Genomic DNA, 113667 nt, shown 5'->3' on the forward strand with positions numbered 1-113667 from the left:
GGTCTTACCCATCATTGCGGGCGCACAAGCGAATGGCGCCGATGCCCGGGGCAAACTGCCGAGGACGAGAAGTGGCCCGCGGTGCCGTAGCGATCGGGCCGCGCTTGAGTCGTCGGCCGTTGGATAACCGCTTATTTTAACTGACTTTTTGCGAATTCGGCCAGATTTCCAGCGAGGTCGCCGACGCTTGCGAGTTCGCCGGCCCATTTCGCCGCGCGCGCCTCGAATGCAGCGCGGTGACGCTGGAAATCCGCCCAGTCGGGCTTGCCCACGCCGTTCCATGCGTGCCAGAAGCGCGCGAGCGCGGCGCGGGCTCGGACGGGGAGCGGGCCCGCATAGTGAGCGAGGGCGGCGTCCAGCTTGGGCAGATGGGCGTCGTCGGCCTGCGGATAAATATGCCAGACGAACGGCCGGGCGGCCCACTGCGCCCGCACGAACGAGTCTTCACCGCGTACGAAATTGATGTCGCTCGCCCACAACAGCCGGTCGTAGCCGGGCTGGTCGGTGAAGGCGAGGGCGTGGGCCGTCAGGTTGCCGCGGCGGGCGTGTGAACCCGCCGCAAAGGCCGGCAAACCGAAAAAGCGCGCGACGGCGCCCGAAATCCGGCCTTCAGGCACAAGCAGGGCAATCTCTCCGGTGCTATCGCGCCATTGTTCGAGGAGGCTGTCCACCGCGGGATTTTCGTATGCGAAGAGGGAAATGACGGTGGCATCGCAGCTGGGTGGGGGCGCGCCGACGGTCTTGCGCCACCACGCGTCGCGGGCATCCGGCGACGCTGCGAACGCGGTGCGTGCGGCGTCCAGCCCGCGCTCTTTCAATACGCCGCCTGTTCCGGCGCCGAGTCCTGGAAAAAAGAAAGTCTTCGTGAGTGGAAAGCGCGGGTGCGGCGACGGCCGCAGATGAAAGTCCGCGACCCAGTCTTCGGCGCTCAGGTATTCAAGGTTCAGCCAGACCGGCGCGCGTTCTCGTCGTGCCATTCCCGCGACGTAGACGGGTGGCAACTCACACCCAAAGGCCTCAATGACGACATCCGCGACTTCGAGCGTGTCGCCTGCGTGCGCGGGTTCGTGCCAGTGCTCGATGACAATGCCCTCGACACTCTGCCGCGCCCGGTCGATCGACAGGGTCGGGCAGAGCTTCTGAAACGCGTGCAGATCGTCGACAAATACCCGCACCTGCCAGTCGTGCTCAGCCGCGAGCTGGCGGGCGAGGCGCCAGCAGACGCCGATGTCGCCGAAATTGTCGATGACCGCGCAGAATATATCGCACGCGATATCGGCGACCGGCTTTGAGGCCGAAGCGGTGGCGGGGGGAACGGGCGAGGACATGATGGCCGGCATCCGGAGGCCGGACGCGCGCGGAATGTTCTAAACTGGCGATTCTAAAGCACTTGCCACCGTTTCCGCGCAGCACGCGCGGTGCCCAGCCTGATCCTGCATGACCGATTCCGACGCTTTCGAGCCCAAAAGGGTACTGGCCCAACTGCCGCATCTGCCCGGCGTCTACCGCTATTACGATGCGCACGGTGCTGTGCTGTATGTAGGCAAGGCGCGCGACCTCAAAAAGCGCGTTTCGAGCTACTTCACGAAGACGCTGCTGTCGCCGCGCATCGCGATGATGGTGACGCGTATCGCGCGCGTCGAGATAACCGTCACCCGCTCCGAAGCCGAAGCGCTGCTGCTCGAAAACAATCTGATCAAAGCACTCGCGCCGCGCTACAACATCCTGTTTCGCGATGACAAGTCGTATCCGTACCTGAAGCTCACGGGGCACAGGTATCCGCGGATGGCGTACTACCGCGGCGCTGTCGACAGGAAGAATCAGTACTTCGGGCCGTTCCCGAGCGCGTGGGCCGTGCGCGAAAGCATCCAGATCCTGCAGCGGGTGTTCCAGCTTCGCACGTGCGAGGATTCTGTGTTCAACAACCGCACGCGGCCGTGTCTGCTGCACCAGATCCAGCGATGCACCGCGCCATGCGTGAATGCGATCAGCGAGGGAGACTACGCGCGCGATGTCGCCAACGCGTCGCGTTTCCTGCTAGGGCGGCAGAACGAAGTGATGAACGAACTCGAGCAGAAGATGCACGCATTCGCGGCCGAACTTAAGTTCGAGCGGGCCGCGGCGGTGCGTAACCAGATGAGTTCGCTGTCGACCGTGCTGCATCAGCAGGCAATCGAAGTGGGTGGCGACAGCGATGTCGATATTCTCGCGGTCGTCGCGCTGGGTGGGCGTGTCTGCGTGAACCTGGCAATGGTGCGCGGTGGCCGGCATCTCGGCGACAAGGCGTATTTCCCTGCTCACGTCGAGACAGCGCTGACACCCGATGAGGGCGGGCTCGACCCGGACGAGGCGGAGGCGCTCGCCGAAGCTTCCGCCACCGCCTCGGCCGCGGCCGACGCCGCTGATGCGTCCGACGCACTCGCGATCGCTCAGGATCTTCCCGCGGAAACGGACGCGGACATGGACGCGGACGCCGAACCGGGCGCCAACGGCGAATCCGGTGCTGCGGCCGAACCCGGCACAACACGCATCGCAAGCATCGAAGCAGAGGTGCTCGAAGCGTTCATTGCGCAGCACTACCTCGGGAACCGGGTGCCGCCGGTGCTTGTCGTGAGTCACGCGCCGTCGAACCGTGAGCTGGTCGATCTGCTGACTGAGCAGGCTGGCCACAAGGTCGCATTGCTGCGCCAACCGCAAGGCCAGAAGCGCGTGTGGCTTTCGATGGCCGAGCAGAATGCGCGGCTCGCGCTGGCGCGTCTTCTGTCCGAGCAGGGCTCGCAGCAGGCGCGCACGCGTGCGCTCGCCGACACACTAGGCCTCGAATGCGATGACCTCGCGCATTTGCGCATCGAATGCTTCGACATCAGTCATACGATGGGCGAGGCGACGCAGGCTTCGTGCGTGGTGTATCACCACCACAAGATGCAGTCTGGGGAATACCGGCGCTACAACATCACGGGCATCACGCCCGGCGACGACTATGCCGCGATGCGCCAGGTCCTCACGCGCCGCTACGAAAAGATGGTCGCGCAGGCCGCGCAGAACGCCGCGGATGAAGCGGCTACCTTGCAACCCGAAGACGCACCGGACCTGGCGATCACTTCGGAGGCCGCTGAACCCGTCGCTGCGGGCGGGACATTGCCGAATATCGTGCTGATCGACGGAGGCAAGGGTCAGGTCGAAATCGCCCGCCAGGTTTTCACTGAAGTCGGGTTGGACACCGGCATGCTGGTCGGTGTGGCGAAAGGAGAGGGCCGCAAGGTCGGTCTCGAAACCCTGATTTTCGCTGACAGCCGCACCCCGCTCGAACTCGGCAAGGAAAGCGCGACGCTGATGCTCGTCGCGCAGATCCGCGACGAAGCGCATCGTTTTGCGATCACGGGCATGCGCGCGAAGCGCGACAAGACCCGGCAGACATCGCGGCTCGAAGAACTGGAAGGGGTGGGCGCGAAACGTCGCCAGCGGCTGCTGGCGCGCTTCGGTGGTCTGCGTGGCGTGGTGGCGGCGAGCGTCGACGATCTGGCGAGCGTCGAGGGCATTTCGCGTTCGCTCGCAGAGCAAATCTACCGGCAATTGCATTGATGTGAGCACATGGCCCGCGTAGCGTGGCCCCGCAACCCTGCAGGCACGCGCGCCGCTACGCCTGCGTTGCTTGTAGCAGGCTCCACGACACGGCACAATTGCATCTCCCTTGTCAGACGTGGCCTCCGCCCATGCCGTTTAATTTTCCGATCTTTCTGACGTGGCTGCGGATCGTGCTGATCCCGCTTGTCGTGGGCGTGTTCTACCTGCCCGACACGATGATGCTCCCCGCGCACCGCAATCTGGCGGCTGCGGTGATCTTCATCCTGGCGGCGTTGACCGACTGGTTCGACGGCTATCTCGCACGCAGATGGAACCAGACGTCGGCGTTCGGCGCGTTCCTCGATCCGGTTGCCGACAAGCTGATGGTGACCGCCGCTTTGCTCGTGCTGGTCCAGTTGGCGCGACTCGATGCGGCGATTGCGCTCGTGATCGTTGGTCGTGAAATCGCCATTTCCGCGCTTCGAGAGTGGATGGCGCAGATCGGTGCATCGAAGAGCGTCGCCGTGAATTCGCTCGGCAAGTTCAAGACGGCGTGCCAGATGGTCGCGATTCCGATGCTGCTGCTGTACGAAACAGTGCCGCTAGGCGCCGGGCTGTCGATCGACACGCGCGTGTGGGGTGGCTGGCTGATCTATCTTGCCGCGATACTGACGATCTGGTCGATGCTGTACTACATGAAGCTTGCATGGCCGCAGATTCGAGAGCGGGGCGGCATCGTGTGAAGCGGATTCATCTGGTTGCGTGAAAGGGGTTGACACGTTTCAGCGCTTTATACATAATCTCGTCTCTCCGGTGCACGCGGTTCTGTAACGGAAGGTGGGAAGCAGTATTAGTAGTAATAGCAGCAGGTAGTAGCAAAACGCGGGAGTAGCTCAGTTGGTAGAGCGCAACCTTGCCAAGGTTGAGGTCGCGAGTTCGAGACTCGTCTCCCGCTCCAGATTTCGAAGCAGCGTTTTGCCGTAGTGGAATAAAAAGCAGGATGTTGTTTAGCGGGACAACGCGGGAGTAGCTCAGTTGGTAGAGCGCAACCTTGCCAAGGTTGAGGTCGCGAGTTCGAGACTCGTCTCCCGCTCCAGACACAGGGGAAGCAAAGCTTCCCTTTTTGTTTGGCAGGCCGGTTGGCCATCGCACAAATCTTCGAGCCGTTGGATGATGCAACTTGTCATGTCGGCTTGACGGTCCGCTTACGGCGCGATAGCAAAGCGGTTATGCAGCGGCCTGCAAAGCCGTTTAGACCGGTTCGACTCCGGTTCGCGCCTCCAGCAGTTAAAGAAAAGCCCCGACTCGTCGGGGCTTTTCTTTTTTCTGCGGCGCGTCCGCCGACTGAAGCAGTCACCGGTAGTTTGACCTTCACATTGAGACAGTCTGAGTCACGGAAACCGGCGTCATTGGTCAAGCCGTGTCCATGTGATCATCACAACGCGAGGGCTGGCCACAATCCATGCCAGTATCGACGACACCACGCTCAGGATAACGACAGCTGGGACAACTTCAGGATCCGAAAGCATTGCAGTCTCCAGGTCGCCGCGTGAGTCGTCAGCAGATGGATGGGATACACGTATGCTGGCATCCGGATCGGTTGAAGGCCACCTTCGATCGATTGACAAGACTCGACCTTTGCATCGACTGTTGCGCAAGCATCGCCTCGGCAAACAGGCCGTCTGTTCTAACGACGCAGCCAACGACGTCTCGCTGAATCGGCAGCGCGACAGCGTTGGTGACGCGCGTATCTAACCCTTCACCGGCGGCCCGAATCGACCGCTGTCGTATGCCTCGCAGTACGCGCGCCAGTCTGTCTTGACTTGCGTCTCGCACTCAGTCGCAAGTTCGATCAGCGGCATCTGCCAGTCACGGCGACTGCCGAACGCTATCAGTTCGTCAGCGATGGCCGAGCCTTGGCGTCCGCCGCTGCGCAACTGCGACCATGCACTCAGTTCGGCCATGTTGTTCACGACTGACTCGAGCCGGGAGAGCTTGCCGTTCCAGTTGGCGAGCGCGACGCGGTCTTCGGACGGTTGCAGCCCGCGCAGCACATATGCCTTGCCGTCCATCTGGACGGCGTGCAGGAACGCTTGCGAGACAGCTTGCGCGCGGTGCTGGACTTCCACGACGCGTTGTGCCTCCGTGTCCCATTTGGGTTGCTTCGTCTTCACATGCGGCACGACAGAGGACGGCAACGCCTCCTTGAGATCGAGCAGATAGTTACCATCGGGCGAGCCTTTTCCTTCGACCAGAATCACGTAGCGATCGACGCCAAGGCTGCCCGTTCCCGCAATTCGGCGTGCAACATCGAGCATGTTGAAGAACGCGGGATTCGGCTCGCCGGCCGAGAATTTTTTCATGAAGGCAGTCACGGCGAGACGCGCCGCATCGCTCACAGGAAGCGCCTTTTTTCGGCTCTTTTAAAAGCGCAGTGGGTAATGCGGCTCACGAGGCATGCGGATTGAGTGCTGAGAAGTCGAGTTTGCCCGCGATGAGAAACAGCACGGTGCGCATGGTCTTGAAGCTGGCGTATCCCCGTGCCTTGCGCTTGGCGGCCTGAAACAGGCCGTTGATCGCCTCAATGAATCCATTGGTCTGGCGTGTCTGCGCCCACGCGATGATGCCGTCGAAATGACGACGGATCATGCGCGCGACGTCCTTCATGGGCTCGACCTTGGAACGCATGACGTTGCCGCACCACCGGCGCAGCATTTTGGAGACGACGTGGATCTGTTTGCGATCGAGAATCTCGCGCAGTTGCTCGCGGTACATCCACGCTCGGGCCGTGCGGTTGGTGGCGTACTGGCTGATCAGCGCCTCGAGATCGGTCAGTTGCGCGAGATCGAGTTTCTCGGCATCCTTGAGCAGCGACCAGCGCATGCCCTTCAGCGAGGGATCGGTTTTCTGCTGCGCGCGGCGCACACCATCAAGCGCTTTGGACGCATGCGCCACGACATGAAACTTGTCGAAGGTCACACGCGCGTCGGGCAGGTGTTCGTCCACGCCCTTGATGAAGGCAGCCGACATGTCGATGCTGACCGATTCGATCTGTGCAGGCGTGGCATTATGTTCCTCCAGGTGCCGGGCAAAGCGTTCGACAACGCCGGCATCCTTGCCTGGCGTGACGAAGACCACGCGCCTTGCGTCCATGTCGGCGACCAGCGAGATATAGTCCTGCCCACGTCGGGCCGACGTTTCGTCAATGGCCACCGCGGTAACTTCGGACAGGTCGGTCGCGGCCACGGCCAGGTCCACGTAACGGTCACAGATGGCCTTCACCCGATGCCACGACAGGTTCACCACGCGGGCCACCGCGGCAAATGTCATCTCCCGGCACAGCGTCAGCACGAGCGCTTCAAACAGCAGCGTGAAGCCGTCCAGCTTGCCTATCCAGTCGGGTTCGACCAGGCGCACCGAGCCGTCCGGCAGACGCACCCGCGGCACCCGAACCTCCAGATAGCACTCGTGCTGAAAGAAGTTGAGGTGGCGCAGCCGCTTGATCTGGGTGTCGTGAGCCGGATGCTCGCCCGCGACGCCGGGATAGGGAAAGCGCGTACCCGCGACAAAGTCCACGGCAATGGTCAGTTCACGCCGCGCGGCATCGAAATCGACGCCTTGCACGTACCACGGGGCCTTGATTCCCAAGGCGGCTTCAAACAGTTGGGTCTGGTTCATCGGTTCACGTTGTCTTGCAGGGCTGGTTGCCGCATTCTGCCGCAACCAGCCCTGTCCCAGCTTACTTCTTCAACGCGCGTCAAGTATTCGCTTCGCCGGGCTGACGCCCGTACTTGACCCGCCAAACCAGCCACTCGGAATTTGAAATAGGCCTTTTTTCCATCGATCTTCAGGACACGCTTCTTGCCCTTCAGATCGGTGCGCCGGTTCAGGTGATCGACGCGCGTGCCCTCGTGCAATACCTCGAACAACTCGCGCACCATCCCTTCCGCGGTTTCTTCTTCGATCCACCGCGCCTTGCCGAAACGCAGCACGGCGCTGTACGAGTCGATCGTCGTGTGGCAGAGCGCGAGCGCTTCTGCGCGGCTGACCTGCAGACTGTCGGCGGCGACGAGCACGCTCGTCAGAAGGCGCACGAGCTCCGCGAGACACGGCGCGAGACAGGCCTCGTCGAAGTCGTTCATATCGAAATAGATGAGGCGGTTGTCGCCCTTGTAGCTACCGAAGTTTTCCAGATGCATGTCGCCGCAGATCCAGGTCGCCGGTGTGCCGGCGATCACGCTACCCGATGGCAACCGTGCGTAAAAGAGGTGGCAGGTACCGCGCAGAAAGACGAACGCCGACGTGCGCATCAGCTCGTACTTCATGCTGAGTCGTTCGGGATCCCGTCCGGTGTTGAAGTTTGCGATCTCTGCTGCAACATCGAGCATGACGGGCTCCTATTCGATTCGCCGCGTGGCCCGACCCTTTTCCCGCATGGACCGGCCGCTCCGGCCATTGTGCGCCATCCGGAGTGACAGGCGAAGCGGCGCTCGTCATGGATTGACCGGTTTGCGTGCCGGTTATGCGTCCCGTTTTGCGCCCGGTTCGGCAACCGCACGCGCGTCCGACTCGATCAGCAGGGCGCGCCACGCGGGACGTCTGGACGCACTGGCGCTGTTACCCTGCCCGGGTTGCTGCCCCCATCCGGGCCGCCCCGCCAGCACTTCGCGCTGCGTCTCGAGAATGTGCTGCTCGAGCGGCGTGACGCCCTCATCAACGACACATACGGTCATGCGGAAGGCGATCGCGCGTTGATGATGTTCGCCGACGCGTTGTGCGACGCTCTGCGCGAGAGCGATGTGATTGGCCGGCTCGGCGGCGACGAGTCGCGCTGCTGACTGACGCCAGCGCGGATACGACGGCGCAGATCATGTAACGTCTTCGGGACAGCCTCAACTTACGCAATCGCCTCGCCGAGCGCGGCTACGACGTTCGCTACAGCGTCGGTCAGATCGCCTTCGATCCGGCTCGGCTTCGAGCCGTCGCGGATCTCCTCGCGCGAGCCGACGCCGCGATGTAACGCAAACAAACAGGTGTCGAAGCTGCGGGTTCCGCCATACCGGCGTTAGGACCGGGATTGGCCTTGGCGGCGCGTCGCGGCATAATTCGGCACTGGCGTGTGCACACCTGCACCGCCGCATGCGTACCCCTTCAGAAGCAGATTCCATGACTCAGTCTTTGCCCCCTTCGCAGAAACCGGAAATCGAATGGCGCTGGAAAGCATTCGACGACCTTACGACCGCAGAGGTTTACGACATGCTGGCGGCCCGCAGCGCGGTGTTCGTCGTCGAGCAGAACTGCGTGTACGGCGATGTCGACGGCCTCGATACGGTCGCGTGGCATCTGTTCGCCTATGGCGTGGACAAGGCAGGCGAGGGTCGGGCGCCGCTGGCCGGTTATCTTCGGGTACTGCTGCCGGACGAAGAGGAAGCCGACATCCGCATTGGCCGCGTGCTGACAACTGCAGGATTTCGCGGCCAGGGGCTTGGCAATAAGATGCTCGAGCGGGCGCTCAGCCATATCTACGCGCAGTGGCCAGGCACCCCCGTGCGGCTGCATGCACAGGCGCACCTGCAGCCTTTCTATGGCGCGTTCGGTTTCGAACCGATTTCAGAGGTTCACGACGAGGATGGCATTCCGCACGTGTGGATGCGCTCCGCCTGAGATTTCGTCGCTTGCAGTAGGGGCAAGATCGGGCAACACCGGGTGTCAGCGCCGGAGCGGCTGACATGGCCAACTGGATCAGCTCTGCCGCGCGGGAATCGAACCCGAATGCGTGGCCATCTCACCTTCCGGATTCGTCGCACCCGGCAAGCCGGCGGGAGCCGGAATGCGCTCATCGCGCAGCCGGGCGCGAGCCGACAGCCGCATCAGATGACGCAGCGCAAGCACGGCGCCGATCACGCTCATCATCGACCCCGGAATCCACAGCAACAGGCCGCCGATCTGTTGATCGCGCATCGGGCTTAGCCAGGTAAATGCGCGGCCGCAGATCGAGTACACCGGATACAGTTCGCGCGCCGAAAAGAAAATGAATGCGCCGAGCACGATCTGTGGCGGAATCGCCGCGACCACGACCAGAACCCGCCGCCCGGGCGACAGCCGCGCCGGCGGCGCCGGCCGCGAATCGAGGACGAGCCACCAGAACATCAGCCCGTCGATGACCATGCTCCAGTTCATCACCCGATAAACCCGCCAGTCGAGCATCGCGATGAAATGAATCGGCGACAGCAGCCAGAAATAGATCAGCCCGACAAACAGCAGGACGGCGACGACCGGGTGCAGCAGCACATCGAGCACCGCCCGCACCGCGCGGGCGTTTAGCGCTGGCCGCACCAAGCGTTGCCGCCAGCGGAACGGAATCCCGGCGCGCAGCGCCGCCCCGGGATACGAAAGCGCAATGAAGAACGGGCCGAGATGATGCAGCACCAGGTGCTGGGCGCGGTGCATGAAGAATTCATGCTCGAAGAAATAATCGAGCCGCGTGTGCAGCGCGACGTACAGCGCGGCAAGACCGAACCAGAAGGACAACTGACGGGCGAACGACACCCTCGCCTTGCGCACGCCGCGCGTGAACAGCACGGCCGCAATCAGCACCGCGACGATGACCGTCGGCGAAAACTCCCAGGGATCGAGCCAGTAAAGCAGGTTCATCGCGTTGCGCTACTTCGTCTGTGATGGCGGCTTCACCGCGAACGGTGTGTCAAGCGTTTCGCCATCGGAGAACTTCAGCTGCAAATGAACGGTATCGCCCGGGGCGATCTTGTGCTTCGCATCTTCGAGCATGACGTGATAGCCGCCCGGCGCGATCGATACCGTGCCGCGAGCGGGCACGGTCACCTTGTCGACCATCACCATCTTTTGCGTCGAGCCGTTCGATACGGTCTGGTGGAGCATCGCGCTGCCGTAGTCGCTGCTCGATATGTCGATGAGGTCGATGGGTTTGTCGCCGGCATTGACGAGCGTGACGTAGGCGGCGGCAGGCAGGTTGTTCGGCAGCCAGCGGACCCACGCATTCTGCGCCGCGATTGCCTGCGGGCCAGCCGCCTGCGCGGTGGCGCTGAACGAAAGCAGGCAGGCGGCCGCCAAAGCAGCGGCCAGTGCGGCGGGGGATTTGTTCTTGATCTGGATCGACATGGCTGAACTCACGATAGGGATCAGGAATGGGTTTCGATGATACGGCGCAGATCCTGCGCGATGGTGTCGGGCGAATCTCGATCGGTGACGAGCAGACGTGCTCGTCCCCGCGCATCGAAGACGTAGACAGCAGAGCTATGCGTTACCTCGTAGTTGCCTTTCGGATCGCGCTTCTCCATCTGGTACGCGATGCGGTAGCGTTTTGCGAGCGATTCGATCTGGTCGTCGCTGCCCGTCAGGCCGCGCGCATGCTGTGCGTCGAATGCGCCAACGTAGTCGTGTAACGCCTGAGCCGTGTCGCGCGCCGGATCGACCGTGACGAACAGGATGCGCACCTGGCGGCTCTCGGGTCCCAGTTTGCCGAGCACCTGCATCAGACGGCCCATCGTCTCCGGACAGACGTCCGGGCAATGCGTATAGCCAAAGTAGACGAGCGACGCGCGCCCTTTGAACGAGTCGGCGGTGACGGGCTTGCCGTCATCGGCGGTAAGCGAGAACTGGAGATCCGGCAGGTGGCCTGTGACGTTCGTGAGCTGCCATGGCGTGTCCTGGTGCGAGCAGGCGGCAAGGGTGAGCGTGCCCAGCATGGCCAGCAGCCCCGCCAGTCCGGCGCGGGCTGCGGATTTCGCCTGTCGCCGATACGGCGCATCATGTAGCGGTTCGCCTCGTTTCTGGCGCGTGGACGGGGGGAAGGGGAACAAAGGCGATGTCAATGACTCGATTGATCAGGGCAGTCGCCGTTGCAGGTTCAGAGAGAATCGGTCCGATACCGGCAACGCGCGTTTGGCTGCGACTGTATCGCAATTCGGCCGGCCACGTCGGGCGACGGCGGTGCTCACGGGGTAAGCGGGGCAATTTGCCGCATGCGGCTGAAAGCTGGTTGAAGCCCCATTGTTCTGTTTTTGAACGGAATGCAGGGGCTGGACCGGCGCGACGGCCCTTCCAGCCGGGCGTCCAGTCTTACTTTCTCGAAAAAATGGCGGATGCGCGGTAAGATGCGCACACTTTTCCGGCTGCAAGCGGCCGAAAGGCAAGATAAAACGATGCAAGCACTTCCGGCTGTCCTGTCTCCCAGCGAGACTGCATATTTCTTCGACTTCGACGGCACGCTCGTCGAGTTGGCGCCGACGCCTGATGGCGTGCTGGTGCAACCGCAGGTCATCGATCTGCTGAGCGCACTGCGGCACCAGACGAACGGCGCGGTGGCGATCCTGTCGGGCCGCGGCATCGACAGCATCGATTCGTTTCTCGGTCTGCCCGATCTGCCGATCGCCGGTCTGCATGGCGCTGAGCGGCGCGACGCGAACGGCGACACGCAACGCGTTGGTTTCAACGACGAGCGACTCCTGCGGATGGAACAGGATCTGGCGGAGGTCGTGCGCCTGAATCCCGGCATGCTGCTGGAGATCAAGGGGGCGGCGGTCGCGTTGCACTACCGCAATGCGCCCGATCGCGAACCGGTCGCGCGCGCGGCGACGACCCGGCTCGTTGCCGATTATCCCGGCGCTTACGTGCTGCAGCCCGGCAAAATGGTCTACGAGATCAAGCCCAAGGACGTCGACAAGGGCCGCGCGCTGCGGGCCTTTCTTGGAGAGCCGCCGTTCGCCGGCCGCAAGCCGGTGTTCGCGGGCGATGACCTGACCGACGAAAAAGGCTTCGCTGTCGTCAACGAGTACGGCGGCCTGTCGATCAAGGTCGGTGGCGGGGATACGATCGCGAAAACGCGCATCGAATCCGTGAACGCACTGATTCAGTGGTTCGCATCGATTGTGGCTGCGGGGGGCAGGGCGTGACGATCGAGTGGCACGCCGTCAGCGGCTATCTCTTCCAGCATGGGAATTGCGCTTCATGAGTCGACTGATCATCGTATCGAACCGGGTCGCACCGATTTCGGAAGGCGGCCCCGCGGCAGGTGGGCTGGCAGTGGGCGTCTACGATGCGCTCAAGGAAACCGGCGGCATGTGGTTCGGCTGGAGCGGCGACGTGTTGTCATCCGGTCAGCCGCAGATTAGCGTCGAAGAACGCGGTCCGGTGACGTTTGCGACCATCGGGCTCATGCGGCGCGATTACGACCAGTACTATCGCGGCTTCTCGAACGCGACGCTGTGGCCTGCGTTCCACTATCGCGCGGATCTGGTCCAGTATGACCGTCACGATTTCGAAGGCTATTGCCGCGTGAACGCGTGGCTTGCGCAGCAACTCGTGCCGCTGCTGCAGGCCGACGATGTCATCTGGGTCCACGACTATCACCTGATTCCATTCGCGCAGGCACTACGCGCCGCGGGCGTGAAGAATCGCATCGGTTTCTTTTTGCACATTCCGTTTCCCGCTTCGCAGGTGCTGCTGGCCGTGCCGCCGCATCGCGACCTCGTGGAGGCGCTCTGTTCGTTCGATCTGCTCGGCTTTCAGACCGAGCCGGATCTGCGCTCCTTCTGCGACTACATCGTGCACGAAGCGAACGGCTCGGTCGAAGCGTCGCTGGCTGGCAGTCCGATGACCGTGCACGCGTTCGGCAGGACACTGCACGCGGCGGCCTACCCGATCGGCGTCTATCCGGACGAGATCGCCGAGCTCGCGAAAGCGGGCGAGAGCGGCAAGCCGGTGCGCACGATGAAGGCGACGCTCCATTCGCGCAAGCTGATCATGAGTGTCGATCGACTCGATTATTCGAAGGGGCTCGTCGAGCGCTTCCGCGCCTTCGAAAGACTGCTCGAACATTCGTCCGCGCAACGCAACAAAGTGTCGTTCCTGCAGATCGCGCCGCCGACGCGCGCCGACATGCACGCCTATCAGGACATCCGGCTGCAACTGGAAGGCGAGTCGGGCCGTATCAACGGCCGTTTTGCCGAACTAGACTGGACGCCGATCCGCTATATCCATCGACAGTACGAACGGCCGGTGCTGGCTGCGCTCTTTCGCGCATCGCACGTCGGCTACGTGACGCCGCTGCGCGACGGCATGAATCTGGTCGCGAAGGAGTATGTGTCGGCGCAGGATCCCGACGATCCCGGTGTGCTGGTGTTGTCGCGCTTCGCGGGTGCGGCACAGGAGCTGACCGGCGCGCTCATCGTGAACCCTGTCGATATCGACGGCATGGCGGAGGCGCTGGCCACAGCGCTCGAGATGCCGCTCGCGGAACGCCAGGCGCGCTATCGCGACATGATTGCGCAACTGCGCGAAAACAATGTGTCGGTGTGGCGCGACAACTTCATGCGCGACCTGCAGAGCGCAGGAGCAGAGCGGCGCGCCGCGCCGCGACGCGCGCGGCCGCCACTTCACCCGTTGAGGTGACGCCGGATCGCTAGCTGCTGCAAGCGATGAAAAAAACGCCGCTTCGCTCCGAAGCGGCGTCTTTGTTCCAGGGGCCCGGCAAAGAGAGACTTCGCTCAAGCCACGGGTTGCTCGTCGACTTTCTTGCCGCCCACGTGCAGCGTGGTTCCCTTGCCGTATTGTTTGGACAGCAGGTCGCGATACAACCCGGGACGGTTGCGCAGCTCTTCCGGACTGCCGTCGTCGATCACCTTGCCCTGGCTCATCACAATGATGCGGTCGAAGTTGTGCAGCGTCGACAGCCGGTGCGCGATCGCAATGACGGTCCGGCCGACCATCAGCCGGTCGAGCGCCTTCTGGATCGCTTCTTCCGAAGCACTGTCGAGCGCCGAGGTCGCTTCGTCGAGCAGCAGGATCGGCGCGTTCTTCAGGATGGCCCGCGCGATCGCAATACGCTGCCGCTGGCCGCCCGACAGCTTCACGCCGCGGTCGCCGACGATCGTGTCATAACCCTCGGGCATCGCCTCGATGAAGTCCGCGCAACGCGCCTCGCGGGCGGCTGTGAGCACTTCTTCACGAGACGCCTCCGGGCGACCGTACGCGATGTTCTCGTACACCGAACGATGGAGCAGCGAAATGTCCTGTGGCACGAGCGCGATCGTGTGGCGGAGGCTGTCCTGCGTGATCGTGGCGATGTCCTGACCGTCGATCTTGATCTGGCCGCCCTGCGTCTCGTAGAAGCGTTGCAACAGCGCGAGCACGGTGGACTTGCCCGCCCCCGACTTGCCGATCAACCCGACGCGTTGCCCCGCCACGATATGCAGATCGAAGTGATCGAGAATCGGCCGGCGGCGCGGATACGCGAACGTGACGCTTTCGAAGTCCACGCGCCCGCCTTGCGGCACGAGTTCGCTTGCGTCGGAGCGGTCCGGCATGCCGTGCGGTTCGAGCAGCGTCCTGATTGCCTCGGCGAGCCGCGCAATATGCTGGGTCACATCGACGAGCGCCACGGCCAGATCGCGCGTGCCGTGCAGGATCGTGAACCCCAGCGAGCTCACGAGCACGATGTCGCCCGAGGTCGCGCGGCCCTGATCCCACAGCCACAACGCCCAGCCGAGGAGGCCAGCCGACAGCAGCGCCGTAATCACCGCATGCAGCAACCGCAGCTTTTCGAGGTACAGCAGGCTCTGCTGACGCGCGTCCATTTCGGCCTTGACGGTGGCGCCAAAGCGCGTCTGCTCGCGCAGCGTCATGCCAAACGCGCGAACGAGGCTCATGTTGCTGATCACGTCGACGAGTTCGCCGTCGACGGAAGCCGCCTTAGTCGCGAAATGATGATGCCGCGCCGAGCCACGTCCGGCGAGCTTGTAGAGCACGATGGACAGGATCGCCGAGCACAGCATCAGCCCGCACGCCATCAGCGGATTCACGGTGATGATCATCACGATCGCGCCGAGCACCGCAATGCAAGGCGGCAGAACGTTCCAGGCCATCGTGTTTTCGGCGGTGTAGACGGCGTTCGAGGTCGCCGTGATACGGCTCGCCAGCATGCCCGGCTGTTTTTCCGAGTAATACGTGGGGGAGTGCCCGCTCAGATACTGGAACAGATCGCGCCGCAGATCGCCGGTGACCGCGACGAAGGTATGCGCGGCCACCCAGCCGCCGACACGCCACAGCAAGTTATCGGCTGCAATCAGGCCGACGAGGATCGCGAAAGCACCCCACAGCGGGCCCGGGTGATGCCGGCCCCCGGCAAGCACGTCGATGAGGTGCTTGATCGCGTACTGCGAAGCGAGCGCACAACCCACGGCCGCAAATACGCTGCACAGCACGATCGTGTGGGCGACCGGGTGGCGGCGGATGAAGCGGAAAAGGAACGCAAGCGGCCGGTGCGCAAAGCTCGCGAGCTTTGCGTTGTGGGCATTACGCTGGGCGATGGTCAGATGTTCCAATGTGTTCGTATGGTCGTGTTAGAGCGGTTGCTCGCTGAACTGGCAACCGCCGCAAAAATTGCGACAAAAGCGCGCATCCCGGCATTGTAAACATGCAAATACCGTTACGTAGAGTGGTTCAGACTAACGATGAACAAAAGACAGCCATCGTTTTCGCGCGACGCATATCACCAATGTATGCCTTGCTCGACCCGTCCGTAAGACGGTGGTTCACCCGGTGGGCGAATTTTTCGAGATATAATTACAAATTGCATTCAGTCAAGTCCCGGCGCGGGTGACGCAAGGCGATGTGGCCGGGGCAGCAGGGGATTGGAATGGTCCGCGGATACCGGTCTTGATGGCAGGTCTTTCAATGTAAAACTGTCTTACAAAACAAGGGTTTGCAAAGTGTTTCGCCTTTGTAACAAGATAAAGACTTTGAAAGGTTTGGGATCGCGCGAGGCTCCTGGCACCGATAATGCGGACTCGGTTGTGCCCACGAAAAACTGACAGTTTGTCAACGACTGCGCTTCCCGTGCGTTTACGCCGAATGTGCCGCCTGGTGACGATGACCAGTCTGGGCATCCTTACCAGCGATCAATCGCAGAATTTCCCGAACGAAACAGGCCGGATCCCAAAGGTTTCGGACTGCCCGGGGCGAGCGGGTGAGTCGCTTTAAACAAACAGCAGTCTTTGAATTTTTTTCAGGAGTTCACCACTATGCGAATCGCTCAAATCGCTCCGTTGCACGAGGCGGTTCCTCCCAAGCTTTATGGCGGCACGGAACGTGTGGTTTCGTACCTGACCGAGGCACTGGTCGAACTGGGACACGATGTAACCCTCTTCGCGAGCGGCGATTCGCAGACTTCGGCGAAACTCGAAGCGTTCTGGCCGCAGGCGCTGCGCCTCGACCCGACGATCCGCGACACGATGGCGCCGCACATGCTGCTGCTCGAAGAAGTGCGCCGCCGCGCGGACGAATTCGACGTCCTGCATTTCCACATCGACTACTACCCGTTCTCGCTGTTTTCGCGCCAGCCGACCCCGCATCTGACGACGCTGCACGGCCGTCTCGACCTGCCGGAACTGCAGCCGATTTTCAACACGTTCAGCGACGTGCCGGTCGTTTCGATTTCGGATAACCAGCGTACGCCGCTGCAACAGGCGAACTGGCTGTCGACCGTTTATCACGGCCTGCCGGAAAACCTGCTCAAGCCGATCAAGGACGTGAAGCCGAGCTATCTCGCGTTCCTCGGCCGCATTTCGCCGGAAAAGCGTCTCGACACGGCCATCCGTATCGCTGAACAGGCTGGCATGCCGATCAAGGTCGCAGCCAAGCTCGATAAGGCCGACCGCGCGTACTACGACGAGGTCATCAAGCCGCTGATGTCGCTGCCGCACGTCGAATACATCGGCGAAATTTGCGAAGCCGAGAAGACCGAATTCCTCGGCAACGCACACGCGCTGCTGTTCCCGATCGACTGGCCGGAGCCGTTCGGTCTGGTGATGATCGAGGCGATGGCTTGCGGTACACCGGTGATCGCGTTCAAACGCGGCTCGGTACCGGAAGTGATCGAAAATGGTGTGTCTGGTTTCGTCGTCGAAGACGAAATCAGCGCCGTGGCAGCGGTGAAGCGTCTGCACACGCTGCCGCGCGAAACCGTGCGCAAGGCGTTCGAGGCACGCTTCTCGTCGAAGGTGATGGCGCAGAACTACATCGCTTCGTATGAAGAACTGCTGCGCCAGAAGCGCCGCACCGTGCTGCGTGAAGTGAACGCCGGCTAGGCGTTTAAGCTGGGGCCGCTCCCGCGGCCCCAAGGCAAGCCGTTCCCCAGCGACGCCCTGCATGCCACCGGCATGCAGGGCGTTGTTGCATGCGCGCCGCGTCTTCACGACAGAAGCGCTGATTCGACGTCGCGAACGGTGAGCCGTCGCGGCAATGTCCCTATAATGGCCCTGCCGCAAAATTCCCCCAGCGGTGCTGCCGACGACAGGAGGATCCCTTGGCGAGAACGAAAGAAACGCGTGCGAACGCGGCGCCTGGCGCCGGAACGATTTTCGCGCTGCGCGCCATCGGTCTCGTGATTCTGGCTCGCTGGCTGTTTTCGATGTCGGAGATGGGGTTGAGCCTTACGACATTCCTCGCGATGGTGTCGTCGCCATGGGCGTGCATCAACCTTGTTTTCATCTTCCTGGTGATCGTCCTGCCCGGCGCGCATGCCCGGGCCGAGCGGCCGTTTCATCCGCTGCCGCAGTGGCTTCGGCAGTCGTTGCGGCTCTTTGCGCTTCTTGGTTTTGTGTTTGCGATCTGGTCGGTGGGGGCGTTCGTCTGGACAGCCGGCTGGCGCCGCACGATCAATGCGATTGCGACGACCAACGGCTGGCTGGTGGCGGCGCCGGCGCTCTATGCCGCGGTTCTGAGGATCTGCCGGCCGCGGGCGCTATGGCGCACGAACATTGCCGCGCGCCGCTTTGCGATCGGCCGCTACGCCGTGGCGCTCGATCTGGCTACCCGTACCGCGATCGTCTGGGCTGAGAGCCGCAAGGTTGGCCAATACGATGCGCGCGAGCTGTCGGTGCGCTGGCCGGCTACCATGCAGGACGATGCGGGTGCCGCCGATGCAGACCCGACGCCACCCGCAATGGACGAGCCTGGCGTGGATTCGTATGCGACGCGTCCTGCGGTGGCGGTCGCCTCTCGAAGCCCGAGCCTCGCGGGCCTCCCGGGCCTGCGGCGGCGTCCGAAGGTCGAGTTGCTGTGGGATTCGCCCGCTGCGGCCGGGCATAACCGGCAGACCGTCTTTAGCGCGCAGCTCATAACGGAAGGCGATCGGGTCGCCGCCCGCGCGCTCGATTCCATGCTGCGGCAGGCCTGAGCCGCTCGATTCCGGGCCTGCACGATCCGCGTCGCCCAGAGCGGCCGCACGTCGGTGGTCAAAGGGGCGGCCCGGCGTCTGAAACGTCACGACGTACAGCGATCGTTTAGAACGCTTCGAAGGAGTCGCCATGCTGTTTCGCTGGTTGCTTGCCGCAGTTCACCTGCTCGCGTTCGGAGTCGCGCTTGCCTCGATTCTGGGCCGCTCGTGGGCGCTGCGTCGCACCTCGAGCCCCGCAAATGTGCCTGCCATCTTTCAGGCGGACGCCGGGTGGGGGCTCTCGGCGCTCGTCCTGATCATCACCGGCGGCATGCGCGCGTTCGGTGGGTATGAAAAAGGCGGTGGATATTATCTCCATGAGCCGCTCTTTCACCTCAAGATGGCGGCGCTGATCCTGATTCTCCTGCTCGAAATCGCGCCGATGATGGCGCTCATCCGCTGGCGTGCCGCCGTCAGACAGGGCCGCGTGCCGGATCTCAGCCGCGCGACCCATTTTGCGCGCATCGGTATGGTCCAGACGATCTTGCTGATTGTCATGGTGTTCGCCGCTTCAGGGATGTCGCGGGGAGTGGGGTTGCCAGACTGAGAGCAGGGCCTGCCTGCTTCGTGATGCCCGTTTTTTAGCCAATGCAAGAAAACGGTTAACGATCAATCGCCAGTGTTCCCGTGTCCGTGGCCGCAAGCGATGGTTCGTCTGCCCGTCCGCATCGCCGCGACGCACGATCCCCCCGCCCCACCTTGATGTCTGCGCCGCATGGCGTCAACCTTCGTTGCGCATTCGCGCGCGCTCTCAATCCGTTCCCCAAGCCTCGAGCGAGGCGCGTTCCCTCAGCGCTCTCGGGGTTTTTCCTGGCAAGGGCATTTTTTGTGAGTCTCAAGACAAAATGGGTTATAGAATGATCGAGTTGGAAAACGTTTTACTTTTTACGGGAACGACAGTCCGGGCGGCCATGCAGTGAGGTATCTGCTTCGTCGCCCCAGTGTTCGTACCTGATATCAACAACATAGGCCCCACGTGACGAGCCACGCCGGGCACGGAGACAAAACATGCAACCTGCCGTTCTGGCCGTTGCGCGCGTAGCCAGCCGCTATCGCTGGACTGTGTGCGCGCTGCTCTTCTTCGCGACAGTCATCAATTACATGGACCGGCAGATTCTCGGTCTGCTCGCGCCAGTCTTGCAGCACGACATCGGCTGGAGCCAGGTTCAGTACGGCCGGATTGTGATTGCATTTTCCGCGTTCTATGCGCTGGGTTTGCTGGGTTTCGGGCGCGTGGTCGACTGGCTTGGTACGCGCGTGTCGTACGCGATGGCCATGCTGATCTGGAGTGTGGCGGCGATGTTGCACGCCGCGGTGGGGTCGGTTGCGGGTTTCGCGGCGGTGCGCGCGCTGCTCGGCATCGGCGAAGGCGGCAACTTCCCGGCCGCTATCAAGGCGACGGCCGAATGGTTTCCGCGTCGTGAGCGCGCGCTGGCGACGGGCATCTTCAACTCAGGCGCCAACATCGGCGCGGTCTTCGCGCCGGCGATCATTCCGCCCCTCGCGATTGCCCTTGGGTGGCGCGCGGCCTTCATCGTGATTGGCGCGCTCGGCATTGTCTGGATTGCCGTCTGGATGGCGATCTACAAGCCTGCCGACCAGCGACGTGCTGAAGACGTGGACGGTGTGGGCGCCGTCGACGAAGACGAGGATACGGATACCCGCGCAGGCGTGCCGGGCATGGGCGTGCTGTTGAGAAAACGTGAGACGTGGGCGTTTATCGTCGGCAAGTTCCTGACCGACCCGGTCTGGTGGTTCTATCTTTTCTGGCTGCCGAAGTGGCTCAACGAAGCACGCGGCATGGATCTGCAGCACATCGGGCCGCCGCTCGTCGCCATCTACGCCTTGACGACAGTCGGTAGTATCGGCGGCGGCTGGATCTCGTCGGCGTTGCTGTGCAGCGGCTGGACGGTGAACCGCGCACGCAAGACCGCGATGCTGATCTGCGCGTGTTGCGTGCTGCCGATCGCGTTTGTGTCTCAGGTTGAGAGCCTCTGGCTTGCTGTGTTGATTATCGGGCTTGCCGCAGCGGCGCATCAGGGCTGGTCGGCGAACCTGTTCACGACGGCATCGGACATGTTCCCGAAGCGTGCCGTTGGGGGCGTGGTCGGTATTGGCGGCATGGCTGGCTCGATCGGCGGGGTGCTGTTCTCCGAAGTGATCGGACAGGTGCTGCAGCGTACGGGTCAGTACTGGGTGTTGTTTGCGATCGGCGCCTGCGGTTATCTGATCGCGCTGGCAATCATGCATCTGCTCGTGCCTGACATGAAGACCACAACGCTCGAGAGCTGATCTCCGGCCGTATAAAAATGCCGATATCCAAGCAGGATATCGGCTCTTTTTATTGGGTCTTTGCAATGGCTAAGGCTTGACGCGCTGGCACGCGGAACGCGGGTATTTGTTATCGGTGGTCGCGCCAGAAATCAGGTGCCGCGCGGCGACGCTGTCGTGGCGTGCGCAGCAGCGGCAACACGTCTCATGGAGGCGCGTCCGGGACACGTTCGTCAAAATGTCGGCCATCGTATATCGCGCAATTTGCGCCGGCGGCCGCGCAGGGCGGACGCCGTCGATCAGCGCGGGTTGTCGCGCGGGATGGTCGAATCGCGGACGATCAGGCGCGGTTCCAGCGTCACGTGGCCGATGTCGCGCTTGCCGGCGAGGGCGTCAATTAGCTTGAGCATCGCCTGTTCGCCCATCTTTTCGCTCTGCAGGTCAACGGTTGTGAGCGCCGGGACCGCAAATTCGCCGTACGGCACGTTGTCGAAACCCGTCACCGACAGGTCCTGCGGTAGCTTGAAACCGAGTGCGACGGCTTCTTTCATGAAGCCCAGCGCGATCAGGTCGTTGTAGCAGATCAGTGCTTCAGGCCGGTGCGGTCCGAGCATGACCGATGAGCAGGCGTTTTTTCCCGCAAGCGTCGACGGCGCATGCGCTTCGTGAACCTCGAGGGTGAGATCGGCTTCCGACAGGCAGGTGCGTGCGCCGCGGATCCGTTCGGCGTCCCAGCGCGAGCGGGCAAAACCGAGATAGCCGATGTGGCGATGGCCCTGATTCAGCAGATGCCGGGCCAGCATGTATCCTGCCAGATAGCTGTCGTTGCTCACGCTGGGAATCGGGAACAGCTGGTTGCGGCCGAGCAGGACGACGGGCTTGTTCAGTTCGGTCATCCATTGCATCGAGTCTTCCTGCATCCGCGAACTGATGATCACGCCGTCGACGCGCTGCGCCAGCGCCTCGATCAGCTGTTGTTCGCGCTCCTGGTTTTCTTCGGTATCGACGAGCAACAGGGTGTAGTCGTGCCGCAGCGCGATCCGGTTCGCGCCCTTGACGATGTTCGTGAAGTACGGATTGCGGATATCGAGGATGGCGAGGCCGATGGTCCGGGTAACGCCTGTGATCATCGAGCGCGCCAACGGGTTCGAGCGGTAGCCGAGCTGTTCGATCGCGGCCTTGAGGCGAGCTTCGACAGGCGCGGAAAAGCGTTGCGCGCCGTTCATGTATTTCGAGACCGTTGCCACAGACACCCCGGCGGCAGCGGCGACATCGCGAATCGTAGCTTTTTTCATTTACGGAGGATAACGTTTTCTTTTTGTATGAACTGGCCTGATTGCGAGGCACGTCTGGATGTCATGATGTCAGCTTACAGTACGTCATAAAAGGCAGGAATTCCATCGACAGAATGTCATCCGGGAGCCTCGGCGTCGGTCAAAACGATTGACGCGGGGTTGCTCCAATTCTATTTTAGGAAAACGTTTTCTCGCCCTTCTCCTCAGCAGGGCGATTATCAATGATACTCATATCAGGGACACACCAGCATGAGCAATGAACCAGCGGCACAACGCAAGCCTTTCCGGCGCCTTCTTCTGACCGGCGCGGCAGGCAATCTCGGCCGCCAGATGCGAGGCGCGCTCGCTGATTGGGCCGATATCGTGCGCCTGTCCGACGTCGCACCGCTTGACGATGCGGCGCCGCACGAAGAACTGGCGGTGCTTGATCTGGCCGATCGCGCGGCGGTCGACGCTCTCGTTGAAGGTGTCGATGCGATTGTGCACCTGGGTGGCATCTCGGTCGACGCCCCGTTCGACGACCTGCTCGAAGCCAACATCCGCGGGCTCTACAACCTGTACTCGGCGGCGCACAAGCATGGCGTGAAGCGCATCGTATTCGCAAGCTCGAATCACACAATCGGCTTTCATCCCACGACATCGGTGCTCGACGCCGACTCCCCGCAGCGGCCCGACAGCCTGTACGGCGTGACGAAATGCTTTGGCGAATCGCTGTCGCGCTACTACTACGACCGTTTCGGGCTCGAAACAGTCTGCGTGCGGATCGGCTCGTCGTTCGAGGAGCCGAAGAACCCGCGGATGCTCGTCACATACCTCAGCTATCGCGACTTCATCGAACTGGTGCGCTGCTCGCTGTTCACGAACCGCGTGGGGCATGCGATCGTCTACGGCGCGTCGAACAATCCGGTGAAGTGGTGGGACAACACGAAGGCCGCGTTCCTCGGTTTCAATCCGCAGGACAGTTCGGAGCAGTTTGCGGGTCTCTTTCCGCTCGCCGCGCCGACCGACAATCGCGACGATCCGGCGCAACTTTACCAGGGCGGCGCATTCGTGCTGGGCGAGCCGATGGAGCGTAGTAAGTGAGCGGCGGCGTATCGGTCGAGCGGGTGACGGCAGCAGGGCAAGCTTCGGTTGGAGAAAGTCCGGTCTGGCGAGCGGCGGAAGAGGCGCTTTACTGGGTCGACATTCCCGCCCGCAAGATCGTGCGGTTGCACGTTGCGTCGGGTGTGAGGTCCGAATGGACGCTGCCGGAAAAGGTCGCATGCATTGCATTCGACGCGTCCGGCGTCGCATTGGCGGGGCTCGAGACAGGATTGTTCGCGGTGACGCTGTCGTCGTCCGCGGGTCTGCAAGACGCGGTGCGGCGAACCCGCAAACTTGCCGCGCCGGTGTTTCCGGCGCCGGACATGCGCTTTAACGATGGCCGCTGTGATCGTCAAGGGCGATTCTGGGCCGGGACGATGGTGCAGGACATGTCGCAGGCGAATCCGGCCGGGGCGCTATTCAGGTTCGATACGAATGGCGAACTCTCGGCGCCCGTGGTCGACGGTCTGATTACGCAGAATGGCCTCGCATGGTCGCCGGATGGCACGACGATGTATCTGTCCGACTCGCACCCATCGCGGCGCCTGATCTGGGCGTTCGACTTCGACGTCGAGAGCGGCACGCCGCACAACCGGCGCGTGTTCGCCGATCTGCACGACTACGTGGGTCGACCGGATGGCGCAGCCGTGGATGCAGACGGTTGTTACTGGACCTGTGCCAACGATGCAGGTGTGCTGCTGCGCTTTACGCCGCAAGGAAAGCTCGACCGGCAGATTGCGGTGCCAGCGGCGAAGCCTTCGATGTGCGCGTTCGGTGGGCGTGAGTTCGACACGTTGTACGTGACTTCGATTCGTCCGGCCAGTGGGGCGACTGCGGACGATGGATGTGTATTTGCCGTCCGGGCGGGCGTGTCGGGCTTGTCAGAGTCGGGGTACGCGGGAGCATTGTGAACTGCGGGGAGGCGCTGCGTGACGTTGTTGTCGCGTCGTTGCGGCTGCTGGATTTTCACCAGGCATCCAACGGCGTGCTGGACGCCTCGTCCACCTGATTTGTTGGCTTCGGGCGCGGTTGGCCCAGGACAGCAAGCGGCCTTCAGGATAAATTCTCGATTTGCCGTTAAAGTCTCTTTTCCTCAACCGGTGAAACCTGTCACCTGAGCGCATCGACCGGGGCGCCTTAAGCCAATGAAGCGCATCGCAGGAGTCGTTCGAATCGTGCTGACCGGTGCGGCTGCGTCAGTCGCACTTTGGCCGGTGCTGTCGCACGCCGTTCCGCTTGATGCGCAACTCGATTGCCGCTCAACGGGGCACGCCTTCATCGCTCCGCTCCTGGAGAACCTGTATATCGAACCGGAGCCGATGCATGTCGAAGCAAACTCGATCAATGCATTTCGACCGGCGAAAGGCATCCATCTGACGGCATTCGACTTTCACGTCTATGCCGTGCTCGGCTACGAGAAGGACGATCCGATGTTCAGGCAGGGAAGTGGTCAGCCCATTGCGAACTCGGCTTACGGCGCCGTGGTGATCGGCCCGACTGAAGCGGTGGAAGTACGCGTGCGGAAGGCGGGCAGCGACGCCGTCGTGCATCACGTCACGCCCTTCATCATTGCGATTTTCTGCAACGTACGCTGACACGGTGCCCTCTGTTCGGAGCGGGGCAGCGCAGTGGAATGCACGGTGGAATGAAAAAGGCCCTCGGCTTTCGCCTGAGGGCCTTTGTTCTTCGGGTTTCACATACCCATAAATCTGGTGGGTAGTACTGGGATCGAACCAGTGACCCCTGCCGTGTGAAGGCAGTGCTCTACCGCTGAGCTAACCACCCGAAGAGAGGCGAATTATGGGGCTCTTCCAAAGTTCTGTCAATAGTTACCTAAGTGCCGTAGGACTCGTAGAGGACTCGACATCATGGGAACGATTAGCAAGCACGTAGCGAAAAATGGGGACGTAACATTCCAGGCGAAGGTTCGAAGAAAGGGCTGGCCCGGTCAATCGAAGACCTTCCACGAAAAGAAGGACGCAGCCGCGTGGATACGCGCCACGGAGAGCGCCCTGGATCGCGGGGAGCTATCCAAGCCCACGAAGCCGAAAGCGGACGGTTTAAACACGCTCGCGGACGCGCTGCGGCGGTATCGGGATAAGGTCTGCCCGGATCACCGTGGCGGCGCTATCGAGCAGTTGACGATTAACCGCTGGCTGCGAGAGTGCCGCGAGTTCGTTGCAATTCCTGTCGAGCAGTTGAGCGCCGCGAGATTGGCCGAATGGCGTGACGGACAGATGAAGGATCGCCAGCCTTCGACAGTCGCGCGGCAGATGAATACCCTGCTGGCCTGCCTGAACCTCGCTAGGGCAGAGTGGGGCTGCGAAATTCCGCCGCTCAAGGTGGCCCGTCCGAAGAGTCCACCGCACCGGGACCGGGTTCTCTCGGAAACAGAGGAAGCCACGCTGCTACTCGCCGCTGGCGACCTTCGCCCGGTGATCGAGTTCGCGATTGCTACCGCGATGAGGCAAGGTGAGATCGCCGCGCTACGCTGGCCGGATATCGACTGGACCCGGAAGGTTGCCCGTTTGCACACTTCGAAGAACGGTCTGCCGCGAGACGTGCCGCTGTCGACCCGTGCGATTGCCGCGCTGGAATCTCTGGAGCGCGGGCGCGGGCCGGTGTTCGGTCTGTCCGCCGATTCGATCAAGCGCCAGTTCATCCGGCTCGCGCGCCGAGCGAAGATCAGCGGCCTACGCTTCCACGACCTTCGCCACACAGCCATCACGCGCTACGCTCGCACCGGCCTAAACCCGCTCCAGCTTGCCGTGATCAGTGGCCATAAGGACATTCGGATGTTGGCGCGCTATACGCATCTGAAGGCGGAAGAGTTGGTGGGTGTGATGGGCTGATAGTCCTGTAGGAGTCGCGCGGCGGGTCTCTCCGGCTCGCCGCGCTCTGCGGACTGCCCTAACCGGGCGGTTATCGCCACAAATCCGCGCATTCCTACTACACTCAGCCATTGGTCATACGAAGAAGGAAAACCGTGGCTGAACTCAATGCCGCGCTGCTCGCATTTGTCGGTGTGCTAGTTGGCGGCTATTTCAATAACTTCATGGCGGAAGACTACCGGCGCTTTCGCGACAGCCAAGCTCTCGCTGGCGCTTTGGTCGGCGAACTACAAGCCCACGTGGACTCGCTGCCGCACATGAAGAATCAACTTAAAAACGCTAAGGCGAACCTTGATGTTGGCGGAGGGATGGAAACGCCTGAATGGACCGCGCCGATGAGTCCGATATTCGATGCGAACGCGGCAAAGATAGGACTGTTGCGGCCCAACGATGCAAAGGGCGTGGCGCATGCATATGAGCAAATCAGGGCATTTCGTGAAACGTTGCACATGCTATCCAAGCACCATGGCGGGATGTCGGCCAATTGGCGAGTAGACGTGGTCAACTTGGCCATTGCCGAAATCGAGAAGGTGGAGACAATCGTAACGCCGCTATTCGACAGCCTAACGCGATATGCAGATGCGTGTTACTGGAAGCGTCGCGCTACGCTTTTGCAGGGCGGCGCCTGCCTGCTGCTGGTGGCGATCCTTATCGCCTTGACGGCTCATTCCCCAGGCACGTCCGAGCACGGCGAGCAATGCACAACCACGCTCGATCACGACGCGTTGCATACAGTTTGTAAGTAAGCGAGTCCTGCTGGCGTCCCACGCTGGGCATTGAGATTTGCCTCGCCGCGCTCTGTGGACTGACCTTACCGGGCACGGGCACGGTCTTCCCGTCTTTCGCCCTGTTGCGCCATTCCGCTGAGGTGTGCGAGACTCGTTGTTGCCCAATAGTGGGAGTTCTCAAGGAGGGTCGCATGCGACCTGCCGACGAACCGGGCTTTTTCCTACTATGTGCCGGACGGCGAGAATTAAATCCATAACAGTCACAGAGCCCAACAATCCGGGACATTCCATGCGACACATCTGCTCGGCAATTTTCGCGGCCTCAATGGTGCTGGCTGGGCGCGCAGCAGCGCAGACGGGGCCAACCGATGTTGAGTTGAAGGCCGCGTACTGTCTTGGCGTGACAAAAATCACTCAACAGGTGCCGAGCAAAATGTGGGCTGAATTGCAGGCCGCTCACCAAGATACTCTTCCTGTTGCCGCGCTGGTTCGCCGGAACTTGGTCGAGCAGAATGATCGACTAGATCGCCTGCGCGCATACGTTCTGCCCAAGCTGATGGCGGATGAAACGATGCAACTCATGATTGCTGAAACGCGTGGCGAGAACGACGCATTACAGTTCCAAAGCCCGGAGGTATTGCAATGCGGATCGCAATGTAAGGTGCCAAGCACCAACGCGCCCGACGAGTTGACCAACTACAAGTCATGCCTAACAGCGTGCTCGCCCGCCATGCCGCGCATTTGGTCGTGTAACGACACGTCCTGGTTGCCATATTAGACGAGCGGATGCCACCTGCCTGAGTCAGCGTGACCACTTTGTCCCCGGACAAATCGTTATAGCAGTAACTGCCTCGTCCGGGCAGTCGCTTCGTTGATCGGCTTGAGCGGAGTGAGGGAAGGGACGCGGAAGGGACGGGAGGAGCCGCGAGCAGGGAGAATCGAGCCGCGCCGCGTGTGTAAATCGGTGTACTACGGCCTTCGAGCGGGCTGGCCTGTAGTCGCGTGTGCGACCGGCCTTGCAGCCCGCCCTAGAGGCTCTGTATCACCGCGCGAACAACTCAAGCATCCGGGTCAGCGATGCCCACGCGCGTGACTCTTGCTTCTCCTTCGTGGCCGCGAACTCTTCTGTGCTCATCTGAAGTTCACCTCTCGCCGCCCTGTGAGTGCTTAGGTCAAACATACCGTCGCGCTGCCGGCTTGCGCGTGGTCTCATCATCGCAGCCTCGATTCGCTCGCGGCTGACCGGCTGTCGATCCTCTTGCCGCGCGTTGATAGCCTGCTGACCGTATTCGCGCGACGTGCCTTCGATCTGCGTCTGGAGTTCAAGCGACTCGTCAAAGCTGATCGTTGGGTCGATGTTGCCGATGCCCGCGTGCTCCGTCTTCCATGCTTGCGGCTTCGCGCCTTTGGACGGCTCTGGATCGTCCCAGAATGTGGCCGCTGGTTTCTTGTCGGTCTTCTCAGCCTTCACTTGGGCCTTCGACTCTGCCGCGCGACTCTTGTTGTTACCGAACATTCCCATGATTAGCTTTCCTCTGATTCTTGGTTGTTGCCCTTCGAACCCAGCAAACTCGCGTACATCTCTGCAGCCTGTGACTCGTACGGAATCCTGCCGCCCGGTGACGGGAATACACCGTTCATAAAAATGAACAGGCACACGCGGTCTGCCGGAGTCATGGACGCGAAGAACTCCTTGTCTTCATCATCCAACTTCTGATACGCCTCGTCATCGTGATACGCCTCGAATAACGCGCTGAATGTCTCTGGCGTCTGCTGCACGCACCAGAGCGGCCAGTCTCGGCTCGTCTGATCTAGCAACGAATCGGCCATCATCAGCCGGGTTCTGTGTGAGTGGTATAGATCGTTCCAGCCTGTTGGGTCGAAGACGTTTGCCGGGTTGCCCGGTCGCTTGCGCTCGTGTTCCGGTAGCCCGTCCTCAGCCCCATAGCACGCATAGAAGTTGTCCAGCCCGCCAGCCGCCTGCTCTTCCTTCGACAAAGACGCGAACGCCACGCGGTTCGCCACGCGCCGTCCGTGCTCTGCGAGAATGCGCTTGTACTCTTGCGCGTCCATGATTAGTGCGGCTTGGCCGGTTGATCGGCGGTCATCTTGTAGAAGTCCGCGAGCGTGTGACCGGTCTTGCGCGTGTTGCCCGCTGCGTCCACTTCCGTGATGCCGAGCAGGACGTTCAAACGGTCGATGGCCGCGACCTTCACGCTGCCTTTCTCATAAGGGTTCTCCACGAGCCGCAGCAGGTGCACGATGGCCGTCTCCGCGCTCCACGCGGTGTTCGCATCGAGAGCCTTCAGCGCAGCCCGCTTGCGTTCGATGACGTATGGATCGGATTCCGCCGTGCGGACCCACTTTGCCACGTGTTCTTCGAGAACATGGACGCGCAACGCAGCTTCGATAGGCGTGCAGCCGCGCATCTGGTTGTCGATGTACAGATCGTAGATGCGCTTCAGGTCTTCATCGATGTAGCCGCGCGTCGCAGTTCTGCTGGCTTCGTAGTCCATGGTGGTTCGTCCGGTGAATTCGTGTTCTCGCGCGTATGATCGCCGCGCCCAGTGTCGCGGTCTAGGAGCCTTCCGCGCTCGCTGAGTAGGCTTCGGTGAGGCGGGTGGGTTGCAACGGCTCCTGCAATGTTCTCGCTGGGCCCTGCGCCTGTTCCTACCGGTCGCCTGGGCGCGGTTCGCGAGCCTTCTATATCGCCGCGCGTCCCGGCTGCGTCCTACGCTTCGATCACCTGTTATCGGGCTTGTGAGCGACTGCCTGAATAAGGCGGGGTGTTGGCTTCTTTGAGGGTGCCCAGCCGTTCGCGCGCCAACACCGTCAAATGCACGACGTTCTAGCCGCGCTGCCGCAGGCCTGGGAAGAGCCTGTGGTGATAGCCGCAGCGAGATGGCCTGTTATGACCGCAGGGCTGGTGTGTGATGTGCTTGTGGGAAAGGGTCCACGACTCGTGGCCAAGCGGCTTTGCCGCGCAGGTGACGTGATCGAATACTATGGACTCCGGAGAAATCTGCCGCTGGAAATTCTCCGGGTCGATTCTCCGTGCAGCTAACTACTTGATCCCTATAGACTTATCTACTACTTGCCGGAGAAACGGAGAAACGGAGAAAAGAAAATAGAAGAGAAGCCGAAGCCGATTGCAAATCTAGGATCTCTTGGCCGGAGAAACGTGTTTCTCCGGGGTTTCTCCGGTTGCTTGCCCGGCGAGGGTTTCCGGTGAACTTTTTCCCGGAGAACGGAGAAAACGGAATTTCTCCGGGAGTCTCCGGGAGGTCATAACGATCACAGCGCGACAGAACGATCACAGCGCGACAGAACGATCACAGCGCGACAGAACGAGCAAACGTAAAAGAACAAAAGGCCGCGCCAAACTGGCCGCGACCCTCGCACCTGACGACCAATCGCCAACAAGATATCAAAAAGGTTCGTCATCCTTCTCCGCTCGCGTCACTTCGCCCTTACCCAAGAACTTCGCATCGAACGCATCGAACAACTTCGAGGCATTCTCACTTAGCACATGTGGCGCAAGGCTCCCTTTCTGCGCCATTTTCGCGGCAACCTCAGCGCCATAGATCGCAGCAGCTTCGAACACGTAGCACGTCACCTTCAGCGCAGGGTCCATTCCGACCCTCGCACCGAACGCCGCCATTTTCTTCGTGATCCCTTGCGACGTTATGTTCTTGCCACCTGGCATGAATTGATGATAAGAGCGCTTGAGATCGGCATTAAAGAACTTGACGCCCCAAACAATCTCTTCGCCAATCTTGACCTTGCCGACAGACCGCGCGGCACGACCAAGAACGGAGCCGAACGCCTCTTCAAAGTCCTTCACTCGCACGGTGCCCTGATCCTTCGTCTTCTCTGCGGCTGAATACTCGCGAACCATCCGCGTGTTCTCGTCAACCAGCGCAAGATAGCCCTCCATCTCGACGCATTCGAGCCAGTCTTGAATCTCCTTCATCGCCTGAAAGAACTCGTATTCAAACGCGGAGTAATCCACTTTTGCTGCTTCATCCGTGCGCCAACGAACATCACCCACATCGGCATTCTGGTGGACGAACAGCGGCCACAATCGACGCTCGCCCTGCGACACGCCATTCGCATCGGTATCGTTATTGTCGCGCCAGAAGCCAACATACTCGTTGGAGTCGCCGCCGAAGATCCACTGGCGCTGCACAGCGGCGTTGTCGCGGAACTTTTGATCAAACGAGTCCTCCGAGCCGGTGGAGAAGTCTTTCCAGTCTTCGGTATTGATTGCGCCGAAGTTCTTCATCTCGCCCATGTGCCCGACGAATGCGCGCCCGGAGATGCCGCGCAAGAACCGCGTCTTGTCCTTTGTGGACGGATCGTAGTTAACCGTGGAAGCGTCCGCGTCGCACATGACGAACTTGTTCGCGAGACGCCAGAATTGCGATTTGCCGGAGTGCTGGCCGCCGATCAGGACGAGTGAGGTAGGGCAATAGCATCCGGGCTGCGTCGCGCGCATGTAGGCTGACGCGAGCCAATATTTAGTGAAGGTCCGATTCTCCGGCGTGTCGTAGCACTTGAGCAGGTCGATGAATAACGTTTGGTCACGGCCCTTCTTACCGTCCCATTCGGTCGCGGCTAGCCTCGCCAAGAAACGCTCACGAATATCGTTCATCTTGTGCGTACGCGCCCACATCTTGAGCGTCTTAACCAGCATATCTGCTGACAGCTTCTTCAGTTGAACGGAGCGCGCAGCGTCCATCAGGTTACGCACGGCCCAACGGTCGTTAATCTCTTCTCCGTTCTCATCTCGCACAACGTCCGCTGCCGTGTCGTAGTGCACCTCATCAATCTTGCCGCCGATATATAGGGCGTCGAAGAGGCGATACAGGTTGTTCTCCGTCGTTTCTGGCGCCCACTGTACTTCTTCTCCGCGTGCGCGTTTAACATCGAATTGCGCCTGTGTAAGGCCGCCGGCAGGTTTGTTGTCCACCCAATCCAGAAGGTCTTTCTCTTTGAGCGCCTTGGCCCGCGACTTCAGGTTGTCTTTGTGATCGTTGCTGATGGCGCGGCACCTCGCGCGCATACCTTCTTTCTGCGTCTTCTCCTGCTCATCGCTCAGCGCTCTAGGGTTGGCCACCTGGCCGCCGCGCTCCAGCAGCTCTTGGAGACCGATTGCCCCGATCAGCGCATGGCGGCGTTCCACTAGCGTGTTGTAAATTTCGGCTTCGTCGGGAGTGAGTACTTTGTTGTCCGCCAGACGCTTAAGGTGCTCTACGCACTCTTCCATCGTAGCGACACGGGCGTCTTGAAGGTCGAATCGGTCATGCGTCGTAGCGCCTTGATTCGTCTCGTCTTTTTCGTCTTCGCGCTTTTCAGCGACACTACTATTAGGCATACTAATCTCCGTAAATGGTTCGGTTGGTAGGTGAGGTTGTCGAGGTCTGTTGTGGTCCCGGCTGGTTACCGGGTTGTACGCCTGTGTGAGTAAGTGATTCTTTCAAGCCGCTCCGGTTCGCTCCGCAGCGGCTTTTCTTTTGCCTGCATCACATCGCGGCCATCAGCGCGGCTGTGCTCTTCTTCAGGTCGCGCGAAGCCTGCGGAATCTCGAAGGGCATGACGCCATCATCACGCAGCCGCACGAGGCACAGCCGCATAAACTCGGACAACGTAACTCCGTTGCTCGCTAGGATCGGCTCTACTGCCGCGCGCATTTCCGGCGCAATCCGGGCCGTTACTGTCGTAGTCATTTGCTTCATAACTAGCTCCTTTCAATCATTTGACCGGCCGCAACGCGCAACCAAGCGATTACATTCTCACCAAGCCACCATACCGCAGCGATAGTCGTCACCGTGTGCATAGCTACGTACTCCTATGTACGCGTCACGGCGCGGCGATGCGGTAGAATTAACACCGAAAGCCCGCGTTCCCCGTTCAGCGCGTGTTTCGCTCAGAAGGCCCGCTCATCTGCCAAGATTTCTGCGGGCCTTCGCCTTTTCCGGCTGCGCTTCTCTGCAACCGATGGCTCTATCGTAATACGCCCTTATGTGTTCGCGATCATCACCGTAATACCCGGCGCGACAACGGAACGGATTAGAGCAACAATTAATGTCGGCAGCAACTGTTCGGCTGTGGCGCACAACCAACGCCACTCTCGCGGCCAGATCGGAACACTTGCGGACCTCAGCCCACAGAAACCCAATCCAGCGCCTTTAAACGCGTCCGCGATGGGAGCTTGCATCGTTCACTCCACCGTGGTAGACGTCCCACCGCGCCGTCCATCCACAGTGTTCAAGCGTGTACGTTTAGGCCTTTCAGGTCGCAGCAGCGACCGGAAGCAACCGAAACACATAAGCAGCATCGCCAAGCATGAACGTGTGCTCGCCGCGCTCCTTCAACACGCCGCGAAACCGGATGCACTTCTTCACCGGCAAGCGGAGCCCTTCGAAGGCCTTGTTCGTGCTATCGAATTCACGGACCTCGCCAGACGGCAGCGTCACCGCGACGCGTGAACGAGTCGTCCGCGCGGCTCGCACCTTGTCATCACCCCACGACTCACGAACGCCATCAGAGTTATACGACTGCTTCACTCCGTCTTTCCGCGCTGCGGCCAAAAATTCGTCACGTTGAGCCTTCGGGCACGCGGCCACCTTCACGGCTTCGGCAGCTAGGGTCGCGAAAACGCCCGTAGCAGGCTCCGCTTCGACCGGCGCAGGCTCCGGGTCAGGCCACGTGTCCGGGAGCACGATGCACACCGGTTGCACACGTTCCTTTACGATAGGCGCGGCGAGCCATGCGCGCGGCGTGAACACATCGGACGTATCGGCAGCACCAAACGCCAGCTTCCAATCAGGCGCGGCGAATCGGGATTCATTGACTGTCGGAAATCCCATCGCGGCAAACGAATCAAACGCCTCGCTCATGCTGCGGCCTTCGGTTTGTTCGGGATGCCTAAGCGACGCTTCGCCGTAAAGTCTTCGCCAATCGGGTATCGCATCTCACCGGTCTTCACGAACGTATCGACCGCACCGCGCAGGAATTGGGTGATAGAGATGCCGCGCTCATCAAGCATCGCACGGAACCTCGCGGCGTCCCCCTTATCCACGCGGACGTTAAAAATATCCATGTCCAGAGCCATCTTAGCTCTCCTGTACGAAAGAGCCTCTATCGTAAGCGCCTGCCATGTACGACAGACGCGCAATCACTGGCGCGGCCCGGTCGCACGGGCTTCCCCGGAGATATGTTGAGATAGGCGTACACCGCATCTATCGTAAGATCGCCTTAACGCTTACACAGCGGCCTGTCACCATCAACCATAAGGACTACATATCATGCCATCGACCAAGAACCCGCTCCACGCGATCCGCCTTTGCAATCAACACCAAGCTCCGCTGCAGCCGGGAGACTTCGCAGCAGATTGCGTCAGCCGCGTCTCGTTCCATCCAAAGGCACGCCGCCTACACGCCATGCTTCGGGTTGTCGGTTTCAGCGCGGCAGAGTCATTCATGGCGGCCTTCGGCAAAGGCTACATCGCGCATCCGGACGCACTCGCGCTCGCCGCAGATCATTACGAGACCACGCTCACGTTCAAGCGCGAACTGAAAGAGGCACTTGAGACGGTCGACCCTCAGGCCCGCGATAACGAACTGGAACGCCATGTCGAGATGTACAGCGCTGCTGCGAACGATGCCGCCATGCACCTTCGCGTCGCGCTGAACGCATACGAGCCGGAAGAGTACCGGTATTCGAACGACGCTCATCAGACCGCGTTCGCGGCAATCCTCGAATTGCGCAAAGAGGAAATCGAGGAGCGCGCGCACGGTCGCAGCTGCGTCACCCTGACCGAGCACGAAGAGCGTCAAAACGCGCTGTTCGGTCGGTCGTTTGAATAACCTATCAACTAAAAGATAAGGAAACCTAATCATGGCAGATGAGATCGATCGCTTTGTGCTCTCCTATACTGTGGATGTAAAAGACGGGGTGAGCCGCCTAGAGAAGCTGAAGGAGAAGATGAACGGCGTTCAGAAGGGCGCGAAGGAATCCAGTAGCGGGTTGAAGGACTTCGCCGCAAATGCGACCAGCGAACTCGGCAAGCTCATTCCGGGCCTAGACGCAGTTAGCGCGGCAGTACGCACGATGGGGGCTGAGTTCGCCGTAGCAGGGACGGCGCTAGGCGCGCTCGCCATCGGCGTTAAGGCTGTGATGGACCTGCGCAACCAGTACAACGCGCAGCGCTCTGCCGGGATGCAACTAGGCGTCTCTTCGTTTCGTCTCGAAGACTATCAGCGCAAGATGGTCCGCGCGGGTAACGGATACGTCACGCGCGAATCTGCCGCAGAAGGCATCAAGGCCTTCTCCGATATGTCCAACGCAGCCTACACCGACCCTTCGCGGCTTGGTAAGGAAGCGCGGGTTATGCGCATGCTCGGTGTCGACGTAGGTGCACGCGGCGCGGCTCCGACCGGCCTTAACAGCGAGTTGTCCCAGTTGGCGATGGGCCTGCAAGGGAAGTCCGCTGGCGATGTCCAGGGTATCGCGAAGGCGACCGGGATGAACCAAGACTGGCTTTTGACTATCCAGCGGCTTGGCCCGTCCATCGGCAAGATCACGGACCTGACCAGCGAGGAAATCGAGAAGCGCAAGCAGGCTGAAGAGTCACTCTCCAAGTACAACGATTCGGTCGCGCAGCTAACGCTTAAGTACAACGAGGCATCCGTAGCACTGGGGTCGCTTTTTCTGCCGAAGTTCACAGAGTTCGTCAAGCTTCTTTCGGACGCTGCCGGATTTGTGCCGAAGGGCATTAACGATCTTAAGGCGCAAGGTGTTGTTGGCAAGATCACGCACACGGACGTGCAACCTAGCAAGGCACCGGGCGTAGTCGGATGGGTGCGGCGACTCCTTGGGATAGCGGACCCGGTTGACGACACCAAGAAGCTTAGTGCGGACGCCCAGCAGAAGAAGCAAGAGCAGAAGAAGGAGCAGGACAAGCGAGACAAGGCAGTAGATGAGATGGACTCGTCAAACAAGCAAGGTCTCCAAACTGCAAACCAGATGGCGCTCGCCGTCAATATGTTTGCGGGCGCGGTCCAATCGTTCTCTTCGGCAATAAGTGTTCAGCAGGCTTGGGCCGCGTGGGCAGGGGAAATCGGAAAGGCCAACGGCCTGTCTGGATCGTCCAACGCCGCGCTACCCGGAACGAACGCAGCCAGCAGCGGTGCGCGCGGCCTGCGCAATAACAATCCGGGCAACATCGAGTACGGCGCGTTTGCGAAGGCGAACGGCGCGACCGGAAGCGATGGGCGCTTTGCCTTCTTTCCGTCGATGGCGGCTGGCGCAGCAGCGCAAAGCACGCTTCTGGACCAGAACTATTTCGCCAAAGGTCTGAATACGCCGCGCAAGATCATCGGTAAGTACGCTCCTGCGAGCGAGAACAACCAAGCAGCATACCTCTCGTTTCTGCAGTCGCGCGGCTTCGATCCGGACAAAGCGATCACCGACCGCGCAGGGTTTAAGTCCGCGCAGATGGCGTACGAATCGGGCTATGGCAGCGGCCATGGAATCGGTGAGAGCCGCGCCAAGATGAACACTCGTTCCGTTCAGCAATCGGTCGCGGATTACCTTCACGTGCCGCTCGACCAAATTCAGCGCGGCGGCGTGACGAAAGGCGACGCTGGCTGGGCAGCACGGCAGATTCAGGCCGGGATGAGCAATAACATCTACGACCTTAAGCGTCAGCTTTCCGTTGCGGGCTTGCCGCAGCAGACCTATGCCAAGTTGCAGTACGAACTCCGCGATCAGTCGCGCGGCTTGGATATGATGCGGCAATACTCTGGCGACGTTATGGGACGTCAGCGCGAAGGCGGCCAGAAGCTTACCGTTGGCGAGATGCCCATCGTCATCAACGTGAATGGTGCGCAAGACCCCAAGCTAGTTTCGCAGGAGGTCAACAACGCGTTGCGGAAGGCTATCACCGATATTGCCGTCATGAGCGCGAACGGGATCAAAGGCTGATCTGTGCCGCGCCCTGTGTTTACGTGGTCCGGTGGTGTTAAGCGTACACAGGGCGCGCTTACGATACTTCCTAGGCGAACGTTACGCCTCATCAACGACTCTTCGGAGTCCTATCACTTAAACAAATCGGAGAGATCCAAATGTCGCAAGAAACGAAGCAGCAAGAAGGCGTTCAAGGCCCGAAGGCCGGCAGCCAGCCAGTCACCCAGTATTCAGGCGGCGGCCACGCCCATAGCATCAAGGTATCTGAGAATCAGAGCCTTCCCCACAACAAGCAGTCGCAACAGTAAGGAGTAGATCATGGCAACTCGCTTCGTCTACGACAAAATTCCCTACGACTTCCGCGTCAAAGGAGTAGCAACAATGGACGCAAACGTGCGCAGGCCGCAGCGGGGTCAAGCCGTCAGTCAGCGCAAATCGACGGACGCTGTTAAGCCTTCCGTCAAGGGTCTCGCTGCGGCAATCAAGCGCACAGTAGTCGCCGCAGACGCACTTCTCTCGCTCGTCAGCGCGCGTGACGGTAACTCGCCGGAAGCCGCGGCCATCGCGAGCAAGCTGCTGGCGAACAAGGAATTCATGGCGCAGTTGAAGACGGCCCTGAGCGACATCGAGCGCGACATCCCAGTCGCGCCGCAGAAGGCGAGCAACGGTCTCAGCGCGGCACGCAACGAGGTGGCCGGAACGCAGGAAGAGCGCGACGAAATCAACGCGCGTATCTGTGCCGAAGAAGGCCTGACGGGCGCGGGCTATCCGACGAAGGACGCGGCAGGAACGAACGCCTATCTCGCAGGCGCCAAAGAGATGATTGAAAGGATGAAGGAAGAGTCCGTTGAAACGCGCAAAAGGATAGCAAAAACCGAATCCGCAGTGGAGACCGCAGCAACGGTTCTGCAAAGGGAACTGGCCAAAGGTAAAAGCATCGAAGAAGCGCGCGCAGCGGCACGCAAAGCCGTCCTGAATCAACACGCTGAAGCTGCTAGTGCAGGCGGCTTGATCGGCGACTCGTCTTGGGCAGACCCGTATGCTGCTGTTGAGACCGCACGCCAAGCCCCAAATGGGTCTGCGTGGACGCCGCAAGCCATCGCCAAGCGCGAAGCCGCTCAGCAGCGCGTGTCGAAGCTTGGCGCGGCTATCGAAGGCGACACGCTCCAGAACGCCCTGCGCGTTCGATTCGGGCAGGCTCCGGTCTCCGTAGATGGTGACGCCCTGTACGAATTGCTCGAAGGCAAGAAGTAAGTAACACATCAGCCGCGCTGCTCGTATCAGGGCGCGGCAACTACCGATTCAATAAGGATACCTCAATCATGATCAACAAGACAATCGCCAGCAGTCTGCTTGCCGCCCAGTTCTTCCGGCTCGCTGCGGATGACGGAATCAACAAGCTGGACCTCGACACATCCTCATTCGAGTTCGTCCCGACTGCCACACGTCGAAGCAGCAGCCTCGTGGCCTTCTCCGGGTTCTTCATCAACGGCAGGGTTACGACCATCCCGTTTGTCATCAGCTTCTCGAAGACATCTAAGACATCAGCGAGCATGCGGGCGATGCCGATGCAGTTCACCGCGAGTTGCATCGGCAGCCAAAGATCGCGCCTGCTCGCGATGCTGTCCGTGATCGACTATTTGGAGCGTGACGGTGAATTGCCGCCTGCGGATGGGCTTGTCGAACACATCTCGTATCTCACGAAGGGCGGTGTGCTCACCGACCGCGCGGCGATCTGCAAAGAGTATCCGGCGTTCCGCGAACGCGCGGCCAAAGACCTTCCGTATGACCTGTCGCTGGAAGTGCTGGCCGCACTCGAAGAGGTCGCAGCGTAATGACCAAGAAGCTGATGACACTGCTGCTCGCCGCTTGGGCATTCGCGAAGGTTATTGAAGCGTGCGGCGATCTGATCGCGCATTTGAAACGACGGAGGAAGAAATGAACACGCAACGTCAACGGAGGGTGAGACCGTGCCAGTAAAGATCAGATCGCGTAGCGCGCTAAATTCGCGAAAGCCTGTTTACTATGCAGTGGTCACCGACTGTCGTTTGTTCAAGGCCGGGATCGTACCGGCGTTCGCAAGCGAAATAGACGCCAATCGCGCTGACCAGGAAGCACTTGTTAGCGTCCTGTTCCGTGGTGACGTTCTGGGCGGCGACACCTTTCTCGACAGTCTTGAGAACATTCCGTTGATCGTCGGGCATCGAAGCTGCATCGAAGCAAGACACAAAGAAGGGCATGTTAGAAACGCCCGGTTTGATGGCCTATGGGTGATCGGTGATGTTGTCGTAGAGACAAATGCCGCAGCGGAGGAAATATGCAGGCACGGCGTTCGCGGCCTGTCACTCGAAATACAGAGTCGATACCGCAAGGCCATCGTCTCTGACCTACACCTTGGCGATGACGCCTCGATTGTTATGCCGGATTACGTGGCCGCTCGGTCAAAGGCGACCCATCTCGCCATCGTCCCGCATCCGCGCGTACAAGGCGCGATGCTCAACCTAAGTTAAGAGGAAGAAATGACCTACAACGAAACGATCATCAAGGCACTCTCGGCGATTGCCCTTGACCCGGAAGCGACTGAACTAGAACAGGCGGACGCGCGGAACGAGATTCTGCTGATGGTCGGCGCGATCCACGGTTATTACGACCACAAGGGTATCCAGCGCCAGTCGCTCGACTACGCGTACAAGTACGGCTCCAGATCGAATCGCGAGACGCATTGAGGAGCGCGCTAGGCGGCTCCGCGAACTTCGACCCAGCCCGAACCCTCAGCCCGCTTCGCCGGACGGCCTAGCGGGCTTCTTTTCGATCAGGCGCGGCTCGCCGTACACAATCCCGTCCAACCCTCGCGACCGACCGCCCATCGGCGCGGCGATCAGCGCTCTATATCGTGTACGTTCGGGCGGCTCTAGTCCCGTCCTCGTCCTTCGCCGCAGCACTCCCACGCCCGCACACGCGGCGACCGCCTAAACAGGGCAGTAGCGTGTTTATTGCCGGCTATTCTTCCGCCAGGCTTCGAGGTTCAACTGACTGTCTGGGATGCCTGAAATCTGCTCAAGAACCAGCCAAACCGCGTCATGGATCATTATGTTGCGGTTTCGGAAGTCGGAGTAGAACTGGTTCAAACCATCCGCAATTTGTCCGACGGTCACGTTAGAAAGATATTTTTGCGCTTCCGTGCTGTATGAGTCGAGGGCGGACGTAATTTTGAGCTCGCCGTCCTTACTGCTCACGTCCCATTTCCACACCGCAAAATTTCTTCCTAGCTGCGCGCCTTCGAGAAATCCCAAGATGTAGTCGATGTGTGACGCCGAAGATCGCGTCAACCAAAAATTGCCGTTCTGCAATAGGTCATCAGCCGATGCTTGGCTCGGCAGACCGTAGATCGCTGTCACTACTGCGATTGCCGCAAGAGTCCCTGTAATCGTTTTCATGTGCGTTCCCTTTCATTTTTCGCATCATGATACTCAGGGGAAAGCCGACACAGTGCAACTACGGTTTCCGGCCCATGCGCGCAGCCGCCATCGCGGTCGCCTGGTCCGCTATCTGACGCCGGTTAGCTTCGTCTGTTGCAAGCTCGTCTCGATATTTACCAACCAATGCAGACAGACTCGAATTGATCTTGTGCGCGGCGACTATCTCGGATTCGAGTTGTTCGGAAGACAACGCAGCGAAATCTGCATTTTCGTCCCGGATGGATGCCATCAACCTGTTCGCTTCCTGCCGGTCTGCCGCTATCACTTGCTCCCAGGCGACCATTGCGCCTGACTGCGCAATACCTCGCGCGGCCATGACAGCTCTCCGTGAACCGGTCGCGTTGCCCATCAAGGTCCGAAGTGTTGCGAGCGATCCGTGCGCTTCTCCGAGACTCTTTCTCAGTTCCAGCCGCAAATCCAGCGACTTGATCTGGTTGCTTCGTCTGTAGCCGATGAATCCCATGATCATGCCGGTGATGCCGGTGAGCGCACCGATAACACCGGTCACAGCACCCACAACGCCGGTCCAGTTCGAATCAGGCATTTGGCCCTCGCTTCCGGTATTTTCGTATGAGCATTCTGCCACCGGCATCGATGCCGGTGGAAAGCGTGGCGCGACCAAGAGGAACTGCCTTCCTGCGTCCGTCGGGTAGAATAAAGTGCCAGAGCAATCCCGCTCGGGCATTCGGCCGAAGGACTCTGATAGGACTTTTGTGTGGGAATCTGAGTACGGGCTGCTCGCCTAAGTCCCTGATTTATAAGGGCTTCAACATTAGACGAGTGCCGTGTGAAGGCAGTGCTCTACCGCTGAGCTAACCACCCGAAGAGAGGCGAATTATGTCAGACGTCCGACGCTTCGTAAAGCACTTTTTAAGCAGTCTGCGCATCCGCATTGGCATCCACTGACGCGGCGGGTTCGAGGCGCCACACGCTCGTACCCTTGACCGCCTTGTCGAGACCGTCGAGCACGCTCTGATGGGCGGCGAGTTCTTCGTCGCTGGCAAACAGCACGGGCAACTCAAGCGCTTCCAGTTTCACGCGCGGTGTATCTGTATCGCCAAGGGCCGACGTCTCGCCCAGCATGTCGATGACGAGGCTCTCCTGGCCACGAGTCATCGCGAGGAACACTTCCGCGAGCAATTCCGAATCGAGCAATGCACCGTGCAGCGTCCGGTGCGCGTTGCTGATGCCGAAACGATCGCACAGCGCATCGAGCGAATTGCGCTTGCCGGGGAACATCGCTTTTGCGCGGACGAGTGTATCGATCACTTCGCCGCAATGCTGGCTGAACGGCGGCAGGCCGAGCAGTGCGAACTCCGCTTCAAGAAAGCCGATGTCGAACGGCGCGTTGTGAATGATCAGTTCCGCATCCTTGAGGAAGTCACGTAGCGGGTCGGCGATTTCCGCGAACTTCGGCTTGTCGCTCAGGAACTCGGTTGTCAGGCCGTGAACTGCGAGTGCGCCCGGATCGCTGTCGCGTTCAGGGTTGACGTAGAAGTGCAGGTTGTTGCCGGTCAGCCTGCGATTCACCAGCTCGACGCAGCCGATTTCGATGATGCGGTCGCCCGAGCGGGCATTCAGGCCAGTGGTTTCGGTATCGAGAACGATTTGACGCATGTCGGATCAGCCTGCCTTAAAAACGGCATGAAAAAACGGAAAGGGGGTGAGCATACACCGGTCAGTTTTCGGCAAGCGCGGCGACGCCGCGGTTTGCGAGCGCGTCGGCGCGCTCGTTCTCCGGGTGGCCGGCGTGGCCCTTGACCCAGCGCCATTCGATCTCGTGTTGCTGCACCAATGCGTCAAGGCGCTTCCACAGATCGGTGTTCTTGACCGGCGTTTTCGCCGCGGTCATCCAGTTCTTTCTCTTCCAGCCGTGAATCCACTCGCTGATGCCTTTCTGCACGTATTGCGAATCGGTATGAACCACCGCCTTGCAGGGACGCTTCAACGCTTCGAGCGCCGCGATGACGCCCATTAGCTCCATGCGATTGTTGGTCGTCAGCGCTTCGCCGCCGAACAGTTCTTTTTCCTGCGTGCCGAAGCGCAGCAGCGCGCCCCAGCCGCCGGGACCGGGGTTGCCTTTGCAGGCGCCGTCCGTGAATATTTCGATGAGATCGGAAGTCATTGTCGATGGTTGCGGGTGTTCGGTGTGGCTGCGGGAGCGAGTCCCGCGGCAAGGACGGGCTTCTTCACCTTCAGCGGGCCGACAAGGCGCATGCCGCGCATGCGCTTGATCGCCGTCACCATGTAAGAAGCACCGAAAATGGGCCACCAGCGGTCGCCGGCGGCTTCCATGAAGGCATAACGCGCGAGCCACTGATCGCTGACGAGGGGCGGACGATAGCAGCCGAAGCGTCCGCGTTCAAGGTCGAAGCCCAACAGCTTGATCCAGTCTTTCAGGCGCGTAAAGGCGATCAGGTCATGCTGCGCGGGCACGAACGGCCTGCCGGTTACCTTGCCGAGCGATTGCCGCGCACCCCACAGGGACAGCGAATTGAAGCCGAGAATGATCAGATGGCCTTCCGGCATCAGGACGCGTTCGGCTTCGCGCAGCAGACGGTGCGGGTCGCTCGTGAATTCGAGCGTGTGTGGCATCACGATCAGATCTACGCTCTGCGCTTCGAAGGGCAGGTCGAGCAGGTCGCACCAGACCGTGCTGCGGCCTGCAGGCGCGTGCCGCCCCGGCAGGCTGCGAGCAGCCGACGCCGGTTCACGCGGAAACGTGTAAGGCGCGCTGGCGCCGCTTGCAGCGTCGAGCACAAGGCCGCGGCACGGCATGCGGTTTTCGCGCAGCGCATCGAGTTGCGGCAGGCCGAGTTGCAGCGCGTGATAGCCAAACACGTCCGATACGACGCGGTCGAGCTGCGCCTGTTCCCACTGGAGCACGTAGCGTCCAGGCGGTGAGTCGGTCCACGCGGGCCAGTCTATAATCGTTCGATCAGACATATTGAAGAATGCGTCGCCTATGAATGCGCTCGAGTACGTACCGGTCCCGGCGTTTGAGGACAATTACATCTGGCTCGTGGCGGACGACCGCTATGCGGTAGTCGTCGATCCGGGTGAGGCCGCGCCCGTTCACGCGTATCTGGCGAAACGGGGCTGGCAACTGAGCGCTATTTTACTCACGCACCATCATGCCGACCACGTCGGCGGGGTGGCCGATCTGCTGAAAGGCCAGGCGGTGCCCGTCTACGGCCCCGCCGGCGAAACGATCGCGCATCTCACGCGGCGTTTGAAGAGCGGAGATCGCGTCAGCATCGCCGCGCCGGCGCTCGATTTCACCGTGCTCGACGTACCGGGGCACACCAGCGGCCACATCGCGTATTTTCAGACGGCAGATTCGCGCGGCACGCCGCACGTCTTCTGCGGGGACACGCTGTTTGCATGCGGTTGCGGCCGGCTTTTCGAGGGCACGGCCGCCCAGATGCTCGAGTCGCTCGATGCGCTCGCGGCGCTGCCGGGTGCCACTGAGGTGCATTGCGCCCACGAATATACGCTGTCGAACATCCGCTTCGCGCTCGCCTGCGACCCGCAAAACCATGCGCTGCAAACATGGCGCGACGAAGCAACCGCGCTGCGCGCGCGCCACGTGCCGACCTTGCCGACAACGATCGCGCACGAGAGGGCAGTGAACCCCTTCCTGCGCGCCGATGATCCCGTGATCCAGGCGACGCTCGCGGGGCAGTTGCATGAATCGGTGCCTGATCGATTGACTGCGTTCACATTGATGCGAGAATGGAAGAACAGGTTCCGCTGACCCAGTGAAACGCTGGGTCATGCTCATGCCAAAAATAGAAATATTCTCCAAGCCTAAGATTTGGCTAGGTTTTCCGACATTTCTAATTGACGGAAACGGTGCGGTTTCGTACTATCGGCTGCAAATTCCAGTCCTTTGGACGCTGAGATCTTCATGCGATTTATCCTAAGTGCGCTATTGGTCCTGCTGCTCGCCGCGTGTGCGAGCCAGGGGCCTGCAGCGAACAGCAATACCACCGGCAATCCTGCCAGTCAGCAGGCCGTTGCTGACGCTCTCCGTAAGACCGCCTCAGCCAGGGAAACGATCAACGTCGATCAAGGCTCCGTCAACCAGTTGACGACCTCAGATCCGGATCTTTGGGGGCGAATCCGCCGTGGTTTTCAGATGCCCGACCTGCAGGGCGACCTCGTCGACATGCAGGCCAACTGGTATGCGCAGCGCCCTGACTACGTCCAGCGCATGACCGAACGGTCGCAAAAGTACCTGTATCACATCGTTGAAGAGCTTGAAGCGCGCCATATGCCGACCGAACTGGCGCTGCTGCCCTTTATCGAATCGGCCTATAACCCGCAGGCGCTGTCGGTCGCGAAGGCCGCCGGCATGTGGCAGTTCGTGCCGGGCACCGGTCGCACGTACAACCTCAAGCAGAACATGTGGCAGGACGAGCGTCGCGACGTGCTGGCGTCGACGAGCGCGGCACTCGACTATCTATCGCGCCTGCACGACATGTTCGGCGACTGGTATCTCGCGCTTGCCGCCTACAACTGGGGCGAAGGCAACGTACAGCGCGCAATTGCACGCAACGAAGCGGCGGGGCTGCCGACGGACTATCAAAACCTGCGCATGCCGAGCGAGACGCGCAATTATGTCCCGAAGCTGCAGGCCGTCAAGAACATCGTGACGAATCCTCAGGTGTATGGGCTTTCGCTGCCGGAGATTCCGAATCACCCGTATTTCGTGACGGTCACGACGTCGCACGATATCGACGTCGACATGGCGGCGAAGCTCTCGAACATGACGACCGAGGAGTTCCGCTCGCTGAACCCTTCGTTCAGGAAGCCGGTGATTCTCGGTGCAACGCAGCCGCAGATCCTGCTGCCGTTCGACAACGCCAACGCTTTCGAGCGAAATCTGAAGTCGTACACCGGCTCGCTGTCGTCGTGGACCACGTACACGGTCACCGAGCGCGCGGCACCGGCGGCGATCGCGCAGAAAATCGGCGTCGATGCGGACACGTTGATGGAAGTGAACAAGATCCCTGCAGGCATGCGGCTGAAGCCCGGTTCGACGATCGTCGTGCCGCGCGGCGACGATGACGACGAAGACATCAGCGCCGACGTCGCAGAAAGCGCTGTACTGGCAATGGAGCCGGACGTCCCCGATACCCGTAAGATGCTGATCCGCGTGCGGCGCAAGCAGTCGATGGTTGTGCTGGCTGACCGCTACGGCGTATCGGTCAGCCAGTTGAAGGCGTGGAACCGCACGCATCGTGATCTGGTGTCGCCGGGACAGGTGATTGTTCTGCACGTGCCTGTCGGCAAGGCGCTCCCGCCCGAACCCGGTCCCGTGCTGCGCGCGAGCGCCACGCCGGCGAGCGGTGGCGTCGAGAAGATCAGTACCCGCGTCGCAGACACGAAGCCTGAATCGCGCTACGATAGAAAGAAGGGTCGTACCCACGGCGGCGTTGTCAAGGCTTCGCAACCGGAGAGCAAAGCCAGCGGGTCGGCCAGCGCCAGCAAGGGCAAAGTGTCGAAGGTGGCGGCTTCGTCGGGTACGGCCAGCAAGGCGTCGAAGGCTGAGGCAAGCCGCCCGAAAGCCGCAGTCTATGCGCAGAAGAGCAAGTAAATAACGAGCGGCTCGCAGGGGTGACCACATGCGTTGCGGGGGCAGCGCATGGATTGCGCTCCGATCACTCCTCGCTTTCTCAAACGCCGTCACCTGTAGTGACGGCGTTTTTCATTTCTGCGGACCATTGCGGCGCGCGGCGCCCATTTCCTTTATCTTCTCTGGTCTGTTCCGATCACGCGCTAGTGCCTCATGTCATCGACCCAGTTTCGTGTGTTTCTGCTGTTTTCGCTCGGATACTTCGTTTCCTACGTGTTTCGCGGCGTCAATCTGGGCTTCGCGCCGCTGATCACGCGCGACCTCGGGCTGTCGGCCGCCGATCTCGGGCTTCTGACGAGTCTCTATTTCCTCGGCTTTGCGGGCGCGCAGATCCCGGCCGGTGTGTTGCTCGATCACTTTGGTCCCCGGCGCGTCACAGCGGGACTGTTGCTGTTCGCGGCGGCTGGCGTGTGGGTGTTCGGCGCGGCGCAAAGTGTCGGCATGATGATGGTCGGTCGACTGCTGATCGGCGTCGGCGTGTCGGCCTGTCTCGGCGCGGCGTTCAAGGCGCTGGCGCAACAGTTCGCCGTTACGCGGTTGCCGTCCGTCAATGGGCTCGTGATGGCGGTCGGCGGACTGGGCGGCGTGGCGGTCGGCTCGCCCCTGACCTGGGTGCTGACGTTCGCGGGATGGCGTTCGGTATGCGGCGCGCTCGGCGTATTGACGATCGCTGCCGCGGCGGCAATCTGGACGATGGCTCCCGACGCACGCGATACCCACCATCAGGCGGAACTCGTCAGTCAGTTCAAGGGTACCTGGCACATTCTGAAAAGCGCCGGGTTTTGGAAAATCGCATCGTTCTCGGTCGTCACGCAAGGTGTCTTCTATGCGATGCAGTCGCTGTGGGTCGGCGCCTGGCTGCGTGACGTGATGGATCTGCAACCGGGCGCGGCTGCCGCCCTCGTATCGATTCTGGGCGTCGCGATGATGGCCGGTTGCGTCGGATTCGGCGCGATGGCGCGCAGTCTGGAGCGGCGGGGCATTTCGCTATACGCCTTCTCCGGTATCGGGATGACGCTGTTTGTCGTGACACAGGTTTTGATCGTGTTGCGCGTACCGCTGCCGGCAGGATTGTTGTGGGCGGCCTACGGCATTTTCGGCGGCACGGGCATTCTCAGCTATGCCGTGCTGGCGCGGCACTTTCCGCCACATCTGATCGGCCGTTCGAACACGACGCTCACGCTGATTCTTTTCCTGCTGATTTTCGGCTTTCAGATCGGCGTCGGCGCCGTGCTGTCACTGTGGCCTCCGACGTCGGGGCGTTACCCGCCGGCTGCCCATCTTACGGCTTGGGGCATTCTGGTGGCGCTCCAGGTCCTGGCTGCAATCTGGTATGTGTTGCCGAGTCGGGCGCTGGCGCAGCAATCTCGCGTGCAGGCAGAACCCCAGTCGTAAGGGCGCCGGGGTCTAGCCCCGATTCCGGTCGCGGCGCCGCCAGCAGCAAGGCGGAAGCACCGATCCCGCCGTTTAGGCATGCCGTTGGCCTATCCTGAATTTGAAGGAAGGGGCACTTTCGCGCTATAATTCAAAGGTTTGAGCTTATCAACCCGCACCCTAGCGCCTACCTCTCCCACCCCGTTCATCCGCCGCGCGTCGCCAACGTCCCTGCATGGTACCGCCTGCCGCCGATCCGTCCACACAATGGGCCCATCGCGCGCCCAGCGACGTCAGCCGCGACACGCGAGCGAGCCTGCGCGCGCATCCTGTCGATGCGCCTCGCCGCGGCCCGCACGGTCGGATAGACAGGTCGGCAACAGGGTGTTCCCCAAGGAGTCTCCCGTGTTGCCGTCATTTTCTCCCGCTCTGCTCGCGCTCGCCGACGGCACGGTCTTTCGTGGGTACTCGATCGGCGCGCCCGGTCATACGATTGGCGAAGTTGTCTTCAATACGGCCATTACCGGTTATCAGGAAATCCTGACTGATCCGAGTTACGCCCGCCAGATCGTTACCCTGACGTACCCGCATATCGGCAACGTCGGCGTCAACGCCGAAGACGTCGAAGCCACGAAAGTCCATGCCGCCGGGCTTATCGTCCGTGACCTGCCGGTCCTCGCGTCGAACTTCCGCATGGAGCGCACGCTCCCAGATTACCTGCGTGACGAAGGTGTCGTCGCCATCGCCGGCATCGATACCCGTAAGCTGACGCGCGTTCTGCGCGACAAGGGCGCGCAGAATGGCGCGATTCTCGCGGGCTCCGATGACGAAGTCAAAGCCATCGAACTCGCGCGCTCGTTCCCGGGCCTCGCGGGCATGGACCTCGCGAAGGTCGTGTCGACGGAAAAGTCCTACGAGTGGACGCAGACCGAATGGCGTCTCGGTACCGGCTACGGCACACAGGCAGCGCCAAAGTATCGCGTCGTCGCGTTCGACTTCGGCGTGAAGTACAACATTCTGCGCATGCTCGCCGAGCGCGGCTGCCACGTCACCGTGCTGCCGGCGCAAGCCACCGCTGCCGATGCGCTCGCACTCAATCCGGACGGCGTGTTCCTGTCGAACGGCCCGGGCGACCCGGAACCGTGCGACTACGCGATCGCCGCCACGAAGACCTTCATCGAGCGCGGCATCCCGACATTCGGCATCTGCCTCGGCCATCAGATCATGGGCCTTGCGGTCGGCGCGAAGACGATGAAGATGAAGACCGGCCACCATGGCGCAAACCATCCGGTGAAGGATCTGCAGGACGGCCGCGTCGTGATTACATCGCAAAACCACGGTTTTGCCGTGGATGCGGCCACGCTGCCGGCGAACGCCAAAGTGACGCACGTGTCCCTCTTCGACGGCACGCTGCAGGGCTTTGCGCTCACCGACAAGCCCGCGTTCTGCTTCCAGGGTCACCCGGAAGCGTCGCCTGGACCGCATGACATCGCCTATCTGTTCGACCGTTTCACAGCGTTGATGGACAGCAACAAGGCCGGCATCAAGACAGCGGCTGCGGTCGCATAAACGACACCGGCGGCATGAGCGGCATCAGCGAGGCGCGCGCGCAAAGGCGGCCTCGCGACAGGCGAGCAGAACAGAGCGCGCGAAGCAAGGCAGCAGGCGAATAGCGTGAATGTGCAGCGCGCCAGCGGAAGAACACAGGAATACATTAGCGAGAGCGTTATGCCCAAGCGGACAGACATCAAGAGCATCCTCATCATCGGCGCGGGTCCGATCATCATCGGCCAGGCGTGCGAGTTCGATTACTCGGGCGCGCAGGCGTGCAAGGCGCTGCGTGAGGAAGGCTACAAGGTCATTCTCGTCAACAGCAATCCGGCGACGATCATGACCGACCCGAACACGGCCGACGTGACCTACATCGAGCCCATCACATGGGAAGTAGTCGAGCGCATCATCGCGAAGGAGCGCCCGGACGCGATCCTGCCGACGATGGGCGGCCAGACCGCGCTCAACTGCGCGCTCGATCTGCATCACCACGGCGTGCTGGCGAAGTACAGCGTCGAACTCATCGGCGCGTCGCCGGAAGCGATCGACAAAGCCGAAGACCGTCAGAAGTTCAAGGACGCGATGACGAAGATCGGCCTCGGTTCGGCCAAGTCGGGCACCGCGCATTCGATGGAAGAAGCGCTGGCGGTGCAAGCTGAAATCGCCGTGGCAACAGGTAGTGGCGGTTACCCGGTCGTGATCCGTCCGTCGTTCACGCTGGGCGGTTCGGGCGGCGGCATTGCATACAACCGGGACGAATTCGAAGAGATCTGCAAGCGCGGTCTCGATCTGTCGCCTACACGTGAGTTGCTGATCGAAGAATCGCTGCTCGGCTGGAAAGAGTACGAGATGGAAGTGGTCCGCGACACGAAGGACAACTGCATCATCGTCTGCTCGATCGAAAACCTGGACCCGATGGGCATCCACACCGGCGACTCGATCACCGTCGCGCCGGCGCAGACGCTCACCGACAAGGAATATCAGATCCTGCGTAATGCGTCGCTCGCGGTGCTGCGCGAGATCGGCGTCGACACGGGCGGTTCGAACGTCCAGTTCTCGATCAACCCGAAAGATGGCCGGATGATCGTGATCGAGATGAACCCGCGCGTGTCACGCTCGTCGGCGCTGGCGTCGAAGGCGACCGGCTTCCCGATCGCGAAGGTCGCGGCGAAGCTGGCCGTGGGCTACACCCTCGACGAACTGAAGAACGAAATCACCGGCGGCCAGACCCCGGCATCGTTCGAGCCGACTATCGACTACGTCGTCACGAAGATCCCGCGCTTTGCGTTCGAGAAATTCCGTGAAGCCGATCCCCGACTGACGACGCAGATGAAGTCGGTGGGCGAAGTGATGGCAATCGGCCGCACCTTCCAGGAGTCGTTCCAGAAGGCGCTGCGTGGTCTGGAAGTGGGCGTCGACGGTCTCGACGAAAAAACCACGAGCCGCGACGAAATCATCCGCGAGATCGGCGAAGCCGGCCCGGATCGTATCTGGTACGTCGGCGATGCGTTCCGCGTCGGCATGACGCAGAAGGAAATTTTCGAGGAAACCTCGATCGATCCGTGGTTCCTCGCCCAGATCGAACAGATCATCCTGAAGGAAAAGGCGCTGGCGGGCCGCGCGCTCGCGAGCCTGTCGAAGGAAGAACTCAAGTATCTGAAGCAGAGCGGTTTCTCGGATCGCCGTCTGGCGAAGCTGCTCGGATCGACGCAGGCGGACGTGCGTCGCCGCCGTATCGAATTGAACGTGCGCCCGGTGTACAAGCGCGTCGACACGTGCGCTGCTGAGTTCGCGACGAAAACCGCCTACATGTACTCGACCTACGAGGAAGAGTGCGAAGCGAATCCGACGAACAACAGGAAGATCATGGTGCTGGGCGGCGGCCCGAACCGGATCGGCCAGGGTATCGAGTTCGACTACTGCTGCGTACACGCCGCGCTCGCCATGCGCGAAGACGGCTACGAAACGATCATGGTCAACTGCAACCCCGAAACCGTTTCGACCGACTACGACACGTCCGATCGCCTCTACTTCGAATCACTGACGCTCGAAGACGTGCTGGAAATCGTCGACAAGGAAAAGCCGGTCGGCGTGATCGTTCAATACGGCGGCCAGACGCCGCTGAAACTCGCGCTTGATCTCGAAGCGAACGGTGTGCCGATTATCGGCACGTCGCCGGACATGATCGACGCCGCCGAAGACCGCGAGCGTTTCCAGAAGCTGCTGCAGGATCTCGGTCTGCGCCAGCCGCCGAACCGCACGGCACGTGCCGAAGACGAAGCGCTCAAGCTCGCCGAACAGATCGGCTATCCGCTCGTCGTGCGTCCGTCGTACGTGCTGGGTGGCCGCGCGATGGAAATCGTTCACGAGCCGCGCGACCTCGAACGCTACATGCGCGAGGCCGTCAAGGTGTCGAACGATTCGCCGGTGCTGCTCGACCGTTTCCTGAACGATGCGATCGAATGCGACGTCGACTGTATCTCCGATGGCGAAGCCGTGTTCATCGGCGGCGTGATGGAGCACATTGAACAGGCTGGCGTGCACTCGGGCGACTCGGCGTGCTCGCTGCCGCCGTACTCACTGTCGAAGGCAACCATTGCCGAACTGAAGCGCCAGACAGGCGCGATGGCGAAGGCGCTGAACGTCGTCGGCCTGATGAACGTGCAATTCGCGATCCAGCAGGTGCCGCAGGCGGACGGCTCGAAAGAGGACGTGATCTACGTGCTCGAGGTGAATCCGCGTGCGTCGCGCACGGTGCCGTATGTGTCGAAGGCAACGAGTCTGCCGCTCGCCAAGATCGCCGCGCGCGCGATGGTCGGCCAGAAGCTTGCCGCCCAGGGCGTGACGAAGGAAATCGACCCGCCGTACTTCAGCGTCAAGGAGGCGGTGTTCCCGTTCGTCAAGTTCCCGGCGGTCGACCCGGTGCTCGGACCCGAAATGCGTTCGACCGGCGAAGTGATGGGCGTGGGCCAGACGTTCGGCGAGGCGCTCTTCAAGTCGCAGCTTGCGGCGGGCTCGCGTCTGCCGGAATCGGGCACGGTGCTGCTGACGGTGATGGACGCCGACAAGCCGAAGGCCGTCGAAGTCGCGCGCATGCTGCACGAGCTCGGCTATCCGATCGTCGCGACGAAGGGCACGGCTGCCGCGATCCAGGCCGCCGGGGTACCGGTGAAGGTGGTCAACAAGGTGAAGGACGGCCGCCCGCACATTGTCGACATGATCAAGAACGGCGAGATTGCGCTCGTCTTCACGACGGTCGACGAAACGCGTGCCGCCATCGCCGATTCGCGCTCGATCCGCATGAGTGCGCAGGCCAACAAGGTCACGTACTACACGACGATGTCGGGTGCGCGCGCGGCGGTCGAAGGTTTGCGCTATCTCCGCAACCTGGAAGTCTATGATTTACAAGGACTCCACGCTCGCCTAAACTAAGGCTTCGAATCCGAGTCAATGATGTAAGTGCCGCGGTTAAGCGGCGTCCCACAAGGCACCGGCTCCGTTCCGGCCAGGTTCCTCCGGGATGCACTTAACCGCGGTGATTTTTTTTATGGCCGTTTTTTTGCGACAAGAGTTGTTTATGAGCACTATTCCATTGACGAAGCGCGGCGCAGACCAGTTGCGTGGTGAACTGCAGCGCCTGAAATCGGTTGAACGCCCGTCGGTCATCAATTCGATCGCGGAAGCCCGTGCCCAAGGCGATTTGTCGGAAAATGCCGAATACGAGGCCGCGAAGGAAAAGCAGGGCTTTATCGAAGGCCGCATCGCCGACATCGAGTCGAAGCTGGCCGCCGCTCAGGTCATCGATCCGGCTACGCTCGATGCGGATGGCCGCGTCGTGTTCGCCGCAACGGTGGAACTCGAAGACCTCGAGTCGGGCGCTCCAGTTACCTATCAGATCGTCGGCGACGACGAAGCCGACCTCGAACATGGCCTGATCTCGATCAGTTCGCCGATTGCGCGCGCGCTGATCGGGAAGTCGGAAGGCGACGTTGCTTCGGTGCAGGCGCCGGGCGGCGTGCGCGAGTACGAAATCATCTCGGTCCGCTACGTTTAGGAAAGGCGTGCCGTGTCTTCAATGCCTCATCGCGTGTTCCGGCTGCTGACGGTGGCGTGGGTCGGCAGTCAGTTTACGATTGGCTATGCCGTAGCGCCCGTGCTGTTCGGCTCGCTGGATCGGATGACGGCCGGCGCGGTCGCCGCGCAGCTGTTTCGTATCGAAGCGGTGCTTGGCGTGGTGTGCGGCATGCTGCTGCTTGCACTGGGTAATGTGTTGGTTCGGCGTGGCGCAGATTCCTACCGGCAGCTGCGCTGGCTGCTCGCCGGGATGCTCTTGTGCGTGCTGATCGGTTACTTTGCTTTGCAGCCGTTCATGAATGCGTTGCGCATCGCCGCGATGGACGCTGGGACGGATGTCGGACATTCCGCCTACGCAGGACGCTTCGGCATGCTCCACGGGGTGTCGAGCCTGTTCTATCTGATCCAGAGCCTGTTTGGCGTTGTGCTTGTCTGGAAGTTGCCGATAGCGCTAGGTTCTACGTCAGCACGGGATGTTCGTGCCGCTTCGCAAACGGGCAAGGTCGCGGGCTGATTGGTGCGGCCGTGGTGTCGGGCCTGATTCGCCGGTGCCGGCTGGACCGTTCGCGCAAACAGAAACTGGCGTCGGTGAGGGTGGTACAGAAAGGCCGCTGTCGCGATGGAATAACGGCGCGCGCAATGCGCAAGCATGGCGCGACCATCGCCGCGCCACCGCAAGCTTACTTTAACGTCTGATGCTGGCGCTTCGCGCTGGTCTGGCGTTTCTTGGCCCGCTTGATATTGCCGCCTGCCGTCACACGCTCGTTGCCGCGAACCACGACTGCCTTCGGCTTTGGCTTGCGCATTGGACTATCGGACGGCTTGACGACTTTCACAACGCGCGGCGCGCGGCCTTTACCGGACCTTGTGTCTTGCGCTGCTTCACGGGCGCTCGGCAGGGCGCCGCGCTTCGCTTTCACGGCGGGTTCGGCGGCCTCCGGCTTCCAGATCACCAGCAGTTTGCCGATATGCTGGATCGGGGCTGCGTTCAGCTGGTCGCAGATCTGTTCGTAGATCGCGAGCCGTTCTGCGCGTTCGTCGCCGAATACGCGGATCTTGATCAGTTGGTGAGCCTTCAGGTGAACCTTGATTTCGGTCAGGACGGCATCGGTCAGCCCATCGGCGCCGACGAGCACGACCGGCTTGAGCGCATGTGCCTGGGAGCGCAACTCGGCGCGTTGGTCGGAGGAAACTTTGAGGGCGGGCATGGAAAGTGGGAGACTCGACTAAAATGACGGCGCCCGAATTCCCGATTGCTTCGGTTATCGCGCAGGACGGCTCGTCGTCAGAACAACAGAGAAGCGCGGAACATCGCCCAGTGGGCGGCAGTCGCGCGAATTAAACGCGTATTATCCGCTAAAAGCGCGACATCACGCAGCAAGAGTTCATCGTTTAATGGCAAAAAACCGCTTCAACCAGTCGTGGCTGCACGACCATATCAATGATCCGTACGTGAAAATGGCGCAGCGGGAGGGTTATCGCGCCCGCGCGGCCTACAAGCTCAAGGAGATCGACGAGCAGGACAATCTGATCCGTCCGGGGCAGGTCATTGTCGATCTGGGCTCCGCGCCGGGCAGCTGGAGCCAGTACGCCCGCAACAAACTCGCGCAGGGCGCAAAGCGCGATGCGGCGAGGGGGGGCGGCATCGACGGCACGATCATCGCCCTTGATCTGCTGCCCATGGAACCGATCGCCGACGTGTACTTCATTCAGGGCGACTTTCGCGAAGATAGCGTGCTCGAGCAACTGGAAGAAGTAGTGGGCGAGCGCCAGGTGGACCTTGTAATTTCGGATATGGCGCCCAACCTGTCAGGAGTGGCCATGGCGGATGCCGCGCGGATCGAGCATGTATGCGATCTCGCACTCGAATTCTCCCAAAACCATTTGAAGCCGGATGGTGCCCTTTTAGTCAAGTGCTTTCACGGCAGCGGTTACAGCCAGATTGTCGAAAAGTTCAAGCAGCAGTTTAAAGCGGTGGCGGCCCGTAAACCCAAGGCTTCACGGGATAAATCGTCCGAAACGTTTATTTTGGGTAAGCATCTGAAGCGTCCCCGTTAATTGCGGCGACAGGGTAGCGCGGCGCGACAGCCGTGCATATCCCGACCGCCCGCAACACAAGACCAGACTTGCGCCGCGGCTATTTGTGCGGTAGTGAATGGTTATGGCAGGGGTCTGCGGACTGGATTAGAATGCTTTCGTGGTGCCGCAAGGCAAATGTAGGCGCCCGTCTATGAGTGAAGGAGTGGTGCTTTGAACAACAATATGTTTTCGAAGGCAGCAGTGTGGCTGGTTATCGCACTGGTGCTGTTTACGGTGTTCAAGCAGTTCGACAAGCCCCGTGTCCAGGAAGGCGTTTCCTATTCGCAGTTCATGGACGACGCAAAGAACGGCAAGGTCAAGAACGTCATTGTCCAGGGGCGGAACCTGACGGTCACTCCAGCAGACGGTCAGAAGTACCAGATTGTGTCGCCCGGCGACATCTGGATGGTCGGCGACCTGATGAAGTATGGCGTTCAGGTCAGCGGCAAGGCTGACGAAGAACCGAACGCGCTTGTGTCGGCACTGTACTACCTCGGACCCACGATCCTGATCATCGGTTTCTGGTTTTACATGATGCGGCAGATGCAGGGCGGCGGGAAAGGCGGAGCCTTCTCGTTCGGGAAGTCCCGTGCGCGTCTGATCGACGAGAACAACAACGCCATCAATTTCACCGACGTCGCCGGTTGCGACGAAGCGAAGGAAGAAGTTTCTGAACTGGTCGACTTCCTGCGTGACCCGCAGAAGTTCCAGAAGCTGGGCGGTCGGATTCCTCGCGGCGTGCTACTTGTTGGCCCCCCGGGCACGGGTAAGACGCTGCTCGCACGCGCCATCGCTGGCGAGGCGAAGGTGCCGTTCTTCAGCATTTCGGGTTCGGACTTTGTCGAAATGTTCGTTGGTGTGGGCGCGGCCCGCGTTCGCGATATGTTCGAACAGGCAAAGAAGCATGCACCCTGCATCGTGTTCATCGATGAAATCGACGCGGTCGGTCGCCATCGTGGCGCCGGCATGGGCGGTGGTAACGACGAACGCGAACAGACGCTGAACCAGATGCTCGTCGAGATGGACGGCTTCGAAGCGAATTCGGGTGTGATCGTGATAGCTGCGACGAACCGCTCGGACGTGCTCGACAAGGCGCTGCTGCGTCCGGGCCGCTTTGACCGCCAGGTGTACGTTGGTCTGCCGGACATCCGCGGCCGCGAACACATCATGAAAGTTCACCTGCGCAAGGTGCCGATTTCGAACGATGTCGACGCAGCGGTCATCGCACGGGGCACACCGGGCTTCTCGGGCGCCGATCTCGCCAATCTCGTGAACGAAGCAGCCCTGTTCGCCGCACGTCGTGGCAAGCGCATCGTCGAAATGCAGGACTTCGAAGACGCGAAGGACAAGATCTTCATGGGTCCGGAACGGAAGTCGGCGGTGATTCGCGAAGACGCGAAGCGCGCGACCGCGTATCACGAGTCGGGCCACGCGGTGATCGCCAAGCTGTTGCCGAAGGCCGATCCGGTGCACAAGGTTACGATCATTCCGCGCGGCCGCGCGCTGGGCGTGACGTGGCAGTTGCCGGAGCACGACAACGAAACGTATTCGAAGGACTATCTCCTCGACCGTCTTGCGATCCTGTTCGGCGGCCGTGTTGCGGAAGAGCTGTTCCTGAACCTGATCAGCACCGGCGCCTCGGACGACTTCAACAAGGCGACCGCTACGGCTCGGGCGATGGTGGCCCGCTTCGGCATGACCGATGCGCTTGGACCGATGGTGTACGTCGACGACGAAAACGACGCATCGCCGTTCGGCCGTGGCTTCACGCGCACGATTTCCGAAGCGACGCAGCAGAAGGTCGATGCGGAAATCCGCCGGGTGCTCGACGAGCAATACACCCTGGCGCGGCGCCTGCTGGACGAAAATCGCGACAAGGTCGAGGCTATGACTGCCGCGCTGATGGAGTGGGAAACGATCGACGCCGATCAGATCAACGACATCATGGCGGGCCGTCCGCCGCGTTCGCCGAAGAGCTCGCCGCCATCGGCAAGCGACGCATCGGGTGGCAGCACGGGCACCGAGGTCAAGCCGGGCAACGCGACGGCGCCAGCCTGATTCTCAAGGTATCAAACTGCGGGCCGGTGTGATTGCACACCGGCCCGTTTTGCATTCATTTCCCTTCCTTCCTGAATCGTTACAGCAGTGTCGAACGCCGATATCCTGAATTATTCCGATCCTGAGCCGTTGCAGTGCGGCCGCTTTACCTTGTCGTTCGAGCGCCCGCTGGTCATGGGCATTCTGAACGTCACGCCCGATTCCTTTTCGGATGGCGGCCGCTTCGTCGCGCGTGGCGATGCGCTGCGCCAGGCCGAGCGCATGTTGCTCGACGGCGCGGACATCATTGATATCGGTGGCGAGTCGACCCGGCCAGGTGCACCGCTGGTGCCGCTCGACGAGGAACTCGAGCGTGTCATTCCGCTCGTCGAGCAACTGCGTGGCGCGAATATGCCGCTGTCGGTTGATACGTACAAACCCGAAGTCATGCGGCAGGCGCTCGCGGCAGGGGCGGACCTGATCAACGACGTCTGGGGCTTTCGCATGCCCGGCGCGATCGAAGCGGTGCGCGAGAGCAACTGCGGTCTTTGCGTCATGCATATGCTGGGCGAGCCGCAAACCATGCAGACCGTCGAGCCAGCCTATGAGGACGTGGTACGCGAAGTGCGTGCCTTCCTCGAAGTGCGGGTTGGCGCGCTGACCGCGGCTGGCGTTGCGAAGACGCGGATCAGTGTGGATCCAGGCTTTGGCTTCGGCAAGGCGGTGGTCGAACATAACTATGCGTTGCTGGCCCATCTGCGTGAGACGGCGCCGCGTAGCGAACCGCCGTTACCGATTCTGGTAGGCATGTCGCGTAAATCGATGCTGGGCAAAGTGACGGGACGTCATACCTCTGAGCGTGTCGTGGCCGGCGCTGCGGCGGCCGTCTGCGCAGCGGAGCGAGGGGCGGCGATCGTGCGTGTGCACGATGTCGCGGAAACAGTGGATGCATTGAAGGTATGGGCAGCCGTGCGCGACGCAGCGCGTCGCAGCTGACCATTCACGGAACACCGAAGCGAAGGAGGGGCAGTTAACGATGGCACGCCGCTATTTTGGTACTGACGGGATTCGAGGCAAGGTCGGCGAAGCGCCGATTACGCCTGATTTTGTATTGCGGCTGGGCTATGCCGCAGGCAAGGTGCTCGCGGGTGCGGAACACTGGGCGAAGACTGGCGCTCGCCCGACGATCCTGATTGGCAAGGACACGCGGGTGTCGGGCTATATGCTCGAGGCGGCGCTGGAAGCGGGCTTCTCGGCGGCCGGCGTCGACGTGATGCTGGCCGGCCCGATGCCGACCCCCGGCATCGCCTACCTGACGCGCGCGCTACGTCTTGCTGCGGGCGTAGTGATCAGCGCGTCGCACAATCCGTATTACGACAACGGCATCAAGTTCTTCTCCGCGGACGGCAACAAGCTGCCGGACGAGGTCGAATCGCAGATCGAAGAGCAACTCAACGAACCGCTCGCATGCGCTGCTTCCGAGCAACTCGGCAAGGCGCGGCGCCTCGACGACGCCGCCGGTCGATATATTGAGTTCTGCAAGAGCACGTTTCCAGCGGCGTTCGATCTGCGTGGCATGAAGCTCGTGATCGATTGTGCGCACGGCGCCGCGTACGACATCGCGCCGCACGTATTCCATGAACTGGGCGCGGATGTGATTCCGATCGGCGTGGCGCCGAACGGCTTCAACATCAATGACGGCGTTGGTGCTACCGCGCCGGACGCACTGGTGCGCGCGGTCCGTGCGAATCGCGCGGACCTCGGTATTGCGCTCGATGGCGACGCTGACCGTCTGCAGGTCGTCGATGCTACGGGGCGTCTCTACAATGGCGACGAACTGCTGTATCTGCTCGTGCAGGATCGCATCGCGACTGAAGGGAAGGTCGAAGGTGCCGTCGGGACGTTGATGACCAATATGGCCGTCGAAGTGGCGTTGCAGCGCGCGGGCGTGAAGTTCGTCCGCGCTGCGGTCGGCGACCGCTATGTGCTCGAGCAGCTGCACGAACACGGCTGGCAGCTGGGGGCCGAAGGGTCGGGGCATATCCTGTCGCTTGATCGCCATTCGACGGGCGATGGCATCGTGTCGTCGCTACTCGTGCTCGCGGCGATGAAGCGTAGCGGCAAGACACTCGCCGATCTGCTGCAAGGCGTCACGCTATTCCCGCAGAAGCTGATCAACGTGCGGATGCAGCCCGGAGCGGACTGGAAGGGTAGCGATGCGATCCGCCGCGCGATCCGCGAAGCCGAAATCGCGTTGAACGACACCGGTCGCGTGCTGATTCGCGCTTCCGGCACGGAGCCGGTATTGCGCGTTATGGTCGAGGCGCAAAGCGAGCGCGACGCCGCCCGGTACGCCGAGTCGATCGCAGACGTCGTCAAGCAGGCGACGTCCTGAAAGCCGGCGGCTGGATAGACTTCCGGCCCGCACCAGGGAGAGAGAGCGTACACAAGGTGGCGCCGATCTCCCTCCCTCCTGTTTTGCCCCTGTTTCCTGCCCCTTGGCAGGGATTCCGCAGGGCGCTCTCACGAGTCCTTCCAGACCCACTCCGCCGCCCCAGACGCGACTCGGAAATGAGGCGCGCTGACGCCCACTCCTCAACACCTTTGCACCTTTCATTCCGGTAATAAAACTGTCACGTCATCTTCACGAATAGTCACGTTACTGTCACAAAGAGCCCCTATTCTTCGCGGTGTCGTGTAATCCGCTCACACCACTGGAGGTCTCATGAAATTGATGCAAACCGCGTTCGCTGGCATGGCTGGCGCGCTTTTCGCTATCGCAGCGCAAGCCACCGACATCACCGGCGCGGGCAGCACCTTCGCAGCACCGATCTATACGAAATGGGCCGACGCCTATCAGAAGACGGGCGGCGGCAAAGTTAACTACCAGGGTATCGGTTCGTCGGGTGGAGTGAAGCAGATCGTCGCGAAGACGGTCGATTTCGCGGGCTCCGATGCGCCGCTGAAGGATGACCAACTCGCGAAAGAAGGCCTGTTCCAGTTCCCGACGGTGGTCGGCGGCGTGGTGCCGGTCGTCAACGTGCCGGGCGTGACGGCTGGCGAACTGACGCTGTCGGGCGAAGTGCTCGGCGACATCTACCTGGGCAAGATCAAGAAATGGAATGATCCGGCTATCGCCGCGCTGAACCCGAAGGCCAAGCTGCCGGATACGGACATCGCCGTGGTGCGCCGTGCAGACGGCTCGGGCACGAGCTTCATCTGGACGAACTACCTGTCGAAGGTAAACCCGGAATGGAAGTCGAAGATTGGCGAAGGTTCGACGGTCAACTGGCCGACGGGTACGGGCGGCAAGGGTAACGACGGCGTCGCGGCGTTCGTGCAGCGTCTGCCGGGCGCAATCGGCTATGTGGAATGGGCGTATGCCAAGCAGAACCACATGACATACGTCGGCATGAAGAATTCGTCGGGCACGGTGGTCGAACCGAAGACGGAAACGTTCAAGGCAGCGGCAGCGGGCGCGGACTGGTCGAAGTCGTTCTACCAGATCCTGACGGACGAGCCGGGCAAGAACGCCTGGCCGATCGTCGGCGCGACGTTCGTGCTGCTGCACACGGCACAGGAAAAGCCCGAGCAAGGCAAGGAAACCTTGAAGTTCTTCGACTGGGCGTTCAAGAACGGCGGTCAGGCTGCTAACGATCTCGACTACATCTCGCTGCCGGAATCGGTTGTGTCGGAAATCCGCACGCAGTGGAAAGAGAAGGTGAAAGACGCTTCGGGCAAGACGGTCGCAGAGTAAGCTGTACGGTCTGAAGACGTGCCGTCCGGGCTCACATGAGGCCGGGCGGTTTGCAGTATCAGCTGCAGGGTATTGTGCCGTGCAGCTTCTGGAAACAGGCTCAGAAGGCTGACATGTCCGACATCCACATTGTGTCGACCCCGCCCGGCAGCGCGGCGGAGCAGAAAGCACCCAGTCGCGCCGGCGATATCATTTTTGGCGGCCTCACACGAGCGGCCGCCGTCGTTACCCTGTTGCTGCTCGGCGGCATCATTGTGTCGCTGATCGTGGCGTCGATGCCAACGATCCAGAAGTTCGGCCTGAGCTTCCTGTGGACGGCCGACTGGGATCCACCCAGCGACCAGTTCGGGGCACTGGTGCCCATCTACGGCACGATTGCGACATCGATCATTGCGCTCATCATCGCGGTGCCGGTGAGTTTCGGCATCGCCCTGTTCCTGACTGAACTGTCGCCCGCGTGGTTGCGCCGGCCGCTCGGCACCGCAATCGAACTGCTCGCTGCGATCCCGTCGATCGTCTACGGCATGTGGGGTTTGCTGGTTTTCTCGCCGATTTTCGCGACCTATTTCCAGAAACCGCTCGGCCACGTGCTCGGCCCCATTCCGTATTTCGGCGCCTTGTTCCGCGGGCCGCCGATCGGCATCGGTCTTCTGTGCGCGGGCGTGATCCTCGCGATCATGATCATTCCGTACATCGCCTCGGTGATGCGCGACGTGTTCGAAGTCACGCCGGTGCTGTTGAAGGAATCTGCGTATGGCATCGGCTGCACCACGTGGGAAGTGATGTGGAAAATCGTCCTGCCGTTTACGAAGACTGGTGTGATCGGCGGCGTGATGCTCGGTCTCGGTCGTGCGCTCGGTGAGACGATGGCGGTCACGTTCGTGATCGGCAATACCAACCTCCTCGACAACATCTCGCTATTTTCCCCGGGTAACAGCATTACGTCCGCGCTCGCCAACGAATTCGCCGAGGCGAGCCCCGGCCTGCATACGGCAGCGTTGATGGAACTCGGCCTCATCCTGTTTGTGATTACCTTCATCGTGCTCTCGATCTCGAAGATCATGCTGCTTCGCCTCGAAAAAGGGGAGGGCGCGAAATGAGCGATCCCGTCATGAAGATGCCCGGATCGTCTGATCCAGCCAGACTGGAAGCGATGCGCAATCGCCTCCAGCGCCGCCGCAAGACGACCAACGCGATCGCGCTGACGTTGTCTCTGGCCGCGATGGCCTTCGGTCTGCTGTGGCTGGTCTGGATCCTGTTTACGACGCTGCGCCTCGGCATCGGTGGTCTGTCGGTCGAACTGTTCACACAGTCGACGCCGCCGCCGAACACCGACGGCGGTGGTCTTGCGAACGCAATCGTCGGCAGCCTGATGCTGGTGGCGGCTGCCACGTTCATCGGCACGCCGATCGGCATTCTCGCGGGCGTCTATCTCGCCGAATATGGCCAGAAAGGCTGGCTCGCGAGTGTCACGCGCTTTATCAACGACATCCTGCTTTCTGCACCATCGATCGTCGTGGGTCTCTTCGTGTATGCGCTCGTGGTGGCAAAAATGGGGCACTTCAGCGGCTGGGCCGGAGTCGTCGCGCTCGCGTTGCTGCAGATTCCGATCGTGATCCGCACGACCGAAAACATGTTGAAGCTAGTGCCGAACGCATTGCGCGAGGCCGCCTTCGCACTCGGCACACCGAAGTGGAAGATGGTGATGTCGATCACGCTGAAGGCTTCGGTTGCAGGTATCGTGACAGGCGTGCTGCTCGGCGTCGCGCGGATTGCCGGCGAAACGGCGCCTCTCCTCTTTACCGCGTTGTCGAACCAGTTCTTTACGTGGAACATGAACCAGCCGGTCGCGAACCTGCCGGTTACGATCTTCAAGTTCGCCATGAGCCCGTTCGCGCAGTGGCAATCGCTTGCGTGGGCCGGCGTGTTCCTGATCACGCTCGGGGTGCTGGGGTTGAACATCCTCGCGCGCACGATCTTCTCGAATAAGTAAGGGCGGAATCATTCCGATGAATATGGCAGAAAGTCACCTCAACACCGCCGCGCGTCCTGCCGCGCCAGCCGGTTTCGATCCCGCCCAGGGCGACAACGCGCTCGCGCCGTCGCGGCCGAAGATCGAGGTCAACGACCTGAACTTCTTCTACGGCAAATATCACGCGCTGAAGAACATCAACCTGCGCATCCCCGAAGGCAAGGTGACGGCGTTTATCGGCCCGTCGGGCTGCGGAAAGTCGACCCTGCTGCGCACGTTCAACAAGATGTATGCGCTTTATCCGGAGCAGCGTGCGGAAGGCGAAATCCTGATGGACGGCGAGAACCTGCTGGTCTCGAAGCGCGATATCTCGCTGCTGCGCGCCCGGATCGGCATGGTGTTCCAGAAGCCGACGCCGTTTCCGATGTCGATCTACGACAACATCGCGTTCGGCGTAAAGATGTTCGAGTCGCTGTCGCGCTCGGAGATGGATGATCGCGTCGAATGGGCGCTGACGAAAGCGGCGCTCTGGAACGAAGTGAAAGACAAGCTCGGCCAGAGCGGCTACGGCCTCTCAGGCGGCCAGCAGCAGCGCCTGTGCATCGCCCGCGGTATCGCGATCCGCCCCGAAGTGCTGCTCCTCGACGAACCGTGCTCGGCGCTCGATCCCATCTCGACCGGCCGTATCGAAGAACTGATCGCCGAGCTGAAAAGCGACTACACCGTGGTGATCGTCACGCACAACATGCAGCAGGCCGCGCGCTGTTCGGACTACACTGCCTATATGTACCTTGGTGAACTGATCGAATTCGGCGACACCGAAAAGATCTTCATCAAGCCGGTTCGCAAGGAAACGGAAGACTACATCACCGGCCGCTTCGGCTAAGCCGCTGACAGAGCAACGCAGGGAGCATCAGGAGCAAGACATGTCCGACAAACACCTCTCCAGCCAGTTCGACGCCGACCTGAATCTCGTTTCGTCGAAGGTGCTCGAAATGGGCGGCCTCGTCGAATCGCAGATCGTCAAGGCGATGGAGGCGCTCAACAACTTCGACCTCGATCTCGCCGAACAGGTGATCACGGCTGAAGACCGTCTGAATACGATGGAAGTCGAAATCGACGAGGAGTGCAGCAACATCATCGCGCGGCGCCAGCCGGCCGCGCGCGATCTGCGTCTCCTGATCGCGATTTCGAAGACCATTACGAATCTCGAGCGTGCCGGCGATGAAGCCGAAAAGATCGCGAAACGCACCAAGCGCCTGATGGAAGACGGCGCGTCGCGCACGATCAACATCGCCGAGATCAAGCTGTCGGGCGAGATGGCCGTGACGATCCTGCGCCGCGCGCTCGATGCGTTCGCGCGCCTCGATACGGTTGCCGCCGCGCAGATCGTGCGGGACGACAAGGCGATTGACGAAGAATTCCGCGCGTTCGTGCGCAAGCTGATCTCGTACATGACGGAAGATCCGCGTTCGATTTCGGTCGGCCTCGATTTCCTGTTCATCGCGAAGGCGATCGAACGGATCGGCGACCACGCGAAGAACATCGCCGAATTCATCATTTACATCGTGAAGGGCACGGACGTGCGACACAAGTCGCGTGACGCGCTCGAGCGCGAAGCGCTCAGTTAACCCAGTCAAGGATAAAGAGGTGCCGATGCCCAGCAGCATTCTCGTCATCGAAGATGAGCCCGCAATTTCCGAACTGATTTCGGTCAATCTTCAGCATGCGGGACATTGCCCGATTCGCGCGTACAACGCCGAGCAGGCGCAGAACCTGATCAGCGATGTGCTGCCGGACCTGGTTCTGCTCGACTGGATGTTGCCGGGCAAGTCGGGCATTGCCTTCGCACGCGACCTGCGCAACAACGAACGGACGAAGCACATCCCGATCATCATGCTGACCGCACGTGGCGATGAGCAGGACAAGGTGCTCGGCCTCGAAATCGGCGCTGACGACTACGTGACGAAGCCGTTCTCGCCCAAAGAGCTGATGGCGCGGATCAAGGCAGTCCTGCGCCGGCGCGCACCGCAGCTGACAGAAGACGTCGTGGCGATCAACGGTCTGAAGCTCGATCCGGCGACGCACCGGGTCGCGGCTCACGCGGAAGGCAGCGAGATCAAGCTCGATCTCGGTCCGACCGAATTCCGTCTGCTGCATTTCTTCATGACGCACCCGGAGCGCGTGCATAGCCGCACGCAACTGCTCGATCAGGTGTGGGGCGATCATGTCTTCGTCGAAGAGCGCACGGTGGATGTCCATATCAAGCGCCTGCGCGCTGCGCTCAAGCCGGCGGGGTGCGATGCTATGATTGAAACGGTACGCGGCAGCGGTTACCGGCTCGCCAAAAGCGCCTGACAACGCAGGGCGCTGACTGAACCGACTGCAACGCCGCGACGGTTCCGTCGCGGCGCGCTTTATCTTCTCTTCGATCGGTAGAACATGAACGTCATCTGGGCGCGCTCCGTTGTGTCGCTCGTGCTGCTGGCGATCGCGTGTGCGGCGGTTGGCGCACTGCTGAACGTCAGGGCGGCGCTGATTCTCGCGATCGTGGTGCTGGTCGTGCAGAGTTTCATCGGGACGTACCACAAGCAGCGCCTGTGGCGATTGCTCGATGCGCCTGTCTACGGCGAAGTGCCGAGCGCACCCGGCATCTGGGGCGAAATCTACTACCGCCTCCACAAACTCGCGAAGCGCTGGCACGCGCAGGTGCGTCAGGTCGAGCAGCAGCATTCGCGCTTCATTCAGGCCATTCAGGCCTCGCCGAACGGCGTCGCGATGCTCGACGATCACGATCAGATCGAGTGGTGCAATGCAATCTCGGAAGTGCACTTCGGTCTCGATGCGAAACGCGATCTGCGTCAGCACATCATTCATCTGGTTCGTCAGCCCGATTTCGTCAGGTATCTGAATTCGCATCATTACGACGAGATGCTGATCATGCGCGGGATGGGCGACAAGCGGCAAAACGTGCTTTCCGTGCAGGTGTTTCCGTACGGCGAAAATCGCAAGCTCGTCCTGTCGCAGGACATCACCGAACTGGAGCGTACAGACGCGATGCGGCGCGACTTCGTGGCGAATGTGTCGCATGAATTGAAGACGCCGCTGACCGTGCTGTCGGGCTTCCTCGAGACGATGCGCGAGTTGCCGCTCAGCGAGGCCGAACGCACGCGTTACCTCGAACTGATGGAGCAGCAGGCGGGGCGCATGCGGCACATCGTCAGCGATCTGCTGGTGCTCGCGACGCTCGAAGGCGACGGCAAGCTGCCGAGCGATCAGATGGTCGATATGCGTGCGGTCATCCGGCATCTGCAGGACGATGCGGAAAGTCTCTCAGGTGACAGGCATCGCATTTCGTTCGATGCGGACGAAGGTTTGACCGTCACCGGCGTCGAAACGGAAATCCTCAGTGCGCTCGGCAATCTGGTGACAAACGCGATCCGCTATACGCCGGACGGTGGCAAGATTCACGTCGACTGGTCCGCGACCGGCGGCGCGGCGGTGTTTTCCGTGACCGACAGTGGGCTGGGGATTCCAGCCGCCGATATCCCCCGGCTGACCGAGCGTTTCTACCGCGTGGACCGCAGCCGTTCGCGCGACACCGGCGGCACTGGGCTCGGGCTCGCAATCGTCAAGCACGTGCTGCAACGGCACGATGCGCAGCTCGAAGTGAAGAGCGAAGTAGGGAAGGGAAGCACGTTTACCGTGCGGTTCCCGGTATCCCGCACGACGCGGCGGCAGCCCGCGCCGGTTTAAAAGCGCACAGGGCCCGCCGCCGTGCGCGCCGCCCTTCGCGCCCGGCCGACGTAGCCGCCTGTAAGGCGGTCTCTCCTCCTACGAGCAGAACTTCGCGAGCAGGCTCATCTGCGCGTTGCGCGACGACTTGCCAGGGCGACGCCGACGGTAGTGGCCATCGCTTTGCATGAGCCACGCGGCCTGGTTGTCGCCGAGAAATGCGGACAGCCCTTCAGCAATCACGCGCCGCTTCAACCGGCGGCTATTGACCGGAAACGCCACTTCGACGCGCCGGAAGAAATTCCGGTCCATCCAGTCGGCGCTCGACAGATACACCTCCTCCGCGCCATTGGCGTAGAAGTAGTAGATCCGGTGGTGTTCCAGAAAGCGCCCAATGATCGAGCGCACCGTGATGTTCTCCGACAGACCCGGCACGCCTGGCTGCAACGAGCACACGCCGCGCACGATCAGATCGATCTTCACGCCGGCCTGAGACGCCTCATATAGCTCCGCGATCACGGTGGGTTCGAGCAGCGCATTCATCTTCGCGACGATGCGCGCCTTGCGGCCGGCGCGGGCATGATCGGCTTCCGCGCGAATCGCTTCGACGAGCTTCGGATGCAGCGTAAACGGCGATTGCCACAACTCGTGCAACGTCAGTTCACCACCGATGCCGGTCAGTTGCTGGAACACGTGGTGCACGTCTTCGCAGATTTTCTGGTCGCAGGTCATCAGGCCGAAGTCGGTATAAAGACGCGCCGTGCGTGGGTGATAGTTGCCCGTGCCCAGGTGCGCGTAACGCTTGAGCATCGACTTGCCGTTGACCGACACACGCCGCACGATCAGCATCATCTTCGCGTGGCATTTGTGTCCCACCACGCCGTACACCACGTGCGCACCCACCGCTTCGAGCTGCGATGCCCAGTTGATATTCGTTTCCTCGTCGAAGCGCGCCAGCAGTTCGACCACCACCGTCACTTCCTTGCCGTTGCGTGCGGCCTGCATCAGCGCATCCATCAGCGGCGAATCGGTGCCCGTGCGGTAGATGGTCTGTTTGATCGCGACGACACTCGGATCCTTTGCAGCCTGCAGCAGCAGCTCCAGCACCGGCTGGAAGCTCTCGTACGGATGGTGCAGCAGGACGTCGCCCTGATCGATCGCATCGAACAGGCTCGCGGTGTTCGCGATCGGGTTCGGGATCGCGGGAATGTGCGGGACGAACTTGAGGTCGGGTCGGTCGACCATCTCAGGCAACTGCATCAGCCGCACGAGATTCACGGGGCCATCGACGTAATAGCAATCCTTTTCCGACAGGCCGCTTTCGTCGAGCAGTCGTCGCGCGAGATGTGCCGGCGTTTCCGCCGACACTTCGAGCCGCACCGCGTTGCCGAGGTGCCGCGCCGGCAGTTCGCCCTGCAGCGCGACGCGCAGATTGGTAATTTCGTCTTCGTCGACGAAGAGTTCGCTGTTGCGCGTGATACGAAACTGATTGCAGCTGCGTACGACGAGGTTGGGAAACAGCTCGTTGACGAAGCGCTGCAGGAGCGAGCTAAGCAGCACGAAACCATGCGGATAGCCCGACAGTTCCTGCGGCATGCGCACGAGACGCGGCAGCGCACGCGGCGCCTGCACGATGCCCATCACGGCCTGGCGGCCGAACGCATCCTTGCCCTCGAGCTCGACGACGAAGTTCAGGCTCTTGTTCAGCACGCGCGGGAACGGATGCGCCGGGTCGAGGCCGATCGGCGTCAGCACCGGCAGCAGTTCATCGAAAAAGTAGTTGCGCGCCCATTCCGTCTGGGTCTCGTTCCACACTTCGGTGCCGTGAAAGTAGATGCCCTCGTGTTCGAGCGCCATCAGCACGGTATCGTGCAGCATCGCGTACTGGCGATGCACGAGCTTCTGCGCGCGTTCGACCACGAGGTCGTACACGTGCTGCAGCGACATGCCGTCGGGTGAGAGCGCCCCCGGGTTGTCGCGCATCTGCTCCTGCAGGCCGGCCATGCGGACTTCGAAGAATTCGTCGAGATTGCTACTGGTGATGCAGATGAAGCGCAGGCGTTCGAGCAACGGCACGGCGGGATCGGCGGCTTGCGCCAGCACACGCTCGTTGAAACCCAGAATGCCCAGTTCGCGATTCAGAAGGGGGTAGCGGATGGACATCGGCAGCGGGAGTGGAATGTCGGATGAAGACTCAAAAGGACGCTCGGAAGCTCTCACAGTATGATGATGTTCTCATGACATTCTTTGACTGTCGTAAATTCTACGCTGTATTTGCCCGGTGTCGTCAATCTGACTCAGTGTATGTGGGACCATAACGCACCCACAATCGCAAGGGGTGACACCGTGAGGACCAGTACGCTTAAAATGGCGTCTTTCAACAGCGCTGCGGCTTTAAAGGTGGCAGCGCTAGCGCGCATGGAGTCAGCTCAATCGATGGTCAACACGCCACAACTCCTCGCCGCCGTCGACATGGGCTCGAACAGCTTCCGGCTAATCGTGGGCCGCGTTGAAGAAACCGAAGCGGGCAGCCAGATCTATCAGGTCGATGCGCTGCGCGAACCCGTGCGCCTTGCGGCGGGCCTGTCTCGCGACAAGATGCTCGATCGCGCTTCGCAGGTGCGTGGTTGGGATGCACTCAAGCGGTTTGGCGAGCGCCTGCGGGATTTTCATCCCGATCACGTGCGCGCCGTTGCGACCAACACGTTGCGTATTGCCAAGAACGCCGGGGAGTTTCTGGGCGAAGCGGAAGCCGCGCTCGGCTTTCCGATCGAAGTGATCGCCGGCCGGGAAGAGGCGCGCCTGATTTATGCGGGCGCTGCACATTCGGTACCGGCGAGCGCAGGCAAGCGACTCGTGGTGGACATCGGCGGGGGCTCGACCGAATTCATCATTGGCTCGCACTACACGCCGATCAAGATGGAAAGCCTGTACATCGGGTGTGTCAGTCACAGCCGGGCGTTTTTTCCGGCAGGTAACGTCGATGAATACACGATGCGCCAGGCCGAGCTCGCCGCTACGCGCGAAATCCAGATCATCTCCAGCGTCTACAAGCAGACGGGTTGGGAACAGGCGATTGGTTCGTCCGGCACGGCACGCGCACTTGCCGAACTGGTCGAGGCCAACGGCTTCAACGACGTCGGCATCACGCATGGCATTTCGCGTGGTGGGCTGGAGCGTCTGAAGCGGGCGTTGATCAAGGCGGAAAACGTCAACCGGCTGAAACTGGTCGCGCTCAAGAGCGACCGGATTCCTGTGCTCGCCGGCGGGCTGTCGATCATGCTGGCGGTGTTCGATGAACTCGGCATCGAGTACGTCGATACGACCGATGGCGCATTGCGACTGGGCGTGCTGTATGACCTCCTGGGGCGGTCGCAGCACGAAGACATGCGCACGGTCACAGCCGAGGGGTTCATGCGGCGCTATGGTGTGGATCGGGCGCAGGCGGGCCGGATCGGCGAACTCGCGGTGCGCTTCTACGATCAGTTCGACGAACCCGACGAGGAACGTCGCGCGGAGAATCGGATGTTCCTCGGCTGGGCGGCGTCGTTGCATGAGATCGGTCTGTCGATTTCGCACAGCGCATATCACAAGCATTCGTCGTATATCGCGAGCAACGCGGACATGCCTGGCTTTTCGCGCACCGATCAGGCGCGGCTCGCGGCGCTCGTGCTCGGGCATGCAGGTAAGCTCGGCAAGCTGTCGCAGGCGCGTGAGGTGGAGTGGCCTTTGCTGTTCTGTCTGCGGCTGGCAGCGCTGCTGTGCCGCCGTCGTGCGGACGTCGGCTTGCCTGGTATCCTCGTCGCGCAGGTCAACGGCGGTTATGAAGTGCGCCTGCCCAACGAATGGGTCACCGCCAATCCGCTCACCGACTACAGCCTGATTCAGGAAGCCGCGGAGTGGGAGAAAGTCGGCATTCCGTATCGCGTTGTCTATACGGATGAGTAGGCGAGACGAATCAGCACGCTGGCCTCATGCATCGAGCCGATATTCGCGCGCTCGATAAAAAAGCCCGACGGTCGTGATCGACCGGTCGGGCTTTTTATATGTGCGACCCTTTCCGTAACGTCGCGTCAGGGATGCTAACGGGGCAGTGCGTCGCCGAGGAAGTGGCGCGCGTAGCGTGCGTTGATCTCGGATAGACGGAAGAGTGTAAGGAAGTCGGCGGTATTGAAATCGGGATCCCATGCCGGCGCGCCGCAGATCTTCGCGCCGAGACGCAGGTAGCCTTTGACGAGGGGCGGCGGTGCGACGTCTGCGCCGTCCTGCAGTTCCTCGACCGGCAGCGGCGTGTGCGGGAACGCGCGATACTCCGGTGCCGTCAGGGCGCTATCGCGCAGCGAGCCGTAGAGATTGGCGGCATAGTGACCGCCGTCGGCCATCGAGACGCTCGCGCAGCCGAGCATCGTTTCGTAGCCGTTTTGCATCATGTACGAAGCGAGGCCGGCCCACAGCGACATGATCACCGAGCCGCTGCGGTAGTCCGGATGCACGCACGAGCGGCCGACTTCGACCATCTTCGAGCGCAGATGCGTGAGGCGCGAAACGTCGAATTCGCTTTCCGCGTAGAGGCGGCCGATACGCGCAGCCTGGTGCGGCGGCAGCACGCGATACGTGCCGACCACCTTCAGCGTGTCGAGATCGCGGACCAGCAGATGATCGCAGTAGCCATCGAACGAATCGACGTCGAGACCGACAGGGCCCGTGAGGCGCGCGCCCATTTCGTCGGCGAAGACGCGGTAACGCAGACGCTGGGCCTCGCGAAGCTCCTCATCGGACCTCGCCCAGGCGACCTGCAGCCGATGCTGTGCGGTGACCGTTTCCTCGGCGCGCGGCAGGCGGCGGCGCGGTTCGGACAGGATCGAAGCGAAGGGCAGGGTAGGCGTCGGCAATTCTCGCATGTGGCGTTCCTGGTCGGAAAAGGAGGAGTCCGTTTTCCCGCCAATGTAGTAACGCCCGGTGACGCTCGCGTGGCAAAGCGATGACGATTCAATGACTCGCCGTAAGCCTGCCGCGTGGTGATTGTATGAATCAGACGAGGTCGGGGCTGATGGCCGCCCGCAGGACCACCTGTTCGTCGCCGGCCCGCTCGCGGTTGGCGAGCCACCAGAGGCCGGATTTTTTCAGCGGCCAGTTGGACGCGTTTCCGGACAGCAGTAACGCGGCGACCTGGCCGAGCGTCGGTTGATGGCCAACCACGACCACTGTAGGCGCGATGCCGTCGGGCCAGCCCACGGCGGTGAGCACGTCGGTGGCGCGTGTGCCGGGCGCGAGTTCGCGCACGACGCGGTACTGGTCCGTCAGTGCTTCGACCGTCTGCACGGTGCGCGCGGCAGGGCTGACGAGAATCACGGCATTATCGTCGAGCCGTGTCCGCAGCCATTTCGCGATGCTTTGTGCCTGCTTGCGGCCACGCGGGGTGAGTTGCCTCGCGAGATCGCTTGGGGCGACGTCTTCGGCTTCGGCGTGACGCCAGAGGATGAGGTTCATCGTCGTCTCCTGTAACTCGTGGATGCGTGGGCGTGCACGGCGTTCGTGACACACTCGCAGGTTTCGTCATGCGTGTTGCGGTGAGCATTCCCACTGTCGCACGGCTGTGTACGAAACCGCAAGGCAGCGTCGAATTCGCCGTCGCGCAATTCGGGATTGACGGCGCTATCTGCACCCAGGTAGAATCTCGGATTCGTCGGAGCGTAGCGCAGCCTGGTAGCGCATCTGATTTGGGATCAGAGGGTCGTAGGTTCGAATCCTATCGCTCCGACCATTAGAATCAAGCACTTAGCCCAGCCTTAACCGGTTGGGTTTTTTGTTTTCTACGGTCATGTAGGCACTGTGTAGGCAAATTCGGTCAACGCAGCCAGCCACCTCTCGTACTTGCAGCACGCCAGCATCGCTTCGGCGGCGGACGATTCGCGGCACGTATCGCAGCCTCCACCACCTCATCGCGTAGTGCCAGGAAAAGGATTTCTCGCGTGGCATAGGTTTCAGCCTGAACACGGATAGACGCTGCGCCTCCACGAAAATAGAACTGCCTTACTGCAACCAGTGAGGATAGACGGACTACGAGGGCGCGTGTTATGCCGCAAGTGCGGGGCAGCACCGCCCAATGATGGAAACGTGGGCGGCGCATGTATATTGTATGATGGATTGATTGAGTAAGTTAATGCCTGTCTAAGATAGCATCCCTCGGAGCGTAGAATTCTCCACCAGTTGGGTTCTTGATGATATGCCAGATTAAATGGCCGTCAGCTTCGCCTTTCCATTTTTCGCCCCAAAAAAATGACGAGAGGCTGACTATTGCCGATTGCCCGGCAGCGTCAATATCTCCTTCAATATTTGAATTTTCCTCGTCGTCGCAATCTACTCTATTGCCATTTTGCGCTACGGCACAATACTGCCCGCGAAGTTTGCGTCCGTGCTGCTTTAGATCAACCGAAAATGTCCGTGAAATCGGCACATCGTTCCAGTTCCACTCACCATTGAACGAATGGGAAAACGCGCACACGCTGTAGGAAAATACGATAAGTGCGCATCCCAATGGAATATTTTTCAAAATTTTCATACTATTTATAACTAACGTTTAGTGGGAGTGTTCTTTGAAACGTGCGCGCGTTTCTATTGAAGAGAACCAGTTTATTTTCATTTGGTGCTCGGCACGTACTTTCGACCATTAAAAAAATACCGCTTGCGGACACTCTCCTCAGCAGTTCCAGAAACGATGGCAATACCAACAAACCCGTCGTGCGACTTCCCGGCAATCGCCACACTATTACCACCAGTTGCAAGTATGAGTGATGGCTCGCCAGTTGACGGTTTTTCCACTAGCCATATGGGGCCAAGCGCCGCTCCCCACCCACAAGCCTCGCTAGTGGTAACAAACCATGTAGATGCCAAACTATTCGATGACAGAGGAATTTGCTTCCCCTGCATCTTGCAATTCAGTGAACCATAAGGCGAAAAGGAGATGTCTGCTTCGATAGTTGAGCGAAATGCTTGTGGGACTGGCCCAAGGTCAGGACTCTCCACAGATGCGATGGGTTCCGACGCGTATGCAAAACAGGATACGCAAACCGTCGCCAGAAATACCAGTATTGCTTTCATGTTTACCCTCAGTCCGCCACGTTAGAGCAAATATTATTCAAAATAAGATCAAAGACTGGCATAACCTTAGATTCCGAGATTGCTTTTCCGCCATACGCCAGGCTCGGGCCATCATGGTGATATGCGTATGTCATCACGAAAACATTTCTACCGGTAGCCCCACCAGCGGTTGCAAGTCGCTTATTTTCCAGATAATGCCTCACCATCGCGTCAGCACCTTGTTCTGCATCGAAACGCTGACTATTTGTGTTGATCCCGTATGAGGCTGCTGTTTGGTCGACGAACTGCCCCAGCCCTGAAGCGGACGTTGTGCCTGCGGCAGCATCGGGATTAAAGCCAGATTCGTGACGAGTCATTGCCAGAACCATCGCAATATCTTCCCTGTTCAGGTGATATTGACGACCTTTCTGAACTAAAAAATCTATGACTTTGGTTTGCGCGCCTTTCGATGCGTCACCACCCCTTCGACTATTACCGGCAATTCGGCCCGGTGAGGTGTCAATCGGAAGTCGATAATGACTCCAACTCACGATTTGACTATCTTTATATGCTGGCGCTGGGTGAGGCACCCAAATCGAGTCATAATTGATGCAATTACACGATTGTGCATTAATAAAATTCCCCACCAGCCCGATCGGATGGATATGGAACACATCGGGACTGGACGGGAAGGGCTGGCTGACCTTGCCCTGTACCTCATCCCACCAGGCAAGCTTGCTGATGCGTTCAATTTCGGCGGCGTGATACGGCGACGGCTCGCTACGCGTCACCAGTTGGGCGAACAGTTCCCGATAGCTTTCCTCACTGGCCCATTCGCTGCGATGCCGTGGAATCAGGCGCGACGCGCGAAAACGCAGCCACCTGTTCGCCCCGTGCGACAGGAGTTCGTCGGCGGCTTCCTTTTCGTTACGCGCGGGTGACATGGCACGGTAGACACCCGTCGCCAGCGGCTTGAGTTTGCCCACGTCGGACAGATCGGGCTTGCCTGCGTCCAGGACATAGTCGAGCCAGGCATCCGCCGAGCCAAACAGCGTCGGATTGTTCGCATCGGAATCCGTGAACATCTCGAAATCGCTCCAGTGGCCTGGGGATTCGCGCGTCACCCGGCCAGCAGGGGTCTGCCGGTTGCGCACCCAGCCCGTGATATCCGCGTAGCGGCTGTCCGCGCTGGTGATTTTCCACCAGGGTTCGCCCTTGCCGTGGTTGAAGGGATCGTCATCGACGGAGCCCTTGCAGTCAGCGGGCAGCGCGTCCAGTACGCACTGGCTGTAGACCTGCACAATAGCCGTGCGGGGCGCATTGGCCCCCTCCTGCCTGACCGATGGACCGGCGTACAGTTTCACGCTCCGGTCGATACGCAGGATAGGCCGCTCATTGTGATAGTCCGCTTCTGCTGCCGCCCGGCTGGCTTCGATGTAGGCTGGCAGCGTGCCATCGCAGAACACCTCGATATGCACTATCCGGTTTGGCTGCGCGGGGTCCGCCGTGTGCCAGTATGGCCCCAGGTACCCAATCAGGTCGCCCGCACCGACCTTTACCGGATGGGGTGGAATCACCACGCGGTCAAACGCTGAATCGGGCATGACCTCGCGCACCACGGGGTCGCCGGGCTCGCTGCCCATGAAAATCCAGCCGCCAACGGCCTCATACGGCCCGACAAACCGGCCGTCCTGCGGGGGGTATGGAGACGGACCCTCGACGGCGCTGACCTGCCCCCAGTCACCGTCGCGGCGCCCGATCGTGGCCCGCGCACCGTGCGGCAGGGTGCACCGAATGGTCCCGTGCTGCTTTGATGCGCGCACCCTCAGCCCTGCGCGGTCCGGCGCGGATGGTTGCCCCTGGCTGGCGGGGTGGGGGCGGTCCTGGGCGTAGGACGTTACCTCGACCTGCGTACTCCAGTAGCCGGGGCGCGGCTGGGACGGCTCGCACTCGTAATCCGCGAAGCCCTGAAGGTGCATGTAGAGGCTGAAGAAAGACAGCCGGTTTCCGGCGGGATATTCGAGCGTATGGCGCACCAGTGCAAAGCTGGTGCTGTACGGCACGTTCAGTTCCGGCTGTCCGCCGCTTGCCGGAATCCTGCTCGTGGGGCTGATACGATCAAGCCGGTAGGCAATGACCTCGCCATCGGCCAGGCAGCGCACGCCGTATTTCAGGTCCAGCATCGGACCAGCGCCTTCCGCTGACACATGAATGCCGCCATGCCACAGGCCGGACGGACTCGCGGCAAAGTTTCCGCCCGGCTCGTTCATCAGCCAGGCATGAAACAGGTGTTCATCGATGATGGTCTTGCCCCTTCGCGTCGCGAAACGGAAAGGCGAACCGCAATGGTTTCGGCGTTGTACTGGTCGGCTGCGGTGTCCGCGGGTTATTCGAGGCGGGGCTGCTCGTCATGGATTCGGTGCGCTCCTGGGTGAATAGGGACGCACCACGCTATGACGACCAGACGATCAGCGTCAATTGGCCAATGTCTGAATTTGTGCAAGCAATTGTCAATGATTGGCTCGCTCACGGTGGCGCTCCTGGCGGCGAACTCAGTCGTGCTCTACTGTCATGCCTGTATCGGGTCGATTTCCGTCAGCAGTGCGCCGACGTTCTTCGTCGCGTCCTGTCGCAGCCTGTCGATCCAACGCCCCCACACGTAAAAGACCCGAGCGTTTACCCTCATTAGAACGCCAATGCGTACAGTTGTATTATCTGCGCATGGCGAAACCATCCCTGCGCGAGGATCTTCTCGAAGCCGGCCAGAAAGTACTCTGGGAGCAGGGCTATACGGCGGCCGGCGTGCGCGACATCGTCGCGGAAGCCGGGGCGCGACCGGGGTCTTTCACCAATCATTTTGCGTCGAAGGAAGACTTCGCCGGCGAGGTCGTCGTCCGTTACTTCGACTATGTGTCGGGCCTCGTCGAAGCGGCGCTGGCCGATGATGGCCTCACGCCTACGCAACGGCTGCGCCGCTATCTGGACGCGATCACCGCGAAGCTCGAAGAGGGTGAGTGGTCGCGCGGTTGCCTGATCGGCAATTTCAGTCTCGAGACCACCCCGCACAGTGAACAGTTGCGTGAGCAACTGTCCGCGATTTTTGTACGCTGGCGTGCGCCTTTCGCCGAATGTATCGCGCAGGGCCAGGAAAGCGGCGAGATCGCCAGCACATTCAGCGCCGATGACCTCGCCGATTTCCTGCTCGCCGGATGGCAGGGGGCCATGCTGCGCATGAAAGTCGATCGAAGCCCGGCGCCGCTCGAACGCTTCAAGACCATCATATTCGCTACCGTCTTTGGGGGAAGTCCGTCATGAACGCAGCAAGCCCGTCGTCGACAGCATTCACACGCCATCACGTCGACGTTCTGGAGTCGACGATGTCCTGGATCGAAGCGGGCCAGGATGGTTCCGTTGTGCTCTTTCTTCACGGCAATCCAACGTCATCCTTTATCTGGCGCAACATCATTCCGCGGGTGGCGCCTGTCGCACGTTGCATCGCGCCGGATCTGATCGGCTTCGGCCAGTCGGGCAAGCCGGAAATCGCGTATCGCTTCGTCGATCATGTGCGCTATCTGGATGCGTTCATCGATGCGCTCGGTCTGAAAGAGGTGGTGATCGTCGCGCAGGACTGGGGCACGGCGCTGGCGTTTCACTTCGCCGCGCGGTTTCCCCAGCGGGTCGTCGGGCTTGCGTTCATGGAGTTCATCCAGCTGTTCCCGGGTTGGGACAAATTTCATCAGCGTGCACTCGCGCGCGAACTGTTCAAGGTGTTTCGCACGCCGGGCCAAGGCGAAAAGCTGATCCTCGAAGACAACGTTTTCATCGAGCGTGTATTGCTGGGTTCGGTGTTGAGGGACATGAGCGACGCGGAAAGGGACGCGTACCGCGCGCCGTTCCCGACACCCGAGGCGCGCAGGCCCATCCTGCAGCTACCGAGGGAACTGCCGATCGCGGGTGAGCCCGCCGATGTGCACGCCCTGATGGAAGAGGCGCACTGCGCGCTGCGTGCATCGACGTATCCGAAGCTGCTGTTTTACGCCGAGCCGGGCGCGATCGTATCGCCGGAGGCCGCGCAGGCGCTCGCCGCGCAACTGGTCAACTGTCGCCTCGTCGAACTCGGGGCGGGCGCACACTATCTGCAGGAAGATCATCCTGAACTGATCGGCGATGCCGTGCGCGCGTGGGTGTCGACCGAATGTGTGGGCGGCGCGGCGATTCTCGACGAAACCGGTGCGGCCTGACACGAAGATCACGCGAACGGCACCGGCATCCGGTCTCCTGTGCGGCTCGCCGGATGGCGGCCGTCGATCGGACCGCGAATCCCTGCCCGGCAACGTGCCGGGCGCATGTCCTGACGTAACACAGCGATGCTTCAGTGCTGGACCGGGTCGGCCTGCCGTTCTTCCGACATTGAGAGATTGAAGCCTGCGCGCCACAACACCGCAGCAGCACGCATGAGCGTACTGCGGTCGCGGGCACTCAGCTCGCGTTGCTGGCGCACCATATACTCAGCGAGCGCGACTATCGTGCTGTCGAGCGTCAGGTCGTTGCCTTCGTGAAGCGCGACGCTCCGGATCTCCCACACGATCGACTCGAGTCTGTGCTGCGCCATCTCTTCCCCCGATGCATGTCATTGTGTCGTAACTGTAGTGACAATGTAAGGTTGGCAACGTGCGGACGGACACACTTCGTCATAGGTCGGCATGACGGTGAATGAATCAGGGAAAAGGTGGGTGAACCTCGCGAACCAGGTACTCAGGTTCAATGGACGAGACATTTCCGGGCAGCTGCATCCGCTACCGCCCGCCGTGAGGGGAGAGTGGACGGTATGCGCGCGGGCGGCGAAATCCACGCCGCCCGCGCGTGCACCTCAATGCCTGTGGCGCATCCAGTCGAGCATATGGTGTTCGGCAATCCAGTGATGCACCATGCCTTCTCCGCCATGCTCGCGCCGATAGCTCCTCGACTCGAAAACGGACAACGCGATGAGCACCAGCAAGCCGATTCCAAGACCGATGAAGCCCGCGATTGATTCAGCGTCCATGGCAGCCTCCTTTGCGATTGCGGCCATGCGTACATGGTAGACCAGTCATCGCACACCGGGGAAGGGGGTGTGCGACGTGCGCCTTCCGTCAGGGAAAACGCTTTGCAGGTAGACTCTGGGCGCGTCTTGCCGCAAGGCTCGCCACGCACCCTGCCGCACCGCGAATGGCGGGCGGCGCTGTTCTATCTCCCTGTTCGAGCGTTTATGAATCGCATCATCCTGATTGCCTTGCTGCTATCAGCCCTGACGGGCTGTGTGAACGACCCCAATGCCCAGCACCACGGCACACCGCCGAAGGATCCGCAGGACTACCACGGCGTGCCGACCGATGATCGCCCGCCGTCCATGCTGAATACGCCAGACGCGCCGAAGTAACCGTCGCAGGGCCCTGGCTCCGGCACGCCGGGCGCCACCCGGGCGTTTCGTCAGACGTTCGCCGGTGCCACGCTGGCCGCTGCGCGCGGCAGATACCACAGCAATGTCGCGCCGCGCGCAGCCATGAAGACGAGCAGGGCGCCCCATAGCCCATGATTGCCGTACGGCGTCATCAGGGCCCACGACGCGGTGACGAACACCGTCAGCGACACGGCCATCGCTTTCATCAGTTCATGCGTGCGAGTCGCGCCGATGAAGACGCCATCGAGCAGAAAGCCCCACACTGAAATGACTGGCGACAATGCCGCCCATGGCAGATAGGTCTCGGCTGCGGCGCGCACGGCGGCCTGGTCGGTCAGCCGTTCGACGATCCACGATCCCGCAGTCCAGTACACGGCGGCGAATCCCAGCGCGCCGACGGCAGACCAGAACAGGGTCACCTTGACGGCCTGGCGGAATGCGTCGCGGTCGCGTGCGCCGATTGCGGCGCCCACGAGTGATTCGGCAGCATGTGCGAAACCGTCGAGTCCGTACGCCATGAAGGTCTGGAAATTGAGGAGCAGCGCATTGGCCGCGAGCGTCGCATCGCCCTGGCGCGCGCCCAGATGGGCGAACCAGCCGAATGCGCCGAGCAGGCACAACGTGCGCACGAAAATGTCGCGGTTGATCGCCACCAGTCGCCGGAGCGCCTCGCGATCGACCAGCGAGGCGCGGTCAAGGGCGCCGAGACCGCGCGGCCTCAACTGCCAGAGAATCGCTGCGCCGAGCACGAAGCCGAGCGCGTCGGCAGTCGCGGTTGCGGCGCCGATACCCGCGATGCCCCAGTCGAACACATACACGTAAATCAGCACGGCGCCGATGTTCACCACGTTGATGAACACCTGCGTCGCGAGTGCAAGGCGCACGCGCTGGGTGCCGAGCAGCCAGCCGAGCACGACATAGTTCGCCAGCGCGAGCGGCGCGGCCCAGATGCGCCCATGCGAATACGCGCGCGCATGCTGCTGGACCGCCTCACTGCCACCGATGGCACGCAGCGCGTAGTCGATCAGCGGCGTCTGCAGCAACAACACGGCCGCGCCGATCGCGAAGGCGAGCAGCAGCGCGCGCACGACGTTCATTCGCAGGCCGGCGGGATCGTTGGCGCCGAAAGCCTGTGCGACCAGCCCGGTCGTCCCCATGCGGAGAAAGCCGAAACCCCAGAAGACGAAGCTGAAGAAGAGCCCACCCAGCGCGACGCCGCCCAGATAGGATGCGTTGTCGAGATGGCCGGCGACCGCCGTGTCGACGGCGCCGAGAATCGGCTGCGTCAGATTGGCGATGACGATCGGAAAGGCAAGCGTCAGGACCCGCCGATGCCAGCGCGTCGGCACCGTCGCGCCGGGCGCAGTCCCGCTCAACCGCGTTCCTGCACGCAGACCCAGGGTGACACCACGACGGCCCAGAGGTCCGGGTCGCGGACGGCGAAATCAGTTGCGGTCTCAGCCTGCACGCGCTCGACGAGACCTGCCGACAGCCATTGGGTGACCTGCGTGGTGTCGTCGCTGGCGATCGCTTCCGCGACGCTCACGAGGTCGAGGTCGCGTGCGACACGCAACAGCACGCCACGTGCAAAGAATCGTTCGAGTTCGGGCCAGCCGATCTTCGCGGTCTCCGCGAGGAGCTTGACATAGAGTGGGCTGGGCGAGGCGTCAGGGGAGGTCATGGGGAATAAAGGGAACAGGACTGGCGGGCGTTACTATAAACCATCGCCGGGCGACAGCCCACGCGATATCGGCTTCGGGAATGTTACATCTGCCGAATTAAGGTCTGCCTATTATCGACCGATTTAGGCATTCCTGATGCCGCCGCGTATTTAATATGACTAAAGCAACTCGCCCGCCAATGGTTGCCAGACACGCCGGATTTAACAATTAATGCAACGGAATCGTGCGTTTGCGCACCAAGTTTTAAACGGCCGATTATCGCAAAAAAACCGCGTTGCGCTTCGCACCAATGCCTGCGCCAGGTACGTTCGATGACTTGACCCGACGGGCTGAAACGTATGGCTGGCGCGGCCTTCGCAAAGGGGTGCGAATCACATGGGGGGCGATCGGCGCCGCCGCGTCGCAGCATTCTGCTTCTTTCGCTTTGCTAACTGGATGGTCAGCGTGACGCATTATGGGTACTCAGTGCGCCGAGTAACACTATTTGCACAATTAATCGATTGCGTGGGTATAGGCGCGTTGCTAGATTTCGTTTCGGCGCATGGTGAACCGGTCCTTTGCCGATATGCGCCGAACCCCCGTTAGCCCGGCCTCGTGCCGGGCTCTTTTTGCCCTGTGCGCGCGTCGTACCTGTTCGTCGTCACTGCTTGCAGCGGATTACCATCGAACGGTTCTTGACGTTTGCGCCAAGGATGCCGCCTAGAGACCCCCCTGAAGTCCCGCCCTTGTCTACATCCTTCGAGATGATGTCGTAGCCATATGCACCGCATGCCTCGCCTGCCTGCCTGTAGCACTCGCCCCAGCTTTCGCTGGCATCGCTGCCGCTGCAGTTGATGGCGAAGCCCGTTTCTCCGCTCGGCAGGTAGGTGAGCTTCGTCGTCGACGAGCAGCCGGCGAGGCCCGCAAGCGTCAAGGCAGCCAGAGCGGCCGCCGCGGCAGATGCGCTTTTCATCGCAGATTTCCTTGTTGCGGACCAGGCTGTTTGCCTGGTCCTGAGTCATATCTCAAATGGATCGCTTCCAGGTGGGCAGGGTTCCCCGCCAGCAACGCCGCTGAGCCTGAGCGACCCGCGAGGCACCCCAGGCTCAGCGAGGCGGCAGTGCGCGCGATGGATCGATCGAGCGGCCCTGATAGCGCAACTCGAAATGAAGCATCACCCGATCGTTGTCGCTGTCGCCCATTTCCGCGATTTTCTGTCCCTGCGAAACCTTCTGGCCTTCCTTGACGAAAAGCTCCCGGTTGTGTGCATAGGCCGTCAGATACTCGCTGTCGTGCTTGATGATCAGCAGGTTTCCGTAGCCGCGCAGTCCGTTGCCGGCATAGACCACCGAGCCCGTCGCCGCAGCCACGACCGGCGTGCCCGGCGCGTTGGCGATGTCGATCCCCTTCGAGTTCTTGCCGTCGAAGGTCCGCACGATGTTGCCCGGCGCCGGCCATACCAGTGAAATGGACGACGCCGGCGCTGCTGATGACGAAGCCGTTTCAGGCGGCGCGCTCCTCGAGCCAGCCGTCGGGCCCGAGCCTGTGCGGGCTTCGGCGCTGCTCGCCGTTGCAGCATTGGCCGGCGGCGCGACACGCAGCACCTGACCGACCTCGATCGGATTGCTCAGGTTGTTCCAGCGAGCGATGTTCTGTGCCGATGTGCGATTGCTGCGGGCGATCTTCGACAGCGTGTCGCCCCGCTCGACGCGATAGAACCCCGGCCCCACCGGGGCCGCCCCACATGCGGCGAGCGCTGCGATCAACGAAACGCAGGCAAGCCGTCTGATTTTTGTTCCCAACATTGAACCTCGCAAACTCCGCCGCGCGCCGGTCACGCGTTCTCGCGATCCTGTTCGGGCGGCAGTGGCAAAACGACTGATTCTAACGTGTCTGAATTGCATCATATGAAATGCGGCTGCGTTGCCTGGCAAGACGCGACCGCGCGCGAATCAATTCGAACCGGCCACGGCGATGCGCAGCGACGCCGTTTCGGTCGCGCCGGGCGCAAGCCAGCGCAGCCCGAGTCCGTTATGGATCGCGTCAGGCAGGCCGAGCCACGGCTCGACGCAATAGAAGTCCGATTCCGGCGCTTCGGTCCACGTCGTTACCGCATACCAGGGAATCGAGCCCGGCCGCTGCAGGTCGATCGTGATCGTGCGGCCGAGGCCCGGCGCGATGAGTCGCACCGGCTGGGTCGGTGTGCCCTGGAGGCAGTGGAAGCGGTCCATGATGTGCGGATCGTCGAGGGTGCAGCGCGATTCGCCCGGCTCGGCGGGACTGATCGAGCCGTCGGCTTCCTGACGACGGCGTTGCGTCGGCGGTAGTTCGAGCGCGGTCTCGCCTCGCTGCGTGTGCGGCAGCGCGAAGTAGAAGTGATGACCGGCATAGTACGGAAGGGGTGCGTCGCCGGTGTTGGTGGTGGTCAGGTCGACGTCGAGCGTGTGGGCGTCGGCGAGGCGGTAAGTTGCGTCGAAGCGGAAGCCGAATGGGTAAGCGGCGCGGGTCGCGTCGCTGTCTGACAGCGTCATCGTGACGCCCGCGCCCTGGGCGTCGACGCTGGCCGCAAACGGCAGATCGCGCGCAAAACCATGCATCGGCAGATCGCGCACGACGCCGGCGCTATCGCGCCATCGGCCGATCTGCCCATCTACCCGATGCCGGGCCAAAAAGGGAAACAGCAACGGATTGCCGCCGCGGATTCTTGCTGGCTGGCTCCAGTCGGCCTGATCGGGCCAGTAGATGACCGGCTGGCCGTCGATGTGCCACGACAGCAGCCGGCCGCCGGCTTGCGGCGCAATGCGGAGCAGGGCAGTGCCCTGTGCGATTTCGAGAATGTCCTGGTTCTGGAATGTAGGCATGGCAGGCGTTCAGGCTGGCAATGATTTAAACGACGGTTTGGGCGGGCGGCGGACGGGAAAACACCGGCCGACGTCGCGTGCGGCAAGTGGGCGATTTTGCGCTGCTTTGGTCTACGGGGAAACCCTTTCTCGGGAAATTGCGGGCGTGACCGCACAGACAAGCTTCCCGATAATCCGTTCAAGAGCCGGGTGGATTGCCCGGTGCCTGAAATTTCGAACGGAGGGAATCTGATGGATCTCGCCATGATAATGGGTGTCACCCTGTTCGGCATGTTCACGGGCAGCACCATCTATTTCCTGTACAAAGTCCCGCGTTGAGGTCGAGCGACCGCACCGGGGTGGACTGCGTAGCATCCGCCGCATGATCCCCAAGGCCCGCCTTCTGGCGGGCTTTTTCTTTAATTAGTGTTACGTGTGTTTCAGGTTGTGACGCAGTGCGGCAAATTTTCTTCGATATGTGGGGAAAACCCTTGGCGGTCCCATGGTCGCCAGGCATAATCGGGCGGCTCCCTCGCGTTTGGGCGTGTCGTCCAACGCATAGTTCACCTATTGAGAGGACCCCCAAGTGAATCTGTGGTTTCTGATATTTCTGAGTGTGTTGCAGGGTGTCACTGAACTGTTCCCGGTCAGCAGCCTTGGTCACACGCTGCTCGTGCCGGCGCTGTTTGGCATGCACATCGACAAGCACGCTCCTCAACTGCTGCCGTTTCTCGTCGCGCTGCACCTGGGCACGGCATTCGCGTTGCTATGGTATTTCCGCAAGCGCTGGATCGCGTTGATCGGCGGGTTCGTCGCTGCGCTGCGCGGTCGCAGCAACGACGATGGCCACATGATGTGGGCGCTCATCATCGGCACGATCCCGGCGGGTCTCGTCGGCCTCCTGCTGGAGAAGCGGCTCGAGCGCGTGTTCCATGATCTGCGGATTGTCGCGATTGCGCTGATCATCAACGGCGTGCTGCTGTGGTTCGGTGACCGTCTGCAGCGCGCGCGTGCGCATCGCGCGCCGGAAAAGCTCACGTTCAGGCAGGCGTTTCTGGTCGGACTCGCACAGGTCGGGGCACTGATTCCCGGTTTCTCGCGCAGCGGTCTTACGATGATTGCCGGAAATGCAGCCGGTCTCACCGCTGAAAAGGCCGCCGAGTTCGCGTTTCTGCTGGGCACACCAATCATTTTCGCGGCTGGCCTGCTGGAAGTGCCAAAGCTCTTTCATGCACCGGACCAGCTCGCCGACGCGCTGCTGGGCGGCGTGCTGACGGCCATCGCCGCGTATCTGAGCGTGCGCTTCCTGATGCGTTATTTCGAGGGACGCGGCCGTCTGGCGTCGTTCGGTATCTACTGTGCCATCGCGGGCGCGCTATTTCTCGGCTGGTTCCTGCTGCATCCGCAACCGGTGTGAGCCATGCTTGCCGTATCGGCCGGCGGGGACGGCGGTCCGCGGTGATACGGTATAATTTATGACTTGGCTCCGGATGCGGCTGTAGGGGCGGCAATTAGCGCCTCAACTCATGCCACATCGAGCAGTCAAGTCCGGTCTTAGTCTCCCCATAGTTCAACGGATAGAACACGGGTCTTCTAAACCTGAAATCGAGGTTCGATTCCTCGTGGGGGGGCCACCCAAGCTCCAGGCTACGCCAAAGTGTTTTACAACAAAACCCCGCAACGCTCCGTGCTGCGGGGTTTTTTGCTTTCAGAGCCCTCGGTTGTCGCCAATTGACGAAGTGCGCATCACGCTGACGCACCCGCAACAGCTTGCGGGCGCCGATTACCTGAGCCGCGACGCGGCGTTTTCACAACACGCACAGGACGCGACGAAGAACGTCGGCGCACTGCTGACGGAAATCGACCCGATACAGGCATGACAGTAGAGCACGACTGAGTTCGCCGCCAGGAGCGCCACCGTGAGCGAGCCAATCATTGACAATTGCTTGCACAAATTCAGACATTGGCCAATTGACGCTGATCGTCTGGTCGTCATAGCGTGGTGCGTCCCTATTCACCCAGGAGCGCACCGAATCCATGACGAGCAGCCCCGCCTCGAATAACCCGCGGACACCGCAGCCGACCAGTACAACGCCGAAACCATTGCGGTTCGCCTTTCCGTTTCGCGACGCAAAGGGCAAGACCATCATCGATGAACACCTGTTTCATGCCTGGCTGATGAACGAGCCGGGCGGAAACTTTGCCGCGAGTCCGTCCGGCCTGTGGCATGGCGGCATTCATGTGTCAGCGGAAGGCGCTGGTCCGATGCTGGACCTGAAATACGGCGTGCGCTGCCTGGCCGATGGCGAGGTCACTGCCTACCGGCTTGATCGTATCAGCCCCACGAGCAGGATTCCGGCAAGCGGCGGACAGCCGGAACTGAACGTGCCGTACAGCACCAGCTTTGCACTGGTGCGCCATACGCTCGAATATCCCGCCGGAAACCGGCTGTCTTGCTTCAGCCTCTACATGCACCTTCAGGGCTTCGCGGATTACGAGTGCGAGCCGTCCCAGCCGCGCCCCGGCTACTGGAGTACGCAGGTCGAGGTAACGGCGCACGCCCAGGACCGCCCCCACCCCGCCAGCCAGGGGCAACCATCCGCGCCGGACCGCGCAGGGCTGAGGGTGCGCGCATCGAGGCAGCACGGGACCATTCGGTGCACCCTGCCGCACGGTGCGCGGGCCACGATCGGGCGCCGCGACGGTGACTGGGGGCAGGTCAGCGCCGTCGAGGGTCCGTCTCCATACCCCCCGCAGGACGGCCGGTTTGTCGGGCCGTACGAGGCCGTTGGCGGCTGGATTTTCATGGGCAGCGAGCCCGGCGACCCCGTGGTGCGCGAGGTCATGCCCGATTCAGCGTTTGACCGCGTGGTGATTCCACCCCATCCGGTAAAGGTCGGTGCGGGCGACCTGATTGGGTACCTGGGGCCATACTGGCACACGGCGGACCCCGCGCAGCCAAACCGGATAGTGCATATCGAGGTGTTCTGCGATGGCACGCTGCCAGCCTACATCGAAGCCAGCCGGGCGGCAGCAGAAGCGGACTATCACAATGAGCGGCCTATCCTGCGTATCGACCGGAGCGTGAAACTGTACGCCGGTCCATCGGTCAGGCAGGAGGGGGCCAATGCGCCCCGCACGGCTATTGTGCAGGTCTACAGCCAGTGCGTACTGGACGCGCTGCCCGCTGACTGCAAGGGCTCCGTCGATGACGATCCCTTCAACCACGGCAAGGGCGAACCCTGGTGGAAAATCACCAGCGCGGACAGCCGCTACGCGGATATCACGGGCTGGGTGCGCAACCGGCAGACCCCTGCTGGCCGGGTGACGCGCGAATCCCCAGGCCACTGGAGCGATTTCGAGATGTTCACGGATTCCGATGCGAACAATCCGACGCTGTTTGGCTCGGCGGATGCCTGGCTCGACTATGTCCTGGACGCAGGCAAGCCCGATCTGTCCGACGTGGGCAAACTCAAGCCGCTGGCGACGGGTGTCTACCGTGCCATGTCACCCGCGCGTAACGAAAAGGAAGCCGCCGACGAACTCCTGTCGCACGGGGCGAACAGGTGGCTGCGTTTTCGCGCGTCGCGCCTGATTCCACGGCATCGCAGCGAATGGGCCAGTGAGGAAAGCTATCGGGAACTGTTCGCCCAACTGGTGACGCGTAGCGAGCCGTCGCCGTATCACGCCGCCGAAATTGAACGCATCAGCAAGCTTGCCTGGTGGGATGAGGTACAGGGCAAGGTCAGCCAGCCCTTCCCGTCCAGTCCCGATGTGTTCCATATCCATCCGATCGGGCTGGTGGGGAATTTTACCCATAGTGGCACATGCGATTGTAAGGCCCGTTTTGAAAAGATATCAAAGATCGTTCTGCATAATGAGGGCGGATTTGTAAATGATCCAGATGATTCGGGCGGAGCTACAAATAAAGAAATTGCTTGGCCTGCGTGGCAAGCGTATGCCAAGGAGGATATCGGCGTCGAGTCGACATTAGCTAATCTGAAAGCGCTAACTGACGATCAGGCCAAGGTGATATATCTAAAACGCTGTTGGGAGCCGCGCGGTTTTTGTGGATTCGTCAACGAAAAAACTGCTTTGAACATCTACGATTGGACAATAACTTCTGGTCAGGCCATTAAAAAAATTCAAGAACTGTTGATTTCCGACTACTCCACGCCAGTCGCAACTAACAACAAGATGTCAAAAGAATTGGTAGATCAAATCAATTCTATTGGTGATCAAGAGGGGCTGGCGCAGAAAATTGGAGCGGCGCGCAAGCGATACTACACATCACTTGCATACGACAAAGATGGCCACCCGTCCAAGAATTACAGATTTTTGGACGGGTGGTTAAAAAGAGTCGATCAGTGTTTGAGATATAATGGATAAATAGTATGAAAATTCTGAAAAGTATTCCATTGGGATGCGCGCTTATCGTATTTTCCCACAGTGTGGGCGCGTTTTCCCATTCGTTCAATGGTGAGTGGGACTGGCGCGATGCGCCGATTTCACGGACATTTTCGGTTGATCTAAAGCAGCACGGACGGAAACTTCGTGGGCAGTATTGTGCGGTAGCGCAAAATGGCAATAGAGTAGATTGCGACGACGAGGAGAATTCAAATATTGAAGGAGATATTGACGCTGCCGGGCAATCGGCAACAGTCAGCTTCTCGTCATTTTTTGGGGCGAAAAATGGAAAGGCGAAGATAAAAATGAGTGACGGCCGTTTAATCTGGCATATCATCAAGAACCCAACTGGTGGAGAATTCTACGCTCCGAGCGATGCTATCTTAGACAGGCATTAACTTAGTCGCTCCTGCAATATTCATTTTGTGAATTGAAGCGCGCCATGCGAGGGATATGAAGGCAGCTTCATCAGGGCGAAATCAGCGAACATACGCAGGAGCACAAGAATAAAAAAGACTGGCTTGATACCCCGACGGGCGATGGCACGCAGCAGCCAGCGCAGGTTGTAGCCAGCGGCGCACAGTACGGCATGTAGCGCGTCGCCGGCTTGTCCCTTGAGCCAGCAACGTCGCATGCCGTGATCCTGCTTCACATGACCGATGATCGGCTCAATGGCCTGTCGCCGTTTGAGCCAACGCCGCTGGGGTGCCGACAGCGTCCTTCTCTTGCCGCGATGCACGACCTATACCGGCGCAACGTCCGTATCGACGCCGCGAAACCCGAGATCGACCAATGCGGTCTTCGTACGAGGGGCGTCCGGCACATCCTGCAACAGGATCGATGTCTGCTCGAGCTGTTCCGCCAGGGTGTGGCCGTCGTTGGGGGTGCCCGGGAACGCACGTGCACCGACGATCAGTCCTTGTTTCTCCGTAATTGCCAGGCTGACCTTGACGCCGAACTCGTAGGGCTGCCGCGCCTTGCCTTTGCCGAAGCATTCGACCTCCGGCGCATGCAGGGCGTACAACTTGTTCTTATCCTTGGGACGTTGACGGCAGATGCGCCAGGCCCGCTCCAACCACACACGTAGCCGCGCCTGCCGTTCGTCCGCAACCTCGGACAGCTTGCGTTCCATGTCACGCAACAACCGGCCCAGCACTGTGCGCTGTCGTTTAAGCACGCGACGCAGGCGCTTGAACTGTTTGGCATGCGCGTAGCTGCCGGCTCGGCGGCGCAAACGCTTACCCTCGCGTTCGTAAGTCTGCTTCAGATTCAGACCGGCATGCTGCGCCAGCTGTACAAGCCGGGCACGTGCCACTTCAAGCAGTCGGCTGTCGGTCGGATAGGCAATCGCCTTCTCCTGGACAGTGGTATCGACAATCACCCGTTCGAACTCCGCCGGCGTTACCGCCTTCATCTGCACCGCGGTGGCGATTGTCGTTGCCAGCAACTGACACCGACTTCGCCCAGGGCCTGACGAAAGCGCACCAGATTGGTCGGATCGCATGGCAGGCGGGGCTGAAAGTAGTCTTCGCCGCAAAAGAACTGGAAGTAGACGTCCTGCGCCCAACGCCCGCATACCGACTCGTCGCTTTCGTTGTACGCGTGCTTCAGGTAGAGCAGACCGACCATCAGCCGAACCGGCAAACGGTCTTTACCCAATAAGCCTCTCCGGCTGCAATATGAATTTCGTGGCCACCCAAGCTCCAGGCTACGCCAAAGTGTATTACAAGAAAACCCCGCAACGCTCCGTGCTGCGGGGTTTTTTGCTTTCAGAGCCCTCGGTTGTCGCCAATTGACGGCCAGAATTTTTGAGGGTGTTTCTGGGGGTAGGTGACAGATATCCGAATCGGCGAACACAGCAAATAGATGCCACTCGTCACGCCACACCCCACAACCTCGCGTCCTTGAATACGCAAAAAAAAGGGGCAGCCGAAGCTGCCCTGAAGGTCCGGTGCGAGCGGACTGTGCTTACTCAGTGTGACCGGTCACTGCAGGTTGAGCGCATTCGTCAGGTCGCCCATCGGCTTGCCGCCGTTTGCCATCAGTGCCTTGTCGCGCGCAGCAATACCCGGCAGCGTCGGCAGTGCGTAGCGGTGCGTGATGAAGCGCAGAATCGAAGTCGTGTCGTACTGGGTGTGGTCGACGTAGCCCTTTTTCGCATAGGGTGAAATGATGAGCGCCGGCACACGCGTGCCCGGGCCCCAGCGGTCGCCCTTCGGGGGCGCAACGTGATCCCAGAAGCCGCCGTTTTCGTCGTACGTGACGACCACCACCGTGTGCTTCCACTGCGGGCTCTTTTGCAGGTGTGCGATCACATCGGCGATGTGCTGGTCGCCCGATGCGACGTCCGTGTAACCCGCGTGTTCGTTCAGGTTGCCTTGCGGCTTGTAGAACGCGACCTGCGGCAGCGCGCCGGCGTCGATGGCCTTGATGAACTCCGCCCCGTCCACGCCACCGTCGAGCAGATGCTTCGCACGGTTCTCCGTGCCCGGTGCCAGATCGGCAAAATAATTGAGCGGCTGATGGTGCGCCTGGAAGTTCGGCGACGACAGGCTCGCGCCGTAGATCACACCAGGTGTGCGGCTCTGCGATGCGGACCATGCCGCACCCCATGCGCCGCCATACCACGCCCACGACACGCCGGCATCGTTCAGCAGATCGCCGATGTTCTGCTGTGTCTGCGGCGGCAGCGTCGTGGCTTGCGCCGGATCGGCGAAACGCAGGTCACCGCCAGGCGCTGCCTTGTTGCCGCTCGGCTGATAAGGCGGCTGCATCGTGTTGACCGCGTAGAAATCGGGAGTCAGGTTGCCCGAATTGACGAACTTCGGTGGTCCGCTCACGGAGGACGGCGGCGAGTTCGATGCCACTGCCAGCGTGACCTCATCCGGTTGCACCGCCGAGATCGAACGGGCTGCCACGCTCTTGTCCGCATTGGGATAGATCGGTGTGCATGCACAGACCAGCCACTGGTGATTCAGGAACGAACCGCCAAAGGCGCCCATGAAAAAGTTGTCGGCGAGGGTGTATTGCTGGGCGACTTTCCACAGCGGCAAATTGTCGGCGTTCAACCTGTAGTAGCCCATCACCAGACCGCCGGAATCGGCCCATGCGGCGAATTTGTCATTCTTGCCACCGTCGATCTGCATCTGGTTCTCATAGAACCGGTGCCACAAGTCGCGCGTGGTCGCAGTGAGGGGAGTGTTGAAACCATGCGGATCGTCGATCGCGAAGGCGGAATTCGGCAGATTTGCGGTCATCGCCTGGGTCACGACCGGCGTGACGCCCGTCTGCGTCAGTCCGTTCCAGACAGGGGGCAACGTGGCGAGCACCGACCCGTCGCGGTCGAGTTGCTGCGAGCTTGCCGGCGTGACGTTCTGCAATCCGTTCGCGCCGGGGAACTGGCCATAGAGATTATCGAAGCTGCGGTTTTCCGCGTAGATCACCACCACGTTCTGGATCGCGCTGAGATCCGGGTGCCCCAGTTCGCTGCTGGCGCAGGCGTATAGTCCGATCGCCGCTGCGATAGCGACAGGCATCGCGCAGATCAGTTTCTTGTTCATCAGTTTTTTCTCTCGCGTTATGGCTGGCTGCGGCGGTCCATCTGCTGCGCTTTTGAAGTCGCATTTTGACGTCCGTAGCCAGCGGCCGAAGTGTCGCAGAACAATTTGACAGAATAGTGTATCGGCTTACTGATTGCCCAAACGGGCTTGCATCGATGCATGCAAAATGTCATCCGACTGTCATGTGTGGGACATAGCCTCGCGCACTTCAATATCATCCAAGAAAATGCTCATATGTTGTGTGCTCTGGCGCGGGTGCCGCGGGTGCCGCGGGTGCTAAAGGGACGGGTTTCGGCGAGCGCGTGGCGCGCGGGCTGTCTGGGCGTTGCATGGCTGTCGTTCGTGCTCGCCGGTTGTGACGCGCGCGGTCCGGTCGACGACACGCTGGCGAACTCAGCGGTGACGAAACCGGGTACGCAGGCTGGGCTGCCGGCGGTGGCGGTGGCGGGGGCATCCGCTGCATCGGCTAGCGTGGTGCAGGTCGCCGCGACTCGTGGCGGGCAGACACGTGCCGAAGTCTACGAATCGGTCCGCAAGATGACGGCGCTTGGCAAACAACTGTTCTTCGACCCGTCACTGTCGGGCTCGGGGAAACTCTCGTGCGCGTCGTGCCATAGCCCCGAGCATGCATTCACACCGGCAAACTCCCTGGCGGTGCAATTGGGCGGCAGCGACATGCGCCAACCGGGCATGCGTGCAGTGCCGACGCTCAAGTACCTTCAGTCGGTGCCGGCCTTCACCGAACACTTCCACGACTCGGAAGACGAAGGCGACGAAAGCGTGGACGCGGGGCCGACCGGCGGTTTGACGTGGGATGGCCGCGTCGACCGAGGTTCGGACCAGGCGCGCATTCCGATCCTGTCGACCTTCGAAATGGGCAGCACGCCCGGGCAGGTGACGGCGGCGGTGAAGGCCGCGCCGTATTCGAACGCTTTTCGCGCAGCCTTCGGCGAGCGCATCTTCGACGACCCGGAAGCGACCTTCAAGGCCGTGCTGCAATCGCTTGAGACGTTCGAGCAGACGCCCGAAACGTTCTACCCATACACGAGCAAATACGACGCGTTCCTCGCGGGCAAGACACAGTTGACGGCCGCCGAACTGCACGGTCTGCAGCTTTTCAACGATGAGAGCAAGGGCAATTGCGCGAGTTGTCACCTGAGTGAGCGCGCCAAAGACGGCTCGCCTCCCCAGTTCACCGACTTCGGCCTGATTGCGATAGGTGTGCCGCGCAATCGCGCGCTGGTGGTCAACAGAGACCCGCACTTCTTCGATCTCGGCGCATGTGGTCCTGAACGGACCAACCTGAAGGGGCGCGACGAATACTGCGGAATCTTCCGTACGCCGACACTGCGCAACGTCGCGCTGAAGAAGCGCTTCTTCCACAACGGCATCTATCGCTCACTCGACGAGGTGGTGCGCTTCTATGCCGAGCGCGATACGAATCCGGAGAAGTTTTATCCGGTCGTGAAGGGCCGGGTGGCAAAGTTCGACGATCTGCCGAAGCGCTACTGGGCAAACCTGAACACGGAGCCGCCGTTCGACCGCAAGCCCGGCGAGCAGCCGGCGCTCAACGAGGCGGAAATCAAGGACGTGGTGGCGTTCCTGAATACACTGACAGATGGGTACGAGCCGCCGGCGCGTTGAATGGCGTTCCGATCTGACGGCCCTCGCCCCCGCGAGGACTGGCGCGCTTAAGGGCATGCTATGCTTTTAAGGTTCGGCTCACGAGCCTGGCAGTGTGGCGGGTCGAACGGCTCTTCAAGGAGAAACAATCAATGTCGATGCGAAACCAGGCACTTATCGGTCTGACGGCGGGCGGGCTGCTGCTGGTTGCCACCTGCGGCGCGCAGGCAGCCAATCTGAGCTTTCTCAACGACACGCCGCTCAGCTATATGAGGCAAAGCGACATGGATTCGATCAAGAAGGCGGTCGATCGCGCGCTCGAAGAGAAGCAGGACGGCGAGACGACCAACTGGCTCAACGAGGGAACCGGCAACAGTGTGAAGATCGACGCGACGATTTCGCTCGACAAAACCACGAAGGACGGCGATCGCACCTGCCGTTCGACGGGCGTTGTGCTGTCCGCGAAGGGGCAGTCGATGAACCTGCGCCCGGTGTTTTGCCGGCAAGGCAGCGGTGCGTGGAAGTTGCAGAAGCGGTGATGAACGCGTCGCCTGAGGCAGCTGGCATTGCCGCATTGGCGAGCGTGCCGTTACAGGACCTCGTGCGTTCGTGAGCGCGCGGGTGATCTCCTGCGGCGTCGTGCTGCTCGACGCCGATGGCCGTGTGCTGCTCGCGCACGCCACCGAAACCACACACTGGGATATTCCGAAAGGGCATGGCGAAGAGGGGGAGGCGCCGTACATCACCGCGTTGCGCGAACTGGTCGAAGAGACCGGCATCGCGCTCGCGCCAGAGCGGCTGAAGGATCTGGGCCTCTTCGTCTATCGCCGCGACAAGGACCTGCATCTATTCGCCGCGCGCGCTGGCGACGGCGAGATCGACCTCGCGCAATGCATCTGCACGTCGATGTTTCCGCGGCGCTTTGACGGCACGCTGATTCCCGAGATGGATGACTATCGCTGGTGTGCGCCGGATGAAGTCGAGCGCTACGCAAGCCGCAGTCTCACGCGGCTCTTTCAGACCACGCTATCGCTCGCTGAACTGCATCGCACGCTGTGAATACGCGGGACGATGCGCTGCCCGCTTGCGGCATCGTGCCGCCGGTCAGTCGTTAAGCCGGTCAATCCAGCGCCTTGTCGTTTGGATGCGCAAACAGTTCACGCATTTCCGCCGACAGCGGGAAATTCAGGTTCGTTGCGTGCGGAGGAATTGGTTGCGTGAACCAGACGTTGTAGAGGCGCTCTGCCTCGCCGGACGTTTGCATATGCGAAATCACCCCGTTGACGAGGTCGCGAAACGACGCGTCTCCCTTGCGGAACATGCACGCGTAGGCCTCATAGCCAAGCGGCGTGCCGGTGATCACGTAGTCCTCGGGATGGGGCTCCGTCGCCTTCAGGCCGTGTAACAGCGGCTCATCCATGACGAACGCGACGGCGCGGTCCGCTCGGACGGCGGCGAATGCTTCCGGGTGATCTCTGGTCGCCGTGATGTGCATGTTGAGCTGCTTGTCGCTATTGAGCCGCCGCAGGAGCCGCTCGTCGGAGGTGCCCGCGGTGGTCACGACCGCCTTGCCGGCCAGATCCGGAAAGTCCGTGATCCCCGACTTCTTGCGCGCGATCATCCGCACCGCGTACTGGAAAAAGCTGTCCGAGAACGCGACCTGACTTTCGCGCTCGAAGGTATGCGTTGTGGAGCCGCATTCGAAGTCGATCTGAGTGTTGAGCAGCATCGGAATGCGGTTGCTCGAGTTGATCGTTATCTCGCGTACCTTGAGATCGTGCATACCGAGCGCCTTCTTGATCTCATCGACGATGCGCAGCGCGATCGTGTACGAATAGCCGACCGTGTGCGAGCCGTCCGAGTAGGCAAACGGGACCGATGCCTCGCGCACGCCAAGCGTGACGACGCCTTCGTCGTGGATTTTCTTCAGGGTGCCGGTGAGTTCATCGGCATGGGTGCCGCACGCGAGCGTGGCCGCAGCGGCACATGCGATCAGCCGGGATCGGGCTGCGAACTTCATTGCTCCTCCGGGAAGGGCGCGCTGATGATTGCGGCGCCGCAGCGTTGTGTCGATGAGTCGTACTGGAATACGTCGACGCATGACCCCGGCGGGAACATGCGCCACGTCCCGCATCAGGCGTTCGACGGCGCGGGGAAGTTCCAGCTTACGCCGGCTTGCCCCAACTGTCCCGCAAACTGACAATACGGTTGAAGACGGGCTTGCCCGGCTTCGAATCGACGCGATCCGCGACGAAATAGCCGTGCCGTTCGAACTGGTAACGCTGTTCGGGCATCGCGTCCTGCGCGCCGGGCTCGAGGTACGCGTTGACGACACGCTTCGAATCCGGATTCAGCGCTTCGAGGAAATCGCGGCCACCAGCGTCGGGTTGCGGCTCACGGAACAGGCGGTCGTAAATGCGCACTTCAGCCGGGCACGCGCCCGCCGCGCTCACCCAGTGAATGTTGCCCTTGACCTTGTAGTTGTTCGCGCCTTCGGTGCCCGACCGGCTGTCCGGGAAGTAGTTGCAGTGGACGGCGGTCACGTTGCCGTTCTCGTCCTTGTCCGCGCCCGTGCATTCGATCACGTAGCCATAGCGCAGACGCACCTTGTTGCCCGGGAAGAGGCGGAAATAGCCCTTCGGAGGCGTGTCGGTGAAGTCTTCACGCTCGATCCACAGCTCGCGCGAAATCGGGAATGTGCGCAGGCCGCGCTCCGGATGATGCGGATGGACCGGAGCGGTGCATTCCTCGCTGGTGCCCTCGGGGAAGTTGTCGATGATCAGCTTCAGCGGATCGAGCACGGCGGCGATGCGAGGAGCCTTGTCGTCGAGATCGTCGCGCAGCGCGCCTTCGAACACGCTCATGTCGATCCACGAATCGACCTTGGTCACGCCGATGCGCTCGCACAGCAACTGGATACTCTCCGGCGTGAAGCCGCGACGACGGATTCCGACGATGGTGGGCATGCGCGGGTCGTCCCAGCCCTCGACATGGCCTTCGGTGACCAGTTGCAGCAGCTTGCGCTTGCTGGTGATGGCATACGTCAGGTTCAGGCGCGAAAACTCGATTTGTTGCGGCAGCGGACGCGTAAAGACGCCGGCATGGGCCAGTTCATCGAGGATCCAGTCGTAGAGCGGCCGGTGATCCTCGAATTCGAGCGTGCACAGCGAATGCGTGATGTTTTCGAGCGCGTCTGAAATGCAGTGCGTGTAGTCGTACATCGGATACACGCACCACTTGTCGCCGGTGCGGTAGTGATGCGCAAAGCGGATCCGGTAGATCACCGGGTCGCGCATGTTGAAGTTCGGCGACGCCATGTCGATCTTCGCGCGCAACACGTGCTCGCCTTCCTCGAACTCGCCCGCTTTCATGCGGCGGAACAGGTCGAGGTTTTCCTGCGGCGTGCGCTCACGGAACGGCGACGGCGTACCCGCCTCGGTGGCGGAGCCGCGGGTCGCGCGCATCTGTTCGGCAGACTGGCTGTCCACATACGCCTTGCCGCGCTCGATCAGCAGTTCGGCGAATTCGTAAAGCTTGTCGTAGTAGTCGCTGGCGAAATAGAGGTGTTCGTTGCCGTCTTTCTTCCATTCGAAGCCGAGCCAGCTGACCGCATCGATAATCGAATCGACGTACTCGACGCTTTCCTTTTCCGGGTTCGTATCGTCGAAACGCAGGTGGCACACGCCGCCGTAGCTACGGGCAATACCGAAATTCAGACAGATACTCTTCGCGTGGCCGATGTGCAGATAGCCGTTCGGCTCAGGCGGGAAGCGTGTTTCCACACGCTGGCCCCACTTTCCGGAGCGGTTGTCGTCATCGATGATGTTGCGGATGAAATTGGATGCCGCAGGCGCGTCGTTGCGTTCGGTATTCATGCGTGATGGAGAAAGTCGGTCGGGGACGCGCGATGCGCCCGCTTATCTGACAATTCTACCTGACCGGTCAACGAGCGCCAGGGTTGATGCGGCGGAAGGCCGGAGTGAGGACTTCGGTGCGGCGCTGTTACAACGTGCAACAGGAGGTAAAACGCGTTGTTTGCGGGGATGCCGGGCGTCCAGAATGCCACCGCCGCAGCGCGTGCCGCCATGGTGGGGCAGTATTCCGGGTGATGAGAATAACGAAGGGCGACGCGGATCCACGCTGTCTTTTTGGTGTTTTGCAGCGCCGGGCACTATTGGCCCAGACTTAACCCTTCGCCCTGCCTGCCACCGGTATGCCTGTCAGCGGTCAGGGTGACGGGGCGCAGCCGATCCGGCACCTCGCGTGACGATATGCCGTTCGGCAAGATGGCGCCCTCTAATACGGAGCTTCCAGGATGTCCCAATCGACGCACGATGCGCACCGCGCGCCTTTTGCCAGCCTGACCCATTTCGTCGCGACGGCGACGTTCGTCGGCGCGCTTGCCGGGTGTTTCATGCCGGCCGGACCGGCAGCTGCCCGCACGGCGCCGCCGCCGAAGGCCGTTCTGGACGCGTCGGCGGTTGCCGTTCCCGACCGCTACAGCGCCGACACCGCGCAGCAGATCTTCGCCGAGGGTGGCAATGCCGTCGATGCGGCGGTCGCGATCGCCTTCACGCTCGCCGTCACCTATCCAGACGCGGGAAATATTGGGGGCGGCGGCTTCATGACGCTTTACGTCGATGGCAAGCCGTACTTCCTCGACTATCGCGAACGCGCGCCGCAACGCGCCACGCGCGACATGTATCTCGACGACAAGGGCAACGTGGTGCCCGACATGAGCCTCGTCGGTTACCGTGCGGTGGGCGTGCCGGGCACCGTCGACGGCATGTGGCAGGCGCAGCAGCGCTTTGGCAAGCTGAAGTGGAAACAGGTGCTCGCGCCTGCGATTCACTACGCGACGGACGGTTTCACCGTCGAACCCTGGCTGCAGCAGCGCGCCGACTACGCAGCGAAGCGCTTCGCGGGCAAGACCAACTTCAACGCGTACTTCTCGAACCTGAAGACGGGCGTCACATTCCGCCAGCCGGAACTGGCGCAGACGCTGTCGCGCATCGCAAGCGACGGCGGTCGGGAGTTTTATGAAGGCCGGACCGCCGACCTGCTCTCGTCGCAGATGATCGGCCATGGTCTCGTGTCGAAGTCGGACCTCCAGCAGTACAAGGCAGTCTGGCGCCAGCCGGTGACCGCCGACTGGAACGGCTACCAGATCGTGTCGGCGCCGCCGCCGAGTTCCGGCGGCGTGGGCCTGATCCAGATGTTGAAAATGAAGGCCGATCTGAAGCCTGCATTCGAGGGTGTCGAGCTTAACTCGGTACCGTATATCAATCTGATCGCGCAGATCGAAGACCGCGTGTTCGCCGACCGGCAGCAGTACATGGGCGACCCGGATTCGTACCGTGTGCCGGTCGACAGACTGATAGCCGACGCTTACCTTGCCCGTCGCGCCGACGAAGTGAAGCCCGACGCCGTACCAGGCGCCACACCGGTCAAGCCGGGCCTTGGCGATTCGATGCCGGAACGTGCCGAAACGACGCATTTCTCGGTGGTCGACAAATGGGGCAACGCGGTGTCCAACACCTACACGTTGAACGGTCCCTTCGGCTCGGGCGTGGTGGTGGATAACGCGGGTTTTGCGCTCAACGACGAAATGGACGACTTCGAGGCGAAGGCCGGCGTGCAGAACCAGTTTGGCGTGACGAGCGGAGACGTCAACACGATTGCACCGGGGCGCCGTCCGCTATCTTCGATGACGCCGACGATCCTGCTTAAAGACGGCAAGGTTTCGCTCGTGATCGGCACGCCGGGCGGCTCGCGGATTTTCACGTCGATTTTCCAGGTGATGACGAATCTCTACGATTTCGACATGTCGGCCACCGATGCGCTGGCCGCGATGCGTTTTCATCACCAATTGCTGCCGCCGAAGACGATCTACTGGGAACCGTATCATCCGATTGCGGGCGAACTGGCGGAGCAGTTGCAGGCAAAGGGTTATACGCTCGAAGGACAGGAGTTCAACGGCGACGTCCAGTTGATCCGCGTCGATGGCACTACGCCGTTGCCGGCGGCCGATCCACGCGGCGTGGGTGGGGGACGGGTATATCGCTAATCACGACAAAACGGGAAATAAGATGGATGCAAAGGTACTGGTGCTGCCGGGCTATCAGAACTCGGGCGAAGGTCACTGGCAGACGCTATGGGAGCAGTCGCAGCCGACGTATTCGCGCGTGCAGATGCCGGACTGGGATCACCCGGCGCGCGACACCTGGTGCCGGACGCTCGATGATGCGGTAGCGGCCGCCGACGCTCCGATCGTGTTCGCGGCCCACAGCCTCGGCTGTCTGACGGTGGCGTTCTGGGCGGCGCAGTATGCGAGTCCGGGGCAGGCGGCGAAGGTGGCCGGCGCATTGCTTGTCGCCGTGCCCGATCCGGCGGGTGATCAATTCCCGACGGACGCGAGTGGCTATGCGTCGGTACCGCTCGCGCACCTGCCGTTTCCGTCGATCGTTGTGGCGAGCACCGACGATGCCTACGGCAGCGTCCCGTTTTCACAGGCCTGTGCAAGGGCCTGGGGCAGTAGCTGGTTCGAGATCGGTGCACGCGGGCACATCAATTCCGATAGTGGCCTCGGCGACTGGGACGAAGGACAGCGCTGGCTGGCAACGCTCGCCGGGGGACGGCGCAGGAGCGCCTGAACCCCGAAGACCCGGCGCCTGGCGGTATGGGCGATATCTGAGGTCGCGGTATCGCGAGTTACGTCCATCAGGTCATCGCCCATTGCCTGTCCTGTCGCGCCGCTTTCGTGTTCGCGTCGGGCCGGGGCGCGTCAGATTACCGAGTTCGCCCGCAGCTCCGCAATCCGGGCGTCGTCCAGTCCGAGCACGCTGCGCAGAATGTCGTCGGTGTGTTCGCCCAGTGTCGGCGGATGAGTGACGGCCTGCGGCGGCGTCACACTCATGTTGACGGGATTACGCACCAGCTTGACAGTCCCGCCTGACGGATGCGGCAGATCGACCTGTAGCCCGCGTGCCACCACCTGCTCATTCTCGAACACTTCGCCAAGGTCATTGATCGGTCCGCACGGCACCCCAGCCGCTTCGAGCGCGACGATCCATTCCTGCTTGCTGCGCAGCCGGACCATGTCGGCGAGGAGCGGTACCAGTGTTTCGCGATTGCGCACGCGCGCCGGATTGGCCGAGAAGCGTTCGTCGTCGGCCAGTTCCGCGCGTCCTCCCACTTCGACAAACTTGCGGAACTGCCCGTCATTGCCGACCGCGACGATGATCCAGCTGTCGCTGGTCTGGAAGGTTTGGTAGGGGACGATGTTCGCATGCGCGTTACCCCACCGTACGGGCGGTTTGCCGCTCGCGAGGAAATTGGAGTTCATGTTCGCCAGCATGGCGACCTGCACGTCGAGCAGCGCCATGTCGATATATTGACCTTCGCCCGTACGGTCGCGGTGCGCGAGCGCCGCGAGTACGGCCACGGTGGAGTACATGCCGGTCATCAGGTCTGCAATAGCGACGCCGGCCTTTTGTGGACCACCGCCGGGCAGCGCATCGCGCTCGCCGGTGATGCTCATGAAACCGCCAATGCCCTGGATGATGAAGTCGTAACCGGCGCGCTGTGCATAAGGGCCAGTCTGCCCGAAGCCCGTCACCGAGCAGTAGACGAGGTCGGGCTTCACTACTTTCAGCGACTCGTAGTCGAGCCCATACTTCTTCAACTGGCCGACCTTGTAGTTTTCCAGCACGACGTCACTCTGTGCCGCGAGATCGCGAACGATCTGCTGACCTTCAGGCGTCGCGATATCAACCGTGACTGACCGCTTGTTGCGGTTCGCGGCGAGGTAGTACGCGGCCTCGCGAGTGTCTTCGCCGTCGGGCGTTTTGAGGTACGGCGGCCCCCAGTGGCGGGTGTCGTCGCCGATTTCGGGTCGTTCGATCTTGATGACGTCCGCGCCGAAGTCGGCAAGGGTTTGAGCGCACCAGGGACCTGCGAGTACGCGGGTGAGATCCAGCACGCGGATATGACTAAGAGCGCCCATATTGTGTCCGTGTCTCCTTGAAGCGGGGCTTTGGAGCCTGCGCGCCCGGAGGCGCGCAGGCACAGTATCGATGTCCCGAATCTTAAGCGATTCCCGGGCACCGGCCCATCCGGCCGCTCGGCATAGGACGGATCTCAGGCCGCTCAGGGCCGCCAGGGACGGATCGGCGCGGAAAACCCGGCCAAATGGCCAATGCTCGTTCCAGACGGGCTCCGGCTGCTCTGCAAGGGCGCTGATCCCGTATAATCAGCGGTTCAGAAACAATCAGTTGGCGCATCCTAGGATGCCGCCGGACACAGCCAGGACCGCCCCCAAGCACGCCATGAAAGCCGCCGAAATCCGCGAGAAATTCCTCAAGTTCTTCGAATCGAAGGGCCATACGATCGTCCGCTCGTCGAGCCTTGTGCCCGGCAACGATCCAACGCTGCTCTTCACCAATTCGGGAATGGTGCAGTTCAAAGACGTTTTCCTCGGCGCAGAATCGCGTCCGTACTCACGGGCTACTACCGCGCAGCGCAGCGTGCGCGCCGGCGGCAAGCACAACGATCTGGAAAACGTCGGCTACACGGCGCGTCACCACACGTTCTTCGAAATGCTCGGCAACTTCTCGTTTGGCGACTATTTCAAGCGCGACGCGATTCACTACGCGTGGGAACTGCTGACGGGCGTGTATCAGCTACCCAAGGACAAGCTCTGGGTCACCGTCTATCACGAGGACGATGAAGCGCACGACATCTGGGCGAAGGAAGTCGGCGTGCCGGTCGAGCGCATCATCCGCATCGGCGACAACAAGGGCGCACGTTACGCGTCGGACAATTTCTGGCAGATGGCCGACACCGGCCCTTGCGGCCCGTGCTCCGAAATCTTCTATGACCACGGTCCGGACGTGTGGGGCGGCCCGCCGGGATCGCCTGAAGAAGACGGCGACCGTTACATCGAGATCTGGAATCTGGTGTTCATGCAGTTCAACCGCGACGCGCAGGGCAACATGACGCCGCTGCCGAAGCAATGCGTCGATACCGGCATGGGCCTCGAGCGGATCGCAGCGGTGCTGCAGCATGTGCATAGCAACTACGAAATCGACCTGTTCCAGGCGCTCATCAAGGCTGCTGGCCGTGAATCCGGCGTGGCCGATCTCACGAACAACTCGCTGAAGGTGATTGCCGACCATATTCGTGCGTGCTCGTTCCTGATCGTCGACGGCGTGATCCCGGGCAACGAAGGGCGCGGCTACGTGCTGCGCCGGATCGTGCGCCGCGCGATCCGCCACGGCTACAAGCTCGGTCGCAAGGGCGCGTTCTTCCATCGTCTGGTCGCGGATCTGGTCGAACAGATGGGCGGCGCCTATCCGGAACTGAAGGACGCCGAGCAACGCGTGACCAATGTGCTGCGCCAGGAAGAGGAACGCTTCTTCGAGACGATCGAGCACGGCATGTCGATTCTCGAAGGCGCGCTGGCCGATCTCGAAGCCGCAGGTGGCAAAACCAGCGGCAAGACGCTCGACGGCGAACTCGCATTCAAGCTGCACGACACCTACGGCTTCCCGCTGGACCTCACGGCGGATGTCTGCCGCGAGCGCGGCGTGACGGTCGACGAACCGGCTTTCAACGAGGCGATGGCGCGTCAGCGTGAACAGGCGCGCGCGGCCGGCAAGTTCAAGATGGCGCAGGGCCTCGAGTACACGGGCGCCAGGACGACGTTCCACGGCTACGAAGAGATCGTCTTCGATGACGCGAAGATTGTCGCGCTGTATGTCGACGGAGCGTCGGTGAATGAGGTGGCGAAGGGCCAGCAGGCAGTCGTCGTGCTGGATCACACGCCGTTCTACGCGGAGTCGGGTGGTCAGGTCGGCGATCAGGGGCTGCTCGGCAACGCGAGCGTGCGTTTCGCCGTCGCCGATACGCTGAAGGTGCAGGCCGATGTGGTTGGCCACCATGGCACGCTGGAGCAGGGCACGCTGAAGGTCGGCGACGTCGTTAAGGCGGAGATCGACGCGGTGCGCCGTGCCCGCACGGCCCGCAACCACTCGGCGACCCACCTGATGCACAAGGCGTTGCGCGACGTGCTGGGCTCGCACGTGCAGCAGAAGGGCTCGCTCGTCGACGCGGACAAAACCCGCTTCGACTTTGCGCACAACTCACCGGTGACGGACGAGCAGATCCGTCGCGTCGAAGAAATCGTCAACGCCGAAGTGCTGGCAAACGCGCCGGGAATCGTGCGCGTCATGCCGTTCGACGAAGCAGTGAAGGGCGGCGCGATGGCGCTCTTCGGCGAGAAGTATGGCGACGAAGTGCGCGTCCTCGACCTCGGTTTCTCGCGCGAGCTGTGCGGCGGTACGCACGTGCATCGCACGGGTGATATCGGTTTGTTCAAGATTGTGATGGAAGGCGGTGTGGCGGCGGGGATCCGCCGTGTGGAAGCCATCACGGGTGACAACGCCGTGCGCTACGTGCAGGAACTCGACATGCGCATCAATGCGGCCGCGGCGGCACTGAAGGCGCAACCGTCGGAGCTGACGCAGCGGATCGTGCAGGTTCAGGATCAGGTGAAGTCGCTGGAGAAGGAACTTGGCGCACTCAAGTCGAAGCTCGCTTCGAGTCAGGGCAATGAGCTTGCCGGTCAGGCGATCGAAGTGTCGGGCGTCCATGTGTTGGCAGCAACCCTCGAAGGGGCGGACGTCAAGACGTTGCGTGAAACCGTCGACAAGCTGAAGGACAAGCTGAAGAGCGCGGCGATCGTACTGGCGTCGGTCGAAGGCGGCAAGGTCAGCCTGATCGCTGGTGTGACGCCGGAGGCCAGCAAGAAGGTGAAGGCGGGCGAACTGGTGAACTTCGTCGCGCAGCAGGTTGGCGGCAAGGGAGGCGGTCGTCCGGATATGGCGCAGGCCGGCGGCACGGAACCGGCGAATCTGCAGGCGGCGCTCGCCGGCGTAAAGGGCTGGATCGAAGCACAGCTGTAAGCTCCCGGCATCTGCCGCGGCGTCCGATCCGACGCGCAAAGCGAGCCACCGAACAAACGGCGGCCATCGAAAGCAAAAAGCCGCGAGCCGAAAATCTCGCGGCTTTTTGCGTTTCAGGCGGGCTGCATCGTCGTTTCACCACCCTGTGCCGGGGCGGTTCCGGCCATATTGCTCGCCGCGAGCAATTCCTCCCGCAGTGCATTCAACGCCGACGAAAAGTGCCCGCGGCGCCAGATCAGCAGCGTATCGATCGTGCCGAGTTCGCCGAGCGAGTGAACCGCAATATCGTCCACGTTTTGCTGCAGATCCAGCACCGAGCGCGGCGCCACCGCAACGCCCGCACCGGCTGCCACGCAGGCGACGATAGCGTGGTACGAACCGAGTTCGAGCACCCGTGCCGGCCGGATGCCGTGCTCCAGATACCACTTCTCGATGTAGCTTCGATAGGCGCAGCCGCGCTCGAATGCAATGAGCGTCGATAGCGCGACGTCGCGGGCCTGATGGATCGGCCGGTGGCCGCGTGGCGTGAGCATCACGAGTTCTTCGCGGAATACCGGGACGGATTCGAAGACATCGGTCAGCGTGTCCGGATCGAGTGGCATCGCGATTAAGGCGGCGTCGACCTCGAATTCGCGCACGCGCTCGACCAGGCGTCCGGTTGTGCCGGTTTCCAGTTCCAGCGCGACGTCGGGCCAACGCTGGTGATATTGCGCGAGCAGGCCCGGCAGGCGGCTTGCGGCGACGCTTTCCATCGTGCCGAGCCGCAGCCGTCCGCTCGGACGGTTTTCGCGTACCGCATGACGCGCCTCGTCAGCGAGCGCAAGCAGCCGTTCGGCGTACGGCAGCAAGGTCTCGCCGGCGGGCGTCAGTACAAGCCGGCGCCCGTCGCGGATGAAGAGGTCGGTGCCGAGCTGTTCCTCGAGCTGCTTGATACGCGTCGTGACATTCGACTGGACCCGGTTCAGCTTCGCTGCGGCGCGCGTGACGCCGTTCTCGCGCACGACCGCACGAAAAATGGTCAAAGCGGCCAGATCCATGATTCTCTCCAGGTGATCGTATCAATCGTGATAATTCATTTTTAGAGATTGAAACGTCAAGCTAGTATGAAGCCAACGGATGGTGATTGCGTTGCCGTCCTCCAAACGTCCGCCTACGCTCATGACCGATCTCGTTTCCCGTGCGCTTGCACCCGCCGCTGGACCTCACGAAGCCCGTCAGGCCGCGCTGGCCTGCATGGTGACCCTGGCTGTGGCGCTCGGTGTCGGGCGCTTCGCGTTCACCCCGTTGTTGCCGTTGATGCTGCACGGTGGTTTTCTGGATATCCGGCAGGGCGGGTGGCTCGCCTCGTCGAACTACGCGGGCTACTTTGTCGGCGCCGTCGCTTGCGCTGCATTGCGCGTCGACCCGGCGCGGATGGTTCGGGCGGGACTGGCCGTCACTGTCGTGCTGACGCTCGCCATGGGCTTCACGCATTCATTCTGGCTCTGGGCGATCATTCGCTTTGTCGGCGGTGCGGTCAGCGCGTGGACGTTCGTTTTCGCCTCGCAATGGGGGCTGCGCAGGCTCGCCGAGCTTGGAGCCAACGCGTGGAGCGGGGTGATCTACACCGGGCCGGGCCTGGGAATCGTCGGAACGGGGCTGCTGGTGAGCGCAGCGGGCGGCTTCGGCGCGACTGCAGGCTGGATCGGCTTCGGTCTCATTTCAGCGGTTCTGACGGTGCTCGTCTGGGGCGCATTCAGGGCGACTCCGTTGCGTCAGGCGAAGGTCGCGGCCACGCCTCGTCCCGCGACCGGCCACCGGGGACCTCACACCGGGGCAAGCGGGCAGTTGCACGCCGACTCCACGGGTCGAGCGTCGGCCGCACAGCCTGTCCGGTCCAACGAGCCCGCTAACTCGGCCCAACGCGCCGCTGAGGTGCCCCACCGGAGACGCATCCACCGCGCCGACGCCTTCTGGCTCGTCGTGCTTTACGGCGTGCCAGGCTTCGGCTACATCATCACGGCGACCTTCCTGCCCGTCATCGCTCGCGCTGCACTGCCTGGTTCCGCGTGGCCCGACCTGTTCTGGCCGATGTTTGGCGCAGCGCTGATCGTCGGGGCGCTGCTCGGCGCGCGCCTGCCGTTGCACTGGGACAACCGCACGCTGCTCGCCGGCTGCTACGTGCTGCAGGCGGCCGGAATCGCTTCGGGCATCATCTGGCCGACGGCGGGCGGCTTTGCGATTGGCAGCATCCTGATTGGTCTGCCGTTTACGGCGATCACGCTGTTTGCCATGCGCGAAGCGCGTCGTCTGCATGGCGAACATGCTGCCGGACTGATGGGATATGCGACCGCGGCCTATGGCATCGGCCAGATCGCCGGCCCGCTCGTGGCCGCCCCGATCGCGGCGCACACCGGATCGTTCTCGCCCGCGCTGTGGCTGGCAGTGGGGGCGTTGATGCTGGGCGCGCTGGGGCTGGTCGCCGTGACGTATGTGCGCGAAGCGCGAACCGGACAATAACGGGATGGCGCACTAGAATGTCGGCTTTCCCGCCACTTTCGCGCGCCGTTGCACGGCGCGCCGCCAGCCATGCAACATTTCGCATCGGACAATTACGCCGGCATCTGCCCCGAGGCGCTCGGCGCGCTCGTCGAAGCTAACGGCAGCGGTCGCGAACCCGCCTATGGCGACGACTCCTGGACGCAGCGCGTTTGCGACCGTCTGCGCGACCTGTTCCAGACCGATTGCGAGGTGTTCTTCGTCTTCAACGGGACGGCCGCGAATTCGCTCGCGCTGGCCTCGCTGTGCCAGTCGTATCACTCGGTAATCTGCCATGAACTCGCCCACATCGAAACGGACGAATGCGGCGGCCCGGAATTCTTCTCGAACGGCTCGAAGTTGCTGACCGCGTCCGGCGTGCACGGCAAGCTGACGCCGGACGCGATCGAAGCCGTCGTCACGCGCCGCGCCGATATCCATTACCCGAAGCCCAAAGTCGTCACGCTTACCCAGTCGACGGAAGTCGGCAGCGTCTACAGCGTCGAGGAAGTGCGGGCGATTGCGGCGATTGCGAAGCGCCGTCAACTGAAGCTCCACATGGACGGCGCGCGGTTCGCCAACGCCGTCGCGGCGCTCGACGTGCATCCTTCCGAGATCACGTGGCGCGCGGGAGTCGACGTGCTGTGTTTCGGCGGCACGAAGAATGGCTTGCCGGTGGGCGAGGCGGTGGTGTTTTTCGATCGCGCGCTCGCCGACGATTTCGCTTACCGCCTCAAAAAGGCCGGTCAGCTCGCGTCGAAGATGCGCTTCATCTCCGCGCCGTGGCTGGGTCTGCTCGACAATGACGTATGGCTGCGCAACGCGCGGCACGCGAACGCCGTGGCGCAACTGATGAAAACGCGTCTCGAAGCGATCCCCGGCGTCAGCATCATGTTCCCCGTCGAATCCAACGCGGTGTTTGCGCAATTGCCCGCCCACGCGGCAAAGGCGATGCGCGCGAAGGGGTGGAAGTTCTACGAATTCATCGGCGCGGGTGGCTGCCGGCTGATGTGCGCGTGGGACACGCAACCCGAGACCGTCGAGCGCTTCGCCGCCGAAGTCCGCGAACTCTGCACGGCCTGAGGGCCGGCTGGGCGCGTCCTCACTACTCACCATTCCGATTGAGCATGTCCGACTATCAATTCTGTCCGCGTTGCGCGACGCCGCTCGTCGAACGCAGCGATCCCGAGCACGAGGGCGCGCGTGTGCGCCAGGCCTGTCCCGACAAAGCGTGTGGCTATGTGCACTGGAACAATCCGTTGCCCGTTGTCGCGGCGATCGTCGAGTACGAAGGGAAAATCCTGCTTGCGCGCAACGCGGCCTGGCCTGAGGGGATGTTCGCGCTGATTACCGGCTTCCTCGAGAACGGCGAGACACCGGAGCAAGGCATCGCGCGCGAGGTGCACGAAGAAACTTCGCTGCATGCCGAGACGGTCGAGCTGATCGGCGTCTACGAGTTCATCCGCAAGAACGAACTGATCATCGCGTATCACGTCAAGGCGCACGGAACGATTTCGTTGTCACCGGAACTCCTCGAATACCGGCTTGTCGAGCCGGCGAAGCTGCGTCCGTGGCGGGCAGGCACCGGGCAGGCGCTTGGCGAATGGATGCGCCGGCGCGGCCTGCCGTTCGAGTTCGTCGAGCGGCCGGGGCAGTGAGCGGCGGCAGCGCATTGCCAGATGACCAGCCAGACGGCCGATAGCGGGCAACGGAAAACAGTTGTTACAGTGACCGTAGTCCGCCTTTCATCACCGAAGAAAAATCGATGAACAAACCGATCGCAACGCCGCGCACCACCTATCGGTACTTCCTGCCGATCACCACGCGCTGGATGGATAACGACGTCTACGGCCACGTCAACAACACCGTCTACTACAGCTACTTCGACACCGTGGTCAACGAATACCTGATCCGCACGGGCGTGCTCGATTTCGAGCACGGCGCGACGATCGGGCTCGTCGTCGAAACGCACTGCAATTACTTCGCGCCGTTCGTCTTTCCGGAGCGGGTGGATGCGGGCCTGCGTGTGGCACGCCTCGGCTCGACGAGCGTGCGTTACGAAGTCGGTCTCTTCAAGGAAGGCGAAGCGCAGGCGGCGGCGCAAGGGCATTTCGTGCACGTGTACGTCGACCGGATCACGCGCCGTCCGGTCGCGCTGCCTGATGCGTTGCAGGCGGCGCTTGCGCCGCTCGTCGTCGGCGGGCAATAGCGCGTGCAGTCGTTCGTCATCAACCTGCTGAACGGGGTGAGCTATGGCTTGCTGCTGTTCATGCTGTCGGCGGGTTTGACGCTGATTTTCAGCATGCTCGGTGTGCTTAATTTCGCGCATGCGAGTTTCTACATGCTCGGCGCGTACGTCGGCTTTTCGGTCGCGGCGCGTGCGGGCTTCTGGAGCGCGCTCGTCGTAGCGCCGCTTGTCGTCGGGCTGAGCGGCGCGGCGATGGAGCGCTGGTTGCTGCGGCGCGTGCGGCCACACGGCCATCTCGCGGAACTGCTGTCGACGTTTGGCGCCGCTTATCTGATCGGTGAAGCGGTCAAGCTCGTCTGGGGGCTTCCGGCGCTGGCGGCGCACGTGCCGCCAGCGCTCGACGGGCCGCTCTTCACGGTCTATGGCGCTGCGTTCTCGCGCTATCGGGCGTTCGCGATGGCGATATCGATCGCAATGCTGGCGGCGCTCTACGCGCTGTTGCGTACTTCGAAAACCGGCTTGATTATCCGTGCTGCGCTGACCCATGCGAGTGCGGTCGAAGCGCTTGGCCACAACGTGCCGCGCGTCTTCACGCAGGTCTTTGCTGCTGGCACGGCGCTCGCGGCGCTCGCCGGCGTAATCGGCGCGCCGCTATTTGTGATCGAACCCGCGATGGCGGAATCTGTCGGGTCGATCGTGTTTGTCGTGGTCGTGATCGGCGGGCTGGGCTCGCTCGGCGGCGCGCTTGTCGCCTCGCTCGTCGTCGGGTGCGTACAGACGCTGGCGGTCGCGAGCGACGCGTCGCTCGGCGCGCTCGCCGTACGGATCGGTCAGCCATTGCCGCCTGAATGGGCAGCGTTGAGCGTCGCGCAAGTCGCGCCGCTCGTGCCGTATCTGCTGCTGGTGGCGATGCTCGCGCTGCGGCCGCACGGACTCTTCGGACAACGCGAAGACGATGCGTAAGGCTCGCGACGTGCATCGGCCGCGCGCATGCCGCGACCCCGAGACCGGATCGCGGCGCGGTGTGCCTTGCTGGCGCGCCGCTGTGCCATGGCTCGTCCTCATCGCGCTCTTTGCCGTACCGCCGTTCCTGTCGTCGCAAAGCTGGCTGCTCGCTTACCTCGCGCAGACTGCGACGATGATCGTGTTCGCGCTGTCGTACAACCTGCTGCTTGGCGAGACGGGCCTGCTTTCATTCGGGCACGCCGCGTATGCGGGACTGGGTGCGCTCGTCGCGGCACATGTGTTCAATCGTTACGCCATCGCGTTGCCGTGGCTGCCGCTCGCGGGAGGTGTCGGTGGAGCGCTGGCGGGTGGAATATCCGGCGCGGTGGCAACACGACGCGCCGGCACAGCGTTCGCGATGATCACGCTGGGTATCGGCGAACTCGTCGCCGCGGCAGCATGGACGCTGCCGGACTGGTTCGGCGGCGAGGCGGGCGTACCGATCGATCGCGCGAGCGGTCCGATGTGGGGCAGTTGGACGTTTGGCCCCGCGCGCGAGGCCTATACGGTGATTGCCATCTGGTGCCTGCTCGCGAGCGCCGCGATGTGGGCGTTGTCGCGCACGCCTTTCGTCCGTCTTGCCAACGCCGTGCGGGACAACCCCGCGCGTGCGGCGGCCATCGGCTGCAACCCGCGGCGGATCCGTTGGGCGATGTTCGTGTTGTCGTCGTTCTTTGCGGGCGTCGCGGGTACGCTCGGGCTCGTGAATGTCGAACTGGTCTCGACGGAAAGCGTCGGCATGCTGCGCTCCGGCGCCGCGTTGCTGGCGACGGTGATCGGCGGGACCGGCGCGTTTTTCGGGCCGGTTATCGGGGCGGTGGCGCTGGTGTTCTTCAGCGTCGGGCTGGCGAGCATCACACAGGCGTGGCTCTTTTATCTTGGCCTCTTCTTTATCGTGGTCGTTGCCTGTTCGCCAGATGGCCTTGCCGGCTTCTTGGCGCGTGCCGCAACGACGCTGTCGCGGTTCGGCTGGCGTGCGTGGTCGCGCCTGTATCTCCTGAATGCCTGGGCGGTGTCGTGCTGGACGATGGCCCTTGTGCTCGCTGTTCAGTGGGCATACGCGACACAGGCGTCGGACGACGTGGCGCGCAACCCGGTTCGGCTCGGCCATGCTCCGATCGGCTCAATGACATCCGCGACGGCTCTGCTGGCGACGATCTGTGCGCTGATTGCGCTCGGCTGGTTCGCGCGACGTTACGCACGGCAGATGCAGATGCAACTCGAGCGTGGTACCGAAGACGCGGGAGAGGCGCGATGACCGCCGCCCTCGCGCTGCACGGCATCGAGAAACGCTTCGGCGCGACGCAGATTCTGCGTGGCGTCGATCTGACCATCGAGGCAGGCGAACGTCATGCATTGATCGGCCCCAATGGCGCGGGCAAATCGACGTTGTTCAATCTGATCTCAGGCATGGGACGCGCGAGTGCGGGCCGCGTTGAACTGAACGGCATCGACATCAGCCGCTTCGCACCGGCTGCGATCAGCCGTCTCGGGCTCGCGCGCAGTTTTCAGACGACCAGTGTCTTCGGCCGTCTCACCGTGTTCGACAACCTGCGCTGTGCGGTTCTCGCAGCGAATCGGGACGACATGCGCTGGTGGCATCGCTGGACCGGCTCGCGGGCGGTAGAGGCACGCGCAGCACAGGTTCTCGACGCGGTCGGCCTGTCGCCGAGGCGGCATGAGCGGGCAGGCACGCTGAGTTACGCGGAGCAGCGTGCGCTCGATCTCGGCCTGGCGCTCGCTGGCGGCGCGCACACGCTATTGCTTGACGAGCCGACGGCCGGCATGAACCGGGCAGAAGCCGCGCGCGCGATCGACCTGATCCGCGAGACCACCGAGGGCCGCACGCTCCTGATGATCGAGCACGACATGGACGCCGTCTTCAGCCTCGCCGATCGCGTTTCCGTGCTCGTGCAGGGTCGGGTGATCGCGACCGGCACGCCGTCGGCGATCCGTGCGGACGAGCGCGTGCGCGCAGCCTACCTCGGCGAGGGCCTGGCCCGATGAGCGCGCTGCTCGAAATCGGCGGATTGCGTGCATGGCATGGCGCGAGCCAGGCGTTGTTCGGCGTCGACCTGCGGATCGACGCGGGCGAGATCGTCGCGCTTACGGGACGCAATGGCTCGGGCCGTTCGACGCTCGCGCGAGCCGTCATGGGTCTGGTGCATGCCGAAGGCCGGATGCGGTTCGCCGGCCGGTCACTGTCCGGTTTGCGCACATTCGAGATCGCGCGGCTCGGCATCGGCTACGTGCCAGAGCATCGCGATGTATTCCCGACGCTGACCGTGCATGAAAACCTGCAGCTTGGCATCGCGCCGCACCATCGCGGACGTGCTCCGCGCTTCACGTTCGACGATGCCTACGCGCTCTTTCCCGCGCTTCGTGAACGTCGGGCCACCCGCGCCGGGGCACTCTCCGGCGGCGAGCAGCAGATGTTGTCGCTCGCCCGCGCGCTGACTGGCGACCCGGAACTGCTGATCGTCGACGAACCCGCCGAAGGACTCGCCGGGCAGGTCGCGGCGCAGGTCGCAGCGTGTCTGCGCATGTTGCATGAACGCGGCGTCGCGGTTCTGTTGATCGAGCAGCGGCTTGCGATTGCACACGACATCGCGAGCCGGATCGCAGTCATGGGGCACGGCGAGATCGTGTTCGACGGTTCCCTCGGCGCGTTCCTGCAGCGCGACGATGTGGTGCGGGAGTGGCTGGGCGTCGGCTGATTCTGCGGCACGTGAAGGACCCGGCGATAGAGACCGCGTAGTGGCGCGTCAGCTGCGTGAGTCCCTTTCAATGATCCACTCATGCGCGGGATCGTTTCTGAAATGCCACGTTCTCTGTTTACCCGCCATGACATTCAGATAGTACGAGTCGTATCCATACGGCACCACGACCGGATGATAGCCACGCGGCACCATCACGATGTCATGGTCCTCGACGGCCATCGATTCGTCGATATCGCGCGAGTCGGTATAGACCCGCTGGAAAGCGAAACCCTGCGGCGGATTGAGCCGATGGTAGTACGTCTCTTCCAGTGAGCTTTCCTGCGGTACGTTGTCGGTGTCGTGCTTGTGCGGCGGGTAGCTCGAAGCGTGTCCGCCGGGCGTACGGACTTCCACGACGAGCAGCGACTCCGCCAGTTCGGTCTGCGGAAGAATATCGCAGACGTAGCGCGTATTGAGCCCCTTGCCACGGGTCGAGCGCTTCATCTGCGAAGGTTCGATCAGGCGGGCCGGATGCACGCCGGTTGCCGGCGCGCTGGCGACGCCTACTTCGGCGCGTCGCACGGCACGCACCGTTGCACGCACGCCCGGCGGCAGATAAACCGCAAACGGGGCGGCGTCTTCGAAGACGCTGTCGCGCGAACCGAGGCTGCTCCATTTCGTGTCGGCGGTCTCGACATCCACCGCACCCGAAAGCACCACGATGCACGATTCGCGCTTTGCGTCATGCACATAGACGAGTTCGTCGGGTTCCATGCGGTAAGCCGCGAAGCCCACGTACCGCCAGGCCGCGGATTCGGGCGTCACGCGCGCGATTGTCTGGCCTTCGCGCTGTGCCTTGACGAGCAGACTCATGCTGCCTCCCTGGATAAATCGAGCGGCGCATCGACGAGCGAGCGCAACATGTGA

Annotated in this window: 104 protein-coding genes, 6 tRNA genes and 3 pseudogenes (1 of these 113 cut by a window edge); 68 read left to right on the forward strand and 45 right to left on the reverse strand. The window is 61.7% G+C overall.

All coding sequences use genetic code 11. The annotated features are described in order from the left end of the window. Positions 1-131 precede the first annotated feature (131 nt). The gene (gene earP / locus B0G77_RS11795) at positions 132-1328 is read right to left on the reverse strand and encodes an elongation factor P maturation arginine rhamnosyltransferase EarP (protein ID WP_133662290.1); all 1197 of its coding nucleotides are present in this window, start codon (positions 1326-1328) and stop codon (positions 132-134) included. 109 nt (positions 1329-1437) lie between these two features. Between earP and uvrC the strand changes: the two genes are divergently transcribed. The 5 genes from uvrC to B0G77_RS11820 all read left to right on the forward strand — a co-directional run bounded on the left by uvrC (position 1438) and on the right by B0G77_RS11820 (position 4847). Then, entirely contained in the window at positions 1438-3582 is a 2145-nt protein-coding gene (uvrC, locus tag B0G77_RS11800) for an excinuclease ABC subunit UvrC (protein WP_133662291.1), read from the forward strand. Positions 3583-3713: 131 nt separating this feature from the next. After that, positions 3714-4307, forward strand: a complete 594-nt coding sequence (pgsA, locus tag B0G77_RS11805) for a CDP-diacylglycerol--glycerol-3-phosphate 3-phosphatidyltransferase (RefSeq protein WP_133662292.1) — start codon at positions 3714-3716, stop codon at positions 4305-4307. Between the two features lie 139 nt (positions 4308-4446). Then, a tRNA-Gly gene (locus B0G77_RS11810) sits at positions 4447-4522 on the forward strand. 62 nt (positions 4523-4584) lie between these two features. After that, a tRNA-Gly gene (locus B0G77_RS11815) sits at positions 4585-4660 on the forward strand. Positions 4661-4773: 113 nt separating this feature from the next. Further along, a tRNA-Cys gene (locus B0G77_RS11820) sits at positions 4774-4847 on the forward strand. A gap of 468 nt (positions 4848-5315) precedes the next feature. On the opposite strand, the pseudogene B0G77_RS11825 reads toward B0G77_RS11820, so the two are convergent. The 3 genes and pseudogenes from B0G77_RS11825 to B0G77_RS11835 form a co-directional block, all read right to left on the reverse strand. Then, positions 5316-5978, reverse strand: a pseudogene (locus B0G77_RS11825) (DUF2252 family protein); the annotation flags it as partial. Positions 5979-6012: 34 nt separating this feature from the next. Next, the gene (locus tag B0G77_RS11830) at positions 6013-7242 is read right to left on the reverse strand and encodes an ISL3 family transposase (protein WP_133662124.1); all 1230 of its coding nucleotides are present in this window, start codon (positions 7240-7242) and stop codon (positions 6013-6015) included. Between the two features lie 149 nt (positions 7243-7391). Continuing rightward, positions 7392-7952: pseudogene (locus B0G77_RS11835) on the reverse strand (DUF2252 family protein); the annotation flags it as partial. Between the two features lie 243 nt (positions 7953-8195). Between B0G77_RS11835 and B0G77_RS45525 the strand changes: the two are divergent. Beyond that, positions 8196-8402: a diguanylate cyclase gene (locus B0G77_RS45525; RefSeq protein WP_347814158.1), complete on the forward strand. Its 207-nt coding sequence runs from the start codon at positions 8196-8198 to the stop codon at positions 8400-8402. A gap of 59 nt (positions 8403-8461) precedes the next feature. Here the strand turns inward: B0G77_RS45525 and B0G77_RS45530 are convergent, their stop codons facing one another. After that, on the reverse strand, positions 8462-8593 hold the full coding sequence (locus tag B0G77_RS45530) for a hypothetical protein (protein ID WP_347814159.1): 132 nt from the start codon (positions 8591-8593) through the stop codon (positions 8462-8464). 137 nt (positions 8594-8730) lie between these two features. On the opposite strand from B0G77_RS45530, the gene B0G77_RS11850 reads away from it, so the two are divergent. After that, positions 8731-9228: a GNAT family N-acetyltransferase gene (locus B0G77_RS11850; RefSeq protein WP_133662296.1), complete on the forward strand. Its 498-nt coding sequence runs from the start codon at positions 8731-8733 to the stop codon at positions 9226-9228. Between the two features lie 78 nt (positions 9229-9306). On the opposite strand, the gene B0G77_RS11855 is transcribed toward B0G77_RS11850, so the two are convergent. From B0G77_RS11855 to B0G77_RS11865, 3 genes are read right to left on the reverse strand one after another with little or no spacing between them, the layout of a single operon-like run. Further along, the gene (locus B0G77_RS11855) at positions 9307-10218 is read right to left on the reverse strand and encodes a cytochrome c oxidase assembly protein (protein ID WP_133662297.1); all 912 of its coding nucleotides are present in this window, start codon (positions 10216-10218) and stop codon (positions 9307-9309) included. Positions 10219-10227: 9 nt separating this feature from the next. Further along, positions 10228-10701 (reverse strand): copper chaperone PCu(A)C, encoded by a 474-nt coding sequence (locus B0G77_RS11860; RefSeq protein WP_133662298.1) that lies wholly within the window; start codon positions 10699-10701, stop codon positions 10228-10230. 20 nt (positions 10702-10721) lie between these two features. After that, on the reverse strand, positions 10722-11288 hold the full coding sequence (locus B0G77_RS11865) for an SCO family protein (RefSeq protein ID WP_133664114.1): 567 nt from the start codon (positions 11286-11288) through the stop codon (positions 10722-10724). Positions 11289-11744: 456 nt separating this feature from the next. Here B0G77_RS11865 and otsB point away from each other — a divergent pair, with 456 nt between their 5' ends. After that, the gene (gene otsB, locus B0G77_RS11870; protein WP_133662299.1) at positions 11745-12494 is read left to right on the forward strand and encodes a trehalose-phosphatase; all 750 of its coding nucleotides are present in this window, start codon (positions 11745-11747) and stop codon (positions 12492-12494) included. A 55-nt stretch (positions 12495-12549) separates the two neighbouring features. Continuing rightward, entirely contained in the window at positions 12550-13992 is a 1443-nt protein-coding gene (gene otsA, locus B0G77_RS11875) for an alpha,alpha-trehalose-phosphate synthase (UDP-forming) (RefSeq protein ID WP_133662300.1), read from the forward strand. A gap of 95 nt (positions 13993-14087) precedes the next feature. Here the strand turns inward: otsA and B0G77_RS11880 are convergent, their stop codons facing one another. Then, positions 14088-15923: an ABC transporter ATP-binding protein gene (locus tag B0G77_RS11880; RefSeq protein WP_133662301.1), complete on the reverse strand. Its 1836-nt coding sequence runs from the start codon at positions 15921-15923 to the stop codon at positions 14088-14090. A 699-nt stretch (positions 15924-16622) separates the two neighbouring features. Here B0G77_RS11880 and B0G77_RS11885 point away from each other — a divergent pair. From B0G77_RS11885 to B0G77_RS11900, 4 genes are all read left to right on the forward strand, one after another. Beyond that, a complete protein-coding gene (locus tag B0G77_RS11885) occupies positions 16623-17687 on the forward strand; it encodes a glycosyltransferase family 4 protein (RefSeq protein WP_133662302.1) in 1065 nt (354 codons plus the stop codon). Between the two features lie 218 nt (positions 17688-17905). Then, positions 17906-18778: a hypothetical protein gene (locus tag B0G77_RS11890; RefSeq protein WP_133662303.1), complete on the forward strand. Its 873-nt coding sequence runs from the start codon at positions 17906-17908 to the stop codon at positions 18776-18778. A 130-nt stretch (positions 18779-18908) separates the two neighbouring features. Beyond that, positions 18909-19364: a DUF2214 family protein gene (locus B0G77_RS11895; RefSeq protein WP_133662304.1), complete on the forward strand. Its 456-nt coding sequence runs from the start codon at positions 18909-18911 to the stop codon at positions 19362-19364. Positions 19365-19825: 461 nt separating this feature from the next. Further along, on the forward strand, positions 19826-21109 hold the full coding sequence (locus tag B0G77_RS11900; protein ID WP_133662305.1) for an MFS transporter: 1284 nt from the start codon (positions 19826-19828) through the stop codon (positions 21107-21109). Between the two features lie 278 nt (positions 21110-21387). Here the strand turns inward: B0G77_RS11900 and B0G77_RS11905 are convergent, their stop codons facing one another. Further along, complete coding sequence (locus tag B0G77_RS11905; RefSeq protein WP_133662306.1) at positions 21388-22383, reverse strand: LacI family DNA-binding transcriptional regulator; 996 nt, start codon at positions 22381-22383, stop codon at positions 21388-21390. Between the two features lie 249 nt (positions 22384-22632). Between B0G77_RS11905 and B0G77_RS11910 the strand changes: the two genes are divergently transcribed. The 3 genes from B0G77_RS11910 to B0G77_RS11920 all read left to right on the forward strand — a co-directional run bounded on the left by B0G77_RS11910 (position 22633) and on the right by B0G77_RS11920 (position 25061). After that, complete coding sequence (locus B0G77_RS11910; RefSeq protein ID WP_133662307.1) at positions 22633-23466, forward strand: NAD(P)-dependent oxidoreductase; 834 nt, start codon at positions 22633-22635, stop codon at positions 23464-23466. Beyond that, positions 23463-24377 carry an SMP-30/gluconolactonase/LRE family protein gene (locus B0G77_RS11915; RefSeq protein WP_133662308.1) on the forward strand — a complete coding sequence of 305 codons (915 nt, stop codon included), beginning with the start codon at positions 23463-23465 and terminating at the stop codon, positions 24375-24377. Before B0G77_RS11910 ends, B0G77_RS11915 begins: the two co-directional genes overlap by 4 nt. 234 nt (positions 24378-24611) lie before the next feature. Continuing rightward, positions 24612-25061, forward strand: a complete 450-nt coding sequence (locus B0G77_RS11920) for a hypothetical protein (protein ID WP_133662309.1) — start codon at positions 24612-24614, stop codon at positions 25059-25061. A gap of 115 nt (positions 25062-25176) precedes the next feature. Here B0G77_RS11920 and B0G77_RS11925 read toward each other — a convergent pair. Further along, positions 25177-25251: transfer RNA gene (locus B0G77_RS11925), tRNA-Val, on the reverse strand. Positions 25252-25334: 83 nt separating this feature from the next. On the opposite strand from B0G77_RS11925, the gene B0G77_RS11930 reads away from it, so the two are divergent. The 3 genes from B0G77_RS11930 (at position 25335) to B0G77_RS11940 (ending at position 27863) form a co-directional block, all read left to right on the forward strand. Further along, positions 25335-26318: a site-specific integrase gene (locus B0G77_RS11930; RefSeq protein WP_133662310.1), complete on the forward strand. Its 984-nt coding sequence runs from the start codon at positions 25335-25337 to the stop codon at positions 26316-26318. Positions 26319-26452: 134 nt separating this feature from the next. Beyond that, positions 26453-27103 (forward strand): hypothetical protein, encoded by a 651-nt coding sequence (locus B0G77_RS11935; protein WP_133662311.1) that lies wholly within the window; start codon positions 26453-26455, stop codon positions 27101-27103. Positions 27104-27374: 271 nt separating this feature from the next. Then, complete coding sequence (locus B0G77_RS11940; RefSeq protein WP_133662312.1) at positions 27375-27863, forward strand: hypothetical protein; 489 nt, start codon at positions 27375-27377, stop codon at positions 27861-27863. A 264-nt stretch (positions 27864-28127) separates the two neighbouring features. On the opposite strand, the gene B0G77_RS11945 is transcribed toward B0G77_RS11940, so the two are convergent. The 7 genes from B0G77_RS11945 to B0G77_RS11975 form a co-directional block, all read right to left on the reverse strand. Continuing rightward, on the reverse strand, positions 28128-28607 hold the full coding sequence (locus B0G77_RS11945) for a hypothetical protein (protein WP_133662313.1): 480 nt from the start codon (positions 28605-28607) through the stop codon (positions 28128-28130). 2 nt (positions 28608-28609) lie between these two features. Next, the gene (locus B0G77_RS11950; protein ID WP_133662314.1) at positions 28610-29158 is read right to left on the reverse strand and encodes a hypothetical protein; all 549 of its coding nucleotides are present in this window, start codon (positions 29156-29158) and stop codon (positions 28610-28612) included. A 2-nt stretch (positions 29159-29160) separates the two neighbouring features. Next, positions 29161-29601 carry a hypothetical protein gene (locus B0G77_RS11955; RefSeq protein ID WP_133662315.1) on the reverse strand — a complete coding sequence of 147 codons (441 nt, stop codon included), beginning with the start codon at positions 29599-29601 and terminating at the stop codon, positions 29161-29163. A gap of 911 nt (positions 29602-30512) precedes the next feature. After that, entirely contained in the window at positions 30513-32462 is a 1950-nt protein-coding gene (locus B0G77_RS11960) for a VapE domain-containing protein (protein WP_133662316.1), read from the reverse strand. Between the two features lie 148 nt (positions 32463-32610). After that, on the reverse strand, positions 32611-32823 hold the full coding sequence (locus tag B0G77_RS11965) for a type II toxin-antitoxin system RelB/DinJ family antitoxin (RefSeq protein ID WP_133662317.1): 213 nt from the start codon (positions 32821-32823) through the stop codon (positions 32611-32613). A 555-nt stretch (positions 32824-33378) separates the two neighbouring features. After that, on the reverse strand, positions 33379-33987 hold the full coding sequence (locus tag B0G77_RS11970) for a hypothetical protein (RefSeq protein WP_133662318.1): 609 nt from the start codon (positions 33985-33987) through the stop codon (positions 33379-33381). After that, complete coding sequence (locus tag B0G77_RS11975; RefSeq protein ID WP_133662319.1) at positions 33984-34202, reverse strand: hypothetical protein; 219 nt, start codon at positions 34200-34202, stop codon at positions 33984-33986. Before B0G77_RS11975 ends, B0G77_RS11970 begins: the two co-directional genes overlap by 4 nt. A 367-nt stretch (positions 34203-34569) precedes the next feature. Here B0G77_RS11975 and B0G77_RS11980 point away from each other — a divergent pair, with 367 nt between their 5' ends. From B0G77_RS11980 to B0G77_RS12005, 7 genes are all read left to right on the forward strand, one after another. Further along, entirely contained in the window at positions 34570-34956 is a 387-nt protein-coding gene (locus B0G77_RS11980) for a hypothetical protein (protein WP_133662320.1), read from the forward strand. Between the two features lie 31 nt (positions 34957-34987). After that, positions 34988-37075 (forward strand): hypothetical protein, encoded by a 2088-nt coding sequence (locus tag B0G77_RS11985; protein WP_133662321.1) that lies wholly within the window; start codon positions 34988-34990, stop codon positions 37073-37075. A gap of 140 nt (positions 37076-37215) precedes the next feature. Continuing rightward, entirely contained in the window at positions 37216-37365 is a 150-nt protein-coding gene (locus B0G77_RS43165) for a hypothetical protein (protein WP_166656146.1), read from the forward strand. Between the two features lie 286 nt (positions 37366-37651). Continuing rightward, a complete protein-coding gene (locus tag B0G77_RS11990; RefSeq protein ID WP_133662322.1) occupies positions 37652-38311 on the forward strand; it encodes a hypothetical protein in 660 nt (219 codons plus the stop codon). A 68-nt stretch (positions 38312-38379) separates the two neighbouring features. Further along, complete coding sequence (locus B0G77_RS11995) at positions 38380-38892, forward strand: hypothetical protein (protein WP_133662323.1); 513 nt, start codon at positions 38380-38382, stop codon at positions 38890-38892. Positions 38893-39027: 135 nt separating this feature from the next. Next, on the forward strand, positions 39028-39567 hold the full coding sequence (locus B0G77_RS12000; RefSeq protein ID WP_133662324.1) for a DUF2213 domain-containing protein: 540 nt from the start codon (positions 39028-39030) through the stop codon (positions 39565-39567). 9 nt (positions 39568-39576) lie between these two features. Then, on the forward strand, positions 39577-39783 hold the full coding sequence (locus tag B0G77_RS12005) for a hypothetical protein (protein WP_133662325.1): 207 nt from the start codon (positions 39577-39579) through the stop codon (positions 39781-39783). Between the two features lie 264 nt (positions 39784-40047). Here B0G77_RS12005 and B0G77_RS12010 read toward each other — a convergent pair whose 3' ends face one another. The 5 genes from B0G77_RS12010 to B0G77_RS12030 all read right to left on the reverse strand — a co-directional run bounded on the left by B0G77_RS12010 (position 40048) and on the right by B0G77_RS12030 (position 43482). Further along, the gene (locus B0G77_RS12010; RefSeq protein WP_133662326.1) at positions 40048-40494 is read right to left on the reverse strand and encodes a hypothetical protein; all 447 of its coding nucleotides are present in this window, start codon (positions 40492-40494) and stop codon (positions 40048-40050) included. A gap of 58 nt (positions 40495-40552) precedes the next feature. Then, positions 40553-41158, reverse strand: coding sequence for a hypothetical protein (locus B0G77_RS12015; protein ID WP_133662327.1), 606 nt, complete (start codon positions 41156-41158; stop codon positions 40553-40555). Positions 41159-41406: 248 nt separating this feature from the next. Next, positions 41407-42153, reverse strand: a complete 747-nt coding sequence (gene dnaQ / locus B0G77_RS12020) for a DNA polymerase III subunit epsilon (RefSeq protein ID WP_133662328.1) — start codon at positions 42151-42153, stop codon at positions 41407-41409. A 61-nt stretch (positions 42154-42214) separates the two neighbouring features. Beyond that, entirely contained in the window at positions 42215-42661 is a 447-nt protein-coding gene (gene rnhA / locus B0G77_RS12025) for a ribonuclease HI (RefSeq protein ID WP_133662329.1), read from the reverse strand. Further along, a complete protein-coding gene (locus B0G77_RS12030) occupies positions 42658-43482 on the reverse strand; it encodes a class I SAM-dependent methyltransferase (RefSeq protein WP_133662330.1) in 825 nt (274 codons plus the stop codon). Before B0G77_RS12030 ends, rnhA begins: the two co-directional genes overlap by 4 nt. Positions 43483-43501: 19 nt before the next feature. Here B0G77_RS12030 and gloB point away from each other — a divergent pair, with 19 nt between their 5' ends. The 7 genes from gloB (at position 43502) to B0G77_RS12065 (ending at position 53690) form a co-directional block, all read left to right on the forward strand. Then, positions 43502-44293 (forward strand): hydroxyacylglutathione hydrolase, encoded by a 792-nt coding sequence (gloB, locus tag B0G77_RS12035; RefSeq protein WP_133662331.1) that lies wholly within the window; start codon positions 43502-43504, stop codon positions 44291-44293. Between the two features lie 153 nt (positions 44294-44446). Next, positions 44447-46138, forward strand: coding sequence for a transglycosylase SLT domain-containing protein (locus tag B0G77_RS12040; RefSeq protein ID WP_133662332.1), 1692 nt, complete (start codon positions 44447-44449; stop codon positions 46136-46138). A gap of 192 nt (positions 46139-46330) precedes the next feature. After that, a complete protein-coding gene (locus B0G77_RS12045) occupies positions 46331-47572 on the forward strand; it encodes an MFS transporter (RefSeq protein ID WP_133662333.1) in 1242 nt (413 codons plus the stop codon). A 384-nt stretch (positions 47573-47956) separates the two neighbouring features. Further along, a complete protein-coding gene (gene carA, locus B0G77_RS12050; RefSeq protein ID WP_133662334.1) occupies positions 47957-49120 on the forward strand; it encodes a glutamine-hydrolyzing carbamoyl-phosphate synthase small subunit in 1164 nt (387 codons plus the stop codon). A gap of 159 nt (positions 49121-49279) precedes the next feature. After that, entirely contained in the window at positions 49280-52534 is a 3255-nt protein-coding gene (gene carB / locus B0G77_RS12055; RefSeq protein WP_133662335.1) for a carbamoyl-phosphate synthase large subunit, read from the forward strand. Positions 52535-52679: 145 nt separating this feature from the next. Then, positions 52680-53156: a transcription elongation factor GreA gene (greA, locus tag B0G77_RS12060; protein ID WP_133662336.1), complete on the forward strand. Its 477-nt coding sequence runs from the start codon at positions 52680-52682 to the stop codon at positions 53154-53156. A gap of 21 nt (positions 53157-53177) precedes the next feature. Further along, positions 53178-53690 (forward strand): DUF4149 domain-containing protein, encoded by a 513-nt coding sequence (locus tag B0G77_RS12065; RefSeq protein WP_133664115.1) that lies wholly within the window; start codon positions 53178-53180, stop codon positions 53688-53690. A 166-nt stretch (positions 53691-53856) separates the two neighbouring features. Here B0G77_RS12065 and B0G77_RS12070 read toward each other — a convergent pair whose 3' ends face one another. Continuing rightward, on the reverse strand, positions 53857-54384 hold the full coding sequence (locus B0G77_RS12070) for a YhbY family RNA-binding protein (protein ID WP_133662337.1): 528 nt from the start codon (positions 54382-54384) through the stop codon (positions 53857-53859). Between the two features lie 187 nt (positions 54385-54571). Between B0G77_RS12070 and B0G77_RS12075 the strand changes: the two genes are divergently transcribed. The 11 genes from B0G77_RS12075 to phoR all read left to right on the forward strand — a co-directional run bounded on the left by B0G77_RS12075 (position 54572) and on the right by phoR (position 66777). Beyond that, on the forward strand, positions 54572-55234 hold the full coding sequence (locus tag B0G77_RS12075; protein ID WP_133662338.1) for an RlmE family RNA methyltransferase: 663 nt from the start codon (positions 54572-54574) through the stop codon (positions 55232-55234). A 192-nt stretch (positions 55235-55426) separates the two neighbouring features. After that, entirely contained in the window at positions 55427-57313 is a 1887-nt protein-coding gene (gene ftsH / locus B0G77_RS12080; RefSeq protein WP_133662339.1) for an ATP-dependent zinc metalloprotease FtsH, read from the forward strand. 87 nt (positions 57314-57400) lie between these two features. Continuing rightward, complete coding sequence (gene folP / locus B0G77_RS12085) at positions 57401-58288, forward strand: dihydropteroate synthase (RefSeq protein ID WP_133662340.1); 888 nt, start codon at positions 57401-57403, stop codon at positions 58286-58288. Positions 58289-58328: 40 nt separating this feature from the next. Continuing rightward, on the forward strand, positions 58329-59687 hold the full coding sequence (glmM, locus tag B0G77_RS12090) for a phosphoglucosamine mutase (protein WP_133662341.1): 1359 nt from the start codon (positions 58329-58331) through the stop codon (positions 59685-59687). 330 nt (positions 59688-60017) lie between these two features. Continuing rightward, complete coding sequence (gene pstS / locus B0G77_RS12100; RefSeq protein ID WP_133662342.1) at positions 60018-61049, forward strand: phosphate ABC transporter substrate-binding protein PstS; 1032 nt, start codon at positions 60018-60020, stop codon at positions 61047-61049. 113 nt (positions 61050-61162) lie between these two features. Further along, positions 61163-62149 (forward strand): phosphate ABC transporter permease PstC, encoded by a 987-nt coding sequence (pstC, locus tag B0G77_RS12105; RefSeq protein ID WP_133662343.1) that lies wholly within the window; start codon positions 61163-61165, stop codon positions 62147-62149. Further along, complete coding sequence (gene pstA, locus B0G77_RS12110) at positions 62146-63042, forward strand: phosphate ABC transporter permease PstA (protein ID WP_133662344.1); 897 nt, start codon at positions 62146-62148, stop codon at positions 63040-63042. Before pstC ends, pstA begins: the two co-directional genes overlap by 4 nt. Before the next feature lie 16 nt (positions 63043-63058). Further along, positions 63059-63907: a phosphate ABC transporter ATP-binding protein PstB gene (gene pstB, locus B0G77_RS12115; RefSeq protein WP_133662345.1), complete on the forward strand. Its 849-nt coding sequence runs from the start codon at positions 63059-63061 to the stop codon at positions 63905-63907. 40 nt (positions 63908-63947) lie between these two features. After that, a complete protein-coding gene (phoU, locus tag B0G77_RS12120) occupies positions 63948-64652 on the forward strand; it encodes a phosphate signaling complex protein PhoU (RefSeq protein ID WP_133662346.1) in 705 nt (234 codons plus the stop codon). A 25-nt stretch (positions 64653-64677) separates the two neighbouring features. Further along, positions 64678-65379, forward strand: coding sequence for a phosphate regulon transcriptional regulator PhoB (phoB, locus tag B0G77_RS12125; protein ID WP_006051991.1), 702 nt, complete (start codon positions 64678-64680; stop codon positions 65377-65379). Between the two features lie 84 nt (positions 65380-65463). Continuing rightward, the gene (phoR, locus tag B0G77_RS12130) at positions 65464-66777 is read left to right on the forward strand and encodes a phosphate regulon sensor histidine kinase PhoR (RefSeq protein ID WP_133662347.1); all 1314 of its coding nucleotides are present in this window, start codon (positions 65464-65466) and stop codon (positions 66775-66777) included. 78 nt (positions 66778-66855) lie between these two features. Here the strand turns inward: phoR and ppk1 are convergent, their stop codons facing one another. Further along, positions 66856-68919: a polyphosphate kinase 1 gene (gene ppk1, locus B0G77_RS12135; RefSeq protein WP_133662348.1), complete on the reverse strand. Its 2064-nt coding sequence runs from the start codon at positions 68917-68919 to the stop codon at positions 66856-66858. A 204-nt stretch (positions 68920-69123) separates the two neighbouring features. Here ppk1 and ppx point away from each other — a divergent pair, with 204 nt between their 5' ends. Next, entirely contained in the window at positions 69124-70704 is a 1581-nt protein-coding gene (gene ppx, locus B0G77_RS12140) for an exopolyphosphatase (RefSeq protein ID WP_243750975.1), read from the forward strand. Positions 70705-70838: 134 nt separating this feature from the next. On the opposite strand, the gene B0G77_RS12145 is transcribed toward ppx, so the two are convergent. Both B0G77_RS12145 and sixA read right to left on the reverse strand, forming a co-directional pair. Further along, positions 70839-71657, reverse strand: coding sequence for a GNAT family N-acyltransferase (locus B0G77_RS12145; RefSeq protein WP_133662350.1), 819 nt, complete (start codon positions 71655-71657; stop codon positions 70839-70841). A 130-nt stretch (positions 71658-71787) separates the two neighbouring features. Further along, positions 71788-72246, reverse strand: a complete 459-nt coding sequence (gene sixA, locus B0G77_RS12150; protein WP_133662351.1) for a phosphohistidine phosphatase SixA — start codon at positions 72244-72246, stop codon at positions 71788-71790. Between the two features lie 197 nt (positions 72247-72443). Between sixA and B0G77_RS12155 the strand changes: the two genes are divergently transcribed. After that, positions 72444-72520, forward strand: a tRNA-Pro gene (locus B0G77_RS12155). A gap of 396 nt (positions 72521-72916) precedes the next feature. Here B0G77_RS12155 and B0G77_RS12160 read toward each other — a convergent pair. From B0G77_RS12160 to B0G77_RS12170, 3 genes are all read right to left on the reverse strand, one after another. Continuing rightward, complete coding sequence (locus tag B0G77_RS12160; protein WP_133662352.1) at positions 72917-73318, reverse strand: hypothetical protein; 402 nt, start codon at positions 73316-73318, stop codon at positions 72917-72919. A 77-nt stretch (positions 73319-73395) separates the two neighbouring features. Further along, entirely contained in the window at positions 73396-73857 is a 462-nt protein-coding gene (locus B0G77_RS12165; RefSeq protein ID WP_133662353.1) for a hypothetical protein, read from the reverse strand. A gap of 8 nt (positions 73858-73865) precedes the next feature. Continuing rightward, a complete protein-coding gene (locus B0G77_RS12170) occupies positions 73866-76106 on the reverse strand; it encodes a transglycosylase SLT domain-containing protein (protein ID WP_133662354.1) in 2241 nt (746 codons plus the stop codon). A 451-nt stretch (positions 76107-76557) separates the two neighbouring features. Between B0G77_RS12170 and B0G77_RS12175 the strand changes: the two genes are divergently transcribed. After that, positions 76558-77151, forward strand: coding sequence for a TetR/AcrR family transcriptional regulator (locus tag B0G77_RS12175; RefSeq protein WP_133662355.1), 594 nt, complete (start codon positions 76558-76560; stop codon positions 77149-77151). Beyond that, positions 77148-78077 carry a haloalkane dehalogenase gene (locus B0G77_RS12180; protein WP_133662356.1) on the forward strand — a complete coding sequence of 310 codons (930 nt, stop codon included), beginning with the start codon at positions 77148-77150 and terminating at the stop codon, positions 78075-78077. The genes B0G77_RS12175 and B0G77_RS12180 overlap by 4 nt, the downstream gene beginning before the upstream one ends. 131 nt (positions 78078-78208) lie before the next feature. On the opposite strand, the gene B0G77_RS12185 is transcribed toward B0G77_RS12180, so the two are convergent. Continuing rightward, positions 78209-78448, reverse strand: a complete 240-nt coding sequence (locus B0G77_RS12185) for a hypothetical protein (protein WP_133662357.1) — start codon at positions 78446-78448, stop codon at positions 78209-78211. A 258-nt stretch (positions 78449-78706) separates the two neighbouring features. Beyond that, positions 78707-78880 carry a hypothetical protein gene (locus B0G77_RS43170; protein WP_166656147.1) on the reverse strand — a complete coding sequence of 58 codons (174 nt, stop codon included), beginning with the start codon at positions 78878-78880 and terminating at the stop codon, positions 78707-78709. Between the two features lie 204 nt (positions 78881-79084). On the opposite strand from B0G77_RS43170, the gene B0G77_RS43175 reads away from it, so the two are divergent. Beyond that, positions 79085-79255 (forward strand): hypothetical protein, encoded by a 171-nt coding sequence (locus B0G77_RS43175; protein ID WP_166656148.1) that lies wholly within the window; start codon positions 79085-79087, stop codon positions 79253-79255. A 50-nt stretch (positions 79256-79305) separates the two neighbouring features. On the opposite strand, the gene B0G77_RS12190 is transcribed toward B0G77_RS43175, so the two are convergent. The 5 genes from B0G77_RS12190 to B0G77_RS12210 form a co-directional block, all read right to left on the reverse strand. Then, a complete protein-coding gene (locus B0G77_RS12190; protein ID WP_243750976.1) occupies positions 79306-80652 on the reverse strand; it encodes an MATE family efflux transporter in 1347 nt (448 codons plus the stop codon). Beyond that, entirely contained in the window at positions 80649-80957 is a 309-nt protein-coding gene (locus B0G77_RS12195; RefSeq protein WP_133662359.1) for a DUF2288 domain-containing protein, read from the reverse strand. The genes B0G77_RS12190 and B0G77_RS12195 overlap by 4 nt, the downstream gene beginning before the upstream one ends. Positions 80958-81598: 641 nt before the next feature. Next, a complete protein-coding gene (locus tag B0G77_RS12200; RefSeq protein ID WP_133662360.1) occupies positions 81599-81910 on the reverse strand; it encodes a hypothetical protein in 312 nt (103 codons plus the stop codon). Positions 81911-82043: 133 nt separating this feature from the next. After that, positions 82044-82742 (reverse strand): peptidoglycan DD-metalloendopeptidase family protein, encoded by a 699-nt coding sequence (locus tag B0G77_RS12205; protein WP_133662361.1) that lies wholly within the window; start codon positions 82740-82742, stop codon positions 82044-82046. Positions 82743-82889: 147 nt separating this feature from the next. Continuing rightward, complete coding sequence (locus B0G77_RS12210) at positions 82890-83798, reverse strand: aldose epimerase (protein WP_133662362.1); 909 nt, start codon at positions 83796-83798, stop codon at positions 82890-82892. A 565-nt stretch (positions 83799-84363) separates the two neighbouring features. Here B0G77_RS12210 and B0G77_RS12220 point away from each other — a divergent pair. The 5 genes from B0G77_RS12220 to B0G77_RS12235 all read left to right on the forward strand — a co-directional run bounded on the left by B0G77_RS12220 (position 84364) and on the right by B0G77_RS12235 (position 88582). Then, on the forward strand, positions 84364-85194 hold the full coding sequence (locus B0G77_RS12220; RefSeq protein ID WP_133662364.1) for an undecaprenyl-diphosphate phosphatase: 831 nt from the start codon (positions 84364-84366) through the stop codon (positions 85192-85194). A gap of 142 nt (positions 85195-85336) precedes the next feature. After that, positions 85337-85411: transfer RNA gene (locus B0G77_RS12225), tRNA-Arg, on the forward strand. 87 nt (positions 85412-85498) lie between these two features. Then, positions 85499-85657: a hypothetical protein gene (locus B0G77_RS43180; protein WP_166656087.1), complete on the forward strand. Its 159-nt coding sequence runs from the start codon at positions 85499-85501 to the stop codon at positions 85655-85657. A gap of 157 nt (positions 85658-85814) precedes the next feature. Then, entirely contained in the window at positions 85815-88166 is a 2352-nt protein-coding gene (locus B0G77_RS12230; protein ID WP_133662365.1) for a glycosyl hydrolase 108 family protein, read from the forward strand. Positions 88167-88171: 5 nt separating this feature from the next. Continuing rightward, positions 88172-88582: a hypothetical protein gene (locus tag B0G77_RS12235; RefSeq protein ID WP_133662366.1), complete on the forward strand. Its 411-nt coding sequence runs from the start codon at positions 88172-88174 to the stop codon at positions 88580-88582. 20 nt (positions 88583-88602) lie between these two features. On the opposite strand, the pseudogene B0G77_RS12240 reads toward B0G77_RS12235, so the two are convergent. Both B0G77_RS12240 and B0G77_RS12245 read right to left on the reverse strand, forming a co-directional pair. Continuing rightward, positions 88603-89840, reverse strand: a pseudogene (locus B0G77_RS12240) (IS5 family transposase); the annotation flags it as partial. 329 nt (positions 89841-90169) lie between these two features. Continuing rightward, complete coding sequence (locus B0G77_RS12245; RefSeq protein WP_133662367.1) at positions 90170-91744, reverse strand: acid phosphatase; 1575 nt, start codon at positions 91742-91744, stop codon at positions 90170-90172. 234 nt (positions 91745-91978) lie between these two features. On the opposite strand from B0G77_RS12245, the gene B0G77_RS12250 reads away from it, so the two are divergent. The 3 genes from B0G77_RS12250 to B0G77_RS12260 all read left to right on the forward strand — a co-directional run bounded on the left by B0G77_RS12250 (position 91979) and on the right by B0G77_RS12260 (position 94426). Then, complete coding sequence (locus B0G77_RS12250) at positions 91979-93388, forward strand: cytochrome c peroxidase (protein ID WP_133662368.1); 1410 nt, start codon at positions 91979-91981, stop codon at positions 93386-93388. A gap of 131 nt (positions 93389-93519) precedes the next feature. Further along, positions 93520-93906 (forward strand): RT0821/Lpp0805 family surface protein, encoded by a 387-nt coding sequence (locus B0G77_RS12255; RefSeq protein WP_133662369.1) that lies wholly within the window; start codon positions 93520-93522, stop codon positions 93904-93906. A gap of 70 nt (positions 93907-93976) precedes the next feature. Next, positions 93977-94426 carry an NUDIX hydrolase gene (locus B0G77_RS12260; RefSeq protein WP_133662370.1) on the forward strand — a complete coding sequence of 150 codons (450 nt, stop codon included), beginning with the start codon at positions 93977-93979 and terminating at the stop codon, positions 94424-94426. Between the two features lie 61 nt (positions 94427-94487). Here B0G77_RS12260 and B0G77_RS12265 read toward each other — a convergent pair whose 3' ends face one another. Both B0G77_RS12265 and B0G77_RS12270 read right to left on the reverse strand, forming a co-directional pair. Continuing rightward, complete coding sequence (locus tag B0G77_RS12265; RefSeq protein WP_133662371.1) at positions 94488-95387, reverse strand: transporter substrate-binding domain-containing protein; 900 nt, start codon at positions 95385-95387, stop codon at positions 94488-94490. A 145-nt stretch (positions 95388-95532) separates the two neighbouring features. Continuing rightward, positions 95533-97242 carry a glutamine--tRNA ligase/YqeY domain fusion protein gene (locus tag B0G77_RS12270; protein WP_133662372.1) on the reverse strand — a complete coding sequence of 570 codons (1710 nt, stop codon included), beginning with the start codon at positions 97240-97242 and terminating at the stop codon, positions 95533-95535. A gap of 440 nt (positions 97243-97682) precedes the next feature. Between B0G77_RS12270 and ggt the strand changes: the two genes are divergently transcribed. Both ggt and B0G77_RS12280 read left to right on the forward strand, forming a co-directional pair. Then, the gene (gene ggt / locus B0G77_RS12275) at positions 97683-99434 is read left to right on the forward strand and encodes a gamma-glutamyltransferase (RefSeq protein ID WP_133662373.1); all 1752 of its coding nucleotides are present in this window, start codon (positions 97683-97685) and stop codon (positions 99432-99434) included. Between the two features lie 22 nt (positions 99435-99456). Next, a complete protein-coding gene (locus B0G77_RS12280; RefSeq protein ID WP_133662374.1) occupies positions 99457-100020 on the forward strand; it encodes an alpha/beta hydrolase in 564 nt (187 codons plus the stop codon). Between the two features lie 131 nt (positions 100021-100151). On the opposite strand, the gene B0G77_RS12285 is transcribed toward B0G77_RS12280, so the two are convergent. Beyond that, positions 100152-101372, reverse strand: a complete 1221-nt coding sequence (locus B0G77_RS12285; RefSeq protein ID WP_133662375.1) for a CaiB/BaiF CoA-transferase family protein — start codon at positions 101370-101372, stop codon at positions 100152-100154. A 322-nt stretch (positions 101373-101694) separates the two neighbouring features. Here B0G77_RS12285 and alaS point away from each other — a divergent pair, with 322 nt between their 5' ends. Next, positions 101695-104331 carry an alanine--tRNA ligase gene (gene alaS, locus B0G77_RS12290; protein WP_133662376.1) on the forward strand — a complete coding sequence of 879 codons (2637 nt, stop codon included), beginning with the start codon at positions 101695-101697 and terminating at the stop codon, positions 104329-104331. Between the two features lie 113 nt (positions 104332-104444). On the opposite strand, the gene B0G77_RS12295 is transcribed toward alaS, so the two are convergent. Further along, positions 104445-105368, reverse strand: a complete 924-nt coding sequence (locus B0G77_RS12295; protein WP_133662377.1) for a LysR family transcriptional regulator — start codon at positions 105366-105368, stop codon at positions 104445-104447. Between the two features lie 121 nt (positions 105369-105489). On the opposite strand from B0G77_RS12295, the gene B0G77_RS12300 reads away from it, so the two are divergent. From B0G77_RS12300 to B0G77_RS12335, 8 genes are all read left to right on the forward strand, one after another. Next, positions 105490-106830: a YbfB/YjiJ family MFS transporter gene (locus B0G77_RS12300; RefSeq protein WP_243750977.1), complete on the forward strand. Its 1341-nt coding sequence runs from the start codon at positions 105490-105492 to the stop codon at positions 106828-106830. Positions 106831-106899: 69 nt separating this feature from the next. Then, positions 106900-107931, forward strand: a complete 1032-nt coding sequence (locus B0G77_RS12305; protein ID WP_133662378.1) for a low specificity L-threonine aldolase — start codon at positions 106900-106902, stop codon at positions 107929-107931. Between the two features lie 44 nt (positions 107932-107975). Further along, positions 107976-108506 (forward strand): NUDIX domain-containing protein, encoded by a 531-nt coding sequence (locus B0G77_RS12310; RefSeq protein ID WP_133662379.1) that lies wholly within the window; start codon positions 107976-107978, stop codon positions 108504-108506. Between the two features lie 107 nt (positions 108507-108613). Further along, positions 108614-109057, forward strand: a complete 444-nt coding sequence (locus B0G77_RS12315) for a thioesterase family protein (protein WP_133662380.1) — start codon at positions 108614-108616, stop codon at positions 109055-109057. Between the two features lie 3 nt (positions 109058-109060). Then, a complete protein-coding gene (locus B0G77_RS12320; protein WP_133662381.1) occupies positions 109061-109999 on the forward strand; it encodes a branched-chain amino acid ABC transporter permease in 939 nt (312 codons plus the stop codon). Next, complete coding sequence (locus B0G77_RS12325; RefSeq protein ID WP_133662382.1) at positions 109992-111299, forward strand: branched-chain amino acid ABC transporter permease; 1308 nt, start codon at positions 109992-109994, stop codon at positions 111297-111299. Before B0G77_RS12320 ends, B0G77_RS12325 begins: the two co-directional genes overlap by 8 nt. Then, a complete protein-coding gene (locus B0G77_RS12330) occupies positions 111296-112048 on the forward strand; it encodes an ABC transporter ATP-binding protein (protein WP_133662383.1) in 753 nt (250 codons plus the stop codon). Before B0G77_RS12325 ends, B0G77_RS12330 begins: the two co-directional genes overlap by 4 nt. After that, positions 112045-112758, forward strand: a complete 714-nt coding sequence (locus B0G77_RS12335) for an ABC transporter ATP-binding protein (RefSeq protein WP_133662384.1) — start codon at positions 112045-112047, stop codon at positions 112756-112758. The genes B0G77_RS12330 and B0G77_RS12335 overlap by 4 nt, the downstream gene beginning before the upstream one ends. 48 nt (positions 112759-112806) lie before the next feature. Here the strand turns inward: B0G77_RS12335 and iolB are convergent, their stop codons facing one another. Together iolB and iolE are read right to left on the reverse strand one after the other, a co-directional pair. Then, positions 112807-113613, reverse strand: coding sequence for a 5-deoxy-glucuronate isomerase (gene iolB / locus B0G77_RS12340; protein WP_133662385.1), 807 nt, complete (start codon positions 113611-113613; stop codon positions 112807-112809). Further along, positions 113610-113667, reverse strand: the 3' end of a protein-coding gene (iolE, locus tag B0G77_RS12345; RefSeq protein WP_133662386.1) for a myo-inosose-2 dehydratase. The gene runs 857 nt beyond the window's last position; the window shows 58 of its 915 coding nt (coding positions 858-915); its start codon lies off the right edge, out of view; it ends in the stop codon at positions 113610-113612. Before iolE ends, iolB begins: the two co-directional genes overlap by 4 nt.

The organism is Paraburkholderia sp. BL10I2N1 (assembly GCF_004361815.1).
Classification (GTDB): domain Bacteria; phylum Pseudomonadota; class Gammaproteobacteria; order Burkholderiales; family Burkholderiaceae; genus Paraburkholderia.

Bases quoted from the DNA above. Each gene is read 5' to 3' on its own strand.
- B0G77_RS12005 (WP_133662325.1), top strand. From the start codon at position 39,577: ATGACCTACAACGAAACGATCATCAAGGCACTCTCGGCGATTGCCCTT.
- B0G77_RS12160 (WP_133662352.1), bottom strand. From the start codon at position 73,318: ATGAAAATTTTGAAAAATATTCCATTGGGATGCGCACTTATCGTATTT.
- B0G77_RS11855 (WP_133662297.1), bottom strand. From the start codon at position 10,218: ATGAACCTGCTTTACTGGCTCGATCCCTGGGAGTTTTCGCCGACGGTC.
- uvrC (WP_133662291.1), top strand. From the start codon at position 1,438: ATGACCGATTCCGACGCTTTCGAGCCCAAAAGGGTACTGGCCCAACTG.
- B0G77_RS43175 (WP_166656148.1), top strand. From the start codon at position 79,085: ATGAATCGCATCATCCTGATTGCCTTGCTGCTATCAGCCCTGACGGGC.
- carB (WP_133662335.1), top strand. From the start codon at position 49,280: ATGCCCAAGCGGACAGACATCAAGAGCATCCTCATCATCGGCGCGGGT.
- B0G77_RS12330 (WP_133662383.1), top strand. From the start codon at position 111,296: ATGACCGCCGCCCTCGCGCTGCACGGCATCGAGAAACGCTTCGGCGCG.
- sixA (WP_133662351.1), bottom strand. From the start codon at position 72,246: ATGAACCTCATCCTCTGGCGTCACGCCGAAGCCGAAGACGTCGCCCCA.
- ggt (WP_133662373.1), top strand. From the start codon at position 97,683: ATGTCCCAATCGACGCACGATGCGCACCGCGCGCCTTTTGCCAGCCTG.
- B0G77_RS11950 (WP_133662314.1), bottom strand. From the start codon at position 29,158: ATGGACGCGCAAGAGTACAAGCGCATTCTCGCAGAGCACGGACGGCGC.
- B0G77_RS12145 (WP_133662350.1), bottom strand. From the start codon at position 71,657: ATGCGAGAATTGCCGACGCCTACCCTGCCCTTCGCTTCGATCCTGTCC.
- B0G77_RS12040 (WP_133662332.1), top strand. From the start codon at position 44,447: ATGCGATTTATCCTAAGTGCGCTATTGGTCCTGCTGCTCGCCGCGTGT.
- B0G77_RS12075 (WP_133662338.1), top strand. From the start codon at position 54,572: ATGGCAAAAAACCGCTTCAACCAGTCGTGGCTGCACGACCATATCAAT.
- pstB (WP_133662345.1), top strand. From the start codon at position 63,059: ATGAATATGGCAGAAAGTCACCTCAACACCGCCGCGCGTCCTGCCGCG.
- B0G77_RS11970 (WP_133662318.1), bottom strand. From the start codon at position 33,987: ATGAGCGAGGCGTTTGATTCGTTTGCCGCGATGGGATTTCCGACAGTC.
- B0G77_RS12335 (WP_133662384.1), top strand. From the start codon at position 112,045: ATGAGCGCGCTGCTCGAAATCGGCGGATTGCGTGCATGGCATGGCGCG.
- B0G77_RS12065 (WP_133664115.1), top strand. From the start codon at position 53,178: ATGCCTCATCGCGTGTTCCGGCTGCTGACGGTGGCGTGGGTCGGCAGT.
- B0G77_RS12070 (WP_133662337.1), bottom strand. From the start codon at position 54,384: ATGCCCGCCCTCAAAGTTTCCTCCGACCAACGCGCCGAGTTGCGCTCC.
- B0G77_RS11930 (WP_133662310.1), top strand. From the start codon at position 25,335: ATGGGAACGATTAGCAAGCACGTAGCGAAAAATGGGGACGTAACATTC.
- B0G77_RS11895 (WP_133662304.1), top strand. From the start codon at position 18,909: ATGCTGTTTCGCTGGTTGCTTGCCGCAGTTCACCTGCTCGCGTTCGGA.
- greA (WP_133662336.1), top strand. From the start codon at position 52,680: ATGAGCACTATTCCATTGACGAAGCGCGGCGCAGACCAGTTGCGTGGT.
- glmM (WP_133662341.1), top strand. From the start codon at position 58,329: ATGGCACGCCGCTATTTTGGTACTGACGGGATTCGAGGCAAGGTCGGC.
- B0G77_RS11885 (WP_133662302.1), top strand. From the start codon at position 16,623: ATGCGAATCGCTCAAATCGCTCCGTTGCACGAGGCGGTTCCTCCCAAG.
- B0G77_RS11985 (WP_133662321.1), top strand. From the start codon at position 34,988: ATGGCAGATGAGATCGATCGCTTTGTGCTCTCCTATACTGTGGATGTA.
- B0G77_RS12165 (WP_133662353.1), bottom strand. From the start codon at position 73,857: ATGAAAGCAATACTGGTATTTCTGGCGACGGTTTGCGTATCCTGTTTT.
- B0G77_RS12280 (WP_133662374.1), top strand. From the start codon at position 99,457: ATGGATGCAAAGGTACTGGTGCTGCCGGGCTATCAGAACTCGGGCGAA.
- B0G77_RS11860 (WP_133662298.1), bottom strand. From the start codon at position 10,701: ATGTCGATCCAGATCAAGAACAAATCCCCCGCCGCACTGGCCGCTGCT.
- B0G77_RS12285 (WP_133662375.1), bottom strand. From the start codon at position 101,372: ATGGGCGCTCTTAGTCATATCCGCGTGCTGGATCTCACCCGCGTACTC.
- B0G77_RS12310 (WP_133662379.1), top strand. From the start codon at position 107,976: ATGTCCGACTATCAATTCTGTCCGCGTTGCGCGACGCCGCTCGTCGAA.
- B0G77_RS11975 (WP_133662319.1), bottom strand. From the start codon at position 34,202: ATGGCTCTGGACATGGATATTTTTAACGTCCGCGTGGATAAGGGGGAC.
- B0G77_RS12045 (WP_133662333.1), top strand. From the start codon at position 46,331: ATGTCATCGACCCAGTTTCGTGTGTTTCTGCTGTTTTCGCTCGGATAC.
- pstS (WP_133662342.1), top strand. From the start codon at position 60,018: ATGAAATTGATGCAAACCGCGTTCGCTGGCATGGCTGGCGCGCTTTTC.
- earP (WP_133662290.1), bottom strand. From the start codon at position 1,328: ATGTCCTCGCCCGTTCCCCCCGCCACCGCTTCGGCCTCAAAGCCGGTC.
- B0G77_RS12010 (WP_133662326.1), bottom strand. From the start codon at position 40,494: ATGAAAACGATTACAGGGACTCTTGCGGCAATCGCAGTAGTGACAGCG.
- B0G77_RS12270 (WP_133662372.1), bottom strand. From the start codon at position 97,242: ATGAATACCGAACGCAACGACGCGCCTGCGGCATCCAATTTCATCCGC.
- B0G77_RS12030 (WP_133662330.1), bottom strand. From the start codon at position 43,482: ATGTCTGATCGAACGATTATAGACTGGCCCGCGTGGACCGACTCACCG.
- B0G77_RS12325 (WP_133662382.1), top strand. From the start codon at position 109,992: ATGCGTAAGGCTCGCGACGTGCATCGGCCGCGCGCATGCCGCGACCCC.
- B0G77_RS12205 (WP_133662361.1), bottom strand. From the start codon at position 82,742: ATGTTGGGAACAAAAATCAGACGGCTTGCCTGCGTTTCGTTGATCGCA.
- B0G77_RS11940 (WP_133662312.1), top strand. From the start codon at position 27,375: ATGCGACACATCTGCTCGGCAATTTTCGCGGCCTCAATGGTGCTGGCT.
- B0G77_RS11830 (WP_133662124.1), bottom strand. From the start codon at position 7,242: ATGAACCAGACCCAACTGTTTGAAGCCGCCTTGGGAATCAAGGCCCCG.
- B0G77_RS11955 (WP_133662315.1), bottom strand. From the start codon at position 29,601: ATGGACTACGAAGCCAGCAGAACTGCGACGCGCGGCTACATCGATGAA.
- B0G77_RS12255 (WP_133662369.1), top strand. From the start codon at position 93,520: ATGTCGATGCGAAACCAGGCACTTATCGGTCTGACGGCGGGCGGGCTG.
- B0G77_RS12250 (WP_133662368.1), top strand. From the start codon at position 91,979: ATGTTGTGTGCTCTGGCGCGGGTGCCGCGGGTGCCGCGGGTGCTAAAG.
- phoU (WP_133662346.1), top strand. From the start codon at position 63,948: ATGTCCGACAAACACCTCTCCAGCCAGTTCGACGCCGACCTGAATCTC.
- phoB (WP_006051991.1), top strand. From the start codon at position 64,678: ATGCCCAGCAGCATTCTCGTCATCGAAGATGAGCCCGCAATTTCCGAA.
- B0G77_RS12210 (WP_133662362.1), bottom strand. From the start codon at position 83,798: ATGCCTACATTCCAGAACCAGGACATTCTCGAAATCGCACAGGGCACT.
- iolB (WP_133662385.1), bottom strand. From the start codon at position 113,613: ATGAGTCTGCTCGTCAAGGCACAGCGCGAAGGCCAGACAATCGCGCGC.
- pstC (WP_133662343.1), top strand. From the start codon at position 61,163: ATGTCCGACATCCACATTGTGTCGACCCCGCCCGGCAGCGCGGCGGAG.
- phoR (WP_133662347.1), top strand. From the start codon at position 65,464: ATGAACGTCATCTGGGCGCGCTCCGTTGTGTCGCTCGTGCTGCTGGCG.
- B0G77_RS12245 (WP_133662367.1), bottom strand. From the start codon at position 91,744: ATGAACAAGAAACTGATCTGCGCGATGCCTGTCGCTATCGCAGCGGCG.
- B0G77_RS12315 (WP_133662380.1), top strand. From the start codon at position 108,614: ATGAACAAACCGATCGCAACGCCGCGCACCACCTATCGGTACTTCCTG.
- B0G77_RS11965 (WP_133662317.1), bottom strand. From the start codon at position 32,823: ATGAAGCAAATGACTACGACAGTAACGGCCCGGATTGCGCCGGAAATG.
- B0G77_RS12305 (WP_133662378.1), top strand. From the start codon at position 106,900: ATGCAACATTTCGCATCGGACAATTACGCCGGCATCTGCCCCGAGGCG.
- B0G77_RS12300 (WP_243750977.1), top strand. From the start codon at position 105,490: ATGACCGATCTCGTTTCCCGTGCGCTTGCACCCGCCGCTGGACCTCAC.
- B0G77_RS11910 (WP_133662307.1), top strand. From the start codon at position 22,633: ATGAGCAATGAACCAGCGGCACAACGCAAGCCTTTCCGGCGCCTTCTT.
- B0G77_RS11980 (WP_133662320.1), top strand. From the start codon at position 34,570: ATGGCGGCCTTCGGCAAAGGCTACATCGCGCATCCGGACGCACTCGCG.
- B0G77_RS12265 (WP_133662371.1), bottom strand. From the start codon at position 95,387: ATGAAGTTCGCAGCCCGATCCCGGCTGATCGCATGTGCCGCTGCGGCC.
- rnhA (WP_133662329.1), bottom strand. From the start codon at position 42,661: ATGACTTCCGATCTCATCGAAATATTCACGGACGGCGCCTGCAAAGGC.
- B0G77_RS12200 (WP_133662360.1), bottom strand. From the start codon at position 81,910: ATGAAAAGCGCATCTGCCGCGGCGGCCGCTCTGGCTGCCTTGACGCTT.
- otsA (WP_133662300.1), top strand. From the start codon at position 12,550: ATGAGTCGACTGATCATCGTATCGAACCGGGTCGCACCGATTTCGGAA.
- B0G77_RS43165 (WP_166656146.1), top strand. From the start codon at position 37,216: ATGTCGCAAGAAACGAAGCAGCAAGAAGGCGTTCAAGGCCCGAAGGCC.
- B0G77_RS12185 (WP_133662357.1), bottom strand. From the start codon at position 78,448: ATGGCGCAGCACAGACTCGAGTCGATCGTGTGGGAGATCCGGAGCGTC.
- dnaQ (WP_133662328.1), bottom strand. From the start codon at position 42,153: ATGCGTCAAATCGTTCTCGATACCGAAACCACTGGCCTGAATGCCCGC.
- otsB (WP_133662299.1), top strand. From the start codon at position 11,745: ATGCAAGCACTTCCGGCTGTCCTGTCTCCCAGCGAGACTGCATATTTC.
- B0G77_RS11995 (WP_133662323.1), top strand. From the start codon at position 38,380: ATGATCAACAAGACAATCGCCAGCAGTCTGCTTGCCGCCCAGTTCTTC.
- B0G77_RS12180 (WP_133662356.1), top strand. From the start codon at position 77,148: ATGAACGCAGCAAGCCCGTCGTCGACAGCATTCACACGCCATCACGTC.
- B0G77_RS12195 (WP_133662359.1), bottom strand. From the start codon at position 80,957: ATGACCTCCCCTGACGCCTCGCCCAGCCCACTCTATGTCAAGCTCCTC.
- B0G77_RS11990 (WP_133662322.1), top strand. From the start codon at position 37,652: ATGGCGCAGTTGAAGACGGCCCTGAGCGACATCGAGCGCGACATCCCA.
- B0G77_RS12230 (WP_133662365.1), top strand. From the start codon at position 85,815: ATGACGAGCAGCCCCGCCTCGAATAACCCGCGGACACCGCAGCCGACC.
- B0G77_RS11865 (WP_133664114.1), bottom strand. From the start codon at position 11,288: ATGCTGGGCACGCTCACCCTTGCCGCCTGCTCGCACCAGGACACGCCA.
- B0G77_RS11920 (WP_133662309.1), top strand. From the start codon at position 24,612: ATGAAGCGCATCGCAGGAGTCGTTCGAATCGTGCTGACCGGTGCGGCT.
- B0G77_RS43170 (WP_166656147.1), bottom strand. From the start codon at position 78,880: ATGGACGCTGAATCAATCGCGGGCTTCATCGGTCTTGGAATCGGCTTG.
- B0G77_RS12170 (WP_133662354.1), bottom strand. From the start codon at position 76,106: ATGAACGAGCCGGGCGGAAACTTTGCCGCGAGTCCGTCCGGCCTGTGG.
- B0G77_RS11960 (WP_133662316.1), bottom strand. From the start codon at position 32,462: ATGCCTAATAGTAGTGTCGCTGAAAAGCGCGAAGACGAAAAAGACGAG.
- B0G77_RS12295 (WP_133662377.1), bottom strand. From the start codon at position 105,368: ATGGATCTGGCCGCTTTGACCATTTTTCGTGCGGTCGTGCGCGAGAAC.
- pgsA (WP_133662292.1), top strand. From the start codon at position 3,714: ATGCCGTTTAATTTTCCGATCTTTCTGACGTGGCTGCGGATCGTGCTG.
- pstA (WP_133662344.1), top strand. From the start codon at position 62,146: ATGAGCGATCCCGTCATGAAGATGCCCGGATCGTCTGATCCAGCCAGA.
- B0G77_RS12175 (WP_133662355.1), top strand. From the start codon at position 76,558: ATGGCGAAACCATCCCTGCGCGAGGATCTTCTCGAAGCCGGCCAGAAA.
- B0G77_RS11850 (WP_133662296.1), top strand. From the start codon at position 8,731: ATGACTCAGTCTTTGCCCCCTTCGCAGAAACCGGAAATCGAATGGCGC.
- B0G77_RS12235 (WP_133662366.1), top strand. From the start codon at position 88,172: ATGAAAATTCTGAAAAGTATTCCATTGGGATGCGCGCTTATCGTATTT.
- B0G77_RS11900 (WP_133662305.1), top strand. From the start codon at position 19,826: ATGCAACCTGCCGTTCTGGCCGTTGCGCGCGTAGCCAGCCGCTATCGC.
- gloB (WP_133662331.1), top strand. From the start codon at position 43,502: ATGAATGCGCTCGAGTACGTACCGGTCCCGGCGTTTGAGGACAATTAC.
- B0G77_RS11905 (WP_133662306.1), bottom strand. From the start codon at position 22,383: ATGAAAAAAGCTACGATTCGCGATGTCGCCGCTGCCGCCGGGGTGTCT.
- B0G77_RS11945 (WP_133662313.1), bottom strand. From the start codon at position 28,607: ATGGGAATGTTCGGTAACAACAAGAGTCGCGCGGCAGAGTCGAAGGCC.
- ppx (WP_243750975.1), top strand. From the start codon at position 69,124: ATGGCGTCTTTCAACAGCGCTGCGGCTTTAAAGGTGGCAGCGCTAGCG.
- alaS (WP_133662376.1), top strand. From the start codon at position 101,695: ATGAAAGCCGCCGAAATCCGCGAGAAATTCCTCAAGTTCTTCGAATCG.
- ppk1 (WP_133662348.1), bottom strand. From the start codon at position 68,919: ATGTCCATCCGCTACCCCCTTCTGAATCGCGAACTGGGCATTCTGGGT.